This is a genomic window from SAR324 cluster bacterium, from assembly GCA_015232315.1.
In the GTDB taxonomy this organism is placed as follows: domain Bacteria; phylum SAR324; class SAR324; order SAR324; family NAC60-12; genus JADFZZ01.
Genome location: JADFZZ010000009.1, coordinates 1 through 115,343 on the forward strand (window position 1 = coordinate 1; position 115,343 = coordinate 115,343).

Sequence of the window (115,343 nt, forward strand, 5' to 3'; positions counted from 1 at the left end):
GGCAGGGAGTGTGGCCTTGGCTTCGGTGACGGCCTTAAAAAAGAATCAGGAATATCCAACCTGGTTTAAGCATCATGTCCTTGAGTTTAAACTGGTTGCGTAAAATACACCTGCACAGGTGGAAATTATTTAGTCTGGTTTTCTCAAAAAGGATTTCCCCGGGGGGAATTGGGGGAGTTACTGGCATTAGCACTGGAAATAAAAATGAATGGTCTGGAACATCTGATAACGCCACTCAAATAACGGGCATCCTATAAAAATGACCATTGTAGAGCTTCAGCAGGAAGGAAATCCGCCATTCACGCTGTTGTTGAATGGCGGATGCAGAATATTACTGGAATTTTTTGGCGCGTTCAACCCATTTTGCCACGTCTTTCTCCTTAGGGTCTTGAGGATCTCCGGGATGGATGATCTGCGAAGGACATTTTTCAGCGGCTTTGACAATATCCCTGAAGGGGCCGCCCTTGGGATTTTTGACAAAAGCTTTTTTCTCGGCATTGTACGCAAAGATTCCCTTGTTGATGGTGGTACACTCATCACAAGATGTACACAAATTGCTTTCAATCCAGGCAACATCGCCGCCTCCTGCCGCAGGAGCACTTGCCGCGGGTGTTTCAGCAGACGATGAAGATGGCGCCGATCCGACTGGAGCCGATGCTGGCATTTGAAAAGCGGCCAGGTCCAAACCCTCTGTACTTCCGCCTGTAAGCTGAACCACCAGATTCTGGATTGCCTGTGCCACAGCCTTTTTCTTCAGTTCTCCAAACGTTGCTTCGATTTCATTCTCAATGCCTTTGAGTATACTGCCTTTATCTTCAAATAATTTCAGCAGATCCTTGAGCATGTTGTAAGTACTCAAGACTTCCTTGCGCATTGCGTTCTGGTCACCCGCACCATTGATCAGCATGGATTCCAGTTGTTCCAGTGTTTTTGGAACTTGTTTGAATAATGACTCAACTCTTGTTCTCCAGACTTCTTCAATCAATGTGGTGATTTTCTGTTCCATGTTTGTTTTCCCGAAAGGAATTTATTATTTTGAGTCGCAATGGTCCGCACTTACGCAACCACAGCACCCGTGTCCACATAAACTTTCATCTTCCTGAGTTCCATTCCATTTTCTGCCCAGTGACTGTACCCCCACCCAAAGAAACAGTAGTGCGGCAACACTCATGATTGCGATCAGATAATGAAACAGCATGCTAACCTCCCAAACCGGCAAACCCCATAAAAGACATGGAAAGAATGCCACCAACAATCAGTGTCAAGGCCGCGCCTTCCATGAGATTGGGCACCTTGGCAAGTTCCAGTTCTTCCCTCAAGCCGGACATGATGATCAAAGCCAGAGTGAAGCCCAATCCTCCGCCAAACGCAAAAACAAGTGATTGTATAAAATCATATTGTCGATTGGTCTGAAACAGTGCCACGGCCAAAATAGCGCAGTTTGTTGTGATCAAGGGCAGAAAAATTCCCAGAGATCGAAATAACGCCGGACTGGTTTTTTTAATGAACATTTCCACCAGTTGAACTGTTGCCGCAATCACTACGATGTAAGCGATCAGTTGCAGATATTGTGCTTGAAACGCATCCAGTATGCTATTGATGGCATAGGCACATGCCGAACTCACCAGCATCACAAAGGTAACAGCGACCCCCATCCTCGACGCTGTACTGACTTTTCCGGAAACGCCCAGGAACGGGCATATTCCTAGAAAGTAGCTCAACACAAAATTGTTGATGATGACCGCATTGATAAAAATGGTACTTAAGGAATCATTATTCATAATAGATTACAGCTAAGTGTCATTGGCAATTGCTCATTATTTGAGCCACTTTACACGTAATTGATCGTCTTCATCCAGTGTTTGACTAGCCTGCCACACGGGCTGTTTTTGCTACAGCAGGTTGCGTTTTTGTTGCTTTATACCAGCGGTTGATCCGGTTATAAATCATCAAGAGAATTCCCAACGCAAAAAATCCGCCGCCCGGGAGAATCATGACAATCCATGGTTGATAATTGGGGCCAAACAAGGGAATTCCGGCAAAAGAACCATTACCGATCACTTCCCGAAAAGATCCCATGCAGGTGATCGCAAAAACAAATCCCGCACCGGTTCCTGTGGAGGCAATGATGGATGGAATCACTTTGTTTTTGGACGCAAACGATTCCGCCTGCCCCAGGATGATGCAATTCACCACGATCAGGGAGATGAAAGCGCCGAGGCTCTTGTGGATATCCAGACTGATGGCCTGGATGATGTATTCAGCAACTGTGACAAACGTCGCGATGATCAGGATATAGGTGGCGATGCGCACTTGTTTGGGAATAAAATTTCTCAATGCTGACACCAGTGCGCTGGACATCACCAGAACAAACATGGTTGCAAGGCCCATTGAAACAGCGTTGATCACTGAATTCGATACAGCCAGAGTTGGACACATTCCCAATAACTGGACAAACACAGGGTTTTCCTTCCATAAGCCTTTAATAAACAGATCTGCTGATCTGGTTTCGTTCGTTGAACTCATTGAATGGCCTGCCATTATTTTTCTCCGCGCAAACGAGTCAGATTTTTATTGATCAGTGGCACCATTTGCTGGGTGCTTTGATTCATGAGTTTTCCAATTGCCTTGGATGAAATGGTTGCTCCTGTGATGCCATCAATCTGCCATGGATGCGTTTTAGCACCTTGTTTGACCGTGACCACCTCATTCAACAATCCATCCAGAGTATCATTCAGTGAGACATCCAGTTTTTCAAAATTTGCCCGGAAGTTTTCTTCTTTCTCAATTTTATCGCCTAATCCCGGAGTTTCCTTGCTTTCCAATACTTTCATCCCTACAACCGCCTGTTGGTCTGGTGAATAGCCATACAACACTTTGATCTTGTCGGCATATCCCTGACCACTCGCCTCAATGGCTATGCCAGTCAAATTGTTTTCATTGTCATAGCCGGCAAACAGCATGAGTCCTTTGTCTGATGGTTCCTTGACCGGAATCACGGCATCGCCTTCCACCATAAAGTTGGAAACTTTAGTCGTGTGGGGAACCACTTCAAAAATTGCTTTTTGAAGGGCTATTGCTTTGTTCTTTTTGATGGTGGGCAACGTGATTTGAAAGGCCATCACTATCAATAATCCTGATATCATCGCAATTCCAGCCAAAGCCCGGATCATTGGGATTGAACTTGGTGTGTCAGTTTTTTCCTGGATTGTCGCAGTCATACGTTTTTGGTTCCATACACACGGGTTCTGGCCACACGATCCAGTAAAGGAAAAACCGCGTTGCCTAAAATAATCGCATATTGCACTCCTTCCGGAAGACCGCCCCAGAATCGAATGATGACGATCAATACACCTATCAGAATGGCATAGAGCCAAACACCGATGGGGGTGAGGGGAGAAGAAACCATATCTGTTGCCATAAAGATCGCGCCAAGCATGAGTCCACCTGACATCAACATAAAGAACGGATATGGATATCGCACGCTGTCATAAGAATAAAAAATGGTGCTCATGATAAACACGGACAACAAAATTCCGGTTGGAATCCGCCAGTCTAACATTTTTCTAACACCAAGATACACGCCACAGGCCAACAGAAGAAGTGGTGAAACCTCGCCGATGGAACTGTGTGTGCTCCCCAGAAACAGCGGCATGAAGTCTGTGAATATGTTTTCAAATTTCATCATTCCCAGCGGTGTCGCACCTGTCACGGCATCAACGACAACGGGTTTCATGAACGGCGCTGTGAGCGTGGTTGGCAGAAAACTGGTGAACCGTCCATCAGCCCAGGCGTTATTCCAGGTTGCGATCGAAACAGGAAAGGTCGCCTGTAAAAAGATCCGGCCTACGAGTGCTGGATTGAAGGGATTCGAACCCAAGCCACCAAAGGCCCATTTTCCAGCGGACATGGCTACAAAACTTCCAACCACGGCCATCCATAGTGGAAAACCCGGAGGAAGTGTCAGACCCAGCAATAAACCAGTGATGGTAGCGGAATAATCTTTGACAGGAGAAGGTTCATCCTTGTCTTTGGAAATAAGTCTCCAGAACATCTGTTCAAACAGCACACAACTGATTGTTGTGGTCAACACCACGGTCAGTGCGCTCAAACCATATTTGGCGACAGCAAACAGCACAATAGGAACCAGTGCGTAGACCACGTTGAGCATGATCTGCTCCACCGTGACACCCCGTTCCACATGTGGAGCTGTGCTTAAATCCAGATCCAGATATTTGCTTTTAATCAATTTGACCTCGCTCGATTAACTTTTTTGGCAACACGGAATAAATGCACCAGCGGAATATGGGAAGGACACACATAGGAACAACTGCCGCATTCGAAGCAATCGCCGAGATTGAATTCGGCCGCCATGTCCTCGTAGCGTTCTTTTTGGGCCAGTCTTCCCAGTTTTGATGGATTCAGATGAATCGGACATGCCCGCACACATTCTCCGCACTGAATACAAGGTTGGACGCGATGCCCAAGTTGCCTCATCTCTCGTTCAGACAAAACAATAATCCCTGTGATACCTTTGGTCACAGGCGTTTCCAGAAAAGCCACACCTTTACCCATCATGGGACCACCCAATACGACTTGTCGAGCCTTGTCGTTGAAACCGACTTCATCCAGCATAAAATTCAAGGGGGTTCCAATGGGGATAAGGTAATTTCCCGGGCGATCAATGCCTTCGCCAGCAAGAGTGATGACCCGTTCAATCACACCGCGTCCTTTGGGAAGCAATCTGCCAATTTCCGCGACAGTGGTCACATTGGAAATGATCAGTCCAATATCAGCCGGTAAACCTCGCGTTGGAATATCCATACCAAACAAGGCACGGGTTATCATTTTTTCAGCACCCTGTGGGTATTTAGTCTGAAGCGTTTCTACAGAAAATTTGGGATCATTGCCGATGGCTTTTTTTAATGTTTCGACAGCATCCATTTTGTTGGATTCCACCGCAATCACGATTTTCTCAACACCGGTGGCTTTGGCGATCAACCGTGAACCTGTTACGACATCCTGTGCCTGTTCCAGCATCACCCTGTGATCCGCCGTCATATAAGGTTCACACTCACAGCCATTGAGAACAAGGGTGTGAACTTTTTTTCCTGAGGGCGGACTGTATTTAACGTGGGTATGAAACGCCGCGCCACCCAGGCCGACCATACCGATTTCCTGAATTCCCTGAATGATTTGGGCAGGAGTCAGTGAATCCACATCGACGGGCGTTTCCACCTGAATGGATTGATCAGAACCGGGATAGGGCTGAAGGATGATGGCTGGAGCCATAACTCCATCCATATTGAGCGATTCACCGATCCGGGTCACAACGCCTGTTGTCGGGGCATGAACCGGGACAGACATCATACCCTGGACTTCAGCGATTTTTTGTCCACGCAATACTTCCTGACCTTCACGGACGATGGGGCGGGATGCCTTGCCAATATTGGGAGCGAGCAACATGACCAGATTCGGCGGAAAAGGAAAACGCTGAATAGGCAGGGTTGCTGTGTGTTTGGCTTCCGGGGGATGAATCCCGTGACTGAATGTTCTGAATACCATTTGATTCGTACCGATGGATGTTTTTAGTAAAGCAGTTCAACCCAGCGTCCGCCTGCAACCAGTTCGGCTTTGCGGGATTCCCATTTTTCCTCAGAACCTGCGACTTTGGCAAAGGCCTGATCAATGGCCTCCTTCATTTTTTTGAGTCCTGCCATATAAACAAGGGTGTTGGCATGGGTGATCATGCCCCAGATTTCTTTGCTGTTCTGTTCAAAGGCCTGTTCAAAATTGACCGGTTCTCCCAGAAATGGCCTGGGACTGACAGCCTGGAAAGCCTTGAATGTCTTTTCGTCATAATAATTGACAAAGTCATCCTTCTGGTTATTCATATACATCAATTCCATGCCTGTTTTTCCACCATAATACAGCCTTACTTTGCCTTTCCAGCCACCATGTTGTTTGTAAATATTCTGAATCAAACCTCGGAAGGGCGCAATGCCTGTTCCCTGTGCAATTAACAGCAAATTTGAGGCTTTATCTTCAGGAATCTTAAACGGACCGGGGAATGGACCAACAATCATGATTTTGTCTTCCAGTTTGGAATCACACAGATAGTTAGAGGCGACGCCCTTGTATTGTTCGCCATTGAATTCATCCACATACGTACAACGTTTGACACACATGTCAATGAGCGTTTTCCCGTTTTTCTTTTCTATTCCCGCAACACCGTAGAGTCTGAAATGGTATGGATTTCCAAACTCGTGAGGACCTGGAACAAGAACTCCAAAATTTGCGCCTGCGTCGAAAGCAGAATCTTCTCCTGGAATTTCAAGGATAAGATTTCTGGCTTCCTCGCCATTTTTTGCGGTTGCGATCACTTCATTTTTTTTGATGACCCCGGTAATGGTTTTGCTGATGTCATAGTTTTCGATCATGTTCAACTCCTGCCGTTTGATAAGAGATATGATAAATTCAATTTCCAAATCTGCATTCTGTAGAGGCACACCGGTTATAGGCCATTGATGCATAATTGCCCATCATCCCTGGAGACGCACGATCATGCGTCTCTACCCCGATATGAATCAGTTGGAATCAATGTTGGACAATTGCACCAGTTTTTGTGCCAGTTGAGCGATCATTTTAGTTCGGACATTATTCGCAATGTCATCCTCACTAACCTGCTTCACATCCACTCCCGCGATATTCTTGATGGCACGCCAGTAACTGAGTCGATCCTCTGTGGATTTAACAATCGGATCAGCCACAATGACTCGTGACAAATGACCTTTTTTATTGGTGGCCCAGATGAATGGAAACTTACCGTCCCGTGCGTCTTCATCCAGTTCAATGAACTGTGCAATCGGAATCATTTTCTCATCATTCCATGTGTCACGAGGAGCTTCACGATAATGCTTGCGGAATCGGGCTTCGGTTGCCGCAAAGTCAGCAAAGGTCATTTCGACCTCCATCGTCGCCTGTTCGCCATTTTCATTGCTGTATTTCAGGGTGTATGTCGGCCAGTTCTTATCCATGTCCGGATTGCCATCGAGATTCAGGCACTCACTCGGAGTTGTGCCTTTGTCCGGATTATAGCGGATCATTGGATATGCGCGTGATTCAAGGGCCAGTTTGGCCTGATGGGTGGCCATGTCATCTCCGATTCCATGCTCTGGCTGACAACTGGTGTAAATATTGAAAAGGGCAGGACGGTGACTCATCAATCCTTCAATAAACCCTTCCAGCAGATGGGATGTCGATGCCAGGCTGCTTTGGAGCACATACGAAGTACGATGAGCAATGCCGATAAAGCTCATTTCCTTGCGGATTTCCTCTTTTCCTTTCATGACCTTGCCATAATGTGCCATGTCGGAAATCTGTCCGGTGAATCCTGACGTACACGCCTGACCGCCTGTGTTTGAATAAACCTGAGTATCCAGCACGACTACCTTGATCGGCATTCCGGACATCATCATTCGGGATAGATTCTGGAATCCAATGTCATACATAGCGCCATCACCACCGACTGCTACAACGGGAGGACACAGCAGAAATTCTTCTTCTGTGAAATTTTTCCAGGTAAAATATGTCATATCGACAGACTCAGCTTTTCCGGAAAGCTCATTTTCGGCTTCACGGACAAATCTGAACCCTTCTGCCATGCGTTGCATGTGTCCTTCAAACAGACCCATCGCCACAGAGGGACTATCCTGGAACAAATGATTGGTCCAGGGAAATGGATAAGGGTTGATCGGATAGGTACTTCCCCACACAGAGGAGCATCCGGTGGAATTGACAATTCCCATACTGGCCCGACCGTTTCCGGTGATCCCTCGCATGTATTGCCATTTTAGTTTTTTCAGTCCGGCAATGATTCCTGAAACATTGGACAACCATTCTGTATCAAGTGGCTGTCGGTCTGAATCAAGCTGACTTGCCAGGTCGGCCAGTGTCATATCGTGGTTATCAAATTTATGCACAACCTGTTGCAGAAGATCGGTGTTGGTGATGTTCACCGTCAGTTTGGCTTTGACATGCTGTTCCAGCCGAACAATCAGATCATCAATTTTAAGCAGTTGTTTCTGAACACGTGGTTGCATCAAGGCGGTTACCGCGGCAGTGAACATGTGAAGTACCGTTTTTTCAGCACATCCCAAACATGCTCCATCTCCCCCGACCATCACATTATACATTTGTTTGTCGAGCAACAGTGTTTCCAGGGCACCAATCCCTTCTTCCAGATTATCAATCCTGATAAATTTCTCCGGGGTATTGGGCAGATCCAGCCAGAAATCCCATTTCCGTTGCATTTTCGCAACTGCGTCTTCAGTTTGTGGAATCGCTTTCAAGGCTTCATCACCACAAACTTTCACACATTCCATACAACCTTTGCAAGTGTAGGGATTGACTGTAATCGAAAGCAAGCCACCTGAACCTTTTTCTTTCTTTTCCTTGAGTCCGAAAAATGGACGAGTGACAGAAAATTGAAATTCCTCCAGTTCCTTGCGCAACTCATTGAATTCCACTTCAAGTTCCTGTTTTTCTTTGGCTTCTCCGGCAAAGGATGTCAGTGTATTCGAAATCGCCCGTTCCACATGCAGTTTGACAGAATCTTTGTCAGTTCCCTGATCAATCAATTGTCTCAGAACCTTTTCACTGGAACGTACAGCCTTACGCAGATGCTTGAGTTCTACACCACGTTTCTCGAGGCGTTTGATACCAGTCTGGAAAATTTCTCCCAGATCACTCACCAGTCCGGGAATTGCGGAGTCAGGACACGCCACCCAGCAGTTACCGCAGGCGGTGCAGTTTTCAGCAATCCATTCGGGATATTCGAAACGGATATTTGTCATGTCCTTGAACACGCCGGTGGACGCTGGAATCAGTCCTGTGCTTGAAAACGGATCGGCCAGAATGTTGTTGCCTTCGCCAACTTTGTAAAAATAACCGATTTGCTCCCAGAACCGATGAATATCGGTGGTGTGGGTGTCATTGATCGGCATTTTCTTGAGCATGAAGGGCAAGACATCTTGCTTGACAGCATCGCTTCCCAACGTTTTATTGGTGATTTCATGGGTTGCAGCATAACCACGCTGAACCACTCTCAGGTTATCATCAACGATCCTTCGACCTTTGGAACCGAATTTGTGTTCCAATTGATGTTCAATTGTTTTGAACAATTCTTCCTCGGATAATTTGGCAGCAGATTTAACCGAGGATGTCGCAAAAAAGGAGCCCTGGAATGCGATCCCTTGCATTCTGTATTGTAATTCAGGATCGGAGGCTTCTGATTTGGCAATGGCAAACGCGTCAATATAGAAAATCCGGTAATTCTTTTTAATGATGATTTCCTGGTATTTTCTTGGAATGGACTTCCATACCTTGTCCTGATCTTCAAGATCGCTCTGAATGATGAACACGCCGCCTTCCTTGAGTCCGGCCAACGGATTGGAATGTTTGAACACATTGGGATCCGGAGACAGTACAACATCCACGAAAAAATATTCGCAGTTGATTCGGATGGGCTCGGGAGCCACAGCCAGATAATAGGTGGTGGGTTGTCCTTTCTTTTCAGAGCCATATTTGGGATTGGATTTGATGTAATAACCCAGAATATCCGCAAGCGTCATGGTGAGGCTTTTTCCTGTCGCCATCGCACCCCAACCACCGATTGAGTGAAGCCGGATGGTGATGCAGTCTTTGGGCATGAGGTTTGGATTTTCACTTCCCTGAACCACTAAATCTTTAAGGTTTGGATAGTTCTCAAGCAATTGTTGCTGGTAAACTTCCTGTTTAGGCGTCATGGCCTGATCTCTGACAAAATCAATCGAGAGATAGAACAGTTTTTTGTGTTTGCCCTCTGGCAACATGTTTTCAATCGCGCCGATCAATCCTTCAGGTTGCAGGTCACGGCTTCCCAGTCCATAGGAACAGGAAAACAGAGGTGGCAAATCTTCCAGTTTGGAATAGACCTCATAGTTTGGATAGGGGATCTCTTTTTTGGACCGGCCATTTTCCAGAGATTTGTTCATGGCACTTCGAATCTCACGAATCAACGGCAGGTCTTCGGCCAAAGGCTGGTCTGTACGTTCCATCACGACCACACCTTTTTTGCCTTTGAGCAGTTTGGTGATATATTTTCCGGGGAATGGACGATACATGGTGACGTTCATTACGCCAACCTTGATTCCGCGTGTTTTTCTCAAATAATCCGCAACTTCTTCCGCACTGGGAACCACACTTCCCATGCCCACATAAACATAGTCGGCGTCTTCAATTTTATAAGTTTCTATCAGTCCGTAAGGCCGACCGGTCAGTTCAGAAAATTCTTTCATGGCCTGAATGGACAGTTCTTCAATATGATCAAAAAAGAAAGGTCGTTGTGACGCCGTGGTCTGCATGTAGGAATCCTGGTTCTGAACAGGACCTGAAAGCACAGGATTGTCCACGCTCCAGAGTTCAGGAATTCGACGACGTTTGGGCCCATACAACATCCGTTGCGCTGGTGTTGGCGTGTCAATGATGTCATCTGGCCGACCAAGGTATTCGGCGATCAATTCCCGTTCCGGAACATTCAGGGATTCAATCAGGTGTGTTGTCAAAAACCCGTCCTGTCCGATAATTCCCGGTGTCAGCGCCAACTCAGCGATGCGATGGCAGATGATGTTCAGATCCGCGGCCTGTTGTACGTTTTTTGCCATGAGTTGAAAAAATCCTGTATCATCGACAGCATGATAATCATCATGAGCCGCATGCACGTTCAGTGAGGCTTTGGTGATTGCCCTGCATCCCATATTCAATACATAGGTCAATCGTTTACCAACAGCGCCATACAAGGACTCATGCATGTAAACAATACCCTGCCCTGAAGAAAAATTGGTAGCCCGCATTCCCGTCATGGACAAGCCTGCTGTCACCGCCGCGGCAGCATGTTCGCCTTCCGGTTCAATGAATATTAACGGTTTGTCTGAAATGTTGAGATGTCCGTTGGCCGCTTCCACGGCCCAGTATTCTCCCATCTGGGTGGAAGGTGTAATGGGGTAGGCTCCAGCGCCATCACTGGACTCTCGTTCACACATGATCACTGCGGTGTTTCCATCTAACGCAGTGGGTATTCCTGGATACTTGAATGTTTTTTCAGACTTCACATGACCTCAATGGATGATGGGTTGATCAACAGCAGGATGTTTTCCAGAACTGAGGATAAAATTAATATTCCCAAAGATGGGAACATGCACTTCATCGTGATTGACTCTTTTTGTTCCATATAAAGCCAAAAAGAAAAAATCAACGGTCTCTATAAAAAATTAGTGCTGAACAGGTAATGCTGATTTACGAATAATTTTTTTGGCTTTAGGCCCTTTCACAGCCTGATCCGGTTTGTTGAACCAGACAATGGCTCCGGTCGGGCAGCGGTCAATCGCTTTTTGAGTGGCTTTCCGGTTCAGGTCATAATTGATGACAGCCAGATTGTTTTTAATCTGAATCACGCCTTCGTCAGCGTCCAGCGCACAACGTCCACAAGCGGTGCAGGACACTTCACATTCGTTTTCGGCATCATCGCCGAAAGCCAGACTTTTGCAGGCCACCCAAAGTTTATGATCCACGGGATGGAGTGAAAACAGATCTTTGGGGCAAATTTCAACACAATCATTACAGGCTACACATTTTGCTGAATCAACGACCGGTATATTGAATTCATTCATGGTGATGGCATCAAAGTCACAAACTCTGGCACAATCACCCAATCCCAGACAGCCCCAGGCACAGCCTTTTCCACCACCGGCGACCAGATTTGCCGCATGACAGGTCTGCATCCCCTGATAATGAGATCGTTGCCGTGCAACGTTTACACCACCGGCACAGGCCAGTCTTGCCACGATTTTCGGGCCGCCACCGGCATCGACTCCCAGAAAACCAGCGATCATGTCTATTTTGTCAGGGGTGTTGACAGTGCATTTTCCAGGTGTTGTGGCTCCTGAAACCACTAATTCCGCAAACGCACGACATCCCGGCGATCCACAGGCTCCGCAATTTGCCTGGGGAAGCATATCATTCACCTGCTCAATGCGTGGGTCTTCATACACATAAAGTTTACGGTTCGCGAATACCAGCACAAAGGACAGTGTCAGGCCAAGTCCAGCCATTAAACCTGCGGCGATTCCTATTGATGAAATATCCATAATCGACTGCTCCTCTCGGGGGAATGGACAAAACGATGAGTAACCTTTTTGGGGTATATAACGGGTTTGAAATGCCAGCACAAGGGGTTAAAAAAAATATTTTTTTTAAGGAGTCACCTCTTTGTTTCATAGAGGTTTATTTCGATTTGCATATTTTTTAATAAAAAAAGAACATTCAGCGTTTTGTAAACATGAATGATTCCTGCTTCGAACTCTTCCTCAGAAAGGCTGACTATGAGTACATACAAGATTCTGTTACCCGAAAATGAAATCCCTACCCATTGGTATAATGTTGTCGCCGATATGCCCAATCCACCGACACCGCCGCTGGGGCCAGACGGGAAACCTATCGGACCGGAAGCGTTAACACCGATCTTCCCCATGGCTTTGATTGAACAGGAAGTTTCCGGTGAACGGTGGATTCCTATTCCTGAAGAAGTCAGGGAAATTTACAAATTATGGCGCCCAAGTCCGCTGTGTCGTGCCAGAAGACTTGAAGAAGCTTTGGGCACTCCAGCTAAAATTTACTACAAATATGAGGGCGTGAGTCCAGCAGGATCTCACAAACCAAACAGTGCGGTGCCCCAGGCCTATTACAACAAACAGGCGGGAATCAAACGGTTGACCACGGAAACCGGTGCCGGACAATGGGGATCCTCCATCGCCATGGCAGGGCAGATGTTTGGTCTGGAAGTGTTTGTCTACATGGTCAGGGTGAGTTTTGAACAGAAACCTTATCGCCGGGCAATGATGGAAACATGGGGTGCCAATGTTCTGCCAAGTCCGAGCAACCAGACTGAGGCTGGTAGAAAAATTCTGGCAGAAGATCCAGATTGTCCCGGTTCTCTGGGGATTGCGATTTCTGAAGCGGTTGAAGACGCGGCATCCCGCAGTGATTCAAATTACACACTGGGTTCCGTATTGAATCATGTATTGATCCATCAGACAGTCATTGGTCTGGAAGCAAAAAAACAATTTGCCATAGCTGGTGATTATCCGGATATGATTTTTGCGCCATGCGGTGGTGGTTCCAATTTTGCGGGAGTCGCTTTTCCTTTTCTTGCGGACAAGGCATCTGGAAAACAAATCCGTCTGGTTGCGGTGGAACCAACGTCATGCCCAACCTTGACCAAAGGCCAATATACCTATGATTTCGGGGATACGGCAGGAATGACGCCCTTGATGAAAATGTACACCTTGGGACATGATTTTGTTCCACCAGCCATTCATGCTGGCGGTTTGCGCTATCATGGGGATTCCCCGCTGGTTTCACAGTTGTATCATGAAGGTCTCATTGAGGCCGTGGCGGTCCCGAATGTGGCAACCTTTGAAGCCGGTGTTCGTTTTGCCCGTGCCGAAGGAATCATTCCCGCACCGGAATCCTGTCATGCGGTTCGGGCTGTGCTGGATGAGGCTTTGCGCTGCAAGGAAACAGGCGAACCCAAAACCCTGTTTTTCAACCTGTCCGGTCATGGTCATTTTGATATGATGGCCTATGACAAATATTTCAAGGGAGAACTGGAAGATTACGATTATCCGGAAGAAGCCATCAACAAGGCCATTGCCCGACTTCCCAAGTTCTGACACGACACGTCCTCAATACGGTCGCACCTCAAGGCTGGTTTCAGTTTTGAGGTGTACGCACCTGCTCAACGTACGGAGCCAAACCGCAAAGTTCTGTTATTTTTTCTTTTTAGCGGCCCTCAGTTTTTCATCTTCCATCAGAACCAGAACGTGTCGTATCAATTCCAGAGAAGAAAATTCTTTATCCACAAGGTAGGGGTATTTATCCACAAAGATCCTGGCGATTTTATCCAGCATCCCATCTTCCTGCAACGGGCTTTTGATATATTTCGCAAGGATCAAGGCTTCATGAATCAAGGCTTCTGAGGACTCAAACTTGTAATTTTTCATTTGCGGAAACATTTCAATAAAATAGGCTTTGACCTGTTCCAGCAAATTTTCCAGCATCGGCAAACGTTCGTTGGATTTCAAGGAGTTGACCACATTCACCAAAGCACCACGTTCAAAATGGAGTTCTATGCCATCTTTCAGTTTTATCAGACTGTATTCGCCCTGTTCATAAACCTTGGGGCCATGATTTTTCAGGATTTCAAGAATTTTCCATTGATCTGTATCCATGCTTTAAACTCAAAACAGGTTATTAAAAGGAATTGTTGATATTTCAGGTTTGCACTCTTGAAAAAACGGGTTCAACTTATCGGGTTGCCTGAACTTGACAAGGAAAAATTTTAATAATGAACGTTCACTTCTGAAGTTTAGTCTTTCCATCCGAAATCTTTATTCTGAGGAAACCATCATGATGCGATATTTTTTTGATGTAGACGGGGTTGTTCTCGATTTTGAAAGCCGTTACATTCAGGCGCTGAAACAATATTTCAATTTGAATCTCCCTGATAATTATCAACCCCAATGCTGGTATTTTTCTGATATTTTGAAGGAAGAACAAGTGCTGGAAGGTTGGGAAAAATTTATTTCCAGTGAGGAGTTCGGAGCCTTGTCTCCTCTGGTGGAGGTGGACAGGTTCAATCGTGTTTTTGGTGGTTTGCCAGTTCATTTCATCACGAACATTCCACCCCAATATCTCAAAGCAAGGGAAACAAACCTGCTCAAGGCGGGTTTCCAGTTTCATTCTGTCCATTGCGGGGGATTTCTATCCTTCGACCATGGACCTCCCCGAAAAAAGGCGGATATCATCAAAGAGTTGCTGAATCCTGAAGAAACCGTTTTTTTCATGGATGATCATCCAGACAATTGTGTGAATGTTCATGAAATGTTTCCTGATGCTGAAATCTGGCTGATCACCCGTTCGTTCAATACATCATTTTCACACCCTGCCATAAAACGGGCCGATCACTGGGATCATATTTTTGATCGATTTGTCTAAGTCCCTGTGCAATTCACGCTGAGAATGTCACAGCGTTTGCATTTCTTTTTCTGAACGATTTTTGCCCCATGATCAGATCAGTAGAGACGGGTTTGAAACCAGTCTCTACAAAATACACAGGCCACCACATGATGAATGCATTCCAGAAAGGAATAATCCCCCAATACATCTTCACGGTGTTGCTGTTTTTGGGCGGTTTGATTCCAAACCTGCTTCTGGCACAACCCGAAGCAGATATTATCTACACCTGGAACCGGGAATATTATGGTTTGATTGATGGCCAGCAGCATCTGCTTTATACAAGGTCCTTTGCCAATAGCCATTTGACCTTTGGCGATATTGATGGGGATGACGATAATGACCTGATTGTGGGAAAACAGGATGGACAATTGGCCTATTTCGAAAATACGGGTACGAAATATGACCCTGTCATGATTTTGAGAACCGAAGAATACAAGGCCTGGTTCCAGGAAACTGACGACAATCAGAAAACAAAACGGTTTCCAAAAATCATCAATGTCGGTGGCTATGCGTCACCTTTTTTGTATGATCTGGATGAAGACGGAGATCTCGACCTGCTGGTGGGATCAAAAGACGGAAGTATTTTTTTCTATGAGAATAAAGGCAATGCGCTACTACCGATTTTTGAATTGATAACTCCCATTTACATGGGGTTGCGTCCCGGTAATAACACCGTGATTCGCCTGGCTGATGTCAATGGTGACCGGGTTGCTGATCTGCTTGTTGGAACAAGGGATGGTCAGGTTCTGCTTTATCCCAATGGCGGTAAAATCGGCAACCCGTTTTTTTGTGATCCCAATCTAAGGTTTCAGGCAGAACAACCCTGTCTGATGAAACCAATACTGATTGATAAAATCCGTCCGGAAATTCATGCATCCCCGGAATTCATTGATTGGGACTATGATGGTGATCTCGACGTTGTCGTGGGAAAATCCAATGGAAAACTGAATTTTTATCTCAACGAAGGGACTCCTCTTGCGCCCAACTGGAAACTGGAATCAGACCGTTTTCTCTATATTGACGCGGTTTCAGATGCCGCTCCGGTTTTTTATGACTGGCGTAATGATGGTTTCCCAGAATTGTTTATGGGCAGTTCTCAGAGCCGAGTGATTTATTATGAAAACAGGGAAGTGCTCAGTACTGGATTAAAGGATATTCCAGATGTGAATTTTTCCTTGTTCAACTGGAATCTGCCTCCGGAAAAAGTCCTGACAAAATTTTGTGAACGGTTGAACGTTCCGGAATCCTGTTTTGAAATTCTCAAAAAGTCTTTGCCCATTCCAGCGGATACTCCCGATGATATCAACAGCATTGCCAAAGCCGTTCTCAAGACAGACAGCAGCTTTACTTCAACAGCACTCACATTGCCAAAGGTTCAGCCTGCTCCCTCAAACACAACAGCATCTCCAACGGACAATGCACCGGGAACTCCACCAGCAGGACAGATCAATGCGGTCATGCCCAAACTTCAGGTCAACACCAACACGGATCCCAATGCGGTAGCGCAGGATCCCAATGCCGCAAATCCACCCGGGCCAACCAACGCTGAAACCGCCACACAGGAACCCAAAGCACAACTGGTACTCACCAGAAATAGATTATGGCTCAAAAATCGCAATTTTTTCAATTTCACACATCTTGCTCCGGAAGATCGAAGAACCATTCTGACCAGTGGAGATTGGAACAAGGATGGAAAACAGGATCTGATGATTGGCACCTACTCCGGAAAAATATTTGCTTACAATAACAATGGCACTCCTCAAAAACCTGACTGGCATGCAATCACTGTCACGCCGTTTCAACCCAATCAACGTGAATTCAGTGCACCCACCCTGGTGGATATTGATGGAGACGGCGATCTGGATCTGATTGTCGGCAACCGTACAGGCCGCCTGGAGTTAATCAAGAATAAAGGCAATGCCCAAAAACCTGACTGGAGCATCGAGGATTTATATTTCGCCAATGTGGATGTTGGAAGCTACAGTGTTCCTGTGTTCAAGGACCTGGATCAGGATGGCGATCAGGATCTTTTTGTCGGAAATGGAAAAGGGAGAATCGCCTTTTATCAGAACATGGGAACTGCCCGGAAGCCGCATTTTGTATTGAAAAGCACCCGTTTTTCACAAATCATCGTGGCTCGCAATGCCGCCCCCGCGTTTTTCAATTGGAATGAGGATCCCCACCCTGATCTGTTGATCGGTGGAAATAATGGCCAGATCAAACTGGTCAGTTTCAATCCTTTGCCGGAATACCCGGTAACACAAGGATGGGAATTGAAAAAAAACCAGTGGGATGGTTTGGAAACTATTGGTTTCAGTACGCCTCATCTTTGGGATGTGAATGGTGATGGCAAAATGGATTTATTCATGGGCGATGAAGAAGGAAATACCTTACTCTGGCTCAATCAGGGATTTCAGAAAGCTGAAGAATACAAGCCGGAAGAAGAAATTATTCTGGAAACAAGCAACTCACTTGAAGCCCAGGACGTGAATGATGTTAGCACTGAAACATCAGATGCCACTGAAGCTGTGGTGTCTGATGAACCCATGGATTCGGCCATTCAGCCGGAAACTACAGAAATGGCTGAAATTCCAGTGGTTCCGTTTGATCCTGTGTTCAAACTGGTTAGTAAAAATTATGAAAATCTGAAGCCTGGAAATAAGACGGTTCCAGTCTTTTTTGACCTTGATGGCGATGGGGATCTCGATTTGTTTGTGGGTACAAAAGAGGGAGATTTTTTTCATTATTTGAATGAAGGTGATGTGACTAATTCAAAATGGACCCTGGTGACAAAAAAATATCTGAATTATGAGGGTGGGAAAAATCCGACACCGGTGTTTGCTGATATGGATATGGATGGTGATCAGGATTTAATTGTCGGAGATGCGGATGGAAAAATACATTATTGGGAAAACCGTGGAACCCCTGAGTATGCTGAATTTGTATTCAATCCTGCGCCTTTTTCGGGTGTCACTGGTGGAAGAAATTCGAGACCTGCTGTTCTGGATGCCAATGGGGATGGTTTGCCGGATCTGGTGATCGGAAATTTTGAAGGTCAGATGCGGCTGTATATCCAGGAAAAAACTGGCAATGGCTTCAGTTTTAAGCTGCTGACCAGACAGTTCATGGACCTTGATGTGGGAATCGGTGCGACTCCAGTTCTGGCGGATATCAACTATGATCAGAAACTGGAGCTGGTGATTGGTTCAGATCAGGGAAAATTATTCGGCTTTCAACCTGCGGCTGGAGATCAGAAAAATCAATGGGGTTGGCTTCCCAACGACAAATATTTCAAGGATCTGGATTTACCCTTTGGATCAACTCCCGCCTTTGCCGATATTGATGGGGATGGGGATATGGATATGTTTATTGGAAACGAAAAAGAAGGAATATATTTTTTCAGGAATGAAGGAAAACCTTGAGGTCTCAGTCGGAACTTGTTGCCTGAGAAGCCTTTTGTTAAAAAAGAATACCTTTTTATTAAATAGCTAAACTATTGATTTCAAAATGAATATATTATGGACCCATTTAGGCTGCTTTCAAAATATGCTCAACATGTTTCATGTTTCTCATTCAAAATGAGAATACTAAAAAATTATCAGTATCTTAAACCACTATAAGGTAAATATACTATTTTTTACCAAAAGGCTTCTAAGACCTGGTTGCGGTTACCAGAAATATCGGGAAATTTTCACCATCTTTAGTCACTGTGTGGGATGTAAAAAACTGAATTTGACTGAATCCATGCTGTCCCAGAAGGGTTTGTAATTCATTCCGGTCAAAGCCAAAATGAAAGATACCCTCTGCGTCTTTAGGATGAAAACTGCCGTCTTCCTTGTCAAGATCAGCCAGAGCGATCAAGGCACCTTTATTGGAATGTTCAGCGAATCTTTGAATGAGTTTTGAAGTATCTTTGACGTGATGCATTGCCATGGCACTCATGATCAGGTCAAACTTTTCATTCAGAGGTTTATCTGTTATGTCCTGACAGACAATGTCCACTTTACCTTGTAGTTCTGGTTTTGCCGCGAGTCTTTCCAGCATTGCCGCAGAAATATCGACAGCAATGATTTTTTTTACATGCGGTGCGACATGAGAACTGATCAGCCCTGTTCCCGCGCCGAAATCCAAAACCCTCATCTGATCATGCAGACGGACATTTTGCAATATTGCTGAACCTATAGCCGCAGAAAGCAACCGTGGTCGTTCCTCAGCATCCCAATCCCTGGCTTTATCCTTAAATAAATCTTTCATTGATACTTCCTTTCATAATTTAACTGTTCTTTTTTTTGCACCTTGCAACGCTCAGAGCCTTGAGGATTCTCCTATCGTTCAATTCTAATTGACACAGAATCGACTCAGGATTCACCGAAAAAACTAAAATCCGACTGCCATCTAACATTTTACCATCAATTGGGTCAAGCCTTTAGATCGGGGCTGTTTAATTTTCCAAAAAAGGATGCGTAGGATGGGTAGAGCGTTAGCGAAACCCATCGAGTTTTGTTGGGTTTCACTCGTTCTACCCAACCTACCCACCATGCCAAACTGAAAATTAAACAACCCTGCCTTTAGATTGATCAAAGGCAGATTCAATCGCTTCAAGTCGGTTAAAAATCAAAGACTGTTAAATCGTTTTGCAGGTGTCACTGTAACCGTTGTAGCTTATCTCAATCGGCTACTCGCTCAAGCAATTGGAGACCCTCTTAAAATCTGACACTCATGCGTAAATCAAGAAACATACCTCTCCTGAATCTGGACTCTCTGGTTGATATTGTATCCAATAATGTTGGAATTCTTGTCATACTGGCGGTGATGGTTTCACTGTTTTCTATTTCAAAACCGACTCAAACTGTCACAGAATCCCAGGAAAAAATCGAAATCATCAAAAAAATCACCATTCCGTGGGCACATTTCTCCCAGAAATCCGCGTTGTTGTTTATTGTCCGGGATAACCGGATCACCTATCTGGATCGTAGCAAAGTCTATCAGTCTTTTGAAAAGGAAATGAAGAAGGTTGTTACCGGAGAGCTTGATACAAGAGTGGATTCCTACAATGTGAAACTGATTCCCTATTCCAGCCTGTACCACTGTCTGCAATTTTTTCCTGATCCGGATTCCGGCTTCTGGTGGCATCAGTTCAACCAGAACAAGGGCTTGTTGAAAACTCTCATCTCAAAATTTCAGCCCACTGAATATTATTTCTTTTTCTGGGTGGATTCATCCAGTTTTGAACTGTTCAAGGACATGCGCGACACACTGCATGAAATGAACTATGAAGTTGGCTGGAAACCTGTGACAGACCAATCCATACTGCTGTTCTGCAATGATGGATCCTCCAATCTGAGTTATCAGCCGCAATGAATTCAGTGGAACCGTTTGAGTCTCAACGCATTGGTGATGACTGAAACGGAACTCAGGGCCATGGCTGCGGCGGCAAACATGGGGTTCAGGAGCGGACCACCAAACAGATACAGTATTCCGGCCGCCACAGGAAGCCCGGCAATGTTGTAGGCAAAGGCCCAGAACAGATTCTGGCGGATGTTTCGCAAGGTCGCCCGGCTCAGTTGAATGGCACGAACCACATCGGTCAGGCGATTGTTCATCAATACAATATCCGCTGATTCCATGGCAATATCGGTTCCCGCTCCAATGGCCAGTCCAACATCCGCCTGAGCCAGTGCCGGAGCGTCATTGATCCCGTCACCGACCATGCCCACTTTTTTTCCAGACTCCTGAAGCTGACGGACGTGTGTTGCCTTGTCTTGAGGGAGTACTTCCGCAATGACATGTTCAATATGGCATAATTTTGCGATGGCTTCAGCGGTTGTCTGATTATCTCCGGAAAGCATGACCACTTCAATTCCCATATTCTGCAACCGTTGAACCGCTTCAGCACTGTCAGGTTTCAGGGAATCAGCCACAGCGAGTGCCCCTGCCAGTTTACCGTCGATTGCCACATAAATCGATGTATAGCCCTGTTCCGACCATGTTGCTGTTTCTGAAGGAATTTCTGCTGACAATCCCTCAGATTGCATCATCTTCCAGTTTCCCAGCCAGACCGTTTTTCCAGAAATCAGAGCTTTGATTCCAAATCCCGGTTGACTCTCAAAATCTTCGCCCTCCAGTAACGCAAGATTTTTCTCAAGGGATTCTGACATGATCGCTTTGGCCAGTGGGTGTTCGGAGCGTCTTTCCACAGAGGCGGAAAATCGCAGAACTTCCTCGGTTGTCCAGGAGGAAAACGCTACAGTTTCCATCAAACGTGGACGTCCTTCGGTCAAGGTCCCTGTTTTGTCCAGAACCAGAGTCTGGATGTGCTGGGTGATTTCCAGGGCTTCTCCGTTTTTGATCAGAATACCAAAATCCGCGGCTTTGCCTGTGCCCACCATGATGGCAATGGGCGTTGCGAGTCCCAGGGCACAAGGGCAGGCAATGGTCAGAACCGCAATGAAAATTCTCAACGCAAACGGCAGGGGCATCCCGGCCAACAACCATGAGGCAGACGCAATCACCGCAATTGCGATCACCACAGGAACAAACACACCTGATACGGTGTCTGCCAAGCGTGCGACCGGTGCTTTACTGCTTTGAGATTGTTCAACAAGATGAATGATCTGGGCCAGAATTGTATCTTTGCCAACTTTGGTCACCCGATATTCCAAAGCCCCCTGAAAATTGACGCTTCCGCCAAACACGGCGGCACCAGGTTGTTTTTCGACGGGCATGCTTTCGCCAGTAAGCATGGACTCATCGACCAGCGAGCGTCCCTGTTCCACCTGACCATCCACCGGAATTTTTTCTCCGGGTTTCACCAGAATCAGATCATTGATTTCAATCTCATCAATGCTGATGACCAATTCCTGTCCATCTTTCAGCAAAACCGCGGTTTTCGGTTGTAAGCCCATGAGTTTACTGATGGCTTCGGAGGCTCGTCCCTTGCTGACAGCTTCCAGATATTTTCCCAGCAGAATCAGAGCGACAATCACTCCGGCTGTTTCAAAATAAAGATGCTGAACCGCTTCCCTGTGGCCCATCCAGATCATGCCTGTGTTATAAAAACTGTAAATCATGGCAGAGGATGTTCCCACCGCAATCAGTGAATCCATATTGGGACTTCCCTGAAACAACACAGGAAAACCTTTCAGATAAAATCGACGTCCGAGCCATAACACGGGCAACACGAGAACGGCCTGAAGCGTTGAGAAAAATTCCGGATGATGTTCGGTTGATAACCATTTGGGCATGGGCAATCCGGCCATTTCTCCCATTGCGATCAACAGCAGACAAAAAGAAAATCCCATTGCCAGGAGCATTTCCTGTTTCTGGTGCTGTAACTCACGAGCTTTCCGGATATTTTCCTGATGTTGCTGATCCTGAGTTTCAATATCAACCGGTTCATAGCCAGCTTTGCGAATTTCTTCCTTGATCATCGACATCCGGATTTTATCAGCATCAAACTGGATTTCAGCGTATTCTGTCGCAAGATTCACCGAGATATTTTTGATCCCTTCCAGTTTGGAAACTTTTTTTTCAATCCGGCTGACACAGGCCGCACAGGTCATTCCACGAATTTTAACATGCGCGTCCCGGATATTTAAGGCGAGTTCTGCTGTGTAGCCAGCTTTGCGGACCTGTTCAACGATGGCTGAGGATTCCAGACGGGTGCGGTCAAAACGGACCGTCATCCGGTTGGTTGCGAGACTGACCTCCACGGTTTCAATTCCGTCCATTTTCCGGACAAATTTTTCAACACGGCTGACACAGGCCGCACAGGTCATTCCTTCCACATTGAACATTTCAGTTTGCATGGCCGATCTCTTTCAAGGAGATTATTGGTTTAAAAGTCAAAATGTTGCTGGCGGAACCCACCCACCAAAAATTTTTTCCAGATACATGGCCACCGCGATACTCAGATGATCATTTCCCGGCGTTGCGACAATCTGTATGCCCAGGGGCAGTCCATTCTTATTCAAACCAAGAGGTACCTGCGTCACCGGAAATTCAAGAACATTGAAAATGCCTGTAAAGACCCAGTCCAAGGGATTCATCAGGGGTTGATAATGGAAAGGAGCTGGCGAAGAATAGGAGGGATAAAGCATGACACCATGATTGCCGATGAGTCCGACCAGTTCCTGCCGAAGCTCATCGCGCATTTCTATATGACGTTTGAAGACAAACGGCATTTTTTCCAAAAACGCCAACATGATGGCCGGTAACGTATGCGGCGAACGACGTGTCAACCATCGCACCATTTCCGGTATTGCTCGCACAGGATTTCCATTTCCAAGCAGAGTGCCGAAAGGCGTACCACCTGCCGCGACCATCATGGTGGTCCAGATCTCCAGCGAGTTTTTCAGAGTATCAATGTGACGGGTTCTGACATTTGCTCCCTGTTTTTTCAAGGCATCCGCGCATTGCGACTGGCTGTCAAGCAAATCCCGGGTGACTCGTGTTCTCAGATTTCCGGGAACATTCAGAATCTGGAGTTTTTCAACCATCACCTCATTCGGGTCCTGAAGATTGTAGGCATGACACCATTCATCCAACCCGTCAGGTCCGGCAAGAATCCGGACAAGGGGCATCAGATCCTCAGCTTTTCGGCAGAGTGGACCCGTGGTCAGATAACGGAGAGCGTTGTTTTCAGCAACGGGAAACTGTCCCGTATTGGGGATCAAACCGCCTGTGGGCTTGTGTCCGAATACGCCATTGAAAAACGCGGGCATTCTGATGGATCCACCCACATCAGACCCCAGACCAAAGGGCACCCCTCCGGCACCGACAATCGAGCCTTCCCCTCCTGAACTGCCGCCGACAATACGTGCAGGATCATACGGATTGTTGGTTCGGCCATAAACCCGATTGTTGGTTTCCATCCACATGCATAGTTCCGAGGTGTTGGTGACACCCAGGGGAATTGCGCCAGCTTTTAGCAGACGCTGAACAGCGGTTGCGTTGTCTTCAGCCACAAACCCCTTACGGGCGACCAGCCCTGAAGTGTTTGGCATTCCAGAGACCCTGAAACATTCCTTGATGGTGCAGGGAACCCCCAACAGCGGCGGAATGGTCTCCATCTGTTCTTCATGGAGTTGTTCGTCAACCTTTCGGGCTTCCGCTCTGGCCAGTTCAAACCGGTTACAAACAACAGCGTTCAGTTCCGGATTCACTGATTCAATCCGGGCAATATGAGTATTCACCACTTCCAGAGAGGTCACTTCTTTGGAATGGATCAGTTGTGCCAGTTGGAGAGCCGATAATTTTAGAAGTCGATTCATAGGGAAACTCGTTTTTCAGAAGTGGGTTCCAAGGTATTCTGAGGGGTCAATCTGGAAAAAAAACAGCTCTTTTCTCCGGTGTGACAGGCTGTTCCTCCGGTTTGTTCCACAACATATACCAGCGTATCCTGATCACAATCCACGAGAATATCCTGAATCAACTGAATGTGTCCTGAGGATTCGCCTTTCATCCATAAGCGCTGTTTGGATCTTGAATAATAGTGTGCCTTTCCCGTCAGACGTGTTTGTTCAAGGGCCTGCGGGTCCACATAGGCCAGCATCAGGATTTCTCGTGTGCCGACTTCCTGCACAATCACCGGGAGCAAACCACCCTGTTTGTCAAACGCAAGTTCCAGTTCCATAAAGTCTACCTTTGTCTAATGATATTTATGTGATGAAGGGAAGAATCTGATGATAAAATTAAAATGGATTTTGTTTGTAAGAAAGGCAATGCAAAAACCCATCAAACAGCCTAATGGTTGTTGGTGGAAACATCCATGCATGAGTAAAAAAGATTTCAGGAAAACGTCAGTTCAACATAGAACGACAAAATCATCGAATATTCCGGTTTGAATGATAAAGTGGTCTGAAGTCTGCTTGTCTATCCCAATCCATCATAGTAATCAAACATCTCACAGAAGGTTGAACCTGTCTGAGTCGAGTTATTCCATGCTGTTTTTTACCGGAGCATTACGTTAATGGCAAAAACAATTCTGATCATTGATGATGAGGAACAGGTCTGTATCCTGCTGAGTCAGTTCCTCAAACGTAAAGGTTATGAAGTCTACACCGCAACAAATGGTTATGAAGGCATAAAACAGTTTCGGGAACATCCGACAGATCTGGTGATTACAGACATCATTATGCCCCGGAAAAATGGCGTGGAAGTGATCATGGAACTTCGCAGAGCGTTTGCGGATGTTGACATCATTGCCATTTCAGGCGGTGGTAAAGTCGGTGAACTGGACTATCTGGCTGAGGCCCGATTTCTGGGAGCCTCTCATACTTTCGAGAAACCTGTTCCTCTAAAAAAACTGGGATCCGTAATTGAAGCCATTTTTCAGGAGCAGGAAAAACAACTGAAATCCGGAAAAATCAGGACCGCTGATATCCATGCTGTGTTGATCGCACCTCAAAAATCCGCTTTTGTAGAAACCATTCTGAAAAATCTGGATCAACTGAAACACATACTTTCTCACTCCTTCCTTATCTTTGCCAGAAATCAGATGGTCCAGTCACAAGTGGATGACAAAGTAGATATCCTTCTGCTTGTTTCAGATGGTTCGCTGGCATCGATTCAGCTTCAAGTTCAATTTTTCCACGAAACCCTGCCGAATTTACCGATCATCGTGTTACAGGAAGAGATGGAATCCATTGATTCAATCAAAATACTTCAATTGGGTGCTCAGGATTTGCTTTTTGGAAATGATTTGAATGCGTCCTCCCTGGAAAGAACGATCCGCTATGCGATTGAGCGATTTCAAATGCTCATAGAATTAAAACATTATACCCAGGGTTTGTTGAACAGCGAAAATCGTTTCAAAAGCATCATCAGACATATTGTGGACGGCATCCTGATCATTGATCCTGACAAGAAAATTCGATTTGCGAATCCTGTGGCGGAAAAACTGTTGAACCGCAGTGAAAAGGATATGGAAGGTCAGGATTTTCGCTATCCAGTGAGTTCAGGTGAATTTCTGGAAGTTGAAATTCAGAATGAAAAACAGGTCAGAACGGTTGAAATTCGTGGTGTGGAAATTGATTGGAACGGAGTTCCCTGCACGCTGGCATCCTTACGGGATATTTCTCAGCGAAAAAGAGCTGAAAACGAATGGATCAAACTTTCAATGGCAGTGGAGCAAAGCCCTGCCATGGTTTTTATCACAAACCCTGATGGTATCATTGAATATGTAAATCCACGGTTCACCCACATCACTGGATTCGCATCCGCTGAACTTCTCGGGCAACCTCTTCAAAAGATCTTTCCTGAGCCTGTCATCAGCAACATCTTCTTGACCGTCCAACAGGGCCAACTTTGGCAGGGAGAATGGAGTATTCACGACGAAAAAGGAACTGATGTATGGATTTCAGGATCCATGTCATCAATCAGGGACGCAAAACAGAAAATTCGCTACCTGGTTGGTGTCGGAGAAGACATCACAACCAGAAAGAGGGTGGAGGAAGAATTGATCGTAGCGAATCAGCAATTGTTGTTTTCCTTTGAAGAACTGGAACGTATCAACCGGATTTTTCAATTGTTTGTGCCTAAAGCCTTCCTGAATCGGATAGAATTATTCACAGATTTACAGGGAGGACAATTTGAAGAGGAAAATCTGACGATTCTCTTTGCGGATATCCGGTCCTACACCCATTACGCAGAGCGCATGACGCCCCAGCAAAACTTTGATTTTCTGAATACTTTTTTCAGATTGACTGAACCTGTTATTTCCAAAAACCAGGGGTTTGTGGATAAATTCATCGGAGACGCGGTCATGGCCCTGTTTGATGGAGAAAACTCCGCAAACCATGCGTTGAACGCGGCCATCGAAATGCAAGAAACCGTTGCACAATACAATCAGGAACATCAGGGGGAATACCTCCAGGAGATTAAATTCGGCATAGGCATCAATACAGGCCCAGTCATGGTAGGTGCCATGGGTTCAGCAACACGTATCAATTCAACTGTGATCGGGGATAATGTCAACCTGAGCGCAAGACTGGAAACCCTGACTAAAAAATATCACTCAAATATTTTGATATCCTTTCGAACGTATGACGCCTTGCTTGACAAGGAGAACTATAACATCAGGGAAATTGATACCGTTCAGGTCAGAGGAAAGTCAGAACCTACAATTATTTATGATGTTTTTGATGCTGATCCACCATCCCTCAAAATAAAAAAAATTGAGACACAACTCCTGCTGTTTCAGGGGATTGTGTTATACAAAGCCCAATCGTTCGCTGAGGCCATAGACTGTTTTGAAGAATGCCTGGGAATATTTCCCGAGGATGTCATTTGCATCAACTATCTCAAACGTTGCAGGTATTTTCAGAAATATCCCCCTGGAGAAATTATTTGGGATGGTGTTGTCAAAGATACAGACAATCTGATTGATCATAATATCCGACGTAGAACAGACAGATTTCATCTCAATGTACCGATCAACCTGTTTGTTCCGGAAAATGACATTCAACTGGCTGGAACCACTCTGGATATCTCTATGGGCGGACTAAAAATCCAGACACATCATCTGTTTGAAAAAGGACAGATCCTCAAAGTTGAGCTCTTTTTCAAGGAATCCAATCTGGAACAATATCTTGCGCAAATTCCATTTCAATTCATATGTCAGGTGATATGGAGTTTTTCAGGGCCGCTATTCAATCAGCAGCAGACCTGGGAGCATGGGCTGGAATTCATTGTCGTCACAAAATCACAGGATGAATCGCTTACGTTGCTGTTCAACAAATTGAAAGAAACTCTATAATAAGTTGTAAACTTTTTTCCATCAGTCGCTCCTCCTCTAGTCTGTAGAGACGTGCTATAGCGCGTCTCTACGCATGCCCGGCAGGAAATGTGTTTTTGGGGAAATATCTATTTTGTTGTTCGAATGTTCCATAAATCAAAGCTGTTGTTCTTCTTGCAACTTGTCCAGATGAGCATTGATGTTTTTCCAGGCCAGAGGATAAAGTAAGCGGGGAATATCCTGATACAAAGTCTTCAGAATCTGGATTCTGTTTTTCCCGGACTGTAGGAGTTCCAAAATCTGTTTTTCCCTCATTCTGCGATGTTTCAGCGTGTTTTCAAGAAGTGTTGTTCCACGCGAAGGAATTCCATGGGACGGCATGATCACGGCTGGATTCAGTGAAATCACACGTTCCATGCTCTCAAAATATTTTTTCATATTCCCTTCCGGTGAGGCAATTACGACGGTCCCCAGTCCCTGAATCAAATCGCCCACCAGAAACCATTCCATAGAATCTGGCGCCAGACCAAGCTGTCCTTCATCATGTCCCGGGATCTCAAACACACGCACAGGTTGCCCTTTCCACCAGGTGAGTTGGCAACCCTCCTGAACCAATTCCACTGAAACCCCCCTGAAATACCTGCGCCCCCATTTTTCTTTAATCCGCTGAAAGGTGTCATGACTCAGGAGCATGGTTTTATCCAGATCACGAGCAAGACGTGTTGATTGCTGATGATGATCAGGATGGTGATGAGTCAGGAATATGCCATCAATCTCATGTTTAGCAAGCGATCGACAAAGTCGTTGATATTCCAGTTCGGAATTGGGCGAAGGATCTATCAAAAATCTGCGTCCCGGTGAATCCCCAAGGATGAAGGCATTGGTTGTTGAGGCCGGAGGCAACGTTTCAGAGGCAACCATCAACTGCCATATTCCACTGAGAAAAGGAATCGCGAATATTTCGTCAGGCGACACCGCTGGATTCAGTCGGCCTGTTCCGGAAACAGTGATATCCTCTGCAAGTCGCTCCACCGCAACCAGAGTTGGAGGAACCGCCAAAATCTTACCAGATTCATACTCCTTCAGAAAATCACGGGGAGTTGCCCAACCAGACCAGGCAATTTCACCGGCATCGGGTAGGAACCGCATTTTTTCAGACAGTACCAGCTTATAAAAACAGGTCTGATACCTTACAGGATTTGAGGCGGGAGTGAGAGCATTACCAAAGGGAGAAATTTCATGAATGAGTCCCTTCTGTAACGCGTTCAACAGGTCAAACCCGAGTTCTTCCTTCAGTTCTCGACATAACGCATGGAAATGATCCATTGGAATATTTTGAGGACAATCAGGTATTTCAGCATTTTCCGAATCTTCGGGATCAATCACACCCCCTGGAAAAGCATGGTACCCCGGAAAAGCACGCAGATAGTTCTGACGACGAATCATGAACAACTGATCGCCTGCAATGATAATGGCTGAAACCGAGGGTCTGACTAACGAAGATACAGGTTGTTTGTGATATTTCCTGATCAGCTTGAATCCCTGTCGAATGGTTTGCTGGGCCAAAAATTGGACTCGTTGGAATTTCATTAAAACCCGGAAGCTAATGTGTCTGAAATGTGAGGCTCTGATTTGAAATCCTCACGATATTCTCCGGGGGTCTGCCCTGTCCATTTTTTAAAGGACCGATGGAAGGCACTCGGTTCAGAAAAGCCAAGCATGATGGCAATTTCATTGATTGGAAGTTGGGGTCGTTTCAGATAAGACATTGAGAGATTTTTCCGGATATCATCCAGAATGATCTGAAAGGAAGTATTTTCTTCTCTTAGTTTGCGACGAAGCGTCCGTGGAGTCATTCCCATTTGTTCCGCGACAGAATCAAAGCCAGGAAAATGAGCTTTGAACATGCTTCCGGTCAATTGCTGAACCTGTTTTTTAACGCTTTGATCTTCAGGAATTTTTTCCAGGAGGTCCTGACAAATTTTTTTCATGATTTTTGACAGGGTATGATCCGTGTGTCTCAGGGGAATTTTCAGCAAGGCCTTATCAAAGTAAACCTCATTGTGTGGTTGATTGAATTCAACAGAACATTCAAAAATGGTTTGATACTCCCGAACATAAGCAGGTACATCATATTGGAAGGTGATATGGTGAGGATGAATTCTTCGATTTGTCAGAATATGTGACATTTTCATCAAACCTGTGATTCCAGATTCAACGACAAATTTCGGCAGAGGTTTTCCCGGAATGGAGGACTCAAAACGCAGGGTAGCCAATTCATCCTGCAAATACAGACTTAGATTTATGCCATAGGTAATCACACGTTGATATTCGATCCCAAGTTGCAATGCGTCGCCCAGCGTTGAACTGCTCATTGCGGCATAGCCAACCTGACTGTAGCTGTCTGAACGGATGTTTTGACCAACTCTCAACCCCAGTGCTTCATCACCTGTTTGATGGATTGCTTCTTCAACAACTGTGATATATTGCCGGGTGCTGACACGGGCAAATGGATCATCAAGTAAATCCAGAGAAATACCGGCGAGGGAAAGCAATGCCTTTCGATCCAGTCCATACTGCTGAACGACATCAATCAAAGAATTGATAAAACTGATAGAAAGTGTTGCGGGTTGCATGAGATTGAGCTGGAAGAGATTGACCGGTTTTTATGAAAATTCATGCAATTGAATTCTTTTTCTATTATTAAAAATTTGATATGAATAACCAAGATTTTTTATAATCCAGACTGAGGATCGATTGGAGTTATACTTAAAACGGATAGAATTCGGAATTTTGTCATTCTGAGCAACGCGAAAAATCTTAAACCGTGGCAAGAGTTCCTTCACTTTGTACAGGATGAAAAAAAGTATATATTCACCCTATTCTTACATTTTCAATTTTATCAAGGTTTCAATGTCTTTCAATCCATTCATGTCTCCGTTAGCCGAACTGTATCTATTCATGAACGGGAGCCGTCATCTTTACCGGCAAATCCCACCATTTCCGAGAAGTCTGCTGTTGCGACCCACCCAATTGCCCCCTGGTGAAACCATTCCCCGAATCGAGGTTGAGTCGTCGCAGCTATGCGTTCAGCAGAAACAATTGCATGCTTTTGAAAAAGTCTGTGGTTATCCAGTTCAGGATAAAGAAGGATTACCCGTCAGTTTTATCCAGATACTCGCGGGAAACCTGTTCCCTGATATTTTTCATCATGAATCGTTTCCGTTGAGACCAACCGGGCTTATACACATCAAACAAACAATCCGCATGCTACGTACCATTTCAAGATGGGAAACTCTCAAAATAGTCTGCACGACAGAAGGACACCGCAATGTCCGGAAAGGCGTTGAATTCGATATCCATGCAACTATATTCTGTGGATCTGAACAGGTTTGGAACAGTACGACAACCTTTCTCTCGCGTTCAGACTATCAGACAAATCCATTGCGAGTGGTGAATCCTGTCATTCAGGGAGTCTTAAAACAAAGGGCTTGGGATGTTCCTGAAAATGCAGGTCGAAGATTTGCGGCATTGTCTGGGGATTTTAATCTGATTCACCTGCATGCCAGGGTTTCCAGATTTTTCGGTTTTGAAAACCCGATCGCTCATGGGGTGTGGTCAATTTCACGATGTCTGGGGGATTCTTTGGAATTATTGCCCGAACCACCTTTACAACTTGATATCCGCTTTAAAAAACCATTATTCCTTCCAGGGAAAGCAACACTCTTTGTTTCCGGAAATATGCAGAATCTAAACTATGAAGTAAGAAGTCCGGATGGTAAAACCACATTTCTTACAGCACAACTAAAAGCCTTAACGGCAAGGGGAACATGAAAAATATTATTTTTCGCTGTCCCCCTAGACATTTGATTCTATTTTAGTATATGTCTAAAGCACTAGTCATAGTCTTGGTGAAAAAAAACACTACTTTGAACTGATTTTGAAAAAGTCAATGAGGTTTCATGAAATGGATTGCGTCTCAAACACGTTTTATGCTTAAAAAAATGATGGGAAGAAATTATGACAGTCTGACAGCGGATGCTCAGAAAAAACTGAACATTCTGGTCGCGGGTACTGATATTGCAATCTTGGTTTTATTAATTAATCTATTGTAATTTCTTTTTGCATTTCGCTTTATTATTAGTTATGAAGCATAATAGATTTTTTTAGAATAGTCCCAAACTCAGAGGAGGAAAAGATGGCACAAATTCTGGTAGTTGATGATTCAGAAGCAGTTCGTAACGAAGTCAGCGGATTTCTCAGTGGCAACGGTTTCACTGTTTCCACCGCGATTGATGGAAAAGATGGACTGGAAAAACTTAAGAAAGATAAAGATATTAAACTTGTAATCACAGATGTGAACATGCCCAACATGGATGGCTTGACGATGTCAGAAAAAATTCGCAGTGAACTCAATAACCAGAATGTTCATATTCTGGTGTTGACCACTGAAAACGACGCGAATATGAAACAACGGGGAAAAGCCGCAAAAGTTAAAGGTTGGATTGTTAAGCCTTTCAGCGGCCCAAGTGCTCTGGGGCCCATTCGCAGTCTGGTTGGTGCCTGAGATTAGTGTCACCGGACAACCTCTTCTGGATTAAAAAATATGTGGGAATTTATCTTGGGGATGATTCCGGGTGCGATCATAGGCGGTATGCTTATCCGGATTCGCTGGAAAAAACATTTGATGCATACTTTGGAAACCATTGAGGAAAAATTATCTCAAATGGTTCCTAAATCATCGCTGTCTCAAATCAGGGAAACTCTTCAGAAAGAAAATGATGCTTATTCCCATAAAAATTTGAAATTTCAGACCGAAATTCAGAATAGAATTGATAATGTCCTCATGGACTTATCAGAGTTACAAACAACTCTATCTCTAGGGCGTCAACGCCAGTTAGTCGAGGAATATCTGTCAACTTCCATGGAAACGCTTAACAGACTGATTGAGGAAGTCAATCACCTCCTTGGACTAGTCACCACGTTTGAGAGGTGGCACGATGGTTTGGCTGAACTCAAGGCTAACAACAAGATGATGCATAAGCTCAATGAGGATTTTAAAAAAATTGGCAGTCAAACCGCTATTTTATCCTTGAATGCCAGTATTGAAGCTTCTAAATCGGGTGAAGCCGGAAGAGGTTTCAAGGTCGTTGCACAGGAAATTTCTCAACTGGCAAATCAGACACAGGGTGTGTGTAACAACTATACCTTGCAGTTAACCAAGAATGATCTCCTGACAACCGCGACATTTCAGGACACCCAGGCAGGGAGTCGTATGGCACTAAACGCCATGGACGGTTTAAAATATCTGGTGGAAGACCTTAAAAATGTGCTGGTAAAACTGGAGATGCAAGAAAAGAATACCATTGTGGGTGACGCACTCAAAAAACTCAAAGTCATCAAGCACAATCTGGAGTCTATCTGAGAGGAAACTTTGATCAGCCAGGAAGCCAAGAACGCATTTTCATTGATCTATACCCAAATTGTAGATGAAGTGCTCAATCAGTTGCAACAAGGACATTACTGGCAAATCAACCAGATTGAGACAGAAGCAGGGTTGAAAGCACGCGAATTTGTGGTGTTGACCTTGTGCTCCTATGATTTCAGACTGTTTGTTACAATTCATTTCACCTGTAACATGAAAACAATTTCTTATGTTGCAGAAGCCCTGAATCTGTCCGCGGACCAATTAAACCGGGACAGGTTTTATGATTATATGGGCGAATTTGGAAACAACATTTGCGGCGCGTTGAAACGTGAACTGGGCAGAGTGTTTCCACACTTGGGAATGTCTACACCAGACAGGCTTGAAGAACGAGCCTTCAAACATTTCAGCCAGATGAAATATGAATATTCATTGTTTTCATCCGCAGTATCAGAAAAAGGGGTGAATCTGTTTTTCAGTCTTTATGTTTGCCCTTACGGGGATCTTGATTTTGCAATGCCTCAAAAAGCAGAAGCCGTGAGTACCGGCGAAATTGAATTATTTTAACACTAACCCAGAGGGAGAACCATGTCTGAAGCCGCTCAAATTCTGAGTAAAGTATTGATCCATGAGATAGACCCCGATCACATGCAAAAACTCAGGGAATTCTGTCAAACTCATAATCTGATTGGATTGAAGGCCGAACAGTATAAAAATATCAGGGAAACGCTGGAACATAACATTGATCTGGGTGCTATTTTCTTGTGTGAAGACGCAAAACTTGAAGGACGAACGGGAATTGAAATTGCCCAGGAAATTCATCATATCAGACCCGAATTGCCAATTTTCATGCGAAGGATTTCAGATACTGAATTGCCACACAATGAGCACATATCCTGTGCCGGTTTTTACAAAAAAGATGAACTGGATGTGCTCCAGGAACATGTCAATAAGTTCATTTTCAATACCTATTATCCTACCGCCATGATCCATGGGATTGAAGAGTTGTCTGAAATCGCGCTAAATTCTGTTCTTAAAGACGTTACTATCAGCGTGGGGGCGCCCTATCTGGTACGTGACCGCATCATTTATGGAGAACTTTTCAGCATCATCTCTCTGGAAGGTGGATGGTGCCGTGGTTTTATGATGCTTCAATCAGAAGAAGCCAGCCTCTATGAATTGGTTCGTCATGGAAAAACGCCCATGAATTCAGATGAAGGAGATTTTCGATCAGTCAACGGACTGATGGGAGAGATCACCAATATGATGTGGGGCGGATTCAAATCAAGATTCTTCTCTAACACCAATTCCGGATCGGGTGATTTCAGAATTCAGGTTCCGACGATCATCAATCACTCAAGGAATTACATTTCTTTCGGTTCTGAAGATCCTCAACTCTGCTTCCACTACACGATCACGGATAATTCAGGAAAGCTTGCTCCCATATCGTTATACCAGAAATTTATTTTTCATTTGAGCTGGTCTCCTGATGAATTCAAGGAAGCCCCCGATGCCATGGATTCACTGGTGCAGGCGGGAGAACTGGAACTGTTCTAATGAACCGGATTGTAATCGGAATAACAGGAGCCACCGGAGTAATATACGGCATACGTATTCTGGAAATACTCCGTGGTGATCCATCCATTGAAACCCACCTGATCCTCTCCAGGCCAGCAATGCAAACACTGGCCTATGAAAGCACGTTAAAGCCTGCGGATCTCTATAAAATTGCGGATTTTCATTACTCCAACGAGGATATTGGAGCGGCTATTGCCAGTGGATCCTTCCGGGTATCAGGTATGATCATCGCACCCTGTTCGATTAAAACAATGTCTGCCATTTCCCACAGTATGTGTGACAATCTGATCACAAGAGCAGCAGATGTGGTGTTGAAAGAAAAAAAACGTCTGGTATTGATGGTTCGGGAAACGCCCCTTCATGCAGGACATCTCGAGAATATGAAACAGCTATCACTCCTTGGCGGAATCATTGCGCCACCTGTCCCGGCATTCTATTCCAGGCCGCAATCCATTGATGACCTGGTAAATCATACTGTGGGTCGTGTTCTGGACTTGTTTGATATAGAACATCAACTTATAAAACGCTGGAAAGATCCCTCTTCATCACAAACCTGAATCCTGTTCGTTTAAAATCACTATGACTCCACCCAAATCCAGAATGCTCTCAACAATCCCGGTGATTCTGTTTTTTGCGCTGTCGCAGGGTAACACTACTTTGGCACAAAGTCTCTTCAGCCAACCGGAATGGCTGACGAACCAGCAAGCTGTCATTGAAAAAACACAGGGACCTTCATTAGCAGCATTGGAAGATCAGGAATCAAGACTCCAATATTTCAGACAAATTCTGGAGAAAAACTTGTTTGAAGCCTGGATGTTGTTGGAAACACAAGGAGCATTGCTGGAAAAATACTATCAGAAAGTTGCCTTGCTCGAATTATTAAAAAGAATGGAACAGTTTTCCGAGATGGAGTCAGAAGCTGAAGCTGTGTTGTCAGCGCCTGATCAAAACCAATTCATACCACGGATCAGGTTCTATTATCATTGGGCAAGAGCTAGGCAGAACAAGGTTTTGAATGGTCCCTTTGAAAATCTGGAAGCACAATTATCACAGGACGATCGACAACTTCTTGAACCTTTTCATGGGATGCTCCGTGAATATTTTCTTAAAAACAATCAGCCTGTTTCAGCGTTATACCATGAAATAAAACGGTCAGAACTTCCCGGAATTGAGCAATCCGTTGTCCAGCAACATTTTCAGGAAATCATCAATTCTATTTCAAATGAATCAATTTGTAACCAGATTGAACGTCAATATTCAAAAAATCCACTCATTCTAAAACTGGTTCAAATCAAGCAAGCTGAACTTTTGATGAATCAAAAACGTTATGTCGAGGCTCAGGATTATTTGACCAGGAAATTATCCTCAGAAGAGGCCGGCTTAGCTTCGAATCATCAACTTAAACTCACAAATCTCCAGAACCGTTTATGGGTCAAAACAAGAGTTGTACCCACAAAAATCGGGGTAATTTTACCCTTGAGCGCAAAGCCCGCACAAATTGCCCAACTGGCAAAAGACGCGATGGAGGGAGTGCGCTTGAGTCTGATAGATTTTCAGAATCGACGAGTGAACAACCAGGATAATTCAAACAAATCACCCCGTTCCACTATAGAGTTGATTTTCAGGGATTCTTATCTTAATCCGCAACAAACTGAGGACATTACCAGATCCCTAATAGAAGATGAGCATGTGATTGCGATCATTGGTCCGTTGATCAGAACAACATCTGAAGCCGCGGCCCGAATCGCTCAGGAATATCAGGTTCCGCTCATAACACTGACACAAACCTCATCCATAGCTGAAGTTGGCGATTATGTTTTTCGAATTAATGAAAATTGGGCTGAAGAAGAAAAAAATCTGGCAGACTATGCAATAGATTATGCTCAAGTCAGGTCCTTTGCGGTGTTATATCCTCAAACCCGTGAGGGAAAGGAAAAATTGGGTTATTTCTGGGAACAGGTAGAAAAACGAGAACGGACAATAGCTACGGCCTATGGATTTTATCCAAAACAAAAAACTTTTCTTGACGCCTTTGATGAATTCACGGGTGCGCGCAGATATCTTTCAGAAACTGATAAACAGATCATGGAAGAAATTGAAGAAAAACAACAGCAGCCAATTCGAGATTTTGACGGAGTTTTTATTCCGTTAGGTGCTGACAATATGGATACCGCAAATATCATCTTTCCCTATTCCAGTGCTTATGGAATGGATAAATTGTTTTACGCAGGTGACAGCGGATGGAACAATCCGGCAATTGTGCATACCATCCGGGGGCATGTTCGCAAACATGTTTTTACTGGAAGTTTCTCCAGGGAAAATCCAGATGAGGAGGTTCAGAAATTCACGCGCATGCATGAGAGATACTTCTATCAGCACCTTAATTACGAAGGCCCTTCAATCTACACAGCATTTGCCTATGACGCGGCAGGAATCCTGATCTCATTGATTACTACCCAAAATAAAGTGCAGGATCACCAACAGTTGCGCGAGCAGTTGGTCAACCTGCAAAACTATCATGGTGTGAGCGGTATGCTGAAATTTCAACAAAACGGCGATATTTCCAGAAAGTTATCACTCTATCGTGTATTTCGTCGTCAAATCCGCCCCGTTGACCTATAATCTGATTCATGGAACAGCCCAAATTATTCGCTGATCGTGCAATAATTTTATCAGAAATTCAGCCATCAATGTTCTTCATAAAAAAACCTTGAATAATAAATCAGTTCAAGAGATTCATTAAAATTGAACTCAATCTATAATTTTTGTGAACATTAAAAATGAGTTACTAAGAGATACTTTTCAATGGATGAAAGTCTCTTTTTTGAGGTAGATCTCCACAGAGATGCTACAGAATTGTAAAACAGAGGTAATTATGACTATCAAAGTAGAAATTCCGTCAACTGCCAGATTGAAGGGTATGGGTGTCACCAATTGGCCTGTCTGGACCAAGGAAGTGTCAGAATTTCCTTGGACCTACACCGAAACAGAAACCTGTTATTTTCTGGAAGGAGAAGTGATTGTAGAATCTGAAGGAAATGATCCTGTCGTGATTGGCAAGGGCGATCTGGTCATCTTTCCCGCAGGTCTCTCCTGTGTCTGGAAAATCAGCAAGGATGTCAAAAAACATTATCGCTACAGTTAGCTGATGCTGTCGGGAATCTTGAGACTAAATGTGGCTTCTTTCCAGATTCTCTTTGAACTTCGATAGGTCCATTATTATTTTGAATGATGCTGTAGCTTCCGTCCTAAATCTTTTCCCCGGCCAACGTCCCTGTGTAAGGAATGAATGAGAAATGAGATGTCTGTCTCAAGAGGAACTCTAAAAGCCCGCACGAAGTGCGCTATGTTCACAAAATATTATATCAAACATAAAAATCAATTATGTTGAAGTAGCATTTTTGTTTGTTGAAGATGCCGGGCAATATCGCCATAACCATTTTCTATGGCCAGATCCATCGCTGTTTTGCCCTCTCTGGTTTGAGCGGTGACTGAAGCGCCTTTGGCGACCAGAAGTCTGGAAATATCAGAATGACCCTTATTTGCGGCAATCATCAATGGCTGGTATCCCATATTGTTAGCAGCATCAATTTTTGCGCCATGGGTCAATAAAGTCCAGACAGCGTTCACATGTCCCTGACTGACAGCCAGCATCAGCGGCGTCCAGCCTTCCGGATTGGTCACATTGACTTGAGCGCCATGCTGAATCAATAATTCAATCATGGGCAGTTTTCCATGGAAAGAGGCCCACATCAACGGGGGCATGCTGCCCTTGTTCGGATCCGCCTTACGATTCAGCAGTAACCTGGTCACAGCGTCATATCCCTGAAAGACAGCCCATGACAACGCGGTTTCCCCACGGGAATCCGTTAAATTGCAATCAGCATTCTGATCAAACAGGGCTTCAATCAATTCCCGGTTATCTTTGGATACAGCTTTCATGAACAGGGTTTGCCCCTGTTTATCAGGAGTGTTGATATCCAGGCCCGCATCTAAAAACCGCTGCATGTTTTCTACTTTTCTGTTTCCTGCCAAGGCCATCCATTGATCCATGGAAAGGTTATGTTTTTCACGTGCTTCCGCCAGTGCCTGCCGCAATTTTTTCTTAATTTCCGGTTCCTGAGTTTTAAAAAAGTCATCCCATTGTGCTTTAGTAAGAACAGGATCTGCCCCCTGTTCCAGCAACTGCAAGACCGCGGAATATTGATTCCGTTCCATAGCCCACATCAATGAAGATTTCCCGGAGTTGTCCCTTGTATTGATCTCCGAACCCCCGTCAGTCACCGCCTTGATCACCTCATGATTGCCCTGATACGCGGCATACATCAGTGCAGTTCTTCCTTGAAGATCCATTGCGTTTAAATCTGATTTTTCCGACAGTGACAGCGCTATCTCAGGTTTTTGAAGTTTGATGGCCAGCATCAGGGCAGTTCTACCTCCGGCATCGCTTCCATGAAATTGATTAAAATCATTGGAAAAATAAGCCTGATTGTTGTGTTCCAGAGCAGAAACCACCTGATCCCAGAACCACCACTGATAGCCCAGATAACCACTCCAGCCAAACACTGCGATCAACGCCACAATTCCAGCCTGAAATGCGGCAATATTGAATTTGGGATGTTTTGAAATTTTATGGAACCAGCCTTTTATAGACTTTAAGGATCGAGAAAATATTGAAGGTTCTGTGACCGTTGGAATTTGTAAGTCAGATTCACTTTGAGGAGTGTATTCAGTTTCCGGCGATATTGAGAATTGAGGACTTTTTTTCTTTTTAGCCTGCTGCATCGTGTTCGAAAAAAATCCTTTATTCAGAACAGATGAGGGCTCTTGAGTTTTTGACTGAAAGCTATTTCCTGAAATGGCGTCCTTCAATGAAGCAAACCAAAGCAGAAATGCCGGCAATGTTTTAACCAGAACATCTGAACCATGCACGGCGTAGACACTGATATTCGCAGGTAACAGCAATTCTGACAGGCCCTGAATGAATTCAATGGTTTCAGGTGTTAATTTTGTTGTTGCCTTAAAATCAAAAATAACTTTTCTTGTCTGACGAGACTGTAATTCGTCAAAAATCTTGGTAATTCCTGAACTGACATTTCCCTTGACCAGTTCTTCGTGTGTCCGAAATACACAGGTTTGTTCCTTGTAACCACGAGTGATTCGATTCAGCATATGCGCCCCTTTTGAGATGGAAATAATCCTGATCAGCATGAATCAGCAAAAACCAAGCCATCAACAAAGAGGGACGAACCCAGATTGGCTTATTCAATCGGTTCCTTCAATTCCAAAGGACCAGACATCACCTAATTGGGTATCCTCACGAAGTCCACCCATGATCCAGATACGATTATTGTGCACGGTTCCAGCATGAAGATAGCGTTGGGCCCACAAGCCAGTCGATTCCTGTGTCCAGTTTTGTCCATCACTCGAATACCAGACATCCTGCTGGTCTTTTCCGCCGACAAGCCATAAGCGGCTGTCATAGGTCAGACTCACCCCATGAACCCTGGCATCCCAGGCGGGAGTAACGGCCTGAGTCCAGTTTGTGCCATCGGCAGAATACCAGACTTCGTTGGAGGCATTTCCATCAGATCCTGCAAAAACCCATATTTTGTCATCGAGAACCGCCGCGCCGAGTCCTTCTTTTCCTGTCCAGGCGGCGCTGGCTGTGGCAGAAGTCCAGGTCTGTCCATCTGAACTGTACCAGACATCATTGAAATAATTTAAATCGTTACGCCCACCCATAATCCAGATCTTGTTTTGAAAGATGACACTGGCATGGCAACGCCGGGGAGACCATCCCGCAGAGGCAGAGGCCTGAGTCCAGTGATATCCATTGGTGGAAAACCAGACATCGCCATAATGCGTGACATCATTCCAGCCCCCTATCACCCATAACGTGTTTTTAAATGACAATGCCGTATGGCAGTACCGTGCATTCCACAGAGATCGCGTGGCATTTTCTGTTCCCTCAAAATCCAGGGCGATATTTTTCCAGGAACGACCATCGCTCGAGGTTGTATAAAAAACATCCTGCCTGGGGGTCAGGCCGAACTTCCCACCAAGACTCCACAATTTACCATCATGGGATACCAGCGCATGGCCTGACAGATAGGTTTCATTGCTGGTAGCCCGTAGATCCCAGGAACAATCGACTCCCGCGTTGGCGCAAGAATCACTGGTGACAGTGATGACAATATTTTTTCTGGCGGTGCTTCCTTTACTGTTGCTCATCATCCCACCCGGTGCGGTCTCAGTGACAGCTTCAATCGCAATGATCTGATTGCCGGCTTCTTCAAACAGCACCGTGCAAATATCCTTGTTGTCACAGTTTTTAATTTCGACCGCGTTTTGATACCAGTGAATGTTGTCATAGACTGAATCTGAAGCGTCAAAAATGACTTCTTCACCGGCCGCAACGGTTCTGGCAGGTTGAATGCTCACCACCACTTTTGCCTTGGGCTGACAGAATGGATCCATTCCGGAACAGGCCGCATTGTCTGAGCATCCGTACTGAAATATTGATATCAATAACATGAGATATCCCGGTAACCAGTTCATGTTCATGAGTCACTCCAGCGAAATTTGTCTGATACAGCGAACGGATCCCTGTATGGAAAGCCTCTGTTGAACAGAATCCACACCAGCGGAAAAATCATGGGCCCAATAGGTTTGATTGACGGAGTTCACCTGAGAACTACTCCAGTAATAATAGGGCAGTCGCCAAACATCATTCGCAAATGATTCGGCGCAGTCCTGAACCTGAATATCGCAAAAACCGGCATTAGTTTTAACCGCGGCCATCAGTTTCAACTCATCCAGTGAAGGCAGATACCAGGAAACGCCCGGAGAAATTCCTGCCGCACAGACGCTGGCCGCATCAAACCAGTTGCGGCAATTCGCGTAATTGTCAGAAGCCCGGCAACCTGAAGCATCGCTGGTCTGCATGAGCAGACATTCAAAATCATTGGCCTTTACAAGAATCCCGTCCGCATACATTTGCCCGACTTCTCCGCATTTCACGATAATTTCCAGATTTTTGATAGATTTGGTTCCGCTTTTCACAGACGTTCCCTCCACCGTGACCAGCACCTTAATCACAAACACTCCTGGGTGATCAAACTCAATGGAACAAACGATTTTATGAAGGCAAGCCTCAATCGGGACATCATTCTGATACCACAGAATATCATCATAAACCGAAGCCGTAGCGTCAAACACTATCAGATCGCCAGGCAAGATGGATCCTTCCGGGGTCATCGTGACATCAGCCAGCGCAGAACGGGTGCAACTGACATCTGTATCCTGACAGGGTTCGGAATTGCTGGAGGAACATCCTGTGAAGAACCAGGTCAAAATCAGCAGAAAGCATCCCGCCTTCCATGGTACAAGTCGTTGAAATATCAGTTTTGGTCTGGACATTTTTTTTTCTGAAAATTATGGTTTCAAGCTTTACATCAGGAAAGACCTGACTGTTATTGTGAATTAACACCTATTGGCTCTTATGGAAGTCTCATTTTCACTGGACGACATCAAACGCAAAATCAAGATTGAGCAAGCAGTTCGCACCGTTCTGGGTGTGTTTGATGACGAAGAACTCACCATTGATGAAGGACTCGTCGCATGGAACATGCTGGGGTTTACGATTTTTCAGGAAATCTACCCGGAAGCCTCCCATGAAGAAATTCATAAGAATATGATTGAATTTGCCAACACACTGTTTTATTCCAAACAGAAAATTTCATAAACTCGGGGGTTCTATTACTCATGGATAGCCTGGCACTTGATTCGGTTTGATGTTTACCTGATATTCAATCAAAAATTTATCAGAAGCATCTTTGAAAGAAAAGACCAAGATATCATGCTGACCGAGACATGCTGAATTCCCCCAGGCGATGTAACCCGGTTTGAACAATAATCATAAGGAGAATCCAATGAAAAAAAAAGGTTCACATCATCGAAAAAGTATTGCCCATTACCGTAAAGAAACCAGTAAACTGCGTAAAAACATGAGTAAACGCATACGCTATCAATATTTGAAAGCTTTAGCAAAAACACAGGAAACGACAGGAACTGAACCAACAGTTCAGGCCTGATCGAATTTAATAATATTCTTCCGGCGCATGAGGTGAAAATCACAGCATGCGTAAGACCCCACAGCAACCAATCATTCAATGATTTATTTTTCTTCCATCCATCCTTGATCCTGAATTATGAACTACTGGCAGCGTACTTATTTTTGCGGTGAACTGAGATCCGCCAATATCGGCGAAGAAGTAACCTTGATGGGGTGGTGTAACACCCGCCGGGACCACGGAGGCGTTATTTTTATCGACTTGCGTGATTACACAGGGTTGGCACAGGTTGTTTTCCGACGTGAAGTGGCCCCTGAACCTCATGAACTGGGTGATTCCATCCGCAATGAATATGTGCTGGCTGTCAAAGGACGTGTCACACCAAGGGAACATGGAAACGTCAATCCCAAACTCCCCACAGGTGAAATTGAGGTAGTCGTCACCAGTCTGGAAATTCTGAATTCCAGCAAACCTCTGCCTTATGTCATGGAAGAACGGGACAATGTGGATGAAAAAGTCCGACTGTTTTACCGCTATCTGGATTTACGCCATCCCCGCATGCAACGTAATTTGATGCTCAGATCCAAAGCCATGCAGGTGACCCGGAACTATCTGAGCAACCAGCGCTTTTTTGAAGTCGAAACGCCGATCCTGACCAAATCAACACCGGAAGGCGCACGGGATTATCTGGTACCCTCCAGGGTTTCTGCCGGACATTTTTACGCATTGCCCCAGTCGCCCCAGTTGTTCAAACAGTTGCTGATGTGCAGTGGTTATGACCGCTACATGCAGATTGCCCGCTGTTTCAGGGATGAAGACCTCCGTGGCAACCGACAGCCTGAATTCACTCAAATTGACCTTGAACTCAGCTTCACACAGCCTGAAGAAATTTATTTATTGATAGAAGGCCTGTTGAAAGAGATTTTCAGGAATGTGATTGATATTGATATTCCGACACCGTTTCCACGCATAACCTACCGACAGGCCATGGATGACTATGGCAGTGATGCTCCGGATATCCGTTTTGATCTGAAACTCCAGAACGTCTCTGACATTGTCGCCAACTGTGGTGTCAAAGTGTTTGCGGACGCTATTTCCAAAGGTGGACAGGTCAAAGCCATACGAATTCCGGGAGGTGCTGATTTTTCCAGAAAAGAACTCGATGAATTGACAGAATTCGTGAAAATTTATGGTGCGAAAGGCATGGCCTGGGTCAAGTTTCAGGAGACAGGCTGGCAATCACCCATCGCCAAGTTTTTTTCCTCAGAAGAACAAAAAGCCATTGAATCCCGTTGTCAGACCAAACAGGGAGATTTGCTCATTTTCTGTGCAGACAGCGCAAAAATCGTGGCTGATTCTCTGGGCAATCTTCGAAAGGAAATCGCCCGCAGAAAAAAGTTGTTCAAAGAAAACCACTATGAATTTGTCTGGGTCACTGACTTTCCATTGTTTGAATATAACGCCGAAGAAAAACGTTATACGTCCAGTCACCATCCCTTCACCATGCCCAATCTGTCCGATCTGGAACAGCACAAAAATGGCGATCTGTCTCAAATCCGCTCAGTGGCCTATGATGTGGTGCTGAATGGCGTTGAACTGGGCGGAGGCAGTCTGCGTATTCATCGACAGGATATTCAGACCCAGGTCTTCCAGATGCTCAATCTCACCAATGAAGAAATTCAAAGCAAATTCGGATTTTTGATTGAAGCGCTTTCTTATGGTGCCCCACCGCATGGTGGCCTAGCCATCGGTTTTGACCGCCTGATGATGTTTTTGCTCCATACAGAATCCATTCGGGATGTGATAGCCTTCCCCAAAACCCAGAAAGCCGCCTGTCTCATGACTGATGCCCCATCCAGAGTCGATCAAAAACAACTGGATGAATTGCATATTCGCGTCAAGGCATCGGCGTTGTCTGAAGCACAGTCGTAAAGGATCGCATGACTTCTCCGAATAAACTGCGTATTGGTGTTTTGTGTGGCGGAAAAAGCGGTGAGCATCAGGTTTCATTGATTTCAGCGTTCAACATTCAACAGCGTCTTGATCCTGAAAAATATGAAATCCACATGATCCCCATAGATCCACAGGGGCAATGGTATCTTGGTACAGGAGCTGACTTTCTGCAAAACGCCGAAAGTGTTAAAAACGCCAGAATGAACCAGTCGCTTCCCCGGGTAGCCTTGACTTCCGGCAGAAAATTGGTCGATCTTGCCAGCGGAAAGAAGCTTGCTGAAATTGATGTTTTTTTCCCGATCACGCATGGCCGCTATGGGGAAGACGGTGCCATTCAAGGATTATTGAAATGGTTTGATGTGCCGTTTGTGGGACCTGATGTTTCAGGATCTGCCATTGGCATGGACAAAGACCTCTCCAAAAGATTACTGCATGAAGCCGGAATTCCTGTCACGCCATCCATCACACTTCGTGGTGACAATTCTGTAACCTATCAGGACGTTGTCGCCAAATTGGGAAACCCTGTCTTTATCAAGCCCTGCCGGGAAGGTTCTTCCCTGGGAACACAAAAAGCTGTGGATGAACCGACTTTCCGTCAGGCCGTGAAAACTGCCCTGGAATTTGACGATAAAGTTCTGGTGGAAGAATTTGTTCAGGCCCGTGAAATTGAATGTGCCGTTCTGGGAAATCTAAACCCGGAAGCATCCCTTGTGCTGGGTGAGATTGCACCGACATCCGGATTTTATTCCTATGAGGCAAAATATGTGGACAAAGATGGCGCATCCTTGATGATTCCAGCGGAACTGCCCGCAGATGTGACAGAAAAATTGCGGGAAACAGCGGTAACAGCCTTCAAGGTTCTGGAATGTCAGGGGTTAGCCCGCGTGGATTTTTTTGTAAAACAGGACCTGTCCTTCTATTTGAATGAAGTGAATACACTGCCAGGATTCACCCAGATCAGCATGTATCCCAAACTGTGGGAAGCCTCGGGTGTGCCCTATTCTGAATTGTTGGACCGGTTGATTCAATTTGCGATTGAACGGTTCAACCGTGAAAACCCCAAAGCCTGAAAATCTGTGACTCTGTGAAACTATATCAAACACCTCCCGTCAACGTGGTTCTGGTTGAACCCCAAATCCCTCCCAATACAGGAAATATTGCACGCTTGTGTGCCGCAAGCCGATGCCATCTGATATTGGTTGGAACTCTTGGTTTTGAACTGACAGATCGCTATCTCAAACGTGCCGGACTGGATTATTGGGATTATGTGAGTTGGGAACATCAGCCTGACAAGGAATTGTTCCTGAATTCCATGAATCCTGCTAAAATTCATTTGCTCACCACCCACACCACCACCCCCTACACCCGAATGGAGGTCAAGGAAAGTGACTACATTTTTTTCGGCAAGGAAACAGCGGGCCTTCCTGAAAGCTGGCGGTTGTCTCATCCGGAACGCTGTTTCACCATTCCCATGTGGGAACCCAATGTCCGCAGTCTCAACCTCGCCTCAGCCGTATCCATTGTTGTCTATGATGCGTTACGTCAGTTGAACAGATTTTAAACCTTTAATTTTCCAGATGTTGTCATCTTTGATTTTTTTGTCCCAAAACAGCTTGTACCAGCTTGACCAAGGACTCATAAGGCTGAGCGCCAACGATTCCATAAGGCTCCGCGACAAAGGCCGGAACTCCAGTCACACCGATCTCTCGGGAACGGAGCCAATCTGAGTCGATTGCGTCCTTAAACCTGCGGTTGATCAGGACATCGCGTGCGTTTTCAATCGGCAAACCGATCTCTTCCGCCAGTTGAAGCAGTACATTGATGTCCCCAATGTTTTGTCCGCCAACAAAACAGGCTTGATAGAGTGAGGTGTGAAGGCGCTCTCCATTGGGTTGACCTTCCGCCCATTTTGCAAGTTCTTGAGCCAATCGAGTGTTGAAGGTCCTGGACGGGGAATTGTAAGGCAGTCCCTCCTGTTCCATGAGCAATTTCAAATGTGATCTCATGGGTGAGTTTTCAAAATCGCTCCCTGGAAATAAATCGTTCAATGCTATTCCTTCTGCCGGAATTTCTGGATGGAGAGGGAAAAAACGCCATTGTATTGTGACAGGGTAATTGGTTTTTAGTTTTTCAATACGCCCGGTACTGAGATAACACCAGGGTCATATAAAGTCGGTAAAAACTTCAAGAGTCATTGTTTCAGACATAAATTCCTTTCGAAAAAATTTGGGGCATCTTTCAGAAATTGTGAAAAGTAGTTATCAGTTTGAATGTGTCATCCCGAAAAAGCAAGGGCCACGATGGATCTTAACGCATGGTGTGTAAGCGTGCTCCTTAAAGCACCTCTGGTGCCCTTCCACAGTTCGTTGGAAAACCACCGGAGGTGGGCTAAGAAGGATTCCCCACCAGAGGTAGAGAACCAGAAAAAATGGTTAAAGATTTATGGTCGGGTACTTACAAATCATTATTCCATACCCGGGATTTATCCTGTAATCCCTCTGTTGTTCCTCATGGGGGGAATCATGATTTTATTCTATCAGGCTGGAACCCGGGACGAGATCAGCCCCAAAGAGAATCAACCTGCCAATCAATGGCGCTTGTCTTACTGGGAAACCCCCATTCCATTGCAGGATAAACCTCCAGAAAATTTTCAATTACTGGCTCAGGGAATTCAACCCGAAGATTGTGCCAAATGTCATCCTGCCCAGTTTGAAGAATGGTCGGCCTCCCTTCATAGTCAGGCGATGAGTCCGGGGTTGCTTGGACAATACGAGGTTTACGACGCCGTTGAAAAAGCCCGATGCGACATCTGTCACGCTCCCATGAGTGAACAATGGGAACAGTTGCCCACCTCAGACGGGAACTGGCAGACTAACAACCAGTTTGACCGGGATCTGAAATCGCATGGGGTGACCTGTGCGGCCTGTCATTTGAGAAATCACCAGCGTCATGGACCACCACTCAGACCAGACAGAGAATCCCTGTCTGAAGCCTTGCATGGTGCGCCTTTCCGCACACCTTTTTTTGAAACTTCGGAATTTTGCCGGGGATGTCATCAACATGAAGCCAACACCTTCAAACCGGGAGGAAAAACTGTAGAAAACACCTACATGGAGTGGCTGGAGAGTCCGGCTTATGCGAGCGGAAAAACGTGTCAATCCTGTCACATGCCCGATCGCAAACACCTGTGGAAGGGAATCCATGACAAGGACATGACAGCCTCCGGGGTCGCTATCCGTTATTCTGTCAGCAGTGATACTCCTCAACACGGAGAATTGTTCAACGCCACATTAACCCTGGAAAACACAGGAACCGGACATTATTTCCCCACATATTCCACTCCGGCTGTGTTTATGAAAGCGGCCTTTCTGGATGAAACAGGCAACGTGGCTGGAGATGAATATTATGCGGAAAAAATTCTGCAACGACGTCTGGATGTGTCCAGCACCTCATGGAATGAAATCTTTGACACACGACTGGCTCCTGAAAAATCAGTCAGCCTTAAATTTGAAAAAAGGATTCCTCCCACGGCTCAAAGCTTCAAATTATGGGTCCGGGTGGAACCTGACCATTATTATGAGCAGTTTTATCGTGAGGCACTGATAAACAACAGCGAACATACCGGTTCTCTGTTGTTTAAAAATGCCTTGGAAACAACCCTTCAGCGCCAATATACCCTCTTTTCAAAAACATGGACTATCTCCAGGTAGAAATGAGCGATTTCCCGGGAAAGTAGTTTTTCATGAAGGAGTGTTTGCAACATTTAGGACCAACAAAAGAATAACTTCCCAAAGTTTTTTTACCCACCGCCCTTGCTCAGGACTGTAGAGACGCGCTATAGCACGTCTCTACGCATGCCTGTAGGACCAACAAAAGAATAACTTCCCAAAGTTTTTTTACCCACCGCCCTTGCTCAGGACTGTAGAGACGCGCTATAGCACGTCTCTACGCATGCCCGGCAGAAAATGTTTTTGAAAAGTTATGGAAGTTATTTTTTGAGTAGTCCTCAGGAACATTACGCAGTCTTAATCTTGCATCCTCTATATCAATTGTTGTATAGGATGCATTACGTCAGTTGAACAATTTAAGTTAGTCTGTTTTCCCGGAGGCAAAATGTTGCTCGTTATCAATCCGCAAAATCCACAACAGCGGTTAATCGATCAGGCTGTGTCCGTTTTACAGAATGACGGGGTGATCATTTATCCAACAGACACAGTTTATGGGTTGGGATGCAGTGTGTACAGCAAGAAAGCGATGGAACAGGTCTGCCGAATCAAGGAAGTGGATCGTAAAAAACCGTTAACCTTTGTCTGTTCCAGCGAACGTCAGATTCAGGAATACACACAGGGAATTGATGCCCCGTTATATAAACTCATCCGTCGGCAATTCCCCGGACCCTATACCTTTATTCTGGAAGCTTCCAAGATTGTCCCGAAAATCATGTTGACCAAGAGGCGTACCATTGGTGTGCGTTATCCAGACCATCCCATCACGCTGGCACTTGTTGAATCCTTGGGACATCCGATCATAAGCACCAGCCTCAGAGCCGATGAAGAAGACCTGCATGATGATCCTCATGATCTGCATGAACAGTATAAGAATGTAGTGGATATGGTGATTGACGGAGGTGTCATTTTTGCTGAAAACTCAACCATTGTGGATTTTACATCGTTTCCTCCTGAAGTCATTCGACAGGGAAAAGGCGATCTTTCATGGTTGGAAAACGCTTTGAAATAAGCACATTCCCATTTTTTAAGGAGATACATGAGTCAAGTTGTTATCAGTGCCACAGGATTATTCACCCCGCCAGAATCGATTTCCAACGAAGAACTTGTGGAATCCTTCAATGCCTATGTTCAACAATTCAATACGGAACACGCCGAACTGATTGCCAGAGGCGAAGTCACAGCCTTGGCTGAGTCCACCGTGGAATTTATCATCAAGGCCTCAGGAATCAAAAACAGATATGTGATGAACAAATCTGGCATTCTGGATCCCCGCATCATGGCCCCTGTCATTCCGGAACGTTCCAATGAGGAACCCTCTTTGCAATGTGAAATGGGGGTGGCCGCGGCAAAACAGGCCATGGAACAAGCAGGAAAAACCGCAGAGGATATCAGCTCGGTTTTTGTGGCCTGCTCCAATTTCCAACGACCTTATCCAGCCATTGCGATTGAAATTCAGAAAGCACTGGGAATCAAGGGCTTTGCGGTCGATATGAACATGGCCTGTTCTTCAGCGACATTTGGAATTCAAACCGCGGTCGATGCGATCGAACGGGGCCATACCAAAACGGCGCTGGTGATCAATCCTGAAATATGTTCGGGGCATCTTAATTTCAGAGACAGGGACAGCCATTTTATTTTTGGGGATGCCTGCACCGCTATCATTCTCGAAAAAGCGGAAACTGCCACGGTGAAGGATGCGTTTGAGATTGTTGGAACCAAACTGATGACTGAGTATTCCAATAACATCCGTAATAACTTCGGATTCATGAACCGGTCCGCGGCTGAAACACGCGATGCCCGTGACAAACTCTTTGTTCAGGAAGGTCGAAAAGTTTTCAAGGAAGTGATCCCGATGGTCGCTCATTTGATTCTGGAGCACCTGCATGAACTGGGAATCGAGGCTTCTGAGCTCAAACGTCTATGGCTCCATCAGGCAAATCTGAGCATGAATCTGCTCATCAGCAAAAAAGTTCTCGGTCGTGAAGCCTCGCTGGAAGAAGCACCCAATATTCTTGAAGAATATGCCAACACCAGTTCGGCAGGCTCCATCATTGCGTTCCATAAGTTTCATAACGATTTGAACGCTCAGGATCTGGGGGTTGTCTGCTCTTTTGGCGCAGGCTATTCCGCGGGCACTGTGGTTGTGCGAAAAATCTCGTTGAATTGAGTCAGGCCTTGCGCTGAATACGTTCTTCCTGACGCTTTTGAATTTTATGCTGTAATTCTTCCAGCTTGATCTGACGATCCAGAACATCCTGCCTGAATTCTTCCAGCCATGTTTCTGAAACATCGCGTGTCGTCAAAGCAAAATATTCCTGGTCTGTGCCAGTAGCTTGAGACGACAGCATTCCCTGAATTTTTTGCTGATACGCCAACAAGTCCGGATCATTTTCAATCAATTCATTGATTTGTTGCTTCAATTCAGTTTTTATTTCTTCCACCATTCACACCTCATTCACCATGGATCCGCAAGATTCTGTCTGGTTCAACCCACAGAATCCTGATTGATTTTGATTCGAAAACTTCCCAGAAAAGACATCATGGTCGAAAAACGAAAGTAAACCACTGATTTAGAAACCTCTTTGCCGGAAGGCAATTCGCGGACTGTTCCATAACAGGTTGTGTGAGTCCGGTGCAGATTCCAGGGACGAATGTTCACTTTTTCACCCTGATATTCATAAACCTTGTCCTGTACCTGAAAATTAAACCTGTACCGTATTTTTGCCTCCTGAAAATATCGAAGCTCCAGCACGCCCTGACACGGAGTATCACGACATAAACCATCAATCGTCACCACGCCCTTCAAGGGTTGGGAGAGAAACGTTTTTTTGACAGGATTCAGCCATTGCAATAATTGTTCTGGCCCCCAGGTGACTCGGAACTCCATGGGCAATTTACCTTTTTTGCCGACCTGATCCACAAACTCATGTTCTCCAGACATGACCTCATCAATCGTAAAGCCAATGCTCCTGTTCAATATTTTTTTCATCAATGCGTCCTGAGTCTTCATGATCCTCCATGTTTAATTTTGATTTGTTCCCATATTTTGATTTTGTCCTGTAGGAGCAAACCTGTGTTTCTGCCCGGAATCAGTGCGAACCCACAGGTTCCCCTCCTACAATTTGTGGCAGAAACTATGACCACCGCCCTTGATTTCAACAACAACCCCAATTTAGAAGAATTGAATACCATACAAAGCGGCGCCAAACAAACCACTGTCTTCATTGAGATTCAAAAAGACCGGAATGGTTCGCAAGAGAGCTTCCTGGGTTGGGGAATTGAGAAACTCATTCAGAAATGACAGATTATTGACCAAGCCCGGATTTTTTGCCGCGACACCGCCTGCTATGAACAACCCCCCCGTCGTAAGAACGGAAAGCGCATAATGCCTGCATGCTCTTGCATAAAACCGGGCAAACCATTCCACGGTTTTTGGAAAATTATCCAGTTGATTGGACACCTCCGCAGGACTGAGTTTATGGCCATACAGAAAATGATGCACCAGGGATAATCCCATCCCTGAGACCACGATATCGCCATAACCATAACTTTTTCCTGTTTCTCTTGCCAGAAACCGTTCATATTCTTTTTCTTCAGCACCTGTGAACATGAAACCCACATGTCCGGATTCAGAGGGCACCGCAACGTAGTTCCCCGAATCCAGCGGCACAAGCGCGCAATGTCCAAGGCCTGTTCCAGCACCAATGACACCGACAACCCCTTCCGCATCCGCGATGGCATGATGAATCAGTACCGGATTTTTAACGGCAGGACTTCTGCAGGCAAAAGCCTGAGCCACAAAATCATTGATAAGGATACTCGGGGGAAAACCACTTGCTGACAATTTGGAAACATCAATCAACCATGAAATATTGGCTGGCTGACAAATTTTCTTTTGTCGAACAGCCCCGGGAACCGCGAATACAGCGGCATTACATTCTCTGATGGGTAATTCCGAATCCTCCCTCAGAGTCTGGAGCATCTGCTCAAAAGAACTGAAGGAGCCCGTCAAAAATTTTTCTGAAGCAAGCATCTCCAGTTCATTTGTACCTTTTTTTTCAAACACCGCGAAACGACTGTTCGTTCCACCAATGTCCGCAGCCAGTATTTTCATAATTTTTCTCCAAAGAATAGGCCTATGAACTTCAATTCATAAAAGCTATACGCAAAATTTATATCATTGACAAGAACTGAGATACCCCTGAATTATTATCAGGTGTTTTTGAAGTGATTGTTCTTGCACTTGACAGGCAACCTTGTCATGAAATTGTAGAGACGTGTTTCAAACCCGTCGCTACTGGCACATAATTCTTGTTTTGCAAGGCATTCAATAACCGGAAATTTTCGGTTGGTAACGAAATTCAGGATTCAAATGAGATGGAATTCCAACCAATATTACCCGCTTGTTAAAACAAACAAGGACACCATACAAATTGCCATCATCCTGTTACAGGCCTATCCCCTGACACAGGCATCCCTGGAAATTTTGGGTAGTAAACTTCTTGAAAAACTGGAATTCGGTTTTTTTACGGGCGGGCAGGAAATTATCCATGAAGGCGATGCGGGAAAAGACATGTATCTGCTTTGTGAGGGGATTGTCGATGTCCTCGTGAATGATCAGATCGTGGTACAGATGGAATCTCCAGCCTTGATCGGTGACAAAGCTATGGTCGAACCCAATTCCAAACGAGCGGCTACCATTCGTGTTGCGGAAGGTGAAACGTTATTTCTGATCAAAATCCCGATGGGAACTTTTATCAGAAGCTATAAAGAACCTTTGCCGGATTCAGAATTTTTGCAGGAAGTCAAAATATTCTCCAATATTTTTCAGGAAATACAAAAAAGATTATTCAACTACGTCCATCTTCAAAAAAACCTCTGGGAAGAAGTCAACACCACCCTCAAAATACTCAACAGCCAATTTATTGCCAAAGCCATTGATAACCGCAAAGAACTTGAATGGTCTCATGCGACCTGGGCCTTCATAAAAAAATATCTTCATGAAAAATATAATTTTGTTTGGCCGCCCAATGTTTCGACGTCTGTTGCCAACCTGAGGGCGGAATTATACCATTATATGGAAACCCACAATCCGCCTCAACAGCATCGGGGAAATGAGACCAGTTATCTCACAAAATTACGAGATTTATGGCGAGGCTGGCTACTGGAGTTGAGTGAATCAATTTTACAGAAAATGCCTGTGGAGGAACGCACGTTTCAACTGCATGATGTCGAATTATTCAACCCGAGGAACTATCACATCCGTGTGTCTTCCATGCTGAAAAATGTGGAGAAAAGCTGTGTTCCAAACTCAGAGAACATCCCCAAAAACACCATTTTCTTTGGCACAGGCGATCAATCTCATGTCTTTGATCTGGAACAATACCTTGATTCATTTTCCCGGAATTATTCTGTCAAATATCCCAACCGGATGCAGGCCCAGGCCTCACAGCGATTAGCGATGATTGCCGCTGAATGTGAAAACCAGTTCAACTCGTCCATTGCCAAAATGCAGAAATTTCTGGAAAAGGCCCGAAGTAAATCGGTGGTTGTTTCTGACAATGAAATGGCCGCGGAACGCGTTGAAAACCAGATTCAGAAATACATCAACATGCTCCTTCAGGGATTTGCCGCTTTCCGGAAAAGCAATTTGAATTGGGCTCCACCAAAGTCCGGCGCCATCCGGTTTTCGTTGACACAAACACCAACGATCAAAGATCTGATCGGCTGTTCCAGTTCTAAAACAAAAAAAATGGAAATCAGCCATGCCTTTCAACGACTGACCCAAATTTTCCAACTTCAGGGAAAAAATGTTTCAGAAGCCTTTATCCGGGAAAATTTCCACTTTTGTGAGGGCACCCTCGGGGACGATGTGGGAATTTATGAGTTATCCCGGGATTACTGGATTCCCTTATCAAACAGTATTGCGCTCATGCGTAACATTGACAATCTGGGCATGCTCAAACCGGGGGTGATTCTGGGCGGAAAGGAATGGGCCGGTGTTCAGTCCGGGGAGGATCCGGGGATGTTCCTGAGAGTGAATACCATGCAGTCTACCCTGTTTATGGTTCTGCCGGAAATCGCGCTTCCCTGGCATGCAGATCACTCACCTAATTTTGAAAAATTTGTCAATCAATATCTGCCTGTCATGCAATGGCTTATGGATAAACAGATTGAACATTTGCTCTGGTGGAAAGAACAAAAAGAAACTGTGCAGCAGAAAGTACTGAATATCCAGCAGATCATCCATCTTGAAAAGCGGATGAAAACCCTTGAAACCTCGCATGTACAGCCTCATCCAAAGGTGTTTGCCGCGGTATGCCGCTTGTTGAAATCCCGTTTTGGCATCAGCCTTGACCCGAACAACAGCATCCACTTCGATGTGCTCTCCAAAAAATTGTATAATGATCTGCTACAGCAGATTGGACAGACCTTTCCGGCAATGCCGATTGAAGAGCGTGGAAACAAGGTTTACACACAGTGGCGGTTTATTTTGAGCGAGATTGTGCACTTATTGGAACAACTGCAGGGAAATAAAATTTCAACCCGGGCTGATTCTGAAGTCATGACCGCGCTTATCAATGATTTTCAGCAACTGGATAGGGAAATTCTGCATGAATCAAAACACACTTATGAATCCTTCATATCGGAAACACCGGAACTATCGTTGTCGGATATGCTGGAAGAAAAAGTGCTGTCGAACACCGATAAAATGATCGAATATTTTCAAAAACGGCTTGAACTCCTTATCAAAAGAATTCATCAACTATCCAGGGAATCGTTTAAGTTCCAGTTAGAGTTGGATAATTTGGAACAGCAACGTCCCCAGACAGAAGAAGACTCTGCAAAACAGAAATATATTTCTGAGCAGATTCACAAATTGAAAATGGTTTTACAAAAATAGAAAATCGACTGAAATTACTAATATTTTTTAATCAAGAGGGGTTGTGATATCAAAAATTCTGGAACGTTTGTCTCAAGGTGATGATAAGAAAATAAAACAATGGGTGGTGAAAATCATCATTGGCGCCATCATCGCGGACAAGGTTATCCATAAGTCAGAAATCCCTTTTCTGGTCAATTTGTTTGAATCGCTCAAGGATGATCCTGAAACATTGTCCATATTTTTCAATCATTTGAAAGAATTCAAGACTTATCCCATTGAACCTCTGGATAAAAAACCAACAAACGCTGAAGAAATTTTTTCTACCATTCTCAAGATTTGCCGATCGGATAACCAGTTTCATGCCGAAGAAATCAAATATTGTCACACCGTTGGTTCCATCATGGGGCTATCTCCCATGGTCATCGGTCGAATGATCAAGGAAACGGATGCCAGTGCCAAACATCAGGCTTTTTTTGAGTTGCTTCAGGGATTGAATGCGGAAGAGCGCTTCTGGATGGCAGAAATTATCATGAAAATTATCAAGGCCGATGGCAAAGTGGATAAGAAAGAAATTCCCTATCTCAGCCACCTGTATGACTTGCTGGATGGCTCTTCTGAAAAGATGAAAGAGATTGAACAACGTTCTGAAAACCTCGATCTTGAAAATTTGCAGCCTATGAATTTTGATAAATCCAGATCCAGAGAGATTTTGACGCATGTGATTGAAATCAGCATGTGTGATCGGCATCTGGATCAACGGGAACTCGATTTTATTTTGAGCATCTCTGATAAAATCAATTTCCCGCACGAAGACGTGGCTGCGATTGTTGAAATGGTAAGAGCGGCAACTGGAATTATGCCACTCAGGTGAGTCGTTAAAAACTGTATTTAACGCCAGCAATCAACCGGTCATTGTTACGGAAAGGATAAACGAACGCGTCTTCCACGGTTGCGTCATACACCACCACCCCACCGGACAGTTGCAGTGCGTCCAGCATGTCATAATCCACGGTAAACCGATACACATCACCGTTATCCCCCGTGAGATGCAACCAGAAAAATCTGGAATGCACCGTATCATTCACGGCATCATGCATTAAACTGACCGACCAGGTCAATGTTGTTTCATCACTCATAATGATGTCCTCAAAATCCAGGATCTGTCTTCCAACAAATTCCAGAGAAACGGTCAGGTCGTTGATCCCTGTGTAATCTGCTCCCAACACACCTTGAAGGATATCTTTTTCAACCCCGCTTTCAGGAAAGAAATTACCTGACATTAACTGTGCCTGGATGTCATTGCGCATGTACATCACCCCGGTTTTTTGGGCGATTTCTGTTTTTAACAACCATGATCCCGTCACAATGTTTCCAGAGACACCCAGGGTTTTGATACGATTGAATTTAGGCGTTACCAGCAGTTGCCTCAACAATGGTCTGGAATGAATCGCGTCATATTCCAGATAAGGTTCATCATCATAGACATCCGCATAAATCAGGCTTGCGTCCCCGCCATTGAACGTTTTGTGTATTCGTGCCAGCCATTCGGTGTTTTCCACCGAATTTTCAGGTTCCCCGGCTTCATTCATTTGCAAGCCAGCCTGTCTGAGTAAAATATACTGGTCAAAATCGGAACCCTCTGAGCCAGTTTTGTTAGGACGAAACTCATGGATTGCGACCGCGTCAATCTGCCACCCGTCCTGAACCCAGTAAATCCGTGAAGCTAACACAGGAATCCGCATGTCTTCAAGAGTGGTTTGCCCCAGTTCACGATTGTCACGTGGATTCGCCATATCAACCACCTGACTGCCTTCTGACTGGCCCCAGGCAATGATCTGACGGCCCAACTTGAGTCCGAAACCTGAAACGATCTGCCCTTCGATAAACGTATCTCTGAATTCAGCTTCGGTTTCATACGTTTCAAGAGTGGCCTCCGGAAACAGGTCACGATCCTTTTGACGGTAATAATCATCATAAAAGAAGTTACCGCTGACCTGCGCTTTCCAGTCGGCATTCAGTTTGTAATTCATGGACAAAAACAAGGTTGTCCGCATTTTGGAAAGTTCAGCATCCTCACGGACAAAACCGAAGGAATCGTCTGGTTTGAGATAACTGTAAGCCAGATCTTCCCGAACAAACCCATTGAAACTGAAGGGACTTTGAACCACCGGCGCCAGTTCCCCCAGGTCAATCTGAATATCGCCGAAGGATCCACCCGCAGGAGCAAACGGATCACTGCCCGGAGCCGTGGCATCCGTGGTCCCCCAAGCGCCCTCAGCCTCAGTGTCGTCACTGGACATTTCCTCAGTCTCTGTCTCATCAGCCGCGGTGTTTTCCTGTTCCACTTGCGACTGATCTTTCAAGGACTCTGTTTCTGAATCCTGTGCAAAAGCCGGAGAACCGGAAAAAATATACAGCAAACTGATAATCAGTGGCATCCACATTTTTGTATAGCTCCGCATCACAATCCCCGTTCCATTCGTTGAGTAGAAAACATATCTTCATCCACCGGTTTGTTGTAACTGATACCCTGGTTTTTCAACACAGTCGCATGGGCCTTCACCCCATTCTGGGTTGTGACCATTTGTAATGTTTTTCCTGTCCAGATGTTATCAATTTTTTCAATATCCGAGATGGTGAGATATTTTATTTTTTTACCTTTTTTCACCCAGAACATGCCTCTGACCACCATGAAATTGTCTTTGCGTACCCAAACCTGCGACTTGAGGTAGCCGGTTTCATCCAGAACCTTCTCATTAAATTCCGGTTTGGGCGTGGACTCAATGACCCAGGTATCGGCACCGTCAATCATTTCACTTTCCTTCACGAACGCATAATCGTAGTGCTTGATATTGATTCCTTCGATATCGGAATAGGTGAAATCACTGCCCATGAAGGAACCTGCCTTATCGGATGCGGCAATGCGTTTCACCTTGCGCAAGGCTGGAAGATATAACCATGAGTCATCTTCCTTGGCATCATCTTCCCAGTCATAAGACAGAAATGAGGTATCCTTGACATCTGCCGGTGTCAGAAAAAATGAAATGGATTTCTTCACATCCGGATATTGTCTGCGGAACATCTTGGTTTGTCGAACACGCTGGTTTCCATTCTTATCAATCAGGATCATGGCACTTTCAGAAATACTGGTTTCGCCCGTATCCCGTTTATCCACTTTGACCATAATCTCCTGTGCTGACATATCAGCCGCATGAAGCGCGCCCATCACCACAAACATTCCACAAGCAAACAACAATATTTTTTTCATAGCATCTCCCTGGATAAAATTAACAACTCTTGTTACGCACTGCCGGGTTCCATGCTCTGCGTGGCAACCCGCCGATTGCACAGCTCCTGCGGTGCGGGACGCAAGAGTGGCGGAAAAAGCGTCAAGCGAAGGATAACGTTCCAGCACTTCCCGGAAGATACGGCATCCCTCCACCGTTTCGGCTTTAATGGCGACATGCACGATAATATGCAACAGTTTTTCCGGAATATCGACACAAATTTGGTGTTTGCGGCCTTTCACTTTTTTTCCTCTTACGTGTATGAATCTTGCGGGATATGCAGAATTCTCATGTTCCTATGGACTACCATCATCGTTACGCCAATTCTCAGGTGATAGTCGGTAAAGAAAATACCGGAATCCTTTGAATCTCCAGAGGATCGCCCTCAAGGATCGGAGAATCCTTTAAGGAACCAATATGTTTTTTTAAAGATTTGCGGGGCGGATCATCAACAGGTTTCAGCAAGGTTACGATGGCTTGCATGGGTTGTTCAGGATGGCTTTGATTATTGTTGGAATTCGCTACGCTCTCCCCAACCTACAAGTTCCCTGATGATTTGCTTTTTTTAATCAGGAAACCTTGATTTCCTCCACTTTAACGACAACCAACCGTTCATCACTAATCAAACAAACAGCTTCATAGCCATCATAAATAGAAATGCGTTCCAGTTCCCGATAATCAATCCGGAAAGAAATAATGAGAGGAGAGGAATTCAAAACACGAATCCCTGGAAACTTCATGATTTGTTCTTCATGGAGTTTAGCCAATATTCGATAGCGATTCACGATAGCAATACGGTGAGATTCTGTTCCTTCTTTGATTTTTAAAGAATTCAAAAAATCATTAGCTTCCTGAGTGCGTTGGATGGCTCTCATTCCAACCCCTCATCCTCATCGGGTAACAAAGGGTAATTGGGATCGGAATGAATCTTTTTAGCCAGTTCCACGGCTTGAATTTCGTGTAATTTAAGAGATTCTTGAGACAGAGTACGATAGGTTTCAAAAGGAATAACGACAGACTCTGGTTTTCCTTTTCTTAAAATAATGACAGGGTCGGGAGCAGAAATGATAGCATTAAAATATTTTTTGGCTTCAGTAACGGTGTATTCCATAAAAACCTCTTAGAAATATCTGCTAAATGACTTTTGATCTGACTCTTGAAAGAGATAACAAGCTACCCAATGAGAGGCAAGTTCTTTAAAAAACGATTGAAAATCATTCATAAAGTTCCCTGTTCATCTTTTTTTCTTACCAGCCTCATCCACCCAGGTTAAAAGTGCCGGAGACAGATTGACATCCGCCAGAAACGCGATCAATAAGGCCAGGCCTGTGAGCAGACCAAAGTTAAAGAGATTGTTCATGGAGGCCAACATATACACCCAGAACCCCAGGGTCAGCACCGTGCTGGTGACCAACATGGCCATTCCGGCTGTTCCCAGAGTTTCTTCAATCGCTTTTTTAGAGTCCCCATACTGATTGAGGTAACGCATGTAGTTGTGGAAAAAATGGATCGTGTCATCCACCGCCAAACCGATTGCGATCGAACCAATCAACAGCGTGAACATATCCAGTGGAATGCCGACCAACCCCATCATTCCCAGGGTGATGACGATCGGACTCAAATTGGGGATCATCGAAAGCAATCCCAGTCCGAACCGGCCAATCAGGACAATCATCATCAAGGTGATCACCACCGCGGCAATCAGGTAGCTGGTGATCATGCTCTTCATCATGATATTGACGGTTTTGGCGAACAATTCAATCATCCCGGTTGTTTGAATTTCAACCTCAGGTCCAAGTAGTTCATGGGCTTTTTTCTCCAGGGCTTCCAGAATGGGCATATAGCTTCTGGCCTCTATCCAGGGCGTCTTTATGGTAAGTCTTGTTTTGGAAAATTGACTGTCCACAATATCTTTCAAATCGTCAGAACCAGAGTTTTCAAACAGGAGAAACTCCTGAGCGATCAATTGCCGGTTTTGAGGAATCACGTAGTTTTCATGTTTGTTTTCCCCCAATGCCTGGTTGATTTCCTTGAGCATGCTGGCCAGCGATAAGGCTTTGCCCACAAAGGGCGCTTCCCGTTGTGTCGGCGCCAGAGTTAAGGCGTAGTCCTCCAGTTCGTTGAGGGCATTGAGAACCTTCGGGTCATACAATCCATTTTCTTTTTTGGTATCAACTATCATTTCAATCGAAACCGAACCTTTCATGATGTCGTCCATCGCCTGGGTTTGCTGACGGATTTCAGAGGTTTCAGGGAACCAGATCAAGGTGTTGTGCTCCAGCCTCAGCATGGGTAAGCCCGTCATTGCCAACACCGTAATCACAGTCCAGATCCCGATGCTCAATTTATAATGGTCATGAGCAAAGTCCCCGACGGCTTCCAGAAAGCGGACCGTCAAGGGAAGTTCCTCCGCATCCTGATGCCCATGGTGCCTCACCGGAAGAATCGCCAGAAAACAGGGCAGAAACGTTAAGGTCAAAAACAGGGAAACCATGACACCGAAAGCGGCAAACATTCCCAGATCAGCAATCGGAGCAATTGCGGCTGTCGCAAAAGAAAGGAGGCTCGCGGCAGTGGTCAAACTGGTCATTGCCACTGGCAAGGCGGAATGTGCCATGGCATCCATAATTGCCTGAGCCTTGTTGCCCTTATCCTTGTGATAATCCTTATAAAACATGCTCATCATGTGGACGGAAGATCCAATCGAGGTCGCCAGAAGAAAGCTGGGCAGGATCTGCGTCGGCAGCTTCAGCGCGGTATGGGTCAGGGCCATCAGGCCCAACGTATAAAGGAAACTCAGGATCACTGTCAGCAGAGGCAAGATCACTCCGGTAACCCTGCGGAACATGATGAACAAAAAGATGGCAATGCCCGCAATGGCAAGCAACGTGAAAAACCGCATGTCCTTCATCATCGACCGCTTCAGGTAATCTGTGACAACCGGGGTTCCCGTGAAGGAAATCTTAAAATCCGGGCTTTCATACTTAACCTTGATTTCGTGAATTCTGGCAATAATTTCACTGTTCTCTTTGTCAGAAAGGGGTTTGGGTTTTTCTTGAGATCCTGTCATTTGGGTTCCGGTATCCAGAGCACCACCGAATTCAGGTTGTCCCTGTGAAGACCATGCGGAAGTTTGAATGGCAATGACCGTATGCCGCCCGTCTTCAGCGATCAAAAAGTTTTTGTAGAGCTTGTTTTGAAGTACATACGCCTTAAACTCGGCCAATTCTTCATCCGATTGAGGCAATTCTTCCAGAAGATCACCGACAATCAGTGAACCTTCATTGCCAATAGTTTTTCTGGCGCTGACCAGATCATTGATGTCATTGAGATTGGGGACGGTATCCTCAAGTTCCTGATGCATTTCCTTGAGTCTGGTCAAAAAATCGATACTGAAAAGATGGTCTGACTCAATCATCAGGATGATCATCTCATCCCGCCCGAACTGATCCCTGAACGCATTGTAGGTAATGAGCGACGGGTCTTCGGGATGGAAAAAACCTTCCGTGGACGTGTCCACTTTCAGATTACGGATCTGCGAAATCAAAAACACGCTGAGCACCAGGATCAAAACAGCAAAGATCCATTTATTATTTATGACCAGTTTTGCCCAATTCAGGAAGGCTTGATCAATGCTATGACGAATCTTACTCATTGGATTTCTCACAATTGGAGGTTGGGAATGATTGGCGGAACCAGGGTGGTTTGTTTTTTATTACCGGGGACGTTAATGAATCCTCTTCGGTCTTGTAAAATAGACTTTTTGAGCATCTGAAGCATGTGATGTCTGGCAAATAACTTTGATTGATAATGGGTAGCATACCGGTTCATCATTCATATTCACGTTTCAGGGTATCAAGCCCCAGCGTTCCGCCGGGATTCATGATATTGTTTGGATCGAGGTGTTTTTTAATCGCTCTGAGAAGCTCCATTTGTTCCCTGCCAAGATGCTTTTCCATCCATGGTCCAATCATTTTGCCGACACCATGATGGTGGCTCAGAGAACCGCCATGCTGATGAATGGCCTCAATCACACCATCCTGAAATTTCCGGTATTCTTCCAGATCATCTATTTTGGCAATGAAGATGAAATACAGATTGGTGCCCTGTTGATAAAAATGGGACGCATGCGTCATGCAGATTGTGTTCGGACGTTTCTTGATAAATTTCCGTACTCCCTGATGCAGGATATGCAGGTTGTCCCAGGTGACACCACTTTCCAGCGTGTCGATCACAATTCCGTAATCGTTGAGGTCTTCCCGCATGTAGGGGTCCGCAAAACGGCCATGTTCCCACTGCGAAACAGGGAAACCGCCCAACATCAATCCCCGATTTTTCATGCAGATCCACTGCACTTTCTGCTTCACCAATTTCGCGAAATCAGGATCTCCGTCTGCCTGCCCCAGGAATAGACAGCGTTTCATCGGACTGTAACCGCTGACTTTCATGAGTGTGTCCAGGGGAGTGCCTTCGAGTCCATAAAGTTTTAGTCCGACATCGGTTTCTTCTTCATCGGAAATTCTGAACAACGAAGGACTGCCAAATTCCCCCTGGCTAATCTCTCTTGCGGCACTGACAGCGGCCTGCCAGTTGGGAAAAATGAATGCGAACCGTCGGGTATTTTCAGGAGTATACCGGAAAATTTTCATAGTCACTGAAATCAGAACGCCAAAACTTCCCTCACTCCCCATGAAAATATCATTCACTTTGGGACCCGTCGCTGTTGCTGGAAAATCATGTGTTTTGAAAACGCCCTTGGGTGTCGCGACTTCCATGCTCATCACCATGTCACAGGCATCTCCGTAATAAGAAGAATATTGCCCTGAACCCAGAGTGACAACCCAACCTCCGACTGATGAATATTCAAAGGACTGTGGAAAATGCCCCCCAGTGAAGGCCTGTTTGGCATTGAGTGTCACTGGCGCGTTATTGAGCAGTCGTTCATAATCCGGTCCCATCATGCCGCCTTCCACAGTGATGGTCTGATTGGTTTCACTGAATTCAAGCACACGGTTCATGTAGGTGTTCATCACCAGAGAAATTCCACCTTTGACTGATTTGAACCCCATGTTGACCGACGAACCGCCGCCATACACATAGAGCGGAATTTTTTCCTGGTCACAATATTGGACCAATCCCAGAATATCTTCCCGACTTCGTGGATGTACCACCACATCCGCCACTTTCCCATTGATCCCACGACGCAGTTTCATGGCTTCTTCCGCGGTTTTTCCATTGGAGTATTTGACCCGGGAATAATCATCGGTCGCCACATTGGCTTCTCCGACAATTTCCTGCAGGGCATGGATCTGTGTCGCTGTGAGTTGCGGGGGCGTTTCACAGGCAACCTTTTCATTGCCCGCCAGTTTTTTTTCTTTGAAGTCCTCATCGGTCATCCCGAATTTTTTCTTCATCATCTCATACAGTTGATGGCTGGGATGTTTGTAGGCCTCAGGGTTTCCCCATTTGAATATGGAACGGTAGCTTTCGGGTTCAGGCGCTCGATGTTCCCAATTCGGTTGAAAAGATTTAGAAAGTTTCATGGGTCGCTCCTTTGTCATTGAAGGATGGATGGATATCCTGTGATGTCGCGTATTTCCTCATAAAGTGGCAACAACACAGGATAGATTTTCTGATACACACGATTGAACATCTGGTCATAGATTTTTACATTTTCCTGAATCGGATAAAAAGTCTGGTCATACTGCACCATTTTATTGATGGCTTCCTTGAAGGAAGGAAAAATCTTCAAACCAACCGCTGTCACAATGGCGGCCCCGAGACCGGAAGTTTCATGGGTGCGTCCGCGAACCAGCGGCAGATTGAATACATCCGCGGCAATCTGACAGATTTCAGCGCTCTGCGAGGCACCTCCCGAGACAGCCAGTTTTTTCATTTTTTTTCCTGTCGAACTTTCAATATGCTGTAAACCGTCCAACAGCGCATAACACAAGCCTTCAATCACCGCACGATAGACATGGGCTTTTTTATGGACATCGCCAAAACCGATCATGGCGCCTTTGGCTGACGGTGTTTTGAGCCCCGGGGACCAATAAGGCTGAACGATCAGACCCATGGCTCCCGGAGGCGACTGTTTGAGCAGATTGTTCAACACCACTTCCGCAGGAACGCCCTGAGCTTCGGCTTCCTGAATTTCCTGAAAGGCAAATTCATTTTTAAACCAGGTGATCATCCAGAAGCCACGGAAGATTTCTATTTCAGGATTATAAAATCCCGGAATTGGCGCAGGATAGGACGGCATGAATTTCTGGGGTTCACGATAATCTTTGGTGGTGGTTTGTACCGTTGCTGTGGTTCCAAAACTCAAACTGGCCATATCCTCGTTCAACACGCCCATGCCCAGTGTTTCACAACCTTTGTCCGAGGCGCAGGCAATCACCGGAGTTCCTTTGGCGATGCCGGTTGAGGTGGCGGCGTTGTCTGAGATGTAGCCAATCAGTTCACCGGGTGGTACCAGATCAGGCAGTTTTTTGCGTTCCACAGGAAACAGTTTTCGGCTCATATCCGTTTTGGATGACCATTTCTGCTTTTTGTAACTGAACGGAATGTGCCCGATCTGTGATCCGATTGAATCGATGTATTGTCCTGTCAGTCGAAAATTCAGAAAACCCGAAACCTGTAGATATTTGTGGGTTTTCAACCAGATTTCCGGCTGATTTTGCCGGATCCAGTTGCATTTGGCATCCGTTTGACTTTTCAGAATCGGTTCATCCATTCCTATCGTTTTAAACACAGTTCTCGTCACAAGGGAGGGATGATAAACAGGCTTTGCTTTGCGTTGATCAAGCCAGGTGATCACAGGTCGCAGGGGGTTGCCTTCACGATCCACATTCACCATGCTGTCACGCTGAGTGGTCACACCGACACCGGCGACTTTCGCAAACCATTCCGGATGTTTTTCCTTCAAGGCCAAACTTGCTGTGCAGACGCTGTTCCAGAAAATTTCAGGATCCTGCTCGGCCCAACCGGGCATTGGACTGACATAAGGCTCATACTGCACCTGTTCCTTTGCCAGCAAGTCGCCTTCGGGTGAATACATCAGCACCCGCAAACTTTGAGTGCCGCAATCGATTGATAAAATTACCTTGTCCATTGTTATTCCTCCCGGTTACAGAGTGACGCCCTGAGGCATGGAATAGGATTGTTGCCACAATTCCTGATAGGCGTTGATTTCTTTCTGCCAGCGTTCCTCGTCCCATTCCAGCACAGAGCCACATAATTCCCTGACCCGATCCAGAATATTTTTTCCGCCTTCAGGCAATAACAGTCCCAGGCGAACACGTCTCAACAGCAGATCGCTGAGGTGCCTGATCTGCTCATTCTTTGCGGTGTAACGCAATTCAGCCCATAACGTTTCAGTGCCGGGAATCTGAGTCAATTCCTCAAGTGAAGACATGGCGATCAACTCCTTCACTTTCAGGCCATACCTTCCTTTCAGTTTTTTCCATTGCTTGTCCGTCAATGTTGAAGGTTTGGGTTCAGGATTGTTTTTCTGGTCAAAAATGTCGCCTTCGTCCATCTGCTTTACCGGAAGAAATTCCAAGGCTTCTTTCAGCGTGTCCACAGCCAGTTTACGGAAGGTCGTCAGCTTGCCGCCGGTCACAGTGACCAGACCTTTGTCAACCCAGATCAGATGTTCCCGTGATTCTTCCGAGGGATTGGCTTTGCCTTCACTCAGGACAGGTCGAACCCCCGCAAGGGTAGCCAGACAATCTTTTGAAGTGATGTTCATTTGGGGAAACGCGTAATGCACAGCTTCCATAAGATAATCCACTTCTTCTTTTGAAATGGAGGGGTCGGTATTGATCTCTGTTCCATGATCCACATCCGTGGTTCCAAACAGCGTGACGCCTTCCCAGGGAAACGCGAAGACAGGCCGGTTGTCTTTGGGATGAACAAAGCTGACCGCCTGATTCACCGGCAGAACTTTTTGAGGAAAAATCAGATGACTGCCCCGCAATGGCCGAATATGGAGTTTCTGTTTGGGCGATGGATGCAACCCTTCAGCCCAGGCTCCGGTGGCGTTGATGATGGTTCCGGTTTGTATTTCCCGCAGGGTCCCTGTGTCAGTATCCATCAGGACAACGCCTGTCACCTTGCCGTTATTGTCACGCAGGATTTTTTTTGCGGTGACATAATTCAGGGCGACCGCCTCAGCGGATTGCTGTTTTGCTTCATCCAGCACTCTCAGCACCAATCTGGCATCATCAACCTGAGCATCAAGAAACTGGAATCCGCCCTTGAGTTGCTGTTGATTGATTCCGGGAACTTTCGCGACGAACTCGGATTTATTGAAATACTGATGCTGTTTTTTACCGGAAAGCATGCTGTACAGCGTCAAGCCGCTGGTCATCAACCATTTACCCGGGCCTCTGTCGGCATAAATCGGCATCAGAAATTCCAGCGATTCCACCAGACCGGGAGCTTCGCGCAACAAGCGTTCCCGTTCCAAAACAGAATCACGGGTTAAACCAATCTGCGCTTCCTTGAGATAGCGCAATCCGCCATGAACCATTTTGGAGGAACGACTGGAAGTTCCCCAGGCAAAATCCTGTTGTTCCACCAGCAATACTTTTAATTTTGAGCGGGCGGCTTCCCTGAAAATTCCTGCGCCGGTGATACCACCACCAAGCACCACCAAATCCCATTTTTCCGCGAGTTGTTCAATCTTCATGCTGTTCTCCTGTATTGTTTGTGAATATTTCTGGCTAACGTCTCAGGCGATAAAAGCTGTCCACTATTCCGGTTCATATCGTTTGATTTGAAAAAATGAAATAAAAAAACCAGGCTCAATATGGAATAATGATCCGCTCTCTGGACAGTTTGAAATGTGTTGGGCATGAACAAGAGAACATATCACAAAACTGGAGTTTTTGATTCCTATTCAATGCTGAACACTATCTATCTGTGAGAACTATGATACCGGATACCGCAATCATCATGAATCCTTCCGCTCATGACTGGGAGGCAAAAAACAAATGGCCTGAAATGGCAAAACTCTTGAAAAAACATGACATTGCCTACAAACTTTTCAAAACAAAAAAACGGATGAAAACAGTCGATGTCGCAAAAAAAATTACTGAATCAGGATTTCAGACCATTGTTATGGTTGGTGGCGACGGAACCATCAATGAAGTCATCAACGGGATCATGCAGGCAAATGTTCAGGAACGACCTAAAATCGGTTTTATCCCCTTTGGAACCGCCAATGATAACGCAAAATCATTCAATATCTGGGGCAATAATCTGGAAGAACACATCCGGACGCTGGTGGATGGACTCGATTATCCGCTGGATCTTGGGATAGTTGATGGGGAACGTTATTTTGCTGACGCCTTCACCATCGGCTACGATGCCAGTGTTCTCAAACACCGCAACCTCACCCGTAGCGAACGGATGTTCCTTTCCAAGGGATTTGAAAGCTACGTACCGAGCATGATCAAGGAGTTCCTGGTCTTCAGAAAAAACTCCGCACGTCTTAAAATTGACGGTAACTTCATGAATAAAAAAATATACAGCCTGATTGTCAAAAATACGAGAATGTATGCGGGGATGTTTGTCTTGAACGAACAAATCAGAGGCAACGATGGCAAACTCGATCTATTTTTGTTTCAGCAGGGATTTCGGTTTTGGACAGAATTAGGCAAACAAATCACCGCGAATGTGTCTGAAATGGCAGACCCAACCGGACTTTCAACCAACATTGTCCGGTTTGTCATTAAAAATTATGAGGATTATCAGGCAGAATCGCTGGAAATTGAACTTCCGGGAAAAGTGGATTCACAACTCGATGGTGAATATTACAAAACTTCTGACAAATATTCGATCCAGTGTGTTAAACACGCACTAACTTTGAGGGTGCCTTATCCCTATTGACAGTATTTCCAGGCATAGAGACGTGCGATCTTTATTAAAAAATCCTGTGTGTCCCTGTGTCTCTGTGGCAATAAAAACAGAGACACAAAGTAGAACTAATTTGAATGAATATCATCAATCATCACAACGGTCGCATAAGACGTGTCACCAACATTTGTGACAATAAAGGACACTGTAACGGGTGAACCTATCGATGATATATCAATTGCCACCGGGATATTCCCTGTTTCTTCAGCACCAGCCAGACCAGGTGATTATGGAAGATTCAAATATCTATTTCTGGAACAGCAATAGACGCACCTCAGGCAAAATTCAGTTTTTAATGATTTCGTAGCTGACTTTTACATTTTCCAGAGAATCCCACTCTCTGAGAGATGTTTCCATGGTCCAATAAGAATCAAACCGGTGACAGGGATAGAGACTGATCGATTTATCTGGAAATTGAAAATAGGTGAGTAATTCCAAAAAATCGGTTTTAGGATAGAATTCCGCTTTCAATTTTCCATCTTTCAAAATGATAAAGCCGCCTGCCAGATCGGAATTTTCCAGAAAACTCAAGGTCGTTTGTCGCGTGTCGAGATGCTGGATGTGACTTGTCGCCGCGGCCTTTGAAAAACTTTGACGACCTGTATAGTCATCGGGAGATGCAACACTGAGTAGAATACCTGGAAGTTCAGTTCCGTTGAACATGGTATGGGATTCCAGTTCATCAAACTCATCATAGGCCCCCAGAGCCTCCCGTGCGACAGGATCATTCAACAGGCGTTGATGAAATTCGAGATCATGTGAATAAGAGTCAGGATTTTTTTGAAAGTCTTTTAATTCCTGTTCGGTAATAGGGACTCTGGGGCTATTCAGCCGTTGCTGGGCCATTGTTTTTTGTACAAAGACCTCCATCACTTCCTGAATCTCATTCTCAATTTTATTAGTAGTTTTCATAATCCCTCCCTTTCCAAGTGAGTAACATGATTAAAAATGTTTTCTCCATATCGAAGCACATCGTTGCACGGTTTCTTTGTCAGCTTCATTCCGAATACCCACCTGATCAAGCAGGTTTTCCCATTCTGAGAGTTTTGCGATGCGCCGGCATGAAGTCCTGCCGCATTGTTCCTTGAGTTCAGTAATCACATGGATGGGTATCCCTGCTTTTCGCATTTTTTCAAAGACCAGATCGTCAAGTTCATACTCCTGGTGAAGAATGGTGTCTCTGATAAACGCATCCAATGCCTGCTGTACCTGAACTGGATCTTTTTCTTTCAATGCAGGACAGCGCTCTCCATATTCTTCGATCAGGTTTTCATAGAGATACCTGCACAATTGTGGAAGATGATTTTCAATTTCATCTTTAACGGCTGTTCGAGTGGCCCATCCCAAAATTCTTAACCGTGCGATGCCCTGAAGTGTCTGTCCTTGACTGGAGTGCTGTATGAGTAGCGTCGGAGCAGGGTGCTTGTCAAAATATTGATCCAATCTTGACTTGATCAAGTCACTGACAGAAGGGCCTTCCTTCTCTGCTTCGCGCATCAGTTTTTCAAAAAAGTCTTTTATATAGCCATACGGTCCCAAAATCCGTGGAACAAAGCAGGCTTCGATTAAACAGGATTCTGGTTTCTGCCTCCATTTTTTCAACGGAAACATCTGTCGTTGCTCAGATCGGCCGGTCAAGCGCACACAGGTATAATCAAAAAAAGATTCAAAGCATTCTTTTTCATCTTGTGGAAACACCACTTCAAATCCGGTTGCCGGATCCGCGTGAAATTGTCGTTCATAAAAAGCAAATTGTTTGTAACTGCTGATAAAAATCAATTGATTATTGAAACGAATCACTTTTTTCCCGATAAATGATCGGTATGCCAACAACCGAATCGCACCCCAGTAACTCTCATGTTGCCGATTTTCAAAAGGCTCGCCTGTGTCTTTCCAATACAAGGTTACCTTCTCAAGCGCCAGGCCGTTCCACGGATATTGCTGAACTTCTTTGATTTCCATTGTGTTGATGGATTGAGGGACCACATCGGTCTGTTCTTCTTCAATACTCAACTGTGACTGTAGATATGTTTCACCTAAAAGAAGTTCATTCAGGTTTTCATAAGCTTCAATCTTGTTTTGTCTCCAGTGCATGGCTGATCCTTTCAAATGAAGTCATTAGCTAATCTCTTAAAGCCTTAACAAAAGCACTTAAAAAGGTCGACCTCTTTTGAATAATGAGGTGTCATAACGGCCACTCTCCTCAAGTATTGACATGAAAAGAGTGGCTGATTTATCAACGTCAATGGATAAAGCCCCTGAGTTTAATCATCTTCATGTTCGCTGACATAAATCTGCTTATCGAAAATGCCATTTTCCCTGATAGTGGCTATAAGCACTTTTTTCATGCCATCAAGGGAAACCGCATATTTTCCCGGAACAAGCGATTCAAGAACATACCCGAATAAACTGGTGGTCCGTGTGAAACTGTTTTCAGGTCTATCAAGGGAACTGATGGTTACCTTATACCCTTCAAGGGGCGCACGGGAACGTGCATCCAAAACTTGAAGAAACAGGGTTCCATTGATTTGTGCCGTAATATGAAGGTCTCGGTTAAAATTAAAGACCAGTACATTTTCATGGTGTCCCAATTTTGCTGGAGAAACCGCATCTGTTTTCAGCACGGTTAAAGAATCTACATTTACAGCAAACTCAATCACCGCCGTTGTGTCGGAAAAATTCACATTCTTGATTGCCGCAATCCATTTTCCCTCTTGATACAGGAACTCCTGTGATGCCTGATTATAATTCATCACAACGGTCACAACACCAGATGACTTTCCACTCAATTCTCTTGCATCCTGAACCAGATGATCATGAGCCAGATCACTCAATGACACAGTCCATGTTCCTGTGTCTTCCACCCACAATCCTGTGCTCACGACAGCAGAAACCCGTTGAAAGATCATCCCATCGATTTGCTGATAGGCCGCCCCATCTATCACGATGCCAACAGTTCCTTGAATAATGGGCTGATTATCCACATAAACCTGAACTCGAAATTCGCAGGCGGTTCCTGGAACGAGAAGCATGGTTTTGTTTCCTGAAGACAATTGATTGTTTGCGGCATCAAATGTCATTTCAAAGGACTCGTGTAACGCGGCATTGTTCGCACAAGACAAGGTCGCAATAGCACGATCCATCTTGCTGAGATAGGAACCAAGCAGAGCTGACGTATTGATTGTCACACTGAAGTTTTTTTGTATTTGAGGAATCGTTTCTGTTTCCGCGACCGGAAAGAGGATCAAACCAATTTCAATGGTTTTGTTTCCAGAATTGATGATTTCTTCAGACATCCCGAAATAATGAATTTCTTCGTCCCCGGTTTCGTTGATTCCAGTAATTTCTCCACTGACTTTGGCTGTCACTCCATCAAAGATAACAAACATAACCGCATCCGTATCCATATCCCTGTTATCCAGACGAATCGCACCATCGACACAATTAATTCCTTCACGACAAGGCACTTCAAGGTCATTCTTGTCGTACTGTCTGAGAACAAATTTTTCATCAGCGGACAATACCATTGACGTTTGTGTTCTTGCGGCAGGATTCCCTGCAAGTGCTGTTTCAGACGCTCGATCCGATTTCAAAATGCTGATTTTCAAGGCTTGTACCGGGGCTGTTTCAGCCGGATTTTTTGCGGTTGAAGAACTTCCATTTCCGGAATCATTACAGGCATAGATAAAGAACATCAAGAAACAGGCAATCACCCCTAATCCATATTTTTTTATTGTTTCCATTGTGACCTCTTGTAGATGAATAGTGACCCCCAAACCACCATTCCAACCATTTGAAACGATAGCGATCAGGAACTATTCCCTCTAAGGAAACTTTAAGACTGAAAAACAATAATCTGGACCTGAAATGGTCAATAATGGGGGGCTAAGAAAGGAAGGTATCAGCTTTGTTTATTGATTTTAATGGTATTTATATTTTTAATTTTTTTATTTGAGTTTCTAAAAAAAGTCCTCGTTCAACAGAAATATCCAGTTGCTCCCGTTTTAGATCCAGTAACTCACGTTCCTTGGGATCCAGCACATCATCCGCATAGGCCATTTTGAGTAATTCGAGATACCGTTGTTCACGTTGAGAGTTGTTTTGTTCCAACTTTACCTGAGACTCCAGTGTTTTGCTTTTCACCCTTGAAATCTTTAGCTGTTTTCGTTTCAACTCTAAAAGTTCCCTTTCTTCCGTGGCAATCATATTGTCCGCATAGGCCATGCGGAGCAGTTCAATATAGACTTGTTCAGCCTGTATTTTTTTTTTACCTTGAGTACTTTTTTGGGGATTTAATTTTTCGATATATATTTGATACAAATCATCAAGGCTCTTATAAGTAATGTGAACTTTGTGATCTATTTTTGAAAGATCTGTTTTGTTTGCCTCTGGAAAAATAAATGTTTTGAAATCACTTTCTTGTAACACTGCTTCAAATTTTTCACGAACCCCTTCGACACGGTTGCTACCAAGCAACTCAGCTTGACCCGTTGCATACAAGCCTTCAGGCAAGGCCTGATTGAACAGGGCCGCAAGTGTTGTCAAAAAAGTAATGGCCCCCAGGGAACTACCGCCATAGCACGATAAAGAAGGCAACCGATAATAGACCATGTTACAAATTTTAGTCGTGTTCTTTTCCTTTTCATAATACAAACTCAGCGCTGATTTGACTCCGGTCTCAATGCCTTTTCTAAAAGATTCCGAAAGTTTTTGTTCAACATTCAAAGAAAAGAACTCGACTTGAGAGGGGTTTTTTTCCTGGAGATGGGAAAACGACCAGATAAAACCTAATTGCAAAGGATTGATAACAGCTTGAGGTGGTAGGCCTGTTTGTGAATTGATAAGGAAAACACCTTTTTGATTCACACGGAAAGGCTGCTGAATTTTTTTATAGAGTAATTCAGGATCTTCTTGAAGAGTCTTTCCCCAGCTAGAAAAAAACTCAACGATACACTGTTTGGCTTTCAAAAAATATTCCCGGTTTATTTGCTGAATCTGTTCCATGTCATGATGATCCGCCGCAAAAAGGCCTCCTTTGCTGTGGATTGGCAATACTTCCTGTAAACAATCCGCAAGTAAAAAACACTCACGAAAGGCTGTCACCTTGTCGATTTCTTTGGTTGCCAAAGGATGGAGAAACGTCAAAAACCAATATTCATAACGCTCAATGATCGCTCTGAAATAGATGATACGGCTTTCATAATCATGAAATTGAGAAATTGTTTTACAGCTTTCAATCATGCGGGTTATTATACCGGTATCAGGATCTAGCAGTCGATTGAACAACGGTTGTAAATTGTTTTTTTTACAGCTCTCCTCTAATACCAGATTGTGGAACTCTCTAAATTGCAGAATTTTTTCAAACCCGATCACATCAGGATGGTCAATCTTTATCGTCGCTAAAAAAAGTTGATATAATTGTGACATATGACGCTTAATCTGAAGGTGTTATGCGTACCCGACAATAAATCTTAATTCATTTTCGGCACTTTAATTGGTTTTGTTCATATTATTCAAACCATTTTTTGAACCAGCGCACGACGCCCTGAATTCCCGCCTGTCAATGCCAGAATCTCTCCATTGCAGGTAGAAACCAGAATGATGACTATAGCCCCAAAAACTCAATAATCGTAATGGTGAGATCGTCCCCTCTGGGGGCGCCCTCGGAAAAATGATCTAAATCGGTCATCAATTTATCTAAAAGGACCTCAATGTCATCATTGCAACAACGTTTCAACAGCGATTGAAGCCGCAGATCTCCATACAACTTTTTTTGGGAGTTTTCCTGCTCTATCAAACCATCTGTGTACAGGACAATTTTATCACCTTTACGCAAGGAAATCGTTTCATGGGGAAATTTCACTCTCTCGTTGGGGAACACGCCCAGTAAAGTCCCGCGTTTTTTAGTGAAAATGAGATCCTCACCATTAGCCGGGATGATCATGAACCTGGGATGAGCCGCATTGGCGCTTAACATGGTTCCATCGTTACTGATTCTTAAAAAAATTCCTGTGACAAACCTGGTTTTAGCAGTATGGGATTCCAATTGCGTATTTAAATGCAGCATAATATTTTCAAGCGAAGTTTCCGCTAACGCCTCTTCCAGAGCCATATTGGTCAAAATGGTAATAAAAGCCGCCGCAACACCATGTCCTGTCACATCCCCCATAAAAAAATCGAAGGTTTTCGGGTCCTTTTGCTGAGCATAATAAATATCCCCGGATACCTGATTATAGGGAATATATTTGAAGGCCATTTTTAAAAAGGGCGGCATCTCACAAATGGGGAAAATACGTTTTTGCACATCTCCCGCCAGCACCAGATCCTCCAGCATTTGCTGATTTTTTTCAACTAACTCATGAGTCCGTTCTTTAACTTTTTGTTCCAAATTCAGATTATATTCCGCCAAACGATTGTTTTGATCTTCCAATTGTTTATTTTGCTGTTCGAGGAGTTGATGCTGGTGTTGTAGCATCCGGGTTTGCGCATAACTTTTGAGGGCTTCCTGAATCGTTAATGTGAGATCTGCAGAGGTCCAGGGCTTAGGGATAAAACGATAGAGTTTAGCCTGATTCACCGCATTGCTGACGGCCTTGATAGTAGCTTGCCCGGTTAACATAATTTTCAGGGTGTCTGGTGACAACGCATGAATATGTTTCAACAACTCATCCCCTTTCATGCCTGGCATGGCATAGTCACTGATCACCACAGGAATGTCATTGCCGTCCTTGAGCAGATCCTTAAACAGTTCCAGCGTATCTTCGCCACTCTCAGAAATTTCAATAGTGTAGTCCTCGTTAAAAGCATTTTTGAGTTCTGACTTCAGACTATCCAGGACAATCTTTTCATCATCCACACAAACAATAACTGGTTTACTCATGAGTCTCCACCAACAATAAAAAAGAATAATTTCCAAAAAATATCTTCTGCCGGACATTCGTAGAGACGCGCGATTCGCACGTCTCTACAGACCTGAAAATGGAGGTTGTTAAACTTATACAACTTATTCTTTTGATGTTCCTATGGGAAGCATTACACAGAAAGTCGTGCATCCCGGTTTACTTTCAAAACTAATGCTCCCTTTATGTTTTTCTACAATTTTTTTAACGATATCCAACCCTAATCCGCTGCCATCGCCAGGAGGTTTAGTTGTGAAAAATGGCAAGAATATTTTATCCTTGATCTCCTCCGGGATTCCTTTTCCACTGTCGGTGATACGAACCACCGCGTTTCCTTCAATTTGACTGATTTGAATTTCCAGAGTCCCTTTATTTTCCATAGCGTACAGGGCATTATGGAGTAAATTTGTCCAGATTTGATTCAATTCACCAAGACAGCAGTATATATCCGGGATTTCCTCATATTTCCTGACCAGATCAATCCCCTGTTTGAGTTGATGTTGATACAGGGTAATCACCGTCTCAATTCCTAATTTGATATTGCTGAGACCCCATTCTTCAAATTGTCCACCCCGGGCATAATTTTTCAGGGCTTGAACAACATGACCCATTTTTTCGGTTGCGGTCTGGATGATGTGAACACTCTGATATAAACCAGATAAGCCATAAACCTTTTGCAGTATGAATTCCGAATTCGTTTCCTGAAAAAGTGCCATAAACGGTTCCAAATTGTTATAAATCCCAATATCTATCAGGGTATCCGCAATCTTCCCTGCATGTTCAATGGAATGCTGTTCAAAATACTGCACCAGGTCTTTTTTATATTTTCTTTCATCCTTTGCGGAAAGGACTGCATCATTTTCAGTCGATCTCTTCAACAAAGCATAAAAGCATTCCCGTTGATTGGGAGTCATTCCTTCAAAATAGTCAGGCAATTGAGTTATCGTTTGTTCCAGGGCCTTGGACATCCTTCCGATTGAGGATTGCATCGCGCCAAGTGGTGTGTTGATCTCATGAGCAATCCCCGCGACCAGATGACCAAGAGCGGCCATTTTTTCTGAAATAATCAATTGATCCTGGGTTAACTGAAATTGAGCCAAAGTTTGTTTTATCTGATCATTGGATTCTTTCAGGGCGTTATTGGCCTTCAATAGTTCTGTTTGTTCGTCCACTTGCTGTTCCAGTTTTTCATAAAGCAGCCTCACCTCATCTTCCGCGTGTTTTCGCTCTTCAGTTTCCTGAACCAGGCCCATATTGGCCTGTCTCAAGGAAATCAGGATGCTGCCCGTGATGATTTTACCCAGGAGGATTATGATGATAGAGAAGCCTGTGATTAAAGGCATCAGTGTGATATGATAAGCCGGAAAAGAAGATGTCCCCATCAGGAGGGCGACCCCGCCGATCCCAAGAAAACCGGTGACAGAAACACCCGCAAACAAGGATATCTGGGCCGCAATACTCCAGTGATGGATGAACAGACGCTTCATAGGACTCGAAGATGTGGTTGATGTAGAGACGTAACATGTTCGTCTCTACTGACAATAAAACCGGACTAGAACAGTGACGTCACCACCACACGCCGATATGAGACTTTTTTGTGTATCAAATTTTCAGCTTTTTCGAAAAGTTCAATCATGGAGGTAATCCAGTTTTCCAGATTTGTCACATGCGCCTCATCAAAACCAAAGGCCTTGGCGATTTTGCTGACAAACGCGGCCTGATTAGGATGATAATTTCCGTTAGAATATCCGACCTCGATTAATTCCATGAGGCATATATTTTTTGAGGCTCTGTCATTGAATTTACTGCATAAATTTGAGAATTCAAAATCCATGTCATCCACTTCATGTACGGTGACATCCATTTCTTTTGCCATCATCGACAGCATTTCCATTTCAAGTGCATCTATGATGGAATCGTCAAGTCGCGCAACATGTTTGGCCAATTTTAAAAAAGCTAATTTCTGAGAACGATTGAGTTGATACAAGAACATGTGTGCCTCCTGAATGAGGGTTCATAAAGCGAAAGTTTTTCAAAAAAACTTTCAGTGTAGCCTGTAACAGGCAAAAAAAACCGACCGTATGGAACAACAGCATGTCCCTCTAAAAAATAATTTTCAAAATGTTGACGGCATGATGTCCAACCATAAAAAGAGAATGCTTTATTTTGCTGATCGGTTTTTTCTGAATTTCGATTTCTTGTCTGACTTCTTCATAAACTCTTAAAAAATCAGTCAAATACTGAACCACTTGTTGTACATCATCATGATACCATTCTTTGGACTCAATATACTTTTCAGCAAAAAGGAGCAACCTGTCATAGAACAAGGGGATATTCTGTTTTTTCGGTTCTTCATAAATGATCTGATGTTTTTTTTCATTGAAATTGGTAATGCGGGGACGAAATTCAGGGATATATTTTTTTTCCAGGGAAACAATTTTATTATTGTACATGAACGGATACATTTGTTCCGTACAGTCTGAAGGGCTAAGCTCCAGTTGGGCTCGGGACAGACAATAGATTTCAGTTCCCCCATAACGAATAAACGCGGTTTCTTCCTGCAGGTGCTTCAGGGAATTCTGAACAAGCTTATGCTTTGTTTTATACACGGTACCAGGGTGTGCATTTTCAAGCCCTTGTAGAATATGGGAAAAAAACGGATCAAAATTTACATACGGCAAAAAAATGTTCTGACTATGATCCACATCCTGTGACATTTTGGGGATTCGGAATGCCCTTTTTCCCGCAATGGTTGTTTCACCCATTAAATTTTTTGGAAGACATTTTATGTGATGAATGATTTCCAGTTGTTTCAGGCGGTCCACATCCTTGGACTTATGGATTTTAGCTGTCTGATTAACAGGCGTTGAGGCTTCAGTGACTTGTTTGATGGTATAGTTTATCGGTTCATGTTCCTCATAAAGTATGCCCATGCTTTTTGCGAGTCGATGAAACATGTTTGTCACAACAAACCATGGGTTTTTGTGTTCTTCTTTCGACAGTTCTGAACCATCCGTTCCCAACAGTCCTCTGGACTTCAGTTCTTCTTCCAAAAACGCCATTGACATGTCTGTGATAAAAAGTTCCGTATATTTTTGAGACTCTTCAATGTGTTTAAGTTCTTCTTGAGTTTCAACTGTTTTTCTGGCCTGAAACGAAACAAACCGAACCAGTTTGTCTATTTCGATGGGCATGAGCTTGTTCAAAAAATCAATAAGTTGATTTTCTAATTCCTGATAACTCTCAGTTGTGAATGTTTCCTGGTCCAGTAATATTTCCAATTTCTGGTCACTGATGAATTGATGATTGGAGCGTATGCCTGTTTTTAATATTTTCAGATATTTCTTAAACGTTTCAGGGTGTTCTTGTGCTTTTCCCAAATCTGAAATCAGTCGGTATTTTAAATACGTGTAGCGTTTTAACCCAAATAGCGAGAGATTATCGTTCAGTTGCATGAGCGGCATCAGTTTTAGAATGAGAATTTCTCTGATTTTTTGGGTATCGGAAATCATGTTTTCAAGGATTTCGTTCTTGTATCCCGGATGAGATAATAAATCATAGAGATGTTCTGAGCGGGATTGATATTCCGGTACCCCTTTTTCCCTTCGTTGTTCATTCATTCTCAGATAAGCCATGCTTAAATAATTTCCCTCAAAAATATCCTCAATGAGCAGATGCCCTTGAGCATCCATTAATGAGAATTCAAGAAGATTGTGCAATTGCGACACATCAATATCACTACAGAGGGCATAACTCCCATCCTTGTTTTTCTGAAGAAACATACCGTTTTTGCCCCCCAGTTTTTCCAAATTTTCCTTGTTAAAAACTTTCGCCTCACTGATTTTTGTTTTTTTCATGATTTGAACGACCTCATAAGAAAAAACATAAAATTTCCGCAAAAAATTGTAAGCGAGTTTTTTTAAGGCCTCATCTTCTTCAAGATATAACAGGAGTTGTGACAGAATGCCTTTGGTGGACGCGATATTTAAGGTGTTGATACTGAACAGAACATCGAGACGGTTGGATGAACGTGAAATAAGCGAATTACAAATATCTACATTGGTTTGAAGTTGTTTGAGGCTGTTGCAGACTTTGGGAGTGTTTTTAAATTTTTGCTGTAACACATCAAAGGGATGTTCATCTGGTGCAATACGGACAATGAAGCTTTCAAAAGAACGCCCGGGTTCTTCTCCGGTGTTGAGTTTGAACAATTTATAAGCCTCATCCAGATTTTTAGCCTCCAGAGGTTTCCCGGTTTTCTTTTTGTAATAATCACTTAAATGCCTAAAGGCTTCATGTTCTTTCCGTAACAAATGTTTTTTAAGTTCCTGGGCATTCACTGGAATTTGATCTTGATTTGCGGAGGATGACGGGGTGTTTTCAGTATCAAGGGCTTCTTTTTCTTCAGGAGCTTGAGGGTCTTCCTCATCGGGAATTGGAGCTTGATCCCCATAGATTGAAAGCGTTATATCAGCATCATTGATTTCTTTTTCTTCAGGAATGTGAAACCCCTGAGAGATCTGATTCGTTTCAAGTTGATCCTTAAAAAGTTCCTCAGCGTGTTCTTCTGTAAGGACGGGGTCTTCCTGTGCCTGTTGAAGCTCATGAGGTTGCATTATTTTTGAAGAATGTAATTCCGGATTTTCGGGATTGCTCATAATTGGCCATTTATAAAAACAGGGGAATGAAATCAATCAGAAAGTACCTGTATGATTCTATACCGAATCTGTGCCTTTTCTGTTGATCCAGGAAAACATTTTTGAAAGACTGAGTTCTTCTACGGCAATCTGATGTTTTTTCTCATCAAACAGAAAGGTGACTCCGCCCAAAGTAATCACATCTCCAGCCTCCAGTTTTCTTTGAGTAACACTCTGGTTGTTGACTGTTACGGTTCCATAGCCAACCAGGGTACACTCTCTTGAGTTGCTGAAAAAAATGGACGCATGTTTCTCTTCAATAGCAGGTATATTTCTCACCTGAATGTCTGTGTTGTCACTGCTTCCAATCCGGGTTTCCGCGGAGCTGATATAGTAGCTTTCAGGGATGACCCGGCTCTTGCCCGGATTGAGTACTTTGATGCTGGAATGCCGGGACTGGGGTTGCTTCCTTGAAAAATAAGTGTCCGTCAGATTCTGATATTCAATGCTTCGGTGCTGTGTAAATGATTCAAAGGGAATCCGGCTCAAGGCCCATAACATCAGCAACGCCACAGGTGCCACAAAAAAGAGGAAGACCGGCAACGTATCCGCAGGCATTCCAAACACTGTGCTGGAAAAATAGTAGCGTGTCACAGACGATTCTTCTGACTGATTATGATAACGAACACGTACAAACTTACGATCAGCAGGGTCCATGGAGGCTCTGTACTGAATGACCGATTCGTTGACAATTTGATTCATAATCCGCTCATAAACCTGTTCCAATTCTGTCGGATTCATGGCATCAAAAACGGTTCCGCCTGTTTCAGACGCGATTTTTTTCAAATTTTTGTCTTTGGCACTGCTACCAAAATGGATCACAAACACAGAAATCCCCTCTTTTTGCAGTGATTCAATGGGACGATGATAGGGTACATATTCCTCTCCGGTAATCGGGTGCAGTTTTTGGGTATTCATGTAATACGGACTATTCTCGCCATCAGACAGAAGGATTATCGCTTTTCTTCCACGGATGGATTTGAATTCCCGGGCCGCACGATCCAGGCTCCCATAAAGTTCTGTAAAGACTTCATCCCCTGTAGGTCGCTTGATTTCTCCCAAATACGTTTCAATGGCAGGAATATCGGAAACAGGATTAGAATGGTGATGATAAAACGAGTTATACGAAATCAAGCCCACTTTATCTTTAGGTCCGATCCGCGTTAAAAAATTTTTTATGGCCTGTTGCGCATAATACATTCGCTGTTCTTCTTGATTTTCCGCGGACTGTCCTTCCAGTGTTCGATACATGCTTCCAGAATTATCCAGAAGCAATAAAAACAGGATACCCTGTTTGTTATTCACCCCGGATTGAAAACTGGTGATTTCAGGAATGACTGTAAAATCACTGCCATTGGCCGACTCAGAAATTTCAAAATGATCACTGGACAAATTTTTGACGGGATTTCCCAAAGGATCTGTCACGCTGACATACAACTGAACCTGCTGGTTAAAAAACACCATAAACGGATCAATCTGAGAAATCCGTAAAGAGTCATTGGCAAAGGCACAGGAACCGCTGACCAATATCATCCAGACCATCCAGTATTTCATATTCTTCCCCTCCGCCTATTGATACAGATATATAAATTTCGCACTACCGATTTTCAAAACATCATTGAGTTTCAAGGCCCGTTCTCCACCAGCGACTTCATTGATCTGAACACTTTTTTTCCCCAGGGGTTTCAGTAGTAAATCCCGCTTATGGATGCACAGTTCCGCATGGAAAGCACTGATATCCTGATATTCATTTTCGCTCAAAACAATATCGGCATCTTCAGAACTGCCAATTGTCACTTTGTCATCAAGAATCAGAAATTCCCGTCCTTTGCTTTTGCCATTGAGCAGCATCAATCGTCCCATGGAAAAACGGCTTCTCACCAGACCATAGAACAAACCAAGGGCAACCCCGAAAATCAAAAAACCGATCAGACGGGCATACAGCGTTTGTGGTAAAACCAACCTGGAATACTCCATGGAAAGTCCGCCCAACAAGCCACCCACCCCGCCGCCAATAATGCCGACTTTCATGGTTTTGAAGGATTTTTTGCTGAATTCCCCGGCTTTGAACCATTTGATCCTGAATTCTTCCGCAACCCCGATAAACATGCCTAGAATCGACCAGCCGATTGCCCGGGAAACAGGCAATCCAAAGGTATTGAATTCCTGATTGGTGTTGATCAGAATTTGTCCTGAAAACCATAACAGAATCTGTGCGGTCAGCACCCCGATCACACCGCCCAATATCCCGATAGCAGAACCAATCAGAATCCCAACTGGAATTCTGAAGTGTTGAGACATTGTGATTCCTTCACTGGTCCCGAAAAAGCCACCCATAACACCGCCAAGTGTCATACCGAGAAAAATATTGAACACTAAATAGGAGGGAAACGACGCTTGAAATCTTAAAATGATCTCTGAGATTGGCCAAAAAGCAAAACCAGCAAGAAGTCCTATCAGGCAAAGGATGAGTTTTCTCAGGAATAGCGTCATATGAAAGCCCTTTCAAAAGTACAGGTGCCCTTCAATGCCCTGTATTGAAATTAACAAAGCAGTCCACTATTCCGGTTCATATCGTTTGATTTGAAAAAGTGAAATAAAAAAACAGGTTATCTATGGAATTCTGAGACATATCGGCAGTGGTTCCGTTTGGAATCGGACATCTGGATATCCGCGTTTGCGAAACACGTATCGGTGGTAACTCTTTCAGGTACGAGGAATCACTGGTTTTGGGAAGAGGCTATATGATTTTAATGGAAACCACCTCAATTCTTGATTGGGAAGGGTGCCAATTATATAGTATTCCAGAAAAATAATTTGGTCGGAGGGAGGGCATCTTGCCCTCCAAATGCGGGCGGGACGCCCGCGCTCCCAGGAAATAATTATCTGGAACACTATAGGTAATTCTAAAGGTTTCCTTGCCAGACTTCAGCCAGCATGGATTCCACTTCCGCGGAAGTGTACTTTTTCTTGCCTTTTGATTTTTCAATCGCTTCCATGGCCTCTAAAATGATGGCTTGTTTTTCCAGTTCCAGAAATTTTTCCTTGGGGAGGATGACCACCGTTTTTTTAGGATTCCTGACTTCAACCATCTCACTTGAATTGATAATTTGTGAAATTTACTTTTTTGCTTCTGTGACGTTTAGAACTCGCATAAGACCTTTTTAAAATTTGAATGAAGTAGCGAAAGAGGTACTTTATTCAGTACCTTTAATAGAGTGGGAGGTCAATTTTTAATTATAATGCTAACCCTGTTAATGCTATCACGAATATACCTGTTGATAGACCCCCATCAATGACTTCATTTTCTTTGAGAATTCCGTGTTATCCGCCAGTTTGATTTCATTGATCTGATGTTCAATTTCTTCCCGAAAGACCTGATGAGCCCGTGCAGACCAGTCGTCTCTCATGTTTATCAGCAATTCACCGCCGTAAGCAATATAGCGTGGTTCCCGTGTATGGAAATAGGCACGGAACGAATGGAGTGCCACAATTTTTTCGGGGTGCGCATCGGCCAGACGCAGAAACTCCTCAAAATGCTTCAGAAATTTCTTTTTATTCGCGGGTGCCAACGTCTTGTGCCCGTCATACAGCGCCAGGCTAAGGTCTATCAACGATCGGTAGCATTCAGATGGAATCCCCGCAAGAGAGGTGTCTGTTGTATTAGTGCCGGATTGCTGGAGTCGCTGGCTATCCTGTCGTGCCTTGTTCAGGATGTTTTCCATCAATAACACGAGGTCAGGCTGTAGCTCCATGATTTTGTGAACAGTGACATCCAATATATTGTAACGTACATTGTCTTCGTGTTCCGAACTCTGATGACCGCGAACCATGAAATTATAAAAGCCTTCGCCTGTGGTGGCATGCGGTTCATAGCTTCCCACCAGATTCAGCAATTCATCCATGATCAGCGATTTTTCTTGTTCCAGCAGACCATTGGTTTTCATGGCTTCAATTTTATGACAAAAATCAACTTCCGCGGTGAAACGGGATTCCTCATCAACGGTCTTGTTTCTAAACTGAACATGGGCCTGGTGTGTGATGCGTAAGGCTTCCGCAAGGGATACCGGCACGGCTTCGACAGCATTGAGGAATGCGGAGATGGTTTCTTTTTCTGAAACGAGGGTATCCATGTGCCGTCCTTTTTCCACCAGCACACCAATGACCGAAGACAAACCATGTTCCTGAAGGAACTGTTCAATCTGTCCCGTACACCACCGGGTATTGCGTTCGTTTTCCGGGTTGTGATTGAGACGGATTTTGTGCAATTGCGGCCAAAGATCCCAAGCCACATCAAACTGTTTGGCATCAGACAGTTTATCATGCAGACTGTTGATCACCAGCATCGGCATCATCGGCGGAAGACGGAAAAAATTTTCTGTGTAATTGATTCGGGTATATTTGTTTTTCCTGAAAACTTCTTTTCGTGCTTCCTGTTCCATTCCCTCATCAATCCAACCAGCATCCCATTCGCCTTGATAAGAGGTGAGTCCCTGTTTATGCGATCCCATTTCCGCAATGTGATGATGGAGGCCTTGCGGAGGATTTTTCAGGGCCTTTGGCATGCCTTTGGACGCAATTTCATAATTCATGGTGAAGGGATTGAGACGTTCATGAATGTCTGTGATTTTATCAAGCATCGGCACATTCACCCCGATACGATGCTGTAGTGTGTCCAGAAATTTAGGAATATCGAGGGTCATGCTCCTGAAAAAGAAGGGAAAAGACTCCATGATTCTGAAAAATTGTTTGAACGGCAAAATCCCTCTCTTACTGGCTTTATTGAGCGTTTTACTAAGCAGAAACAGCAGGTTTTCCATTTCAAACAGCATCGGCGAATTGAGGGTGATGATGGCTTTGATGCTGTTCATGAAGCGTGGACGATGCACACATTCCAGAGTGGCTTTGATCAGGGACAAAATACCGCCCATGCTGTGTCCCATCAAGATCACCTGTGGGGCACCGGATTGTTCCCTTGCCAAATCAATCGTGCTTGTCAGATGGGATTCCGCAAAGACATCCAGATTGGCGTTATTGTCATGCCTGTCATGATCCAGAATAAACAACCTGTTTCCGTTTTTTGCCAAATGGTAATCCATACTGTCAAGGCCCTGTAGATGAAAACTGTAGTAATTGGAAGTGTAGCCATGAAACAGACAGACAGGAGACTGGTTTTTGATTGTTACCGGAATTATTTCCCAAATTTTGATGGAACGCATGCCATACCAGGAGATCCTGTGAATGTGGATCGCCTCAATGTATTCAGGGATTTTTGTTCCATCAGGATGTTGATCTTTTAAGATTTCTGTTCTGACGGTTTTGTTGAAATAGGGAAATTCGCGCTGTTCCGGATCATCAATCACTCCGGTTAGTGGAATCGCTTTCACCAGATTTTCCAGCATTTCAAAACTGGCCTGCTGTCGGAGGTGTAAGGGAATTTCGTTAAAATTGGGATAGATGTTGACCAGTTTCAGAATTTCCCACAGATCTTTTCTCGATTTCAAATAAAAACCGTTGTCCCGTTTGATGAGAAAGCCCTGACCGGTTTTGGCCTCAGGGGAATAAAAATGATGTTTATGCAGATAACGATAAATTCGGTCCAGCGTGTATTGCGGATGCCTGTTTTCTGTCACTGTGATGATGCGATGGAATGAATTTCCATCAGCCGTACAGCCAAGAGCCAGGAGTTGATAGATCCGGTGGGATAACTCCCGCAGTTGCATGCCTTCTGTCTTAAACATAGTTTTATCTCCCGGTTAAAGTTTTTGTTTGAGTTATCGCATGATTTTGTTTCGAACCTGTTGATAGATGATATCCATGATTTCCAGAAAAGAATTATCCCGATTCCAGAAGGCTGGATAATCTCCCTGTTTTTTAATCAAGCCACCCACAATTTGAGCTGGACTGGACGGCTCAAACTGTGGAAATTTTTCGGTGGAACGCCAGAACGTTTTCAGCGTCAGGTCTGGTGGGAGTTCCACCGCATGAACGGGCGTGAACCGATGGAGCTGAGGCACAATTTCCAAATTATTGGAATCATCATCCATTCTGGCAGACAACGCCTGACCCAACGGAGTTTTCATGAGGCGGTCGCGCAGTTCCTGCCGGGGCAATCCTCTCAATTCAAACAGCAGCAGGGGATCATGATCCAGCAGTTCAGCAATTTTGTAATAAACCCCGGCGACATGTTTGCAGGGATTCATATAATCAGGACAGGAACAGGAGGTTGAAAAATCATCCCGTGACTCCGGCAACAGCGGAAATCCCTGTCTGGAAAACACCTCCTGAATGCCATCGGGCACTTCCCCCAGAATCAACCGGGTGATCCAGGCGGCATTGCGCCCCAGTTGTTCAATGAGATCATCCCAGTCACGTCTGGCGATAATGCCCATCTGAATGCTCACAGAATATTGAGGTTCCCTGTAGATTCCATAATTTGGATTGGTGTTGCCACGAATCCGGGCTGTCACCATATTCCGCTCAATGTTGAAGGACATAATCCTGTTTGAAGCAAGACAGGATTTGCCGCGCTTGAGGTGATTTTCTTCCATGAGGTCTTCAAGGGCTTTGATGAAGCGTTTTCCCCACCAGCTTTTTGAAACTTTGGCCATAATTATTCCATCATTGCGTCTTTGCTCAAGCGAATCAATCTGCGGAATGATTCATTATCCAACTCTGTCAACCAGGATTCGTCACTGCCGACAATGGAATCCGACAATTGCTTTTTGTCTTCCAGAAGTTTATCAATCCGTTCTTCCAGAGTTCCCACCGTAATGAACTTATGCACCATCACTTTTTTGGTTTGTCCAATCCGGAACGCCCTGTCTGTCGCCTGATTTTCCACAGCCGGATTCCACCATCGGTCAAAGTGGAAAACATGGTTGGCCCGTGTCAGGGTGATGCCAACCCCACCGGCCTTGAGCGACAGAATAAACACTCCGGGCAACCCGCTTTCCTGAAACTCTGCGATCATGCTCTCCCGACGTTCCCGAGGGACCTGCCCGTGAAGATACCAGGTCGGAATATGATGATCCTTGAGCAATTGTTCCAGTTGCGCTCCGATTTCTGTGAACTGGGTGAACAACAGCAGGCTTTCCTCATTGTCCAGAATTTCATGGACCATCTCAGTGAGACGCTCAAGTTTTCTTGAACGATCCGGCGCGAATTCACTGCCATCTTTCAGAAACTGCGCAGGATGATTGCAGATCTGTTTGAGTTTGATCAGGGTCGATAAAATCAGCCCTTTCCGCTGGATGCCTTCCGTATCATCCAGAGCTTCCTGGACCTCATCCACGACATTCTGATACAAGGATGCCTGTTCCTTGCTCAGGGTGCAGAATATTTTCTGTTCCACTTTATCCGGCAGATCCTTGATGATGGATTTGTCTGTCTTCAGTCGTCTCAAAATGAATGGTTCAACCAGTTTTTTGAAAAGCTTCAATTGCGCTTTGTCATCATTTTTCTGGATCGGTAGTTCAAAATTGGTCTTGAAATGATTCTGGTTGCCTAAATATCCCGGATTCAAAAAATGAAAAATTGCCCAGATATCGAGCAGTCTGTTTTCAATCGGAGTCCCTGTGAGCGCGGTTCTGCGGGGGGCCTGAAGCTTAAAAATTGATTTTGCCTGCTGGGACTGTGGATTTTTGATGTTCTGGGCCTCGTCAATCACAATCCTGTGCCATTGAATGGTTTCCAGCAACTGAAGGTCTTTTCTGGAAAGTGTGAAGGAGGTGATGACGGCATCCACCTGCTGGCATTTCTGTTCAAACACGTCCTTGTCCTGCACCCGCTGTAGGCCATGATGCACCATGATCCTAAGCGATGGCGCAAACCGTTCCATTTCCTTTTTCCAGTTACCCAGCACAGAAGTCGGCGCGATCAGCAATGTTGGCCTGACCCTTCCAGTTTCCCGTTCATGGAGCAACAACGCAATGATCTGGATCGTTTTACCCAGTCCCATATCGTCTGCCAGACAGGCGCCCATATTCAGGGTTTCGAGGTAATTGAGCCAGGAAAGCCCGCGTTTCTGATATTCCCTGAGTTCGCCCTTCAAGCCTGCGGGCGTTTCCATCAATTGCATGCCTGATTTATTGGACAAACCACGCATCAGATGTTCAAGATCCTGATCCAGTTCGATTTCCAGTTGATCTTCTTCTACCACAGAACGTTTGAGCAGATCCATAAGGGAAATGGAAGCCTCCTCGTTGCCGTTATTATTCCACAGATCCAGCATTTCCTGCATCAGGTTCCGGTCCAGTTCAATCCACTCTCCGCGGAAGCGGACCAGAGGCGTTTTGGCCTGCACAAGAGCCTCCCATTCGTCAGGACTCACCACTTCCCCACCAATTGAAAGCTGATATTTGTAGCGGGCAAGTGAATGCAGATTGAAATAACCACTGGCCATTTCCTGTTTTTGGGGAACAACGCTTTTGGCTTTCAAGCGCAGTTTTGCGCGTTTTTTTCCTTCGGGAGTCCACCAGGTCGGAATAATCACCTTGTAACCGGATTCCTCAAGAACCTTGGAAGTTTCCTTCAGAAATGAAAACGTTTCCTCAAGCGTCAGCATCATGTTTCCCGGCAGGCCATTTTGCAGTCCATCCCATAATTTGGGATAAATCCGTGAAGCGGAACCGAGTTGGAGTAAAATGTCTTTTTCAAAATGCTGTCCAAAATATTTTTTAAACTCTCCCTGCGCTTTATTTTCAAATTTCCAGTATTCCGCCAGTGGAACCTTGAGCGACGGATCTTTGCGAGATTCCACCAGAAATTCGAGTTCCCATTGATCGGGGTCCTCATCCTTTGCGGAGTGTAGACGAAAACATAGCACAAACAGCGGATTGGTCTGAATGGAAAACAATTGTTTTTTCCAGGTAAACCATTGCCTGTGCCATTCTTTCCATAATTCACCGGCATAAACAGTGAGGTTGTTTTTTCTGGCGTAAGGGTCGTTGACATGAGTCACAGTGTTGGACGGAAGACATTTTTCCAGAAAGGTGCCGTCTGTCATTTGATGAATTTTTTGAGGGAATTTGAGCTGACGTATTGTTTGCTCCAGGCCAATTTCAAAAAATTGACTGACCACCGCTTTGGCCTCAGAAAGATTGTGCGCTGAATGGGGATTCTGGTTGCCGGCCCTGCAAACAGGAGGCATGCATGAACTCAATTGTACAAGGAGTTCCTCAAAATCCGGCGTCAGCAAATCCCACCCGGGACTGAAGCCCATTATTTTTTTTGACGCGTTTTTGGGTTCCTCAAAAATACGTATGGAGGGGATGTATTGATCTTTGTTCAGCAGGGTCTGAAGCTGTTGACTGAGATGATGCCAATACCTGAAATCTTCTCCCAGCCTGACATCGTGAGGACTGTACCGGCTTAAAAAATGTATTTCCCGCAGAAGAGCCAGCATATCTTCAGGAAAGATCCCCCAAACCTCAAACCACATCCATGATTGTGGTTCCGGCATCGGCAGGGCAGATAGTTCCACCAGATCCAGCGAAGGCAACGGACGATTGTCTGAAGCAGGCAACAGAATGAATCCGGTTTTCGCGGTTTGATCAATCCAGTCCAGCAACTCTTTTTTTACGCACAGAATTTCCCTGAACAACCAGAGCAGGCCTTCTTTGTTGAGACATCCCGGATGCAACGCTCCATGGTTTCCCGCAGGACTCCAGATTTCCGTCTCAACCCAAAGCATCAATGAGCCCTCATTGTCAAAGGAATTGGTGTTTTCCGAAATCCATGTTCCATGAAAAATATTCATACGAAAAAGACTGAATCAAGAGGGTCAGAAATTCAATTTCAGGAAAAATCAACATTTTAAAAATCACAGAACTGCCAAGCAAAACAGAATCACGCAGATTGGTCAAACCATAATTAGTCGCTGTCGCGAAATTGTGTTTTTGTGTCAACCCGACACCTGTGAGAGTTCTTTAACTTCTCGGGTTGCTGATTTCACGTATTCATGAAAATTCTTTCAGGATAGGGGGGTTTTTGAATTCAGGCACGTGCGCATCTGTTCATATTTCTACTTGTGTCTCTCACCAGATTATTTAGTCTGAATATCAGATATTCTGATTTAGGAGGTGAATATGAGTGAGATCACAATTACAGAGATTTCGAGGAATTTGTCAGATTTTATTAACAGGGTGACTTATCGGGGAGAATACTTCACGATTTTACGCGGGAAAAAAGCTGTAGCGGAAATTCGTCCAGTTCCTTCCGGGAAAACCTTGGGGGACATGAAGCGTATTCTGAACGCATTACCCCAATTATCCCCTCAGGAAATTGAATCTTTTGAGCAAGATCTGGAAAACATCCGCAAAGAAGGAAATCGTGAAATGTTGGGAGATCCATGGGAGTGATTGTGGATACGAACATTTTGATGGCTATCAACGTAACTCGATACACTTTTGTATTCAATAACTTAGCTCTTCGTTTTTAGGATGCCCGCAAGATTTGCTTATACATGTGTTTCTTCTGTAAGAGCACAGGGTTGTTTAATTTTCAGTTTGGCATGGTGGGTAGGTTGGGTAGAACGAAGTGAAACCCAACAAAACTCGAAGGGTTTCGCTAAGGCTCTACCCATCCTACGCATCCTTTTTTGGAAAATTAAACGACCCTGGTAAGAGCATACCTTGTGAGTGCTCAGTCATACCAGATTACTGTATCGGCTTAAATTGGTAGCCAATAAAAAGACAACCCGCAAAGCACAACGCACGCAACTGGACTTTGAAGTTTTAAAAGAATAATCAGGGAATACTCTCCAGAATTTCATACAGATGCGTGCCATCCCGATAATCTTCTTTCATCAGAAGTTGATGTGTTGAATCAATCACAATGGTTGTGCCCATGGTGGCCTCCATGGAGGTTAACAACTGCTGATGCGTGTCTGCCAACGTGGTAAACGTGTTTCCGGCATAGCCATTGGACACCATATTTTCATGAACATCCGCAACAGAACCTGACACATAATCCACCAGAACAAAACGGGCTTGAGGAAAATGTGGTGCTACCTGAGAGCGCATGTGGTCGGCATGACTGTTACAAATCGGACACCACATCGTGAAATACAGAACAATGGCGTTGTGGTTTGAAAAGAGATCTTCCACTGAAACCACATTTCCCTGAGCATCCGTAAAAAACTTTCCTGCCAGTTTCTGATCCCAGAAGGAAGTGGAAGAAACAGACTGTTTTTCAGAAACAGTGTGGTCTGTTCGACTGGGAAGCATATCATCCATAGTGTCGCCACAGCCTGTGGTTAAAACAAGAGTCATAAGAAATAGAAAATTTTTACCAGAAAACATAAGACATCCCCCAGGAAAGAATATCAGTGGAAGGAAAATTAAAGCCCTCATGATCCTGCTTTAAGGTATGGTTCCAACTCAAACGTGTACTCCATGCTCGCATGACATTGGCAAAGGCAACGGTGAGACTCCGGGAGTTTTTTCTAAAGCCGGAAGTCGGATCGGTTTGTTGATCGATGTGTCCCTGCTTTTCCTGAAGACTGGCCTGTGCCAGCGTGAATGTCAGCGAGTCCAGAGAGTCCATAAAATAGGTATAGCCGAACGATAAGGATCCCAGAAAACTGTCTCCCGGTTGTTTATCATAAGGCGTCACATACTCTCCATATTCCCGATTGACCGGACGTTTCAGGGACTTTCCATAGGTGAGCAACAGCGACATATTCCAGGGATAGATTGTTTTTTCCAACAGGATGTTCCCCTCCAGTCGATAAAAACCACGACCTGTCACATCAAAACTGTCATTGACCTGATCAAACGGAGATATTCCTGTAGGAAGGGTCAGCGTCAGGCCATAATACAAGGCAGGTTTCAGGTCTGCCAGACTATAGATTTTCCACACACAAGTCACATTCTCAAAGGTTTCATACCAGAGACTCCATTTGGTATCACCCACACCCTGTGTCTGACTGTCTATTCCTGAATAATGATTGTCATTCCACACATACGGAAGACTCATAGCGGTTTGCCAGTTGTCCCCCAGGCGATAAGCCGCTCCTGTATTCAACCGGAACTGCCTCAACCCGGAATCCGGTGGATCGGATCGCCATTTCCCCTGTCGGTCCCAGAAGCCGTCATACTGCTCGACATCCAGCGAAATATCCAGCATGGCGCTGGAGAACTTGGGCATCACCAGGGCGGAGGCTGACCCGCCACCACAACACGAGGCGGCCCAAAGTTTTGTGTGTGAAACGATTCCCGACAATGACAGGATTGCCAGCAAAATTGGCAGAAATCGAAGTCGATTGTTGAACATTTGAAACTCCCCGAACAGAACCATGTTAAGAAACAACAAAAGAATAAGTTGTAAAGCTTGCTCGTGCCCTACGTCCCGTGGGGCACGTTATCCCTCAGGCGAAGCTCTGCTTCGCACCCACCGGAGGTGGGTCATGGAACGGTTACGAACGGGACGTTCGTAACCAGAAAGTTTTCAGGGCGTTACCGTAAAGGTCGCATAACCATTGGTTCCGGAGACAGCGGCACCATCGGTTGTTTTCTGTTCATTGTTGACCGTGAGTTTGAGGTAAATACTTCCGGAGGTGCCGGTGGTGAGACCTGACAAACCGGAAATGGTCCAGATTCCGTTTCCGGCTTCGGTCATGGTGGACCAGGTGCTGGCATCGGTTGAAGCCTGAAGCACAATGCTGCTGATCGCCAACTGGGAAGAGGTGCCGGAATTCAGTGTTGAACTGCTGGTCACGGTTGGAAAACTCATCATGCTTTCCTGAGTCGCCAGAAACACCTTGAAGGTATGATTTCCGGTTGCTCCTGACAGGGCATTCTTGAACAGATACCAGCTTCGACTCGCGGAGGTTGACATGGAGATGATCTTGTCCTCAATCCCTTTCAGCGTACCTCGAACCGTATCGCCCATGGACATGCCGACATTCGGATAAAAGGACACCGCTTCGCTATTGACCGTTGCCGTCAGTTTCCAGTATCCCATGGAGGTTCCATCGCTCATGGAAGACGCCATTAAATAATAGACAGTGCAATCATACTGACTGGTAGTGCTGTTCAGCGTACAGCCGGCTTGAGGCGAACTGTGACTCATGCTGGACATAGTCATCATGAGCTTGAGGGTCGGCGTGTAACTGGTAACAGCCTGTCCAGTCACACGATCCAGAACCTGAAGTGAGAACATTGTTTTTCCCTGCATCGCGCCCATGGTTCCGGGAACATACACAATCCTGTATGTTGTACTTAAAGCGGTTTTGGCAAAGGCGGGCTGACCAATCTGGTCTGCGGTTAGACCCACAGTGGCCGTATTGTCATTAAAATATTTCAGCAACGCCACCTCATATTGATTCTGGACATCTACGGCCAGTGTGGTCGTTCCAACGGTCAAGGCTGTGGTGCTTAGCGTTCCATCCAGCGTTCCATCACTCAAATCCTTCCCTAAACCATTCAACAGGGCACCCTGACTGGAAGCCTCAGTGACCAGAGTCCGGGTGAGTTGAGAAAAGGCGTTGGCCCGCAGTTTTGCTAACGCCAGGGTTGTGGCCTCTTCTGTGGCCGAAACAGAGGTGTCGGGAGTGAATCCAAACGCAGTTTCAAACGCGGTAGTGGCCGCTGTCAGTTTTTCAGTGGAGGTTCCAGAGCCTGTCCAATTGGAAAAAGCGGTGGCAAGCACAGTGGATGCGGGAGTAATCCGGACAATCAGCTTATCCGCGGTCAAAGTATCCGGTGCCAGCGTTAATTTCAGGGGATAGGTGGTGTCGAGTTCTACAGTGGAAGTGGCGACACCATCGGTATAGGAGCCTGAACTGACCGAAAAAAACAGAAGACCTGAAACAGAGGATTGCGGAATGTCGACTTCAAAAACTCCGTCTGTGATATCCACAGGGCCGCCAACACGCTGGTAGTCTTCATTCAGAACCTCCAGTTTACCAGCAGAAATCGCGGGAAGAGTTGATCCGGTTACCGTGTAGGATGGAGTCGAAGAGCTATCCTTGTCATCATCCTGACTACAGGCAGAAATCCCCAGAAGAAGAACAAAACTTAAAAAAAGAATGCTGGCCTTGTGAAATTCAAACATAAAAACCTTTCTCAAACAATAGAGTGATTTTGAAAAAACAGGATCAGGCACAAGTGTTGATAAAGCCAAGCTGGGCGTCAAAGTGCCTTAAACAAACATTACCCTACAGAACCAGAGAAAAAGGCCCTTCAACGGCATAAAAGCTGATTTACGCATGATTACGGTTGAAACAGAATCCGCTGGTTCAGAGAGTCGCAATGAATGAAAAATAAAAGATGAAACAGGGATCAGGCAACAGGGGGAGCGCGGGATTGATGAAGAGGGATGATTCTGACAACAATAAAGGACGGATCAAAGGCGATTTCCCCTGACCGCAACAATACAGGAGCAATGAACGAGGCCATTGCCAGGGACAAAGCATGTCCCAGACATAATGGACAATCATGTCCCTGATGATCTTGATAATCAGAGTCTGGAACAGGAGGTTGGGAAGGAATGGAAACCAGATGTTGACCACACAGGCTGTCCTGGCCCAACAGCGCGAGAGTATGAGCGAACTGCCGGGACATATGGTACCCCGGCATAAGCGCAAAGGCCGTCAGCAACCATAGAATCAGGTTACCTGCGATGATTTTCCGGAAAATACGGTGCTTCACGTTTTGACTGGATTTAAAAGAGGATGAATGAATCAGGGGGACAAGATTGATCTTCTTCCTTTCCCATCAAGGATGTACTGAATGTTCTTGGGTGCGCTTTATCAATTTTCTCAAACAATTAATCAAGATTATTTCTCGACAGCACCTCACTCATTTTTTGCCTCTGATCGTAAAAAATCCACGCAAGCCCATTTCCCCTAACGTGACCACTTTGTGATTTCAAAATGGATTATTGCTGTTATAGGGTTCGACCTCTTTGCCTTCCATAAAAAAACCGGCTTCAGCGATTTCATTGGTTTTTTGTTCAATATGAAATGCACCAGTCACCCAAACTGGAAAGAACATAAAATCCGAGGAAATTGCCTGTTGCATGTTAACCATCACAATCTGGTTAGGTGGCGGTGGCGGAACATGGATACAGGCTCCCAGAGTGGGAACCAGAAGAAATTGACTCACCGTGTTGTCATCCCCCTCCAACGGAACAATATAGCCTGGCAGACGAACCAGTTTTCCCCGCAGGTTTTTAAGGGCGTCAGTGGCCTGGCCCGTCTTGACATTCAATTCCTGGAGCATTTTCCACTGAATGGTCAGTTTGGGGATGGCCAGGGCGGTTAAGCCAACTCCCAGCAAAAGGGTCAGTATAAGCATGATACGGATATATTTCATAACACTCTCAAAAGTTCAGATTAATACATCAGGATCACAACCTGATGGTCAACCCGTCAATCAGTGATTGACGATAGGCTCGCCAGGCGGGAATCCCGCCCATCAGTAAACCTGAGCCTGTCACCAGGCACAGGATAGCCACATCATAAAGCGACAACAGACTCAACGGGATAAAAAACCCCATTCGTTGTTCAATCAGGGGCAAGACCAGAAGTAGCAACAGATAAAGTAGCAACACGCCAAGAAGGCATCCCAACACACACAGAAGACCCGCTTCACTGACCAGCAACACAAAGATATGAATGGGACGGGCACCCACGGATCGCAATATAGCCATTTCTCGTCTTCGTTCATTCAGCGAGGTGAGAATGTTGGTCAGCATCCCGAATAAACCAATAAGAACCACAAACGCCGAAATCGTTCTCAACGCTGTTTCCGCCATACCCACCAGACTCCATAACTGCTGTAATGCCACTCCGGGAAGAATGGCCAGCAGTGGCTCTTCACGGTATTCATTGATGTCCCGTTGCAGACGGAAAGTGAGGATTTTCGATTTCACTCCCACCAGAAAGGCCGTAATGTTTTTGGGCTCCAGTTTCATTCGGAGTACCTGATCGACTGAAATTTCCTCACCGGAAACTGGCGGTGCTCCGGATTGCCAATCCACATGCATCGCCTCAATTCCTTCCAGACTGACATGAATGGTGCGGTCCACCGGGGTTCCGGTTTTTTCCAGAATTCCCACGACCTGAAAGGGTTTGTCTTCATGATTTAAAAAACCCACTTCACCAATTCCGTGTGTGAGCACTATCTTTTGTCCCGGACGATAACCCATTTCCCGGGCCACATCAGCTCCGAGTACGGCATCGAATACATTCTCAAACACGGCACCTTCCGCCAATTCCAGCGAGCGTTCCCGACTGTAGCGATAGTATTTGAAATAATCCTGATTGGTTCCCATCACCCGGAATCCATGATGCGAGTCACCAAGAGAAATCGGGACAGTCCACGCGACTTCAGGTCGTGAGGCCAGTTCACGGTAACTTTTCCAGGAAATATTGTTGGTGGCATCCCCGATTCTGAAGACAGAATACAGCAGCAGTTGGACAGGACCGCTTCGTGCGCCCACAATCAGATCCGTTTTAGAAATAGTGTTGGAAAAACTTTCACGAGCGCCCTGGCGGATGCGTTCCACCCCCAACAGAAGCGTCACACTCAGCGCGATGGCTGACAAGGTCAACAGGGCAGTCACCCGCCTGTTATAGAGACTTTTCAAAGCAAGGATCAGGGTTGACATAGTTTTCCTTCAAATCAGTTAAGGTCGTGCGGCCCGGTTTAAATCCGCCAGAATCACAGTCCGATCAAACTGGGATGCCAGTGAAGAATCGTGACTGACAAAAATCAGGGTTGTTTTGGATTGCTGACATTCTTCAAACAACAATTTCAAAAAGGCCAGACGGGTATCCGCGTCCAGAGCCGAGGTGGGCTCATCGGCAATCAGAATTTCCGGACTTCCCAGCAACGCTCTGGCAACAGCGACCCGTTGTTGTTGACCGACACTCAGTTCCGTGACAGGAGTTGCCAGCAGTTTATCTCCGGTCATTCCCAGATCAGCCAGCAGTCTTTCCGCTTCACCAACCAGATTTCCCGAACGTGTGATCGCCCTGGTCTTTCGATTCTGGGAAAACCGTGAGGAAAGCAGTACATTTTCCACCACAGAAAGATAGGGCAGAAGATTGAACATCTGAAATATAAAACCAATATGCGCGGCACGAAAGGTATCTCTGCGTGAACCTCTGAGTTCATTCAGTTTTTGTCCCAATACAGTGATTTCTCCCGACTGAGGCTGTAACACTCCGCCAATCAGTCCCAGCAAGGTTGTTTTTCCACTTCCACTGGGACCTTTGATAAAAACTCGCTCTTCCCGTTCAATGTCAAATTGCGGGATATCGAGTGTTGGTTGTGCGGGTTCCTTCCAATAAAACTGAAGGTTTTGTAATTGAATAATGGGCTGAGAAGAGTCCATTGGCTGTCCTTGTGTGAGATGGTTATAAAAGATGGAATGGTTACGAACGGGCCGTTCATAACCAGAAAGCTTTCCATGCTATTTTTGAAGGCTCCTCAAGGAATAAAACGGATGACGGGTGCTTGAGGTGTCAAGGTTTGGGCCGACTGATGCTGTGGCGTGATCAATTGTAACTTCAATTTTTGAGTGTTGGGAAATACCTGAAATATTTTAACAGGGATCTCTGTAATTTTTTCCGGAGACGCACAGTCAAACTGGTAATTCACATGAAATTCAGCATGACCGCCTTCTTCCTCCTGATGATCCGCATCCTCTTCATGGTCACTATGATGATCCGCATCCGCATCCTCTTCATGTTCACTATGGATCAGTTCTGACTTTGCGGACACCACCCTGCACTTCCCTTTGGGGGAAAGATCAAACATCTTTCCGGGATTTTCCAGAGTTTGGTTAGCCTGTCGCACTGCGTCTTTCTGTTCAGGAGTGGACGGTTCATACTCAAAGCCAACGATGTTCATTCCCGGAGTGTGCAGTTCTATCATCAATTGATTGTCATCCATCGCGACATTCAATTCGCCGATGCCATGTTCATGCGTTTCCTGTTGCCGATGTTCCTCCTGCCGCTGTTCTTCGGCTTTTAAGATTCCTGTTGATGAAGCTGAGAAAATGCAGGTCATAACGATAGCTAGAAGCATCCATTGTTTCATAAGTTCCTTTCATTAACTTAATAAAAGCGTGGGACGGACCGTCCCGCAGGTTTGGTAATTCAAATACTGGTTTTGCTGGTAAATCAGCGGAGATAAGAAGAAGGCGGTGGAGCTCGTGGTTGTGCTGAAGGAAAGATGGTTTCGGAGCCGGGTGGATCCTGATCGGGAATAAGGACAATGCCGATAATTGTCAGAAAAACAGGAGGCAGGCTGAGGGCCGCATGACCGCTGTTCAACGGGCTTATAACCAGCATACAGATGGTGCAATCATCATGAACGTGATGGTCCTCATGTTCATGGAACGCGGATTGTAAAATCAGGAAAGTGATCAGAAAAATGGCCAGAATAGCCAAAACATAGTGTTTTTCTGAGGTTCGTGATTCCTGGTAACTATTCATAAAAGCTCGGCAGTGGTAAGTTCTCAGCTTTCAGTTCTCAGTTTTTTTTGAACCGATTGAAATTATTATTATTTATATATAAGCCTAAAAGTTTATTTGAAAGTTTGATATTCAGAAAATTTTTAATTTCAATAACTTACTAAAAACCGAAGGCTGGTAACTGAAAACTTACAACTCTTGAGATAAAAGGGACGTTCATGTTGTTCAGGGCGTGCGTTCATATAAGGCACGCGCAGTTTTACCTGATGTTGAGAATCATGCAATTGAAATTGCATATCTTGATTTTACTAAAGTCCTTCATTAGAACTCACTCTCAGTTGTCAATGACTGGTATTATTAATATTCACCATAACCCTGAGGTTCTATGAAAAACAAACTGATTTTATTCCTAATCGCTGGAGTCATTCTGTCATTTTCATCATTACAGGCTGAGGAAGGCGTCACACCTCAAAAAATTACCTTTGGTTCAGTTCTGGCTCTGAAAGGAAAAGCGCAGGGACTTGGGCAGGGCATGAAAGACGGGCTGGATGCCGCGTTCAATGGACAAAAAATCAAGGGGCGCGCCATTGAACTTCTTTATGAAAATGATTTTTATGAACCCCCCAAAGCTGTGGAAGGAACCAATGCGCTTATTCAAAAAGGTGTATTTCTGATGATCGGCAATGTCGGCACACCAACAGCGGGCGCCACGCTTCCCATTCTTGCTGAACATAATGTTCCAGCCGTAGGATTTTTTACCGGTGCGGGATTGCTAAGGCCGGCCAAAGGTCCGGCTGTTAATTATCGCGCCAGTTATATTCAGGAAACTGCCGCAGTGATCAGCGAAGGAATCGCCAACGGCTTAAACCCATCCCAAGTGTGTGCTTATGTCCAGAATGACGCTTATGGAATGTCTGGAATCACCGGAGTGAAACTGGCAATGCAAAAAGCCAATGCCCCCAAAAACATGCTTGACGCCTATGATGCTATCCTGAATCTGACAGGAGATGAACCGGAACGGAACAATATAGGCCCGGTCGGAGTCTATGTGCGAAATACCAATGAAGTTCGTCCGGGGTATGATTCCTTGAAAGCCTGGGAAAAAAAGAGCGGAAATAAATGCAAACTGGTGGTCACTGTGGGGGCCTATGGCAATATCGCTCATTTTGCCAGACATGCGAACGCCGTCAATAATGAAGGCTGGATCGTCTCAGCGGTTTCCTTCACAGGCGCGGATAATTTCCGGGAAGATCTGGAAAAATACAAGGCGACTGACAGAATTATCATGACCCAGGTTGTGCCACTGCTGGATTCTAATTTAGCCATTGTGAAAGAAGCCAAATCAGCGCTTGGAGCAAACTTTGGTTTCGTTTCACTGGAAGGGTATATCGTGGGAAAAATGACTCTTAAAATTTTTGAAAACATGCCAGGTGACTTGACGCGCAAAGGATTTTTGGATCAGGCCAGAAAATCAAAATTTGATCTGGGTGGAATTAAAATTGATTTCACTGGAAATGGCTATCAGGGTTCAGATCTGGTGGTTCCAAGTTATCTGACAGCCTCAGGTTATCTGCCTGTAGATGCCGCGGTTTGGAAAAAAATGCTGAATTAGTTCGAGGTTGATAATCATGCCACAGAGACTCAGAGACACGGAGACTTTTTGAAAAAATCGCAGTATTTCAGTAAAATAAACCTTGTTTTATCCATCTTTATTAAAAAATTCTCTGTGGCACTGTGTCTCTGTGGCAAAAAAAACGTAAGTGTTCAGCTTTCAGTATTCAGCTTTCAGTGTTTATGCGCCTCAGAAGCCTTATGACTCAATAGCAGAAAATATCGTTTGGCCTCCAGGCCTTGAGAATACCTGAAAACTGATAGCTGACGGCTGAAAGCTTACAAAAAAACAGGGTAACAACTCGAGTCTCGCAACCAGAAAAGATATGAAGCGACAGCGATTATTCTGTCGTTTTGGGCGCAATGACCAGGTATCGGGTGGAGGGGCAGGTTTCAGCGTCCGCATGAAGGAGATCCAGAGTTACAGCATCGTATATCTGGATGTTGGCGCCAAAATGTTTTTCAAAGCTTTTTCGGATTTTTTGCAGGGGAGCCAGGTACCGTAGATGTTTGCCTTCATACGTGATACGGAGTTCTCCTTTCATTTTACTGAGATTGATGATCTCACTTTCCTGATACATCCGTTGATCTTTTTCTACCAGTCTCGGATTTCTGAGAGAAATCACATCCTCTTCAAATAAAACATTGGGATACCAGCGCACATGATCTGTGGTGATGAAATCTCCAATAAAATATCCGCCCTGTTTTGTGAGTCGGGCACTTTTTTCGATGGCGGCATCCAGCATGGTTGATGGCATGTATTGAAAAACGTTCAAACCCGTGAAGGTAATATCCCATTGGGATGTTTCCTCCATTTCCAGAAAATCACAGGCTTTTGCGTGGATATGCCTTGAGGCTTCTTTGACCATGGCTTCTGAAATATCAACACCCAGCATGTTTTCGTAAGGAATTTGATAGATTTCCAGTAAATGTTCTTCCACCACGCCAGTTCCACAACCGATTGAAAGAAAACTGGAGGTTGTGATATCAACCCCGAATTTCTGAATAAAAAAACTGAAATATTGTTTCATGAAGTCATTCAGGCAGGGTTTGCCGATGATCTCATCATAAAGTTCCGCATAAGTATGAAAACGATCTTCCTCTTTCTGATCCTTGATCAACGCATTGAATTGAAGGGCCGCAATCCGAATCAGTTTTTCCCGGAGGTCATGCCATGTATTGAAATCCTGAACATGGCGGGTTTCGTTGACGATACCCAGAAGCAGATTTTTGAGGGCATCCCACTGTTGGATGTCAAATAGAACAGGGGCGCCTGTGCCTGTTTCTGTGTTGGCGTTATCCAAATTAAGGATGGTATCCATCCAGTTATTTAATTTTTGAGCAACAGACATGAGTTTCTGCTTATGATCATGAGTCCTTTCAAGGGAATCATATAGCTCAGCGAATTTCCTCAATTCCCAGATTATCAGTTTCCATGAGGAAACGCTGGTCACACACCCTTCGGAATCAATGAATTTGTTGACATCCTCCATCAACCAATCCCAATTTTTTGAAGAAAAACATTCCTGAATCAATTGGTCGAGATCCCGGTCCAGCAACCGTCCTGCTGATTGAGCTCTACGTACCCGTTTGATCAACTCAACACGATCCCGCAACCAGGTCATGAAATCAGGTTCGAGAATGGTTTCGCGTCGCTTGATCTGATCATCAGGCAGCGCATAGAACATTCCGCCATCGACCCGCAGAATCTGCTTTTTTTCAAGATCAAAAACCCTGGCGTCCCCTGTGATATTCGGATTCTGTTCAGGTGTTCCATAGATGTGTAAACTATAGAAAAATTGTTCTGGAACCGGATTTCCCAATTGATGCACAAGATCGTGATTCACTTTCAACAGTGATCCGGGAGAGACATTTTCTCGTAATACGGTTCTGAGTTTTCCATCATTGAGTTTGAATACCGAGTGTTCCGCATTGCCATAAACCTGAACACAGCCCCACTGGGTATAGCCATGATCGTGTATCGCTGAAAAATCACCGGGGCACCAGGACATGGCCATGATCTCGAAAAAACCGCCATTGTGAATCAACATGCGGCCATAACTGTCTTGCGCTGGATGATCAAAGGTCGACCAGGGTTTGAGATCATCAGTTTGTACTTTGGCTTCAAGGATGATTTCAGCCAGCCGATTGGTGTTCATTTGCTGTTCTGTTTCAATGGCAGTGACAATGAATTGGAGTGAAGAAGGTAGTTTGGGGAGTTCCAAGGCTGATGTTGTCATCGTTGTTCCTAGTTTAATATTTGATTCATTGATGGTTTAGACCTCTCTTCCCTCATGTTTCTGGAAAATTCAATTTTTTATTCAACAAAAACAAATACCCACAGAATCCATTTGTGGCCTGATGTATAGCGTTCAGACCACTGACATCAGCTTGATCAGACGTGTTCCATATATTTTGAAGTCAGGGTTCTCAACAGAATTCGGGCCAGCTCCGGTTCTTCGGACATCAATTCATAGAGATCATCCTGTTCCAGGCGAAAGACATGGGTTTCTTCCATGGCAATGGCGGTGTATGGCATGATTTCAGTGGATAGAGCGGCCAGTTCTCCAAAAATCTCACGTCGATTCACCACAACTGGGTTTTGACCCTGTTTATTCAGATGCACCATTCCCTCAATCACAATATACATCGATTGTACAACATCTCCGCTTTTGAAAATTATTTCACCTTCCGCATAGTTTTCTTCTTCCAGATAAGGAATCATGTTCGACAGAAGATTGCCGGGAATGGAACTGAAGGCCGGACAGGTTTGAAGAATAAATATTTTTTGAAGTTGCATGAATTCAGTCTTGTTGAAGTTTTTTACAAATACTCTGGATCAGCCCCCGGGCCGCCTCCATGTTTTCGGTCAATAACTGGAACAGACTGTCCTGATTCAACCTGAAAACTGAAGTGGGTTCCAGCGTCGTGACAGAGGCCGTTCGGGGAATCGAGGACAAAACAGCAAATTCACCGATCAGATGAGTGCTGGTTCTGGTTGTAATCAGACGCGGTCCCTCATGGATCTTGACCGATCCGGAGCGAATGATATACAGGCAATCTCCCTCATCGCCCTTGTTGAACAGGGTGACACCTTCGGGATAAGTCAATTCTTCAAGAGAGTGAATCACATCCAGCAGATTGCTTTCTGTCACATGCTGGAACATAGGCACCTGTTTGAGTTCCATGATTTTTTCAAAGGTCAACAGGACAGACTGCCCTTGTTCCAGTTGCTCCGCGATCAGTTTGAGACGAGGCGTTTGAAGCACAACATCTGTATGACAGAAAACCGCGGCATGAATGGGGTCCAGTTGATGGATTGCCCATAAGGTTGTTTCCAGAAGCATTTCTTCATGATTATGTTCCAGAAACGATGCCAGGGCCTGCACCAATTGAGACAACTGATACTTTCCTACATAATAAATCACACAGCATTTGGTCCAGGTTGTTGTCCATTGGTCGGAACGTGTCAGAATTGTTTCCAGTCGTCCATGAAATCCTTCGGAGGTGATGTGATGCTGTTGTCTGATTTGACGTAGTATGCTTTCCAGTGGCTTATTCTCAAGCACAGGCATGATCTGTTCTTTCAGTTCTCCGGGAAGTTGGCTTTCCAGAAGTTCCAGGGCATAAGCCTGTTTTCGCTCATTTCCATGAAAATAACTGTCATGGATATTTCTGATAAGTGTCGCGTCCAGAATAAAGGACAACAGCACAAAAATATGTTTGCGATTGGACATTACTTCGCGGGTTAAGGCCTCTGTCAGAAACCATGCGTCCTGTTCCTGATGCACATCCTCAATGGCGCCCAACGTCCATGCGGCATCCTTGATTTCATCCCTGATCATGTTTTTGATCAGGACGATCTGTGAAGGATTTGCCTGAAAGCGTTGTTTCCAAAGTGCCTGTAAAATAAGATGCCGGATATCCTCATCCTCAGAATATAGTTTTTCTGCCAGAAACCCTGTCACACGTTCTGAGTGCATCAAACCGGCAACCCGGACCAGATGACTCAGCATAAGCGGTTGATTATGATCATGTGAAAAACGCTCAATCAGACTTTCGCACGCCTCATCACCGGCATGAATCAGAACAGTCGTTGCAAGACCTGTCAGTTGCGGGATTGCAAGATTCTGGATCACACTGTTCCACAACAGTGGATTGTTGAGTTTACCCGCGGCAATCAGCGCCAGCTTTCGCACTTCATTCTCAGGATCATTCAGAAGTTTGAGAATCGGACGATAAAATCCAGAGATCCCCGATTCACCAATAATTTCAGCGACCCTGGCTCTGTCTGTTGCTGATTTGGATTCCAGATCATTCATGAGGAATGATCCTGCGTGTACAATTCCTTCTATCGAACCGGAACGTAGCAATCCAATAACAGCCCACTTTCGAATAAGTGGTGACTCATGGTGCAAGCAGTGAATCGCCGTGAGCATGCCTTCTTCCCGAAGCACGCAACGGACTCTGAGCAAAACACCCTGCAAGGTTTCATCGGTTTCCAGACGGGTTTGTTGTTCCAGCAGATCCCAAAGTGATTCCATGTGATATTTTTCAATCAGATCATACACCTGTTGCCTGACAGCGGTTTGCGGGTGTGCCAGCAGAAGAGACAGATAATCCGGTAGTTTTTCAGAATCCATCTGTTCGAGCATATCCAGTGCGTAAACCACATTTTCCGCATTGGGGCTTCGAAGTTCCTGTTCGAGCAGAACAATCGTTTCACTGTCATTCAGCGACAACCCCTGCAGGCTGGCATGTCGACGTGTGACCGTTTGTGCCAGGATCAACACATAATTCCGTTGAATCATGACACAGGCCACGATCGTCAACAGCGCAAAGCCCACACAGAACCATGCTAAATCCACCAGATCCGGGTTCACGTGGTTATGCAACAACCACAGACAAACTCCGGAACTGCCGATGGCCAAGGGCTCAATCATGCTCCGCATCAACACCTGAACCCTCTCACCAAGGGTCATCATGGGTTGAAACAACGTGGTCATTGAGGAGGATTGCACACCTCGAAATACTTTGTCTGAAAGCTTGGACAGCGTCATCATGGCAAACAACATCCCTGTGAGTTCACCACCAAACACGGCCGGGATCATAAAACCCAGAATGGAAAGGGGAATGGCGATGATTCCCACAATGACACCAAATTTCTGGATCAATTTACCAGCGACAAAGGAACGGATGACAAGCGCCAGAGCCGCGCTGACGGCTGAGAAATAGCCGAAAAACGTGGCCAGTTCAGTGGCTGAATACCGGATTTGTGCCGCCGCGTTGAAACCATTGTCCACAAAGGTGTAAAGGAAATTACTTGAAAAATAATAAACCACGATCAACAGAATATAAATTCTGTAACCATGTGTTACGGAAGATCCTGTTCGTTCTTTTTTGGAGGAAGTCGTTTTTTTGTTCTGAATCTGTTTTTTCAGAAACAGTGGGAACATCGCGGCCAGAAGGATGGAAACGCCAGCAAGAACAAGCAGATTGCTCACACCTGCCCATCGAGACAGTATCCCGGATATGGCCCCGCCTAGCAGGGCGGCAATGGTGCTTCCATTCGAGATCAGTGAAAACAGCCGTTTCCCCTGACGAATATCCAGCACACTCGATGCAACGCTCCAGAACGCAAGATTGGTCTGCACAAAGACAATCTGATACCACACCGCGATGGCCATGGCGGGCCACCTTTCAGGAATCCAGTCCAGTAGCATACGGAGCATCAATGTCACCAGCCCCATCAGTATCAGATTTCCGGTGACGAGGGATGCCACAGAAACTTTCAGACTGATTCGCAGATAAACACTACCGATAAGAACAGAGCAAAGGGCCGTCAGGATATAGACATAAGACAAATCTTCTGCGGGATAACGTTCCAGAAAAATAGTCTGGGAGGAGACCAGACTAAAAACCTTGGTGGTTCCAATCAGAAATGAGTAGATGAACAGCATCAACGAGGCAATCAGTTCATCAGACTGAAGATTGAAGGATGTGGCCAGTTTTTGTATGGTTTTCATGAAATTTCAGACACCTTTCAGAAACTTGGGGTTGATCGGCAGTGGTTCCGTTTGAAATCTGTCGACAGCAACTTCATACCGGAAAACCGGTATGTCCGAAACAAATCTTACCTCCAGGTGTCAAGGTCCGTGTAAAAAAGCAAAGGAACCTCTGCCCTTCAGCATCGTTACTCAAATTCAGATTTTAATAATAATATCGCCCCTCTTGTGAAGGGTCGCAGAAAACGTGACCAATCCCGCAAAGCATAACTTTCATTGCCCGTCCTACTTCACAAGTTATTTTTGAGCTATGTTAACCACCGGGTGGTTCTACTTATTTTTTTTCAGTTATCAATTATGTGAATGTTCCCTCCTGAAAAAATGGGGGTTGGTCACATTTTTGGCCACAAATTGTAGGGGCGAACCTGTGTGTTCGCCCTGCTCTTGGGCAGACACACAGGTCTGCCCCTACGGGACAAAACCCAAACCAGGTGGAAAATCAAAGACCGATTTTTTGTCACATGGCCGAAAATATGACCAACCCCAAAAAACTGGTAGTTTTACTAGTATCATAAAGCATACAGACCCCTTATAAAGTTTGTAGCTTTGATTAAAAATATTTGGCACCTTTCAAATCCCGGTTGACAGTTTGTAATCTCGACAAAGGAGAGATCCGGTTCACCACGCTTTAAGATCCCTCGTCGCTCGTACCTCGCTCTGTCGGGATGACACAGGCAAAGGGATGTAATTTCGCCCCAGACCCTTTGAAAAGGGGGGCGTTTTTCAAGGGAACCTATGAATAATCAAAATGGAACACGTGTTCATCCCATGCCATTTGGTCCACAAGCAACAAGTGACGGACGGTTTTTATTCAAACTATGGGCACCAGGTGCCCGGGAAGTTCATCTTGTTCACCAGACATCGTCCGCGGAAAGCCTGACTCTCATGACACCTGAAAATGGCTGGTTCCTGTTAGAAATTTCAGCGAACTACGGTGATCGTTATGGTTTCAGGCTGGATCAGAACTTGCGTGTGCCTGATCCTGTGTCCAGATATCAACCGGATGATGTGCACCAGTTGAGTCAGTTGATAGATCCCCGGGCATGGAACTGGGACGATTTTTCATGGAAAGGACGTCCCTGGGAAGAGGCTGTTGTTTATGAACTGCATGTAGGAACATTCACTTCGGAGGGAACCTTCAAGGGCGTGCTGGGCAAACTGGATTATCTGAAAGAACTGGGCATTTCAGCCATTGAACTGATGCCCCTGTCAGATTTTCCGGGCAAGCGAAATTGGGGTTATGACGGCGTTCTGCATTTTGCTCCTGATCATACCTATGGAACTCCTGATGAGCTGAAATTACTGATTCAATCCGCTCATGCCAAGGGCCTGATGGTGTTTATGGATGTGGTTTACAATCATTTCGGTCCCGAAGGCAATTATCTGTATTGCCATTCGCCGCTGTTCTTCAACGATCGTCATCATACGCCCTGGGGGTCTGCCATCAATTTTGATGAAAATGGTTGTGAATGGGTGAGAAAATTTTTTATTCATAATGCCTTGTTCTGGCTCGAAGAATATCATGTGGATGGCTTACGGTTTGACGCTGTTCACGCGATTTATGATAATTCAGGCCGACACATTCTGGAAGAACTGGCTGAAACCGTTGCGGCTACTTTTCCCCGGGACCGTCATATCCATCTGGTGCTGGAAAATGATAAGAATGAGGCACACTATCTTCAAAGAAAAACAGATCAGGAACCGCGATGGTATGTCGCCCAGTGGAATGATGATTTGCACCACGCTCTGCATATCCTCGCGTCTGGTGAAAAAGAAGGTTATTATCGGGATTACGCCCGGAATCCCAAACAGCACCTCGGACGCTGCCTGACGGAAGGCTTTGCGTATCAGGGCGAACGATCTGCCTATCGCAATGGAGCAAAACGGGGAGAACCCAGCACTCATCTACCGCCAACCGCGTTTGTATCGTTTCTTCAGAATCATGATCAGGCCGGAAACCGGGCGTTTGGCGAACGTCTTCATCAGTTTGTTTCCGAACAGGCCTATCGGGCCATCACCGCCATCTTCCTGCTGGCCCCGTCCCCCCCCTTGCTGTTCATGGGGCAGGAATGGTGCTGTGATCAACCCTTTTATTTCTTTTGTGATTTTGAACCGAATCTTGCCGCTCAGGTGACAACAGGACGACGCAACGAATTCGCGAAATTTCCCGCGTTCAGCCATCCTGACGCACGTGAAAAAATTCCGGATCCCTGTGCGGCGTCTACTTTTGAAAAGTCTGTTATTCACTGGGACGATCTCTCAACACCTGAGCATCAATCCTGGCTGGCCTTGCATCAACAGCTTCTACGAATCCGGCAGAAGGAAATTATCCCTCGACTCAACGGAATCCAGGGGGGACAGGCCAGCTTTGAGTTGTTCCACTATTCCAGAATTCTTCGTGCGGAGTGGACTCTGGGGGATCAATCAAAACTGACGTTACTGGCCAATCTGACCAAACAGCACGCAGTGCCTGTAAAACCCTTCATGGATCAACGCCCGGGGCGCAGTATTTATCTAAGTCATGAGGATCTGGAACAGAGAATTGATTCCGGATTTTTATATCCCTGGAGTGTGGCCTGGTTTCTTCAATCTTATTGAGAAAAGCTATGAACGATACACCGAATCTGATCCTTAAACTTGCCGAACTGTGTGGAATCCAGCCTCAATATATGGATGCGTGGAACCAACCCACTGAAGTGAGTCTGGAGACACAGAAAGTTATTTTGGAGGCCATGGAGATGTCTCTGAACAGTGCCGATGAAATCCGGAACGCGATTGAGTATTACGAAAATTATCAGTGGAATCGTATGTTGCCTTATGTTCAGGTTGTCAGTGAGCACTCGTTTCCCTGGAAAATCCCTGTGGTTATCCCAGTCGAGGAGAAGAACCAGTCGTTTGAGTGGCATTTGCTTACGGAGTCGGGAGAAGAACATACCGGCAGTTTCACGCCTTCAGAACTTATGGTACTGGAACAGCAAACTTCAGGAACAATGATGCATACCAGGCATGAGTTTTCCCTGCCGGTGTCGCCGGGGTTGGGATATCACCAACTTCAAATCACCGGACATGTCGGGATGACCTTCATTGTTACGCCTGACCGGTGTTATTGGCCCAAAGCCATTGAAGAAAACGGACGGATCTGGGGAATTTCAGTGCAATTATACAGCCTGCGATCGGCACGAAACTGGGGGATTGGTGATTTTACGGATTTACGCTGGGTGATTGAATACGCGGCCAAACTTGGCGCGGACACGGTTGGTGTGAATCCTCTGCATGCGTTGTTTCCCCTGCGTCCTGAAGAATGCAGTCCCTATAGTCCCTCCAGCAGAATGTTTTACAATGTGATGTACCTGGATGTGGAAGTCATTGAGGACTTTGCGGAATGCCCGAATGTGCAGGAATTGATACAAACACCGGAGTTCCAGCATCGCCGGCAAATGGCACGCAAGGGCGATATGGTCAATTATACGGAAGTCTCACAGATAAAGATTCCAATACTGGAATTGCTCTATCAAAATTTTCGCGACAAGCATCTGACCAACGATTCCTCACGTGCCAGAAAATTCCGGGAGTTTCAGGCACAGGGAGGAGAATCACTCTATCAGTTCGCCTTGTTTGAAACACTGAGCGATCATTTTTTTGAGCAGAATGACCAGAACTATCATTGGAAAATCTGGCCTGAGGCGTATCACTCCCCCTCAAGTCCGCAGATTCTGGAGTTTTCGGAGATACACCGGGAACGCATTGAATTTTTTCAATATCTGCAATGGCAGACCTCGCTTCAGTTAGAAGCTATCGGCTGGCAGTGTATGCGATCAAAACTTGGGTTAGGACTCTATCTGGATCTGGCCGTGGGGATTGATCCCTGTGGTTTTGAAGCCTGGGTAAATCATCATCTGGTGGTGAATAACGCGGGGATTGGCTGTCCTCCTGATTTGTTCAATACGCGGGGACAGGATTGGGGACTGGCACCATGGAATCCCTTCAAATTGAAAGAATGCGCCTATGCGCCATATATTCAGACGTTGCGCAAAAACATGAAATATGCCGGGGCGTTGCGACTGGATCATGTGATGGGGTTGACCCGTCTCTTCTGGATTCCACGTAATCAGAATTCAGCGGAAGGTGCCTATGTGACCTATCCGTTTGAAGATCTGCTGGGAATTCTGAAACTGGAAAGCGTAAGAAATAGTTGTCTGATTATTGGTGAAGATCTTGGAACCGTCCCTGACAACCTTCAACAAAAGTTGATGGAAGGCGGCTTATTGTCATACCGGTTGCTGTTGCTTGAAAAAGATCTGGAAGGTTTTGCTCCACCTGAAACATTTCCACCGCAGGCGGTCGTAGCGGTCACCACGCATGATTTACCGACGCTGTCAGGATTCTGGAAAGGACAGGATTTTGTGGTTCGCAAGAAACTGGATCTGTTTTCTTCCGAAAAGATGAGGGAACAAATGACCGTGGAACGGTCCAAAGATCGTGCCTTGTTATTGCAGGCCTTGAGTCATGAAAATCTTCTCCCGGAAGATGTAGAACTGGACCCGGCCATGACTCCGGTCATGACGCCTGATCTTTCCAGAGCCCTTCATCGCTATCTTGCCCGGACTCCCTGCAAGATCGTCATGGTGCAGATGGACGATGTGCTGGGGCAGATCGATCAGGTGAATCAGCCTGGAACGCAGGCTGTGCCACACAACTGGCGAAAAAAGCTCTCCGAACCGCTGGAAAATATCCGTCATGATTCTCGTTTTCACGAATTATCAATGGACATGGCCCTGGAAAGAAAAAAACTCGTTTTGGAGATCGAACAACCGGCAACGGAAGCCTCCCGGTGGTCTATGAAAATTCCTCTGGCGACCTATCGTTTACAGTTCAACAACACCTTTACGTTCAAGGATGCCACCGCGTTGATCCCCTATCTCCGTGATCTGGGGATCAGTCACTGTTATGCGTCGCCTTATCTGCGAGCAAGAACTGGAAGTCCTCATGGCTATGACATTGTGAATCATAATGAGTTGAATCCTGAATTGGGAACTTCTGAGGATTTCCAACATTATGTCAATCAGCTTCATCAGCATGGAATGGGGCAAATTCTGGACATTGTGCCTAACCACATGGGGATCATGGGTGCGGATAACGCCTGGTGGAAAGACGTTCTGGAAAATGGACCGGTGTCACTTTACGCTGATTTTTTCGACATTGAATGGGAACCTCTGAAAAAAGAGTTACTGGGCAAAGTTCTGGTGCCGGTTTTGGGTAATCATTATGGACTTGTTCTGGAAAATGGTGAATTGAATTTAAGATTCAATGCCGAAACCGGTGAATTCAATGTCTTTTATTATAAACACCAATTTCCGGTAGCACCCAGGGAATACAACCGGATATTACGTCATCGGCTTCAAAGACTGGAGAGCCATCTGGGAATGGATCATCATTATCTGCTCCAGTTCAAAAGCCTGCTGTCCGCGCTGGAACATCTTCCTGACCGAGAAATGGTTCTGTCCCTTGAACAGCGTGAAGAACGCAATCGGGACAAGGAACTTCTGAAATCCCGTCTCGCAGAATTATGCGCGGAAGCCACAGACATCCGGTTGCATGTGGATTTGAATGTGAACGAGTTCAATGGACGCCCCGGTGAACCTGAATCTTTTGAGGCCCTGCATCATTTGCTGGAAGTCCAGTCCTATCGTCTCAGTCATTGGTTGGTGGCGGGAAGTGAAATCAACTACCGGCGTTTTTTTGATATCAATGAGCTAATCGGACTGCGAATGGAAAATGATTTTGTGTTTGATGCGACTCACGGCCTGATTCTCAAATTTATTCGGGAAAATCAGCTTGACGGATTGCGCCTGGACCACCCTGACGGACTGTATAATCCATTGCAGTATTTCCGGCGCCTGACCGAAAGAATCAGGCAATCCCTGGAAACAGGCAATCCTGAAGAGATCGTGCCTGATATGCCGGCGTATATTGTCGCGGAAAAAATTCTGGCGGATTATGAGCGCCTTCCACAAGACTGGCCGGTTCATGGCACGACAGGTTATGATTTCGCAAGTCTGGTCAATGGTTTATTTGTGGATTCGAAGGCTGAAAAATCCATGACCGAAATCTACCATCAATTCATTGGCCGCAGGATGGATTGTAGTGAATTGCTGTATCAATGCAAAAAACTGATCATGAAAGTCAGTCTGGCCAGCGAACTCAATGTTCTGGCAAACCAGATCATTCATTTATGCGAGTCTGACTGGAAAACCCGGGATTACACACTGAATGAAGTGCGGCACGCACTCATGGAAATTCTGGCCTGTTTTCCGGTGTACCGTACTTATGTCACTGAAAATCATGTTTCTGAAACCGATGAGCAATATGTCAACTGGGCCGTGGCTAAAGCCAAAAAAAAATGTGTGAGCGCGGACACGGGTATTTATGACTTTATCCGGGATGTTCTTCTTCTACAGCGTATGCCGACCAAACCCGAAGCCGTTTATCAGAAGTTGATGACCCACATCGCCATGCGGTTTCAACAATACAGTTCCGTGGTCATGGCCAAAAGTTTTGAGGATACCGTTTTTTACATTTACAACAGGCTGACCTCGCTCAATGAAGTGGGCGGAGATCCCCGTAACTTCGGCGTGTCACTCAAGGCATTTCATCATCTGAATGAAGAGCGGATGTGCCACTGGCCTCATAGCATGCTCAGTACCTCAACCCATGATGCCAAACGTGGAGAAGATCTGAGAATGCGCCTCCATGTGTTGTCTGAAATTCCGGAAGAATGGCAGGAAAATGCTCTGAGCTGGCAAAAACTGAATGCGGGCAGGAAACAGGATATCGAAGGGCAAATTTGCCCTGACAGCAATGATGAATATCTGCTGTATCAAACTCTGTTAGGCGCATGGCCGGTAGAACCCATGACCGAGAAACATTGGCCTGTATTCATCAAACGCATTCAGGATTATATGCTCAAGGCTGTCAGGGAAGCCAAGGTTTTTAGCGCATGGATCAATCCTGATCTGGAATATGAGGCCGCATTGATGGATTTCATCCATGAATTATTGTCTCCTCCCGAACAAAGTCATTTTTTAAAACGATTTTTGCCATTTCAGCAGAAAGTCGCATGGATGGGATATTTGAACAGCCTGTCACAAGCGATTCTCAAGTTGACGGTTCCTGGTGTTCCTGACATTTATCAAGGATGTGAGGGCTGGAATCTGAGTCTGGTGGATCCTGACAACCGCAGACCCGTTGATTTTAAACAACGCCAACAAAACCTGAGTCACTTCAAAACACTGGAGGGGCAATCAGCAACGGACTGGATCGCGACGGTTCAGGGATTTCTGGAAAACCTGTCTGATTTTCAGATCAAGCAGTTTGTCATCTGGAGGATCCTTCAATTGAGAAACACTTTGAATGATTTATTCCGTTCGGGACAATACCATCCGCTACAGATCAGTGGGCAATATTCAGGGCATGTCTGCGCGTTTTCCAGAACGTTAGGCACGCAAACCATGATTGTAGTGGTTCCCATATTTTTTGCGGCCTTGTCTGAGGGGGGGAAACGGATGCCCCTTGGCCATGAAACATGGAAGCAGAATTTTATGGAACTTCCCGGAGAACCAGCGACAGGAAAATACCGGAATATTTTCACTCAGGAATATGTTTCTGTTGAGGATAAGAGTGGGCAGAGTTCTCTGGAGTTGGAAATTGTGCTCAAACATTTTCCCTGGGCGGTCCTGATTCAGGAAAGTTAGGAACATTCGAAAAATAAAATAGATAATTTCTCCGAACTATATTTCCTGTCGGGCACACGTAGAGACGCGCTATAGCACGTCTCTACAGACCAGAACACGTAGAGACGCGCTATAGCACGTCTCTACAGACCAGAACAGGAGAGACTGGATTGGGAAATGTTTACAACTTATTCTTTTGCCGTTCCTTAATTGTTAAGCCAGAGCACCAGTTTTCAAGATGAATTGAATTTTAAGGAGAGAAGTATGTCATCAAACTATTGGTATAAAAACGCGGTGTTTTATGAATTGAACATCCAGGGATATCAAGACTCCAATAATGATGGCAAAGGAGATTTTCCGGGTTTAACCACCAGATTGGATTATATAAAGGCTCTGGGAGTGGACTGTATATGGTTGCTCCCCATGTATCCCAGTCCCAAACGGGATGATGGTTACGATATCGCCGACTATTACAACATTCACCCTGATTATGGCACGCTCGAGGATTTTAAAATATTTCTGGATGAAGCGCATAAACGGGGTCTTCGTGTGATTGCCGATCTTGTTCTGAATCATACCTCTGATCAGCATCCCTGGTTTAAGGAAGCCAGAAAAGGACCCTCGTCGCCTTACTATGATTATTACGTGTGGTCCGATACCTCTGATAAATATAATGGGGTCCGGATCATCTTTGTCGATACCGAAGTGTCCAATTGGGCATGGTGTTCAGATTGCAAAATGTATTACTGGCATCGCTTTTTTTCACATCAACCGGATCTCAATTTTGATAATCCCGCGGTGAGAGATGAAATGAAAAACGTTCTCAAATTCTGGATGGATCTGGGGTTGGACGGATTTCGGGTCGATGCTGTGCCGTATCTTCTCGAGCGGGAAGGTTCCAACTGTGAGAATCTGCCTGAAACCCATGCGTATCTGAAAGAATTGCGTGCGTTTGTTGACGCGAATTACACGGACAAAATCCTGTTGGCGGAAGCCAACCAATGGCCGGAAGATCTGCTACCCTATTTCGGGGATGGGGATGAATTCCAGATGGCCTTCCATTTTCCATTGATGCCCAGAATGTTTATGGCATTACGCCAGGAACATCATGGTCCGATTGTGGATATCATTAAACGTACACCTCAAATTCCTGAAAACTGCCAGTGGGCGATCTTTCTGAGAAATCATGATGAATTGACACTGGA

At 45.1% G+C, this 115,343-nt stretch carries 89 protein-coding genes and 1 pseudogene (1 of these 90 running past the window's edge); 31 read left to right on the forward strand and 59 right to left on the reverse strand.

What is annotated here, in order from left to right; all coding sequences use genetic code 11:
• Positions 1–126: 126 nt before the first annotated feature.
• Positions 127–243, forward strand: a pseudogene (locus HQM11_08600) (DUF3820 family protein).
• A gap of 88 nt (positions 244–331) precedes the next feature.
• On the opposite strand, the gene HQM11_08605 reads toward HQM11_08600, so the two are convergent.
• The 10 genes from HQM11_08605 to HQM11_08650 form a co-directional block, all read right to left on the reverse strand.
• Entirely contained in the window at positions 332–1,006 is a 675-nt protein-coding gene (locus HQM11_08605; GenBank protein ID MBF0351080.1) for a ferredoxin, read from the reverse strand.
• Positions 1,007–1,030: 24 nt separating this feature from the next.
• On the reverse strand, positions 1,031–1,198 hold the full coding sequence (locus tag HQM11_08610; protein MBF0351081.1) for a hypothetical protein: 168 nt from the start codon (positions 1,196–1,198) through the stop codon (positions 1,031–1,033).
• A 1-nt stretch (position 1,199) separates the two neighbouring features.
• Complete coding sequence (locus HQM11_08615; protein MBF0351082.1) at positions 1,200–1,781, reverse strand: RnfABCDGE type electron transport complex subunit A; 582 nt, start codon at positions 1,779–1,781, stop codon at positions 1,200–1,202.
• An 85-nt stretch (positions 1,782–1,866) separates the two neighbouring features.
• A complete protein-coding gene (locus HQM11_08620; GenBank protein ID MBF0351083.1) occupies positions 1,867–2,541 on the reverse strand; it encodes an electron transport complex subunit E in 675 nt (224 codons plus the stop codon).
• Positions 2,541–3,221: an RnfABCDGE type electron transport complex subunit G gene (locus tag HQM11_08625; GenBank protein ID MBF0351084.1), complete on the reverse strand. Its 681-nt coding sequence runs from the start codon at positions 3,219–3,221 to the stop codon at positions 2,541–2,543. Before HQM11_08625 ends, HQM11_08620 begins: the two co-directional genes overlap by 1 nt.
• On the reverse strand, positions 3,218–4,231 hold the full coding sequence (locus HQM11_08630) for an RnfABCDGE type electron transport complex subunit D (protein ID MBF0351085.1): 1,014 nt from the start codon (positions 4,229–4,231) through the stop codon (positions 3,218–3,220). The genes HQM11_08625 and HQM11_08630 overlap by 4 nt, the downstream gene beginning before the upstream one ends.
• Positions 4,232–4,245: 14 nt before the next feature.
• Positions 4,246–5,565, reverse strand: coding sequence for an electron transport complex subunit RsxC (gene rsxC / locus HQM11_08635; protein MBF0351086.1), 1,320 nt, complete (start codon positions 5,563–5,565; stop codon positions 4,246–4,248).
• 23 nt (positions 5,566–5,588) lie between these two features.
• A complete protein-coding gene (locus HQM11_08640) occupies positions 5,589–6,440 on the reverse strand; it encodes a ferredoxin-NADP reductase (protein ID MBF0351087.1) in 852 nt (283 codons plus the stop codon).
• A gap of 147 nt (positions 6,441–6,587) precedes the next feature.
• Positions 6,588–11,081 carry a 2-oxoacid:acceptor oxidoreductase family protein gene (locus HQM11_08645; GenBank protein ID MBF0351088.1) on the reverse strand — a complete coding sequence of 1,498 codons (4,494 nt, stop codon included), beginning with the start codon at positions 11,079–11,081 and terminating at the stop codon, positions 6,588–6,590.
• A 228-nt stretch (positions 11,082–11,309) separates the two neighbouring features.
• Entirely contained in the window at positions 11,310–12,149 is an 840-nt protein-coding gene (locus HQM11_08650) for an RnfABCDGE type electron transport complex subunit B (protein MBF0351089.1), read from the reverse strand.
• Between the two features lie 270 nt (positions 12,150–12,419).
• Between HQM11_08650 and HQM11_08655 the strand changes: the two genes are divergently transcribed.
• Positions 12,420–13,769, forward strand: coding sequence for a TrpB-like pyridoxal phosphate-dependent enzyme (locus HQM11_08655; GenBank protein ID MBF0351090.1), 1,350 nt, complete (start codon positions 12,420–12,422; stop codon positions 13,767–13,769).
• Positions 13,770–13,865: 96 nt separating this feature from the next.
• On the opposite strand, the gene HQM11_08660 is transcribed toward HQM11_08655, so the two are convergent.
• Positions 13,866–14,327 (reverse strand): hypothetical protein, encoded by a 462-nt coding sequence (locus tag HQM11_08660; protein ID MBF0351091.1) that lies wholly within the window; start codon positions 14,325–14,327, stop codon positions 13,866–13,868.
• A gap of 178 nt (positions 14,328–14,505) precedes the next feature.
• Between HQM11_08660 and HQM11_08665 the strand changes: the two genes are divergently transcribed.
• Together HQM11_08665 and HQM11_08670 are read left to right on the forward strand one after the other, a co-directional pair.
• A complete protein-coding gene (locus tag HQM11_08665) occupies positions 14,506–15,093 on the forward strand; it encodes a hypothetical protein (GenBank protein MBF0351092.1) in 588 nt (195 codons plus the stop codon).
• A gap of 128 nt (positions 15,094–15,221) precedes the next feature.
• Positions 15,222–18,536 carry a VCBS repeat-containing protein gene (locus HQM11_08670; GenBank protein ID MBF0351093.1) on the forward strand — a complete coding sequence of 1,105 codons (3,315 nt, stop codon included), beginning with the start codon at positions 15,222–15,224 and terminating at the stop codon, positions 18,534–18,536.
• Positions 18,537–18,765: 229 nt separating this feature from the next.
• Here HQM11_08670 and HQM11_08675 read toward each other — a convergent pair whose 3' ends face one another.
• Positions 18,766–19,368 carry a class I SAM-dependent methyltransferase gene (locus HQM11_08675; GenBank protein ID MBF0351094.1) on the reverse strand — a complete coding sequence of 201 codons (603 nt, stop codon included), beginning with the start codon at positions 19,366–19,368 and terminating at the stop codon, positions 18,766–18,768.
• Positions 19,369–19,833: 465 nt separating this feature from the next.
• Between HQM11_08675 and HQM11_08680 the strand changes: the two genes are divergently transcribed.
• Positions 19,834–20,475, forward strand: a complete 642-nt coding sequence (locus tag HQM11_08680; GenBank protein MBF0351095.1) for a hypothetical protein — start codon at positions 19,834–19,836, stop codon at positions 20,473–20,475.
• Positions 20,476–20,477: 2 nt separating this feature from the next.
• Here the strand turns inward: HQM11_08680 and HQM11_08685 are convergent, their stop codons facing one another.
• Genes HQM11_08685 through hisI form a run of 3 tightly spaced genes read right to left on the reverse strand, consistent with a single transcriptional unit; the run spans position 20,478 to position 24,748 of the window.
• Positions 20,478–22,922, reverse strand: coding sequence for a copper-translocating P-type ATPase (locus tag HQM11_08685; GenBank protein ID MBF0351096.1), 2,445 nt, complete (start codon positions 22,920–22,922; stop codon positions 20,478–20,480).
• 36 nt (positions 22,923–22,958) lie between these two features.
• Positions 22,959–24,386: an amidase gene (locus HQM11_08690; GenBank protein ID MBF0351097.1), complete on the reverse strand. Its 1,428-nt coding sequence runs from the start codon at positions 24,384–24,386 to the stop codon at positions 22,959–22,961.
• Complete coding sequence (gene hisI / locus HQM11_08695; protein MBF0351098.1) at positions 24,383–24,748, reverse strand: phosphoribosyl-AMP cyclohydrolase; 366 nt, start codon at positions 24,746–24,748, stop codon at positions 24,383–24,385. Before hisI ends, HQM11_08690 begins: the two co-directional genes overlap by 4 nt.
• Positions 24,749–25,084: 336 nt before the next feature.
• On the opposite strand from hisI, the gene HQM11_08700 reads away from it, so the two are divergent.
• Positions 25,085–27,871 (forward strand): PAS domain S-box protein, encoded by a 2,787-nt coding sequence (locus tag HQM11_08700; protein MBF0351099.1) that lies wholly within the window; start codon positions 25,085–25,087, stop codon positions 27,869–27,871.
• Between the two features lie 135 nt (positions 27,872–28,006).
• Here the strand turns inward: HQM11_08700 and HQM11_08705 are convergent, their stop codons facing one another.
• Positions 28,007–29,440, reverse strand: coding sequence for an MBL fold metallo-hydrolase (locus HQM11_08705; GenBank protein MBF0351100.1), 1,434 nt, complete (start codon positions 29,438–29,440; stop codon positions 28,007–28,009).
• Positions 29,440–30,486, reverse strand: a complete 1,047-nt coding sequence (locus HQM11_08710) for an AraC family transcriptional regulator (GenBank protein MBF0351101.1) — start codon at positions 30,484–30,486, stop codon at positions 29,440–29,442. The genes HQM11_08705 and HQM11_08710 overlap by 1 nt, the downstream gene beginning before the upstream one ends.
• Positions 30,487–30,763: 277 nt before the next feature.
• On the opposite strand from HQM11_08710, the gene HQM11_08715 reads away from it, so the two are divergent.
• The 9 genes from HQM11_08715 to HQM11_08755 all read left to right on the forward strand — a co-directional run bounded on the left by HQM11_08715 (position 30,764) and on the right by HQM11_08755 (position 37,998).
• Positions 30,764–31,684 (forward strand): hypothetical protein, encoded by a 921-nt coding sequence (locus HQM11_08715; GenBank protein ID MBF0351102.1) that lies wholly within the window; start codon positions 30,764–30,766, stop codon positions 31,682–31,684.
• 128 nt (positions 31,685–31,812) lie between these two features.
• Positions 31,813–31,965: a hypothetical protein gene (locus HQM11_08720; protein MBF0351103.1), complete on the forward strand. Its 153-nt coding sequence runs from the start codon at positions 31,813–31,815 to the stop codon at positions 31,963–31,965.
• An 83-nt stretch (positions 31,966–32,048) separates the two neighbouring features.
• Positions 32,049–32,417, forward strand: coding sequence for a response regulator (locus HQM11_08725; GenBank protein MBF0351104.1), 369 nt, complete (start codon positions 32,049–32,051; stop codon positions 32,415–32,417).
• 39 nt (positions 32,418–32,456) lie between these two features.
• Positions 32,457–33,275 carry a hypothetical protein gene (locus HQM11_08730; GenBank protein ID MBF0351105.1) on the forward strand — a complete coding sequence of 273 codons (819 nt, stop codon included), beginning with the start codon at positions 32,457–32,459 and terminating at the stop codon, positions 33,273–33,275.
• A 9-nt stretch (positions 33,276–33,284) separates the two neighbouring features.
• The gene (locus HQM11_08735) at positions 33,285–33,842 is read left to right on the forward strand and encodes a hypothetical protein (protein ID MBF0351106.1); all 558 of its coding nucleotides are present in this window, start codon (positions 33,285–33,287) and stop codon (positions 33,840–33,842) included.
• Positions 33,843–33,863: 21 nt separating this feature from the next.
• Positions 33,864–34,832: a chemotaxis protein CheX gene (locus HQM11_08740; protein MBF0351107.1), complete on the forward strand. Its 969-nt coding sequence runs from the start codon at positions 33,864–33,866 to the stop codon at positions 34,830–34,832.
• Entirely contained in the window at positions 34,832–35,410 is a 579-nt protein-coding gene (locus HQM11_08745; protein MBF0351108.1) for a UbiX family flavin prenyltransferase, read from the forward strand. Before HQM11_08740 ends, HQM11_08745 begins: the two co-directional genes overlap by 1 nt.
• Positions 35,411–35,432: 22 nt before the next feature.
• Entirely contained in the window at positions 35,433–37,475 is a 2,043-nt protein-coding gene (locus HQM11_08750) for an ABC transporter substrate-binding protein (protein ID MBF0351109.1), read from the forward strand.
• A 253-nt stretch (positions 37,476–37,728) separates the two neighbouring features.
• Positions 37,729–37,998 carry a cupin domain-containing protein gene (locus tag HQM11_08755; protein MBF0351110.1) on the forward strand — a complete coding sequence of 90 codons (270 nt, stop codon included), beginning with the start codon at positions 37,729–37,731 and terminating at the stop codon, positions 37,996–37,998.
• Between the two features lie 233 nt (positions 37,999–38,231).
• Here the strand turns inward: HQM11_08755 and HQM11_08760 are convergent, their stop codons facing one another.
• The 3 genes from HQM11_08760 to HQM11_08770 form a co-directional block, all read right to left on the reverse strand.
• Complete coding sequence (locus HQM11_08760) at positions 38,232–40,025, reverse strand: ankyrin repeat domain-containing protein (GenBank protein ID MBF0351111.1); 1,794 nt, start codon at positions 40,023–40,025, stop codon at positions 38,232–38,234.
• 93 nt (positions 40,026–40,118) lie between these two features.
• On the reverse strand, positions 40,119–41,420 hold the full coding sequence (locus tag HQM11_08765) for a hypothetical protein (protein MBF0351112.1): 1,302 nt from the start codon (positions 41,418–41,420) through the stop codon (positions 40,119–40,121).
• A 3-nt stretch (positions 41,421–41,423) separates the two neighbouring features.
• Positions 41,424–42,275 carry a hypothetical protein gene (locus HQM11_08770; protein ID MBF0351113.1) on the reverse strand — a complete coding sequence of 284 codons (852 nt, stop codon included), beginning with the start codon at positions 42,273–42,275 and terminating at the stop codon, positions 41,424–41,426.
• An 82-nt stretch (positions 42,276–42,357) separates the two neighbouring features.
• Between HQM11_08770 and HQM11_08775 the strand changes: the two genes are divergently transcribed.
• The 5 genes from HQM11_08775 to HQM11_08795 all read left to right on the forward strand — a co-directional run bounded on the left by HQM11_08775 (position 42,358) and on the right by HQM11_08795 (position 46,442).
• Entirely contained in the window at positions 42,358–42,600 is a 243-nt protein-coding gene (locus HQM11_08775; protein MBF0351114.1) for a hypothetical protein, read from the forward strand.
• 187 nt (positions 42,601–42,787) lie between these two features.
• Positions 42,788–42,949 carry a hypothetical protein gene (locus HQM11_08780; protein ID MBF0351115.1) on the forward strand — a complete coding sequence of 54 codons (162 nt, stop codon included), beginning with the start codon at positions 42,788–42,790 and terminating at the stop codon, positions 42,947–42,949.
• A gap of 117 nt (positions 42,950–43,066) precedes the next feature.
• A complete protein-coding gene (gene aspS / locus HQM11_08785) occupies positions 43,067–44,860 on the forward strand; it encodes an aspartate--tRNA ligase (protein ID MBF0351116.1) in 1,794 nt (597 codons plus the stop codon).
• 8 nt (positions 44,861–44,868) lie between these two features.
• Positions 44,869–45,951, forward strand: a complete 1,083-nt coding sequence (locus tag HQM11_08790; protein ID MBF0351117.1) for a D-alanine--D-alanine ligase — start codon at positions 44,869–44,871, stop codon at positions 45,949–45,951.
• A 50-nt stretch (positions 45,952–46,001) separates the two neighbouring features.
• On the forward strand, positions 46,002–46,442 hold the full coding sequence (locus HQM11_08795; protein MBF0351118.1) for a tRNA (cytidine(34)-2'-O)-methyltransferase: 441 nt from the start codon (positions 46,002–46,004) through the stop codon (positions 46,440–46,442).
• Positions 46,443–46,464: 22 nt separating this feature from the next.
• On the opposite strand, the gene HQM11_08800 is transcribed toward HQM11_08795, so the two are convergent.
• A complete protein-coding gene (locus HQM11_08800) occupies positions 46,465–47,016 on the reverse strand; it encodes a DsbA family protein (GenBank protein ID MBF0351119.1) in 552 nt (183 codons plus the stop codon).
• Between the two features lie 387 nt (positions 47,017–47,403).
• Between HQM11_08800 and HQM11_08805 the strand changes: the two genes are divergently transcribed.
• The 3 genes from HQM11_08805 to HQM11_08815 all read left to right on the forward strand — a co-directional run bounded on the left by HQM11_08805 (position 47,404) and on the right by HQM11_08815 (position 50,776).
• Positions 47,404–48,591 carry a hypothetical protein gene (locus tag HQM11_08805; GenBank protein MBF0351120.1) on the forward strand — a complete coding sequence of 396 codons (1,188 nt, stop codon included), beginning with the start codon at positions 47,404–47,406 and terminating at the stop codon, positions 48,589–48,591.
• Between the two features lie 403 nt (positions 48,592–48,994).
• A complete protein-coding gene (locus tag HQM11_08810) occupies positions 48,995–49,618 on the forward strand; it encodes a threonylcarbamoyl-AMP synthase (protein ID MBF0351121.1) in 624 nt (207 codons plus the stop codon).
• A 27-nt stretch (positions 49,619–49,645) separates the two neighbouring features.
• Positions 49,646–50,776 (forward strand): beta-ketoacyl-ACP synthase III, encoded by a 1,131-nt coding sequence (locus tag HQM11_08815; protein ID MBF0351122.1) that lies wholly within the window; start codon positions 49,646–49,648, stop codon positions 50,774–50,776.
• 1 nt (position 50,777) lies between these two features.
• On the opposite strand, the gene HQM11_08820 is transcribed toward HQM11_08815, so the two are convergent.
• From HQM11_08820 to HQM11_08830, 3 genes are all read right to left on the reverse strand, one after another.
• Positions 50,778–51,053, reverse strand: a complete 276-nt coding sequence (locus tag HQM11_08820; protein ID MBF0351123.1) for a hypothetical protein — start codon at positions 51,051–51,053, stop codon at positions 50,778–50,780.
• Positions 51,054–51,094: 41 nt separating this feature from the next.
• A complete protein-coding gene (locus HQM11_08825; protein ID MBF0351124.1) occupies positions 51,095–51,619 on the reverse strand; it encodes a hypothetical protein in 525 nt (174 codons plus the stop codon).
• A 162-nt stretch (positions 51,620–51,781) separates the two neighbouring features.
• Entirely contained in the window at positions 51,782–52,726 is a 945-nt protein-coding gene (locus tag HQM11_08830) for a glucokinase (GenBank protein MBF0351125.1), read from the reverse strand.
• A gap of 255 nt (positions 52,727–52,981) precedes the next feature.
• Here HQM11_08830 and HQM11_08835 point away from each other — a divergent pair, with 255 nt between their 5' ends.
• Positions 52,982–55,513, forward strand: a complete 2,532-nt coding sequence (locus HQM11_08835; GenBank protein ID MBF0351126.1) for a cyclic nucleotide-binding domain-containing protein — start codon at positions 52,982–52,984, stop codon at positions 55,511–55,513.
• Between the two features lie 43 nt (positions 55,514–55,556).
• A complete protein-coding gene (locus tag HQM11_08840) occupies positions 55,557–56,366 on the forward strand; it encodes a TerB family tellurite resistance protein (protein MBF0351127.1) in 810 nt (269 codons plus the stop codon).
• Between the two features lie 4 nt (positions 56,367–56,370).
• On the opposite strand, the gene HQM11_08845 is transcribed toward HQM11_08840, so the two are convergent.
• The 8 genes from HQM11_08845 to HQM11_08880 form a co-directional block, all read right to left on the reverse strand.
• The gene (locus tag HQM11_08845; protein ID MBF0351128.1) at positions 56,371–57,957 is read right to left on the reverse strand and encodes a hypothetical protein; all 1,587 of its coding nucleotides are present in this window, start codon (positions 57,955–57,957) and stop codon (positions 56,371–56,373) included.
• Complete coding sequence (locus tag HQM11_08850) at positions 57,957–59,024, reverse strand: outer membrane lipoprotein-sorting protein (protein ID MBF0351129.1); 1,068 nt, start codon at positions 59,022–59,024, stop codon at positions 57,957–57,959. The genes HQM11_08845 and HQM11_08850 overlap by 1 nt, the downstream gene beginning before the upstream one ends.
• 327 nt (positions 59,025–59,351) lie before the next feature.
• A complete protein-coding gene (locus tag HQM11_08855) occupies positions 59,352–59,657 on the reverse strand; it encodes a hypothetical protein (protein ID MBF0351130.1) in 306 nt (101 codons plus the stop codon).
• Complete coding sequence (locus tag HQM11_08860; protein MBF0351131.1) at positions 59,654–59,893, reverse strand: type II toxin-antitoxin system Phd/YefM family antitoxin; 240 nt, start codon at positions 59,891–59,893, stop codon at positions 59,654–59,656. The genes HQM11_08855 and HQM11_08860 overlap by 4 nt, the downstream gene beginning before the upstream one ends.
• 123 nt (positions 59,894–60,016) lie before the next feature.
• Positions 60,017–62,437, reverse strand: coding sequence for an MMPL family transporter (locus HQM11_08865; GenBank protein MBF0351132.1), 2,421 nt, complete (start codon positions 62,435–62,437; stop codon positions 60,017–60,019).
• Between the two features lie 175 nt (positions 62,438–62,612).
• Positions 62,613–64,325, reverse strand: a complete 1,713-nt coding sequence (locus HQM11_08870) for an FAD-binding oxidoreductase (GenBank protein ID MBF0351133.1) — start codon at positions 64,323–64,325, stop codon at positions 62,613–62,615.
• Positions 64,326–64,339: 14 nt separating this feature from the next.
• Entirely contained in the window at positions 64,340–65,896 is a 1,557-nt protein-coding gene (locus HQM11_08875; protein ID MBF0351134.1) for an FGGY-family carbohydrate kinase, read from the reverse strand.
• 15 nt (positions 65,897–65,911) lie between these two features.
• Entirely contained in the window at positions 65,912–67,477 is a 1,566-nt protein-coding gene (locus tag HQM11_08880) for a glycerol-3-phosphate dehydrogenase/oxidase (GenBank protein ID MBF0351135.1), read from the reverse strand.
• A gap of 242 nt (positions 67,478–67,719) precedes the next feature.
• Here HQM11_08880 and HQM11_08885 point away from each other — a divergent pair, with 242 nt between their 5' ends.
• Positions 67,720–68,679 (forward strand): YegS/Rv2252/BmrU family lipid kinase, encoded by a 960-nt coding sequence (locus tag HQM11_08885; GenBank protein MBF0351136.1) that lies wholly within the window; start codon positions 67,720–67,722, stop codon positions 68,677–68,679.
• A gap of 312 nt (positions 68,680–68,991) precedes the next feature.
• On the opposite strand, the gene HQM11_08890 is transcribed toward HQM11_08885, so the two are convergent.
• The 15 genes from HQM11_08890 to HQM11_08960 all read right to left on the reverse strand — a co-directional run bounded on the left by HQM11_08890 (position 68,992) and on the right by HQM11_08960 (position 90,210).
• Positions 68,992–69,618 (reverse strand): hypothetical protein, encoded by a 627-nt coding sequence (locus HQM11_08890; protein ID MBF0351137.1) that lies wholly within the window; start codon positions 69,616–69,618, stop codon positions 68,992–68,994.
• Between the two features lie 30 nt (positions 69,619–69,648).
• A complete protein-coding gene (locus tag HQM11_08895) occupies positions 69,649–70,800 on the reverse strand; it encodes a hypothetical protein (GenBank protein ID MBF0351138.1) in 1,152 nt (383 codons plus the stop codon).
• A 170-nt stretch (positions 70,801–70,970) separates the two neighbouring features.
• Positions 70,971–72,449, reverse strand: coding sequence for a carboxypeptidase regulatory-like domain-containing protein (locus HQM11_08900; protein MBF0351139.1), 1,479 nt, complete (start codon positions 72,447–72,449; stop codon positions 70,971–70,973).
• A gap of 187 nt (positions 72,450–72,636) precedes the next feature.
• Positions 72,637–74,133, reverse strand: a complete 1,497-nt coding sequence (locus tag HQM11_08905; GenBank protein MBF0351140.1) for a TerB family tellurite resistance protein — start codon at positions 74,131–74,133, stop codon at positions 72,637–72,639.
• Between the two features lie 178 nt (positions 74,134–74,311).
• Positions 74,312–75,586, reverse strand: a complete 1,275-nt coding sequence (locus HQM11_08910; GenBank protein ID MBF0351141.1) for a fused response regulator/phosphatase — start codon at positions 75,584–75,586, stop codon at positions 74,312–74,314.
• Between the two features lie 123 nt (positions 75,587–75,709).
• Positions 75,710–77,092, reverse strand: coding sequence for a GHKL domain-containing protein (locus HQM11_08915; protein ID MBF0351142.1), 1,383 nt, complete (start codon positions 77,090–77,092; stop codon positions 75,710–75,712).
• A 65-nt stretch (positions 77,093–77,157) separates the two neighbouring features.
• Positions 77,158–77,598, reverse strand: a complete 441-nt coding sequence (locus HQM11_08920; GenBank protein ID MBF0351143.1) for a hypothetical protein — start codon at positions 77,596–77,598, stop codon at positions 77,158–77,160.
• Between the two features lie 109 nt (positions 77,599–77,707).
• The gene (locus tag HQM11_08925) at positions 77,708–80,263 is read right to left on the reverse strand and encodes a hypothetical protein (protein MBF0351144.1); all 2,556 of its coding nucleotides are present in this window, start codon (positions 80,261–80,263) and stop codon (positions 77,708–77,710) included.
• 57 nt (positions 80,264–80,320) lie between these two features.
• Positions 80,321–81,856, reverse strand: a complete 1,536-nt coding sequence (locus tag HQM11_08930; GenBank protein ID MBF0351145.1) for a VWA domain-containing protein — start codon at positions 81,854–81,856, stop codon at positions 80,321–80,323.
• Between the two features lie 15 nt (positions 81,857–81,871).
• Positions 81,872–82,603 (reverse strand): FHA domain-containing protein, encoded by a 732-nt coding sequence (locus HQM11_08935; GenBank protein MBF0351146.1) that lies wholly within the window; start codon positions 82,601–82,603, stop codon positions 81,872–81,874.
• 605 nt (positions 82,604–83,208) lie between these two features.
• Complete coding sequence (locus HQM11_08940) at positions 83,209–83,394, reverse strand: hypothetical protein (GenBank protein MBF0351147.1); 186 nt, start codon at positions 83,392–83,394, stop codon at positions 83,209–83,211.
• Positions 83,395–83,565: 171 nt separating this feature from the next.
• The gene (locus HQM11_08945) at positions 83,566–86,043 is read right to left on the reverse strand and encodes a hypothetical protein (GenBank protein ID MBF0351148.1); all 2,478 of its coding nucleotides are present in this window, start codon (positions 86,041–86,043) and stop codon (positions 83,566–83,568) included.
• A 33-nt stretch (positions 86,044–86,076) separates the two neighbouring features.
• Complete coding sequence (locus tag HQM11_08950) at positions 86,077–86,913, reverse strand: SWIM zinc finger family protein (protein MBF0351149.1); 837 nt, start codon at positions 86,911–86,913, stop codon at positions 86,077–86,079.
• Between the two features lie 2 nt (positions 86,914–86,915).
• Positions 86,916–90,062: a DEAD/DEAH box helicase gene (locus tag HQM11_08955; protein MBF0351150.1), complete on the reverse strand. Its 3,147-nt coding sequence runs from the start codon at positions 90,060–90,062 to the stop codon at positions 86,916–86,918.
• Positions 90,013–90,210, reverse strand: coding sequence for a hypothetical protein (locus tag HQM11_08960; GenBank protein MBF0351151.1), 198 nt, complete (start codon positions 90,208–90,210; stop codon positions 90,013–90,015). The genes HQM11_08955 and HQM11_08960 overlap by 50 nt, the downstream gene beginning before the upstream one ends.
• A 180-nt stretch (positions 90,211–90,390) precedes the next feature.
• On the opposite strand from HQM11_08960, the gene HQM11_08965 reads away from it, so the two are divergent.
• The gene (locus tag HQM11_08965; GenBank protein ID MBF0351152.1) at positions 90,391–90,663 is read left to right on the forward strand and encodes a hypothetical protein; all 273 of its coding nucleotides are present in this window, start codon (positions 90,391–90,393) and stop codon (positions 90,661–90,663) included.
• Between the two features lie 387 nt (positions 90,664–91,050).
• Here HQM11_08965 and HQM11_08970 read toward each other — a convergent pair whose 3' ends face one another.
• From HQM11_08970 to HQM11_09010, 9 genes are all read right to left on the reverse strand, one after another.
• Positions 91,051–91,605 carry a redoxin domain-containing protein gene (locus HQM11_08970; protein ID MBF0351153.1) on the reverse strand — a complete coding sequence of 185 codons (555 nt, stop codon included), beginning with the start codon at positions 91,603–91,605 and terminating at the stop codon, positions 91,051–91,053.
• Complete coding sequence (locus HQM11_08975) at positions 91,592–92,578, reverse strand: hypothetical protein (GenBank protein ID MBF0351154.1); 987 nt, start codon at positions 92,576–92,578, stop codon at positions 91,592–91,594. The genes HQM11_08970 and HQM11_08975 overlap by 14 nt, the downstream gene beginning before the upstream one ends.
• Before the next feature lie 174 nt (positions 92,579–92,752).
• Positions 92,753–94,360: a hypothetical protein gene (locus HQM11_08980; protein MBF0351155.1), complete on the reverse strand. Its 1,608-nt coding sequence runs from the start codon at positions 94,358–94,360 to the stop codon at positions 92,753–92,755.
• A 227-nt stretch (positions 94,361–94,587) separates the two neighbouring features.
• A complete protein-coding gene (locus HQM11_08985) occupies positions 94,588–94,956 on the reverse strand; it encodes a hypothetical protein (protein MBF0351156.1) in 369 nt (122 codons plus the stop codon).
• A gap of 219 nt (positions 94,957–95,175) precedes the next feature.
• Complete coding sequence (locus HQM11_08990; GenBank protein ID MBF0351157.1) at positions 95,176–95,622, reverse strand: DUF3299 domain-containing protein; 447 nt, start codon at positions 95,620–95,622, stop codon at positions 95,176–95,178.
• A 34-nt stretch (positions 95,623–95,656) separates the two neighbouring features.
• A complete protein-coding gene (locus tag HQM11_08995) occupies positions 95,657–96,919 on the reverse strand; it encodes an ABC transporter permease (GenBank protein MBF0351158.1) in 1,263 nt (420 codons plus the stop codon).
• 18 nt (positions 96,920–96,937) lie between these two features.
• A complete protein-coding gene (locus HQM11_09000; GenBank protein ID MBF0351159.1) occupies positions 96,938–97,648 on the reverse strand; it encodes an ABC transporter ATP-binding protein in 711 nt (236 codons plus the stop codon).
• Between the two features lie 95 nt (positions 97,649–97,743).
• The gene (locus HQM11_09005; GenBank protein MBF0351160.1) at positions 97,744–98,355 is read right to left on the reverse strand and encodes a DUF2796 domain-containing protein; all 612 of its coding nucleotides are present in this window, start codon (positions 98,353–98,355) and stop codon (positions 97,744–97,746) included.
• An 83-nt stretch (positions 98,356–98,438) separates the two neighbouring features.
• Positions 98,439–98,753 carry a hypothetical protein gene (locus HQM11_09010; GenBank protein MBF0351161.1) on the reverse strand — a complete coding sequence of 105 codons (315 nt, stop codon included), beginning with the start codon at positions 98,751–98,753 and terminating at the stop codon, positions 98,439–98,441.
• A 364-nt stretch (positions 98,754–99,117) separates the two neighbouring features.
• Here HQM11_09010 and HQM11_09015 point away from each other — a divergent pair, with 364 nt between their 5' ends.
• Entirely contained in the window at positions 99,118–100,344 is a 1,227-nt protein-coding gene (locus HQM11_09015) for an ABC transporter substrate-binding protein (protein MBF0351162.1), read from the forward strand.
• A gap of 340 nt (positions 100,345–100,684) precedes the next feature.
• On the opposite strand, the gene HQM11_09020 is transcribed toward HQM11_09015, so the two are convergent.
• From HQM11_09020 to HQM11_09030, 3 genes are all read right to left on the reverse strand, one after another.
• A complete protein-coding gene (locus tag HQM11_09020) occupies positions 100,685–102,583 on the reverse strand; it encodes a methyltransferase domain-containing protein (protein MBF0351163.1) in 1,899 nt (632 codons plus the stop codon).
• A gap of 155 nt (positions 102,584–102,738) precedes the next feature.
• A complete protein-coding gene (locus HQM11_09025) occupies positions 102,739–103,143 on the reverse strand; it encodes a cyclic nucleotide-binding domain-containing protein (protein MBF0351164.1) in 405 nt (134 codons plus the stop codon).
• A 4-nt stretch (positions 103,144–103,147) separates the two neighbouring features.
• Entirely contained in the window at positions 103,148–106,369 is a 3,222-nt protein-coding gene (locus HQM11_09030) for a cyclic nucleotide-binding domain-containing protein (protein MBF0351165.1), read from the reverse strand.
• Positions 106,370–107,176: 807 nt separating this feature from the next.
• Here HQM11_09030 and treZ point away from each other — a divergent pair.
• The 3 genes from treZ to treS form a co-directional block, all read left to right on the forward strand.
• The gene (treZ, locus tag HQM11_09035) at positions 107,177–109,006 is read left to right on the forward strand and encodes a malto-oligosyltrehalose trehalohydrolase (GenBank protein MBF0351166.1); all 1,830 of its coding nucleotides are present in this window, start codon (positions 107,177–107,179) and stop codon (positions 109,004–109,006) included.
• Between the two features lie 8 nt (positions 109,007–109,014).
• Positions 109,015–114,159, forward strand: coding sequence for a malto-oligosyltrehalose synthase (locus HQM11_09040; protein ID MBF0351167.1), 5,145 nt, complete (start codon positions 109,015–109,017; stop codon positions 114,157–114,159).
• A gap of 243 nt (positions 114,160–114,402) precedes the next feature.
• A protein-coding gene (gene treS, locus HQM11_09045) for a maltose alpha-D-glucosyltransferase (GenBank protein ID MBF0351168.1) crosses the window boundary here: on the forward strand, positions 114,403–115,343 show its 5' portion. 712 nt of this gene lie beyond the right edge of the window; 941 of the gene's 1,653 nt are visible here — the first part of the coding sequence; its start codon is at positions 114,403–114,405; its stop codon lies off the right edge, out of view.

Bases quoted from the DNA above. Each gene is read 5' to 3' on its own strand.
- HQM11_08605 (MBF0351080.1), bottom strand. From the start codon at position 1,006: ATGGAACAGAAAATCACCACATTGATTGAAGAAGTCTGGAGAACAAGA.
- HQM11_08610 (MBF0351081.1), bottom strand. From the start codon at position 1,198: ATGCTGTTTCATTATCTGATCGCAATCATGAGTGTTGCCGCACTACTG.
- HQM11_08615 (MBF0351082.1), bottom strand. From the start codon at position 1,781: ATGAATAATGATTCCTTAAGTACCATTTTTATCAATGCGGTCATCATC.
- HQM11_08620 (MBF0351083.1), bottom strand. From the start codon at position 2,541: ATGGCAGGCCATTCAATGAGTTCAACGAACGAAACCAGATCAGCAGAT.
- HQM11_08625 (MBF0351084.1), bottom strand. From the start codon at position 3,221: ATGACTGCGACAATCCAGGAAAAAACTGACACACCAAGTTCAATCCCA.
- rsxC (MBF0351086.1), bottom strand. From the start codon at position 5,565: ATGGTATTCAGAACATTCAGTCACGGGATTCATCCCCCGGAAGCCAAA.
- HQM11_08640 (MBF0351087.1), bottom strand. From the start codon at position 6,440: ATGATCGAAAACTATGACATCAGCAAAACCATTACCGGGGTCATCAAA.
- HQM11_08645 (MBF0351088.1), bottom strand. From the start codon at position 11,081: ATGTGTGAACGAGAGTCCAGTGATGGCGCTGGAGCCTACCCCATTACA.
- HQM11_08650 (MBF0351089.1), bottom strand. From the start codon at position 12,149: ATGGCTGGACTTGGCCTGACACTGTCCTTTGTGCTGGTATTCGCGAAC.
- HQM11_08655 (MBF0351090.1), top strand. From the start codon at position 12,420: ATGAGTACATACAAGATTCTGTTACCCGAAAATGAAATCCCTACCCAT.
- HQM11_08660 (MBF0351091.1), bottom strand. From the start codon at position 14,327: ATGGATACAGATCAATGGAAAATTCTTGAAATCCTGAAAAATCATGGC.
- HQM11_08665 (MBF0351092.1), top strand. From the start codon at position 14,506: ATGATGCGATATTTTTTTGATGTAGACGGGGTTGTTCTCGATTTTGAA.
- HQM11_08670 (MBF0351093.1), top strand. From the start codon at position 15,222: ATGATGAATGCATTCCAGAAAGGAATAATCCCCCAATACATCTTCACG.
- HQM11_08675 (MBF0351094.1), bottom strand. From the start codon at position 19,368: ATGAAAGATTTATTTAAGGATAAAGCCAGGGATTGGGATGCTGAGGAA.
- HQM11_08680 (MBF0351095.1), top strand. From the start codon at position 19,834: ATGCGTAAATCAAGAAACATACCTCTCCTGAATCTGGACTCTCTGGTT.
- HQM11_08685 (MBF0351096.1), bottom strand. From the start codon at position 22,922: ATGCAAACTGAAATGTTCAATGTGGAAGGAATGACCTGTGCGGCCTGT.
- HQM11_08690 (MBF0351097.1), bottom strand. From the start codon at position 24,386: ATGAATCGACTTCTAAAATTATCGGCTCTCCAACTGGCACAACTGATC.
- hisI (MBF0351098.1), bottom strand. From the start codon at position 24,748: ATGGAACTGGAACTTGCGTTTGACAAACAGGGTGGTTTGCTCCCGGTG.
- HQM11_08700 (MBF0351099.1), top strand. From the start codon at position 25,085: ATGGCAAAAACAATTCTGATCATTGATGATGAGGAACAGGTCTGTATC.
- HQM11_08705 (MBF0351100.1), bottom strand. From the start codon at position 29,440: ATGAAATTCCAACGAGTCCAATTTTTGGCCCAGCAAACCATTCGACAG.
- HQM11_08710 (MBF0351101.1), bottom strand. From the start codon at position 30,486: ATGCAACCCGCAACACTTTCTATCAGTTTTATCAATTCTTTGATTGAT.
- HQM11_08715 (MBF0351102.1), top strand. From the start codon at position 30,764: ATGTCTTTCAATCCATTCATGTCTCCGTTAGCCGAACTGTATCTATTC.
- HQM11_08720 (MBF0351103.1), top strand. From the start codon at position 31,813: ATGAAATGGATTGCGTCTCAAACACGTTTTATGCTTAAAAAAATGATG.
- HQM11_08725 (MBF0351104.1), top strand. From the start codon at position 32,049: ATGGCACAAATTCTGGTAGTTGATGATTCAGAAGCAGTTCGTAACGAA.
- HQM11_08730 (MBF0351105.1), top strand. From the start codon at position 32,457: ATGTGGGAATTTATCTTGGGGATGATTCCGGGTGCGATCATAGGCGGT.
- HQM11_08740 (MBF0351107.1), top strand. From the start codon at position 33,864: ATGTCTGAAGCCGCTCAAATTCTGAGTAAAGTATTGATCCATGAGATA.
- HQM11_08745 (MBF0351108.1), top strand. From the start codon at position 34,832: ATGAACCGGATTGTAATCGGAATAACAGGAGCCACCGGAGTAATATAC.
- HQM11_08750 (MBF0351109.1), top strand. From the start codon at position 35,433: ATGACTCCACCCAAATCCAGAATGCTCTCAACAATCCCGGTGATTCTG.
- HQM11_08755 (MBF0351110.1), top strand. From the start codon at position 37,729: ATGACTATCAAAGTAGAAATTCCGTCAACTGCCAGATTGAAGGGTATG.
- HQM11_08760 (MBF0351111.1), bottom strand. From the start codon at position 40,025: ATGCTGAATCGAATCACTCGTGGTTACAAGGAACAAACCTGTGTATTT.
- HQM11_08765 (MBF0351112.1), bottom strand. From the start codon at position 41,420: ATGAACATGAACTGGTTACCGGGATATCTCATGTTATTGATATCAATA.
- HQM11_08770 (MBF0351113.1), bottom strand. From the start codon at position 42,275: ATGTCCAGACCAAAACTGATATTTCAACGACTTGTACCATGGAAGGCG.
- HQM11_08775 (MBF0351114.1), top strand. From the start codon at position 42,358: ATGGAAGTCTCATTTTCACTGGACGACATCAAACGCAAAATCAAGATT.
- HQM11_08780 (MBF0351115.1), top strand. From the start codon at position 42,788: ATGAAAAAAAAAGGTTCACATCATCGAAAAAGTATTGCCCATTACCGT.
- aspS (MBF0351116.1), top strand. From the start codon at position 43,067: ATGAACTACTGGCAGCGTACTTATTTTTGCGGTGAACTGAGATCCGCC.
- HQM11_08790 (MBF0351117.1), top strand. From the start codon at position 44,869: ATGACTTCTCCGAATAAACTGCGTATTGGTGTTTTGTGTGGCGGAAAA.
- HQM11_08805 (MBF0351120.1), top strand. From the start codon at position 47,404: ATGATTTTATTCTATCAGGCTGGAACCCGGGACGAGATCAGCCCCAAA.
- HQM11_08810 (MBF0351121.1), top strand. From the start codon at position 48,995: ATGTTGCTCGTTATCAATCCGCAAAATCCACAACAGCGGTTAATCGAT.
- HQM11_08815 (MBF0351122.1), top strand. From the start codon at position 49,646: ATGAGTCAAGTTGTTATCAGTGCCACAGGATTATTCACCCCGCCAGAA.
- HQM11_08820 (MBF0351123.1), bottom strand. From the start codon at position 51,053: ATGGTGGAAGAAATAAAAACTGAATTGAAGCAACAAATCAATGAATTG.
- HQM11_08825 (MBF0351124.1), bottom strand. From the start codon at position 51,619: ATGAAGACTCAGGACGCATTGATGAAAAAAATATTGAACAGGAGCATT.
- HQM11_08835 (MBF0351126.1), top strand. From the start codon at position 52,982: ATGAGATGGAATTCCAACCAATATTACCCGCTTGTTAAAACAAACAAG.
- HQM11_08845 (MBF0351128.1), bottom strand. From the start codon at position 57,957: ATGCGGAGCTATACAAAAATGTGGATGCCACTGATTATCAGTTTGCTG.
- HQM11_08855 (MBF0351130.1), bottom strand. From the start codon at position 59,657: ATGAGAGCCATCCAACGCACTCAGGAAGCTAATGATTTTTTGAATTCT.
- HQM11_08860 (MBF0351131.1), bottom strand. From the start codon at position 59,893: ATGGAATACACCGTTACTGAAGCCAAAAAATATTTTAATGCTATCATT.
- HQM11_08865 (MBF0351132.1), bottom strand. From the start codon at position 62,437: ATGAGTAAGATTCGTCATAGCATTGATCAAGCCTTCCTGAATTGGGCA.
- HQM11_08870 (MBF0351133.1), bottom strand. From the start codon at position 64,325: ATGAAACTTTCTAAATCTTTTCAACCGAATTGGGAACATCGAGCGCCT.
- HQM11_08875 (MBF0351134.1), bottom strand. From the start codon at position 65,896: ATGGACAAGGTAATTTTATCAATCGATTGCGGCACTCAAAGTTTGCGG.
- HQM11_08880 (MBF0351135.1), bottom strand. From the start codon at position 67,477: ATGAAGATTGAACAACTCGCGGAAAAATGGGATTTGGTGGTGCTTGGT.
- HQM11_08885 (MBF0351136.1), top strand. From the start codon at position 67,720: ATGATACCGGATACCGCAATCATCATGAATCCTTCCGCTCATGACTGG.
- HQM11_08890 (MBF0351137.1), bottom strand. From the start codon at position 69,618: ATGAAAACTACTAATAAAATTGAGAATGAGATTCAGGAAGTGATGGAG.
- HQM11_08895 (MBF0351138.1), bottom strand. From the start codon at position 70,800: ATGCACTGGAGACAAAACAAGATTGAAGCTTATGAAAACCTGAATGAA.
- HQM11_08900 (MBF0351139.1), bottom strand. From the start codon at position 72,449: ATGGAAACAATAAAAAAATATGGATTAGGGGTGATTGCCTGTTTCTTG.
- HQM11_08905 (MBF0351140.1), bottom strand. From the start codon at position 74,133: ATGTCACAATTATATCAACTTTTTTTAGCGACGATAAAGATTGACCAT.
- HQM11_08910 (MBF0351141.1), bottom strand. From the start codon at position 75,586: ATGAGTAAACCAGTTATTGTTTGTGTGGATGATGAAAAGATTGTCCTG.
- HQM11_08915 (MBF0351142.1), bottom strand. From the start codon at position 77,092: ATGAAGCGTCTGTTCATCCATCACTGGAGTATTGCGGCCCAGATATCC.
- HQM11_08920 (MBF0351143.1), bottom strand. From the start codon at position 77,598: ATGTTCTTGTATCAACTCAATCGTTCTCAGAAATTAGCTTTTTTAAAA.
- HQM11_08925 (MBF0351144.1), bottom strand. From the start codon at position 80,263: ATGAGCAATCCCGAAAATCCGGAATTACATTCTTCAAAAATAATGCAA.
- HQM11_08930 (MBF0351145.1), bottom strand. From the start codon at position 81,856: ATGAAATACTGGATGGTCTGGATGATATTGGTCAGCGGTTCCTGTGCC.
- HQM11_08935 (MBF0351146.1), bottom strand. From the start codon at position 82,603: ATGTCTCAACACTTCAGAATTCCAGTTGGGATTCTGATTGGTTCTGCT.
- HQM11_08940 (MBF0351147.1), bottom strand. From the start codon at position 83,394: ATGGTTGAAGTCAGGAATCCTAAAAAAACGGTGGTCATCCTCCCCAAG.
- HQM11_08945 (MBF0351148.1), bottom strand. From the start codon at position 86,043: ATGTTTAAGACAGAAGGCATGCAACTGCGGGAGTTATCCCACCGGATC.
- HQM11_08950 (MBF0351149.1), bottom strand. From the start codon at position 86,913: ATGGCCAAAGTTTCAAAAAGCTGGTGGGGAAAACGCTTCATCAAAGCC.
- HQM11_08955 (MBF0351150.1), bottom strand. From the start codon at position 90,062: ATGAATATTTTTCATGGAACATGGATTTCGGAAAACACCAATTCCTTT.
- HQM11_08965 (MBF0351152.1), top strand. From the start codon at position 90,391: ATGAGTGAGATCACAATTACAGAGATTTCGAGGAATTTGTCAGATTTT.
- HQM11_08970 (MBF0351153.1), bottom strand. From the start codon at position 91,605: ATGTTTTCTGGTAAAAATTTTCTATTTCTTATGACTCTTGTTTTAACC.
- HQM11_08975 (MBF0351154.1), bottom strand. From the start codon at position 92,578: ATGTTCAACAATCGACTTCGATTTCTGCCAATTTTGCTGGCAATCCTG.
- HQM11_08980 (MBF0351155.1), bottom strand. From the start codon at position 94,360: ATGTTTGAATTTCACAAGGCCAGCATTCTTTTTTTAAGTTTTGTTCTT.
- HQM11_08990 (MBF0351157.1), bottom strand. From the start codon at position 95,622: ATGAAATATATCCGTATCATGCTTATACTGACCCTTTTGCTGGGAGTT.
- HQM11_08995 (MBF0351158.1), bottom strand. From the start codon at position 96,919: ATGTCAACCCTGATCCTTGCTTTGAAAAGTCTCTATAACAGGCGGGTG.
- HQM11_09000 (MBF0351159.1), bottom strand. From the start codon at position 97,648: ATGGACTCTTCTCAGCCCATTATTCAATTACAAAACCTTCAGTTTTAT.
- HQM11_09005 (MBF0351160.1), bottom strand. From the start codon at position 98,355: ATGAAACAATGGATGCTTCTAGCTATCGTTATGACCTGCATTTTCTCA.
- HQM11_09010 (MBF0351161.1), bottom strand. From the start codon at position 98,753: ATGAATAGTTACCAGGAATCACGAACCTCAGAAAAACACTATGTTTTG.
- HQM11_09015 (MBF0351162.1), top strand. From the start codon at position 99,118: ATGAAAAACAAACTGATTTTATTCCTAATCGCTGGAGTCATTCTGTCA.
- HQM11_09020 (MBF0351163.1), bottom strand. From the start codon at position 102,583: ATGACAACATCAGCCTTGGAACTCCCCAAACTACCTTCTTCACTCCAA.
- HQM11_09025 (MBF0351164.1), bottom strand. From the start codon at position 103,143: ATGCAACTTCAAAAAATATTTATTCTTCAAACCTGTCCGGCCTTCAGT.
- HQM11_09030 (MBF0351165.1), bottom strand. From the start codon at position 106,369: ATGAAAACCATACAAAAACTGGCCACATCCTTCAATCTTCAGTCTGAT.
- treZ (MBF0351166.1), top strand. From the start codon at position 107,177: ATGCCATTTGGTCCACAAGCAACAAGTGACGGACGGTTTTTATTCAAA.
- HQM11_09040 (MBF0351167.1), top strand. From the start codon at position 109,015: ATGAACGATACACCGAATCTGATCCTTAAACTTGCCGAACTGTGTGGA.